Source organism: Bacillus cereus group sp. BceL220 (assembly GCF_051776965.1).
GTDB classification, from domain to species: Bacteria; Bacillota; Bacilli; order Bacillales; family Bacillaceae_G; genus Bacillus_A; species Bacillus_A cereus.
This window is the reverse complement of record NZ_JBPWBC010000012.1, coordinates 57672-157313: the sequence shown is the minus strand read 5'-3', so window position 1 is coordinate 157313 and position 99642 is coordinate 57672. Positions and strand designations below refer to the sequence as shown.

The following is a 99642-nucleotide window of genomic DNA, read 5'->3' as shown; positions in this document are numbered from 1 at the left end:
TACCAACTTTAGCTGTCTTTGCAATTTCATCAACCGTTGTGTTACGGACACCACGCGTAGAGAACAGTATTGTGGCAGATTGAATGATTTTCATTTTTTTATTTTCTTTTTCTAATTTGATCATTGTCTACACCCTATCCTTGAAATATTTAGCGAAGTTTTCTGTCTTTACATTCTGTATTAGTTCATTTCTAATTTTGTAAATCCTAATAGAAAGTCCTCTATTTGCTTCTTATAGAATAACATACACCATTCTTATTTCTAGTATATAACTATAATAGAATGCAACTGTATCACTTAGGATGAAAATGAAAGTTTAAGGTAATAATTTTTTAATCGGACGATGAGAATTCAAGTGAAAGGGGACAGTGATTTCTTTCTTGAATGAATTATTTGATTTTTTATTCAATTCATTTTATTATATAAACATGACTAAAAGATGTTTTTAGTCGGATTTTTTTACGGAAAACCGACTGATATTTGATTTTAGTCGGTTTCTATACTATTTGAGAGAAGGTAGACACTATGTGTGGAATTGCAGGGTGGATAGACTGGTCTAAAGACCTGTCTAATGAACAAGAAACGTTAAAAAAAATGACAGATGCTATCATTCACCGAGGACCTGACGCAGAGGGGCATTGGTTTTCAAAACGAGCGGCATTAGGTCATCGACGTCTCATCGTCATTGATCCTGAAGGTGGCCTTCAACCTATGCTGTATAAAGATGGAAATAATACGATTGGCCTTACGTTCAATGGAGAAATTTATAACTATCAAGAATTACGTAAAGAACTTGAGGAGAAAGGTCATGAATTTCAGACCAAGTCGGATACAGAGGTATTACTACACGCTTACTTAGAATGGCAAGAAGATTGTGTTCAACACTTAAATGGGATTTTTGCTTTTGGTATTTGGGATGAAAGATTTGGGAAATTGATGCTTGGTCGTGATCATCTAGGTGTGAAGCCTTTATTTTTTGCTCAAAGGGGAAGTGCAGTTCTCTTTGGTTCAGAGTTAAAAGTTTTACTTTCACATCCACTTGTAGATGCAGAGGTAGATAAAGAGGGACTTTCTGAAATTTTCTGTCTTGGACCAACACGTACTCCTGGTCATGCTATTTTCAAGGATATACATGAAGTGCGTGCTGGCCATTATATGACGTTTACCTCTAATGGTTCGAATACGACACAATATTGGAAACTTGAAAGTAAAAAACATGTAGATGATATTGATACAACAGTCGAGACAATCCGCTCCATTTTACAAGATACGGTTAAACGTCAGTTAATTGCTGATAAACCAGTGGTATCTATGCTTTCCGGAGGTTTAGATTCCAGTGGTTTAACAGGTTTAGCAGGAAATGAATTTGGGAATAAAGGGGAACGCCTTCATACATATTCCCTGAATTTCATCAATGATGAAAAGGACTTTGAGCAAGACTTCCTTCGTTTTGATCGTGATGAACCTTGGGTGAAACGTGTGGCTGAATATGTAGGAACAAAGCATCATTCTATAGAGTTAGGATCAGATAGTTTAATAGAGTATTTATTAACTCCAATGCGAGCGCGTGATCTACCTGGAGTTGGAGAACTAGAAACGTCTCTTTATTTGCTATTTAAGGAAATGAAGAAAGACGCAACAGTTGCCCTTTCAGGCGAATCCGCAGATGAAGTATTCTCAGGGTATCCATGGTTCCATCAAGAGAAGTTTCTAGATGCAGAGATATTCCCTTGGAGTGTTAATTTATGGTATAGTACAGAAATTTTATCAGAGGATTTTAAAGCGAAGATTAGCCCTGAAAAATATCAAAAACAAAAATTTGAAGATGCGGTTGCTGAGGTTCCCTTTTTAGAAGGTGAAAGTGATCTGCAAATGAAGCAACGTCAAATGTCTTACATGTTTATTACTCGTTTCTTGCCATTTATGTTAGAACGAAAAGATCGCACAAGTATGATGAATGGCTTTGAAGTACGAGTTCCATTTTGCGACTACCGGCTTGTAGAATACTTATGGAATGTCCCATTCGAAATGAAAAGCATAGACAATATTGAAAAAGGTATTTTACGTCGAGCTTTTGAAAATGTACTTCCAGAAGATGTACGTTATCGCAAAAAAAGTGCATATCCAAGCACAAAGGATGCCTCTTATCTACAAGGTATTAGTGATTGGATGTTACATGTGTTGAACAATCCTGAATCACCTATCTTGCCATTAATTAATGTAGAAAGAGTTCGTGCTATTGCAGAAGGAAAAGACGAAGTAATTTCAGGTAATGATGCCCGAGGTATAATAGATTATTTACTTCAAGTTAATGGTTGGCTTCAGGAATATAATATTAAATTAGTATGGTAGATGTAATTTTCAAATAAAGAAGATAGCTGAAACATTAATGACCTAAGTGAACCGCATTCCCAATGGATTAGATAGTTATCTAATAATTGGAGATGCGGTTTTATAAAAAATAATAATATGTTTATAAATGTAAAGCCTACGGGAACTTTTCCTGTGGGCTTTTTAAGTAGTTTTTACGAAATTATGAGTGTTTTTTATTTTGTATTTCAATAAGTTTATCTGGTATCAGTTTTGTATAATATTCTTTTTCTGTTAGTTCAAATATAAATAATGCTTTTTTCCAGTTATAAACAATATCTTCTACATTGTGTTGTTTAATCTTTAATAAAAACCGACCTTTTAAATAGAATAGTTCACCTAATAGGTATAAAGTATTTAGATTAATTGCTAATTTAATGCCCTTATCAATGTATTTTATTGCCTCTTCATTTTGATATGTGAAGGCCAAAGATTTTGCTAAATTTAAAATGATTTTTAGTTTAATTTCTTTATCTCTAGGAAAATTTAACTTATTAAAATTAGATAAACATCTTCTTAATATAGTAATACTTTTTTCATATTCTTTATTTTCTCCATGAAATATAGCCATTGTCTGCATAATATCTATTTCTCTTTCTGATAAAAAATCAGAATTGGTTAAAGTTAGTTTTAATGCATAATTTAAAAGAGTTAAAGCAGTTTTGGTTGATCTATTTACCTCAAATATAGCAATTGCTTCATGCCATATTAGAAATTGTTTCTCTTCATTTGTTTGAAAGTTATTTAAGTTTTTCTCCTTTTTTACTATTTCATAAAGTTCTTTATATTGTTTTTGTTTTAAGCAATCTTTTATTACATATTTTACATTTTCTACATATTTAATTTTTTTGTTTTGAGTTAGTGCAAATATATTATTTGGATCAATACCAAGTCTTTCAGATAATTGATATAACAATATGCTAGATGGATAAATCACACCTTTTTCGATCTTGCTAATTTGACTTTGTGAACATATTCCATGACATAATTCGGATTGTGATATATTTTTGTTAATTCTAAGTTCTTTAATGGTAATACCCAAATCGTTAAATTCCATTTTTTCACCTACTATTTAGCACTGTATTAGTTAAAGAGTTTTCTCTAACTTTAATGTAATGTAAAATTAACATATTTACAATTATTATTTGTTTTAAAGGAATTACCGTTTTCATAGGATGGTGAGGCTTTTATTATGTACAAAAAAAGACACCCTAAGGGGCCTTCCTCCGACTTGAACCACGTTCATTTAGTATAAACTTATCGTATTATCCCTTTGTTATACGTGTAAATCTATGTTTAAAACGTATAGTATACAATTAAAAGAACTTTTTCAAAATTTGAGGAGTTTATCGTGAATGGTAAAGCTCTTCATAAATATATGGGTGAGAATACTGATGACGATTTCCCTTTTAAAATACATCGTAAAATATATTTTACGATGTATTTTGTTGTATGTTGGAGAGTGGAGAGTATAGGAATATTAAATAATTGTTCAGCTTTTAAGATGCCTTGAGGGAATTTAACACCTTACGCTAGCTTTGCTGCTTTCCTGGCCCCTTTAGCCTCCAGAAGGCCTAATCCAGTTATGTATTGGAGAAACGGTGAAGGAATAGAATCTTTAGTTGATAGTAAATTTTTATTTTAATGTGGAAGAAAAACAGTTTTGGCAGGTACTCAATTATATACCATATTCATTGGCAAGAGAGAGAAAAGAAGTAAAGAATCATGAATGAAAAGGTGAGAAGATACTATATTACGACAAATGAACCCTTTGTATATGTGAAGTAGAAAAAGTAAAAGATCACCTGTAAAGGGCGGTTGAAAATTGGTCTTACTATTTATTTTTTAAAGCTCTTTTTAAGAGTTCAACTATTTGTACTAGCTATTCTATAGGAGTGAGGTTTAAAGCACGAAAATAAATTTCGGTATTATATGTAATGAGTTCTTCTTTTTTATGAACAGATAAACCACTTTGTAGGATAGCTGTAATATTGAACTACTCACCACTTAACGTCCTAACGGACTGTTTGAAGTGGGAGATTCCTGCGAACACCGATGTATCCATCAGTTATCTTAGCAGGCTCTACCCGCAGTCCCTACGGTGAGAACATAAGTATCTTGTACGCTGACTCACCACACTACCTACTTTAGCTTGGTTTTCGCAATTTTGAGAAGCGTGGGGAGATAGAACGTTGAAGATTTTACGGTTGCAACGTTTTTCTGCAACCAACCTCATATCTTCAGTTTTCGAAGAGCAATCTGTACAAGTAAATGATAGCAAATATGTTGGCTTATGCCAACCGACATTCATCTCCCACCTAAAATTGGTGTTTCACACCTTCACATTTTTGAGGAAGGAGTCTTCTATCGGAAAACGATAAAACTACTATTTTATAGGAATACATTTCCGAATGATCTATTACCATCAATTTAATATTTTTCAAGTTTCCCAAAAACTGAAGTAATTACTAAAGTCTTTATAAGGAAATAGAAAGCTTTTTAATTCTTGACTAATATCTTCTAGATTCCCATATATATTATCTGCTGCTAAATTAATGTCCTCATTAAAATTATATAGCTGTTCATCTACATAACTGAATCCCTCACAGCAATTATTATGTATCAAATTAGATATAAATGGTTTTATTTTCAATACATTTTCTTCATTTAGGATAAATTTATCCCATAACAGCCCCAGTATTATTTTTACGGGTAATTTTTTATCATACGTTCCTTTTACGTTTTTTAATTTAGGTACGATGTCAACCAACTTATCATTACTAGATAGAGAAACTTCTATAATTTCAATAGAAGGGCTATCTAATGCTTCAATTGTCTGATCAGCCCAATCAATTATTTCAGTTTTTGAAAATAAACCAATTTGTAACCCTATACTCAGAACCTCAGCTATTATTTTTATATCATCCATATATACAACTCCTTAGAATTTCTGATAATTATATATCGCAGTAACCTAAATTTCAAAAGGTTGTTGCTAGTATGCAGTAACTAAAGGGATTTTTAAACCTAGGATATCTCCACATTGTTATCAAGCTAAAAAATAAAATCTCTCCTAAAACGAAAAAAAGATGAACTAAATAATAAAAAGGCTCATTTCTATTTCTTTTTTAGCTTCTATTCCTTAGTAAAAGAACTTAGTAGATGAAAAGGTTAGATTGCACAATTAATTGGGAGATAAGTACAAGTAACTTTGAATCTCTTGAACAAATACTTCTAATTTATTATATATAGAAACAGATATAACAAATTCACCCTTTCCTATGATTCTACAGAAAGAATTTTTTTATATTTGTAGGATAGTTTTAGATACAAAAACACAGGAGTTTGCAACCTATATATGACTAAATGTAAAATATATATTGCATTTATGTTGTTAATAATTTAATATATAAAATATAAGATTTATGGTGTGAAGTTATCTTTACAAGTGAGGTGTATTTAATGTCTTTAAGTAAAGTGAAGATTGCAAGGGTTGGTCAATATTGTAAATGTTACACGACATAACATTAGTATTATTGAAAGTAATAATTATAACCCTTCTTTAAAACTTTGCATTCATACAGCTAAAACACTAGATAAAAGTTTAGATAAATTATTTTGGGAGGAATTTTAAAATGGAAAAACTAAAAAAATGGTTTTCACTCAGTACACACCCAGATGAAAGAATCCAACAAATTGAAATGAAAATTTGGGCTCAATCTGGAATTATTGTCCTACTTATAGCTTTTGTTGATTTTGTAATAAGAGGAGCATATCTACACCGTCCATTTTTAGAATGGGCTGCTTCATTAGCCATTATAATTTTTTATATGATATTCTTTTTTATTAAATCGATTCTAACTGGTGTCTATGAAACGGATATTAATAATAAAGAACAATTAAACGAAAAATTAAAAGAAAAAATGAGTAATACCTTTATTTTTTGTTTTGTCGCAATAGGTGCTACCACATACAAATATAACTTACCTGAAGATTTCGTTGGATGGTTATCAGTAATAGCAAGATTTATTATACTTTTCGCTTTCCTATTTGGTATTCAATATCTTATTACAGTATTAGCATGGAAGAAATCAAATAAAATTTAATAAGTATAGACAAAAAAGCTTATCTTTTAGCACTTAATGATAAGCTTTTTATTATTTTTTCATCTTTTTTCGTTTGGGTGTACAATGAATTTCTTAGCTTGATAGCGATGGGATAGAACCACATCGCCATCAAGCGGAAAATTTATAGTACCCCAGGACAAAAATTCGTGCTAACTTGTAACAAAAAAATGTGAAATTGCCCATAGATAACTATCTTATATTAATTACATAAACTAGTGTGTGATATAATAATATAAAGATATTACATTTAAAGGGGGATTCAAATTGGTTAAAAACTTACCTTTACTAATAGTGATTTTACTACTTGGTATAAGTTCTTCTACGTTAAGTACGAATGGATACTTTTCTCCAGTTATAGAAGGGTCTTTAATGATTATAAGTATTATTTTAAACATTACTGCAGTGATAGGTTTATCACTACATGTTCTTGTATACCAACCTATGAAAAGATTTGAAACAAATTTAAAAGAAACATGTAAATAAAATAATTATATTTGAGGTAACACCCCATAGCTATCGAGCTAAAAAGTGTATCCATAAAAAGAAAAATACGCTATTCTTTCTGTAGAATCTTAGGAAAAGGATGGCGTTTTTTATTTTAGGGTGTATTTTGTTCTGTTAGCTTGATGGTGATGTGGCTGTACCCCATGCAGATCAATTTAAGAATTCAGAATTTCCCCGAAACAAAAAAATGAGGGTTTTTGTCACAAGTTAGCACAAAATTTTGTTTGGTTATTTGCTTTGTTAGGTTGATGAAGACGTGTTGCTACTCCTGTAAAGGTAGTAGAGGGTACTACAATGAGAAATTCTCTAGTATCTTATTGTGGTACCAAGCATAACTTGACAAGTAACTAATAAATTATGCCTGTTTTGTATAATTTTCGCAAAATCACTTTGACTCATTAATTATTATCATTATAAAATAATATAAGGATATATCTTACTAGCAGTTATATGTTTAGGTATATCCTTTTTGTAATTATAAGGAAGAAATTCAAGTTAAGACTGAAACAATAAGTTAGGAAAGCTAAACTGACGCAGCAGACAATGCAAAAACTGATGAAGGTCTGTCTATTGTTGAAGAAAAGAATTACTAAAAGAAAAAGGGGATAAGTTTAAAATGAATTTTAATAAATCATTTAAGGGTATCGCAATAGCAGGCTTAAGTGTTAGTTTCATGCTAGTAGGTTGTACATTAAATACATATGGACTTACACAGTCAGAGTATAGAAAAGTAGATAAGTATTATGATGCAGATAAAATGGTATCTGACCTAAAGAAATTGCACTATAGTGATGAACACATTGAAAACCAACTAAGAAACGCATTGTCTAGAATTGAGTATGAAAAGGGAAGTAAGGAAGAAGAATCAAGTAGTAAAGAAAGTAAATCAAATGTATCAGACACGGAAGGTGAAAAGAAGGTAAAGGTATCTGAAAAAGATTACCCTTATCGTTTGACTGAACTGCACTTAGAATTCCAGTATCATTTAAAAAAACTAGAAAAGAAAACTGATGAATTATTTACAGAAAAGGGTGTCTACATAGGTGAGATAGATTCTTTAATTAGTCACATTAGTTTGGATATAAACCGTTTTGAAAAAATCAAGCCACCTAAAAAGTATGAAGACTACCAATTCTTAATACAAGAAGGGGTAGAAGAGATTAGAAAACACCTAATAAAAGTAGAAGATGCAGTTAGACAGTATGATGACCGTAAGTATGAAGGTGAATATAATAAGGATAAAGCAAAAGAAATCATACAAACCGGTATGTTTGGGATAGATGATGGTGTTTCTAAATGGGAGACAGTATTTAAGGGGATAAACGAGAAATACCCTGATATAGAGCAAGAGGTAAAGGAAGAGAACCAGAAACATGCGAAAGAGGGTCATCGTGAGGATGATTTAAATGAAAAAGTTAGTGGTTCAGAAGTTGATAAATACAAAGCAGCCATCGTAGAAAATACAAATAAGATGGATGAAGTTATCAGACTGATACAAGATATTGGACATTCAGATGTAAAGGATTATGAGTCAAAGAAAAGTGAAATCCAACTGAGTTTGGATATGGCAAAAATACACGTAAGAGACATAAAATACCTTGAGGCACCTAAAGAGTTAGAAGTTGAACAAGAAAAGATAAAACAGGCAATGGATAATTACTGGGATGCTCTACGATTACTTTCAGAAGCATTAGAAGAACAAAATGATAGTAAGTTGGAACAGGCAAATAATAAAGCAGAACAGGCAATGAAACTATTTAAAAAAGCAACTGAGAGTATTAAAAGTAAAACGAACTAATCATGAAAAGGGGCATATGGCGGTAGCCCTATTGCAAATTAACAAATAAAAAAAGATAAGATCAGGGAGTAGGATCTTATCTTTTCATAAAAAAGAAAAAAACTTAAGGGGTCTTCGGACGACTTGAATTATTTTATAGTAATGCATGTTAATTAATAAAATAAACTATACAAATAATTTATTATACTTCTGTGTACTCTAGCTGATATAATGTGAAAGGTAATTATTGGCTAATTAGTAATACATATATGTTATATTAGGGGGATACATAAGTAATGTTAGATGCTATTTTTGCAGTTGTAGAAATACTCTTAGGTTTTTTCGCATTTATAATAGCTTTGTTTGCTTATCTCTTTTCAACAGGAGAAGAAAAGCGACAAGCAAAAGAGGATTTAAAGGAGCTTTCTAAAACTGCTCTCATCCCATTTGTTGTGTTTGTAATCGTAATATTATTTTTTGTTATTAAGGTGATTGATCATGATAATAAAGTTGAACAAGAACAACAAAGGTTACATGAAGAGAATTACCAACGTTACCATAATGATAGTAATTCTAATCTTGATAAAAATCTGGAACAAGATAATAAATAATATAGATAAGAACCTCGCCATTTCCATAAGATGGCGAGGTTTTTACGTATAAAGAAAAGACACCCTAAGGTGCCTTTTCTAATAGTTTTTTAGCAGAAGCAACTGCATCCGATAATGATTAATAGTATAAAGAGTACAACGAGTAAAGCAAAGCCTCCAGCAAAACCGCAGCCTTCGCCGCAACTACCACTATATCCCATAATAATAGTTCCTCCTTTAGATAAGAGAATACAACTAGGATCCATTCCACGGATTTTAATGGGTTCACTTTACCTTATGTTTTTACGTATGAATTGAGCAGGTCCTTTTGAAAATAAGCGGAAAATTATTTAATGTGTTGCCCCTGAATGTTGATAAGTACCGACGTTCGAAAGGTGCTTAAAACGTATAATCCAGAAGTAATTGTTGTAAATGGAGGGAGGCAAAATTTCTTCAAGGGAATCCTGTAATTATGACTAAAGAAGCTATTTATCAAATACATATGGAAGCTGTTAATCATTACTTACTAACTAGAAAAGAATTAAAAGATTTTATCAATGAAAAAGGACTTTCCAACAATATTTTAGTACTATCCGATGGTGAAGTATCCCACTTTCCAATATAAATACTTATGCGCTTTTTTTGATTATAAGCGTTGGTTTTCAAAATAGGGTGCTTACCAAACATGCCCATCAAGTCAAGATAATATAATACTCCCAGAACAAAAATTTTGGCGTGTTGCTCGTAATTAGTGTTTTGCGATAACTCGTTCTTGTTAGTTTGATAGTGATGGGGTGCTACCTCAAATAGATAAAATTCCATTCTTCTTTGTAGGAAACCTATAGGACTTAAATACTTTTGAATATTGAATACAAATTTAGACATGAAAAAACACGATCTATTCTTATGTTTTTATAGAAAGAATAGATCGTGTTTTTTCATTTTAGGGGGATTTTATTTTGTTAGCTTGATAGCGATGTGATCATGCCTTTTTTTAGAGTCATACTATCAGTATATCCAAGATTAGGAGATTACTTGCAAGAGTCTTGGAAGTATTGCAATCGTGCTGTGTTATAATTCTAAAGTACTAACACTTCATGTAGGAATTATAGATGTCGGTTTGACATATGAAATGTAAAATCAATCTGTTATTTTGAGGGTTCAGGCTACCATTATCTAAACTAACATTCACACTAAAAGAAGTACAAGGAGGAAGGTATATCTATTAAAATAGTGAGGTATACCAAATTAGAAATGAACATTAAATTTAATAAAAAAGTAGTAGCATTCACGGCAGGATTAACAGTATTATCTTCACCATTGGTATCGTTTGCAGAGGAACAACAATTAGTAAACAATAAGCAACCTACAAACGTTCAGGAACAAAGTAAAACAACAACAGATGAACAGGCTTTAAAAAGTATTGAAGCTAGTTTTGAAGAGGTAGACGGACGTGGTGGAGGTACTGTCGACAATAAGAAAGCAGATAGTCTTCAACGTTCAGAAGGTATTCATGAAGAAACAGGTACATTAACTGTTCCTAACAATTCAAACAGAACAAAACGTAGTCTGTCTCCCATATCACCTAGTACCTCTAGTACAATAAACGGTGTTCCATTCACTGAATGGATTGTTCCAGCAGGTAACGATAATATTCGTCCTCAAAACTACATGAGTCCAAAGTACATTACAATTCATGAGACTGATAATACAAGTGTAGGAGCAGGTGCTAGAAACCACGCTCAATACCTATATAACCAAGCAGTAGGAAACACAGACCGAGCTGCATCGTGGCATTTTACAGTAGACGATAAAGAGATTTATCAACACCTACCATTAAACGAGAACGGATGGCATGCAGGAGACGGTGATGGTCCAGGTAATAGAGAATCCATTGCAATTGAAATCGCAGTTAATAGTGACGGAAACTACAGTAAAGCGGTAGATAACGCTAAGAAACTTGTAGCTTATTTAATGAAAGAAACTGGTGTACCGTTAAATAACATTGTAAAACACCAAAAATGGAGCGGTAAAATCTGCCCTGCTAACATGATTAATAATGGTCAATGGGATGTATTCGTAAATAGCGTTGAGGGGTATTATAATAATCTTTATCAACCAAAGGATGACATTACAGGAGGGTGGTATGAAGAAGCTATTCGAGAGTTAAATAGAAGAAGTATTATGATAGGGGAAGGAAACGGAGTTTTCGCACCCAATAGAGCGATAACAAGAGCCGAATTTGCTCAATTAATCTCTAACTCTCTAAACCTGCCAGCTGGAGATGCTTCATTTAAAGACCTAAACGATGCAAATTCAACTTTACGGGATGGTATTAAACGTACTGCAAGTGCAGGTATCATTCAAGGTAGAGGAGATGGTTATTTTGACCCAAACACACCTATTACAAGAGAAGAATCAGCAATTATTGTAAACAAGGCTTTACAGTATAAAGGTATATGGGGACCAGTTGTAAACCTACCATTCTCAGATAAAGACCAAATTATATATAAAGAAGATGTACAAAGACTGTATGGCCTAGGTATTGTAAGAGGTAAGGGTGACAATCAATACGACCCTAAAGGAACAACAACTCGTGGTGAAACAGCAACATTCATTCTAAATATGCTACAAGTAATTGAAAATGGTAGTGTTGAAAAGGTAATCGGAACGGCTCAAATTAATGGCATTGGGGTAAATGTTCGAAGCGGATCAGGTACAAACTATTCTATTGTTAGAAAGACAAGTAAAGGCGAAAAAGTTACAGTATATGAAGAAAAGAATGGTTGGCTAAGAATTGGAACAGGTCAGTGGATTTATTATGACTCTAGTTATATTAACTATAACAGATTATAAAAGACTAAATAGTTAAAAGAACAGGTCATATTTGGATATATAACTTACTCTCAGGTTGTGAAGAAGAATTTCTCCACAACCTGTTTTTGTGTCTGCTCCCTTTTTACCTACCAATACTGATAAAAAGAGGAAAAGGAGAGATTCATTATGATGGATGCATCGAAAAATCACCGTGATCAGCGTGTATACAATTTAATTTACCTTATGTTTTTATGTATGAATTGAGCAGGTCCTTTTGAAAATAAGGGAAAGATCATTTAATGTGCTTCCCCTGAATGTTGTACACATTTTCTGAAAAATAAACTATTTAATTATATCGATAACGGGGTTATTTAATATAATGTATTAATCCTAACATAAGGGAGGATTAGCCATACAATTAGTTTGTTTTAAAGTAGTAAATGTACAATACTTTTTAGTTGTAGAAGGTATCGGAGATTCCTGCGCCAATTCCAGCGTTTGCTGCAGCTTTATTAATTGGTTTAGGAGTAATCCCGCTTTGTTCTTAATGTAAGGAATTCCAAACAGCTCTACCTTTCAATTGATAAACCCTTAAGCATATGAATGCTTGGGGGTTTTTTATATTAAAAAAGAAAAGACGCCATAAGGCGTCCCCACAAATAGGTAGATAAGACTTTAGTTTTCCAATCTAAAGAAATTTTGTATCAGCTCTTTGAAAGTATATCATAATATCTGATTGATTTATTATGCATTATTACATACTTTTCCCAAACCCTCTAGTTTCTATGAGATAAAATAGAATCCTAATATTACTAAAAATCAAATAAATATTTCTAAAAAAACTAATTATTTACAAGGGTAACAAAAGTGATACATTTAGGGTGCAAATTATAAAAAATATTAAAGGGGGAATAAAGAAGTATTTAAAAAGAACTATTATAAACGGTGAGCAGTTATACAGGTTATATGAACCTGAATCTTGTTAAAAAAGGATACTCATTTGAGTGTACTTTCTTTGATTTGAACCACCTTGATTTTTATAAGATGAATATTGTAGGAAAATCCCAATAGGGCTTTAGGTATCCTATCATGCAATGAAATCTTATTATTTAAATGAATTGTTTTGCTAAATTCAAAGGATTGAAAAACGTATTTAAAATTGTAATACCTTTGCAGAGATAATAAAGTTATCTAATTAAGGTACCTGTTCGTTAAAGTGAGTTTTTTAACAGATTACTATTTTAGGGTGAATTCTGTAATGGAATGATACTAGCATTTGTCTATTAGGTTTTCAGAAGGATTTAAAATCGTATATCTAAAAAATATAAACATATATATTTTAAGAGAACTGAGTTTGAAAGTATAACGATAAATGTGCTGGGTTTACTGACACATTGATAACCGAAAAAACAAACTATTCAAGACCAGTGCTATCAGATACTACAATTCTACTAGTCACGTTAATTATTTCTCACTTGTAATAGGGGGGATTGTAGTATTTTAAAATGTATCTGTTTTTATTTCCCTATATGAACTATTATATCAACGGGCTCCTTACTAAAATAATGAAGAATCATCATTTGTTTATTCTGATTTTTGAAAAAGTTTTAATAGATTCATGCTGAACAAACATACTTTTTAGAAAGAGGAGAGATTATTGATGGATAGTCAATTACTATATCAACAGCAAAAAAGAGAAAAGGCACTTGTGATTGGAGCTGGTATTGCAGGCTTACTTACTGCACGCGTGCTTTCCAGTTATTTTGAGACAGTGATAGTTGTTGAAAAAGATGAGTTAACTCAAAAACCATCTGAACGTCCAGGTACACCCCAAGACTTTCATCCTCATCGTGTATTACCACGCGGAGAAATAATTATGAACCGTTTCTTTCCTGGATATGTTGATGATTTATTAAATCTAGGGGCTCATAATGTCAAGAATGATAAAATGATTCGATTTTCTCCGTATGGGGCACTGGAACTAGTTATAGAACGAAAAGGTGCAGCGAGCAGTCGAGCATTGTTAGAATGGACAATCCGCCAACGTGTGCAAGAAATTCCTAATGTACATTTTTATTCAAAGCAAGCGGTAACAGGCCTTTTAGCTTCGTCTGATCACAAGCGTGTTATTGGAATTAATATTCAAGAACGAGACGAATTAAAAACAAAGCGAACTGTGTTAACCGATCTGGTAGTTGACACATGTGGTCGTCAATCGAAACTCAATAAATGGCTTACATCTATGGGATATGAAGTTCCAGAACCAGAACGTTTAAAGGTGAATTTTGGATATAGCACGAGATATTATAAAGTACCTTCATATATCAAAGAGAAATTGAGTGCAATTTCTGAAGGAGATCCTGCTAAAAACGTTGGTGCTGTAGGGTTATTGTATATTGAAGATAATATAGCTCAAGCGCTACTATTTGTTGCTGGAGGTACACACTATCCACCAACCCATTCAAAAGAATATGAAAAAGAACTGGATTCTTTAGTTACCCCTATGATGAGGGAGTTAATTAAAGAGTTAGAACCAATTAGTGTCCCAAGAGGATTTAGAGCGCAGGAGTCAATTCGTCAACATTTTGAACAAATGGAAAATTGGCCATCTGGATTATTAGTGTTAGGTGATGCTTTTTGTAACTTTGATCCCATTTATGGACAGGGGATGACCGTAGCTGCCATTGAAGCTGAAATGTTAGATGCTTGTTTAAAAGAACATTCTACTCATAAACCTGGATTCGAACGCAAGGTGCTGCAACGTATGCAACAGGCTATTGAGCCGGCATGGTGGCTGAGTTCAATTGCGGATTTACGTTGGAAAGGTGTTGAACATGTAGGAGTTGTTCCACTAAAAGGTGTGAAATTTGCACAGAAATATTTTGATTTATACCTTAAACAAGCTGTAAAGCAAGCAAATGAGGGTAATTCATCCATGCTCCAAAAATATATAATGATGAATGGGCTAGTTTATTCGCCACATGAAATCATTAACTCAGATGTGTTAAGGATGTTAATCAATGAAGATGAGTCTTCAGAAGAGAATGAGCTTTTGAATGAACTTGGAGAAGTAGATAAGAAACCAATGCAAGAAAGAATACATGAACTAATCCCTTCATTCACATTAGCTTTTGAGAATAGCGATCCAAATTTGTTCTCATCCATTTCAATTTCTAATGTCAAATGAGGAAAAGAAACATTGCTCTAATTAGGGCAATGTTTCTTTTATTAGATAATCAGTATTTAATCAACTACTTTTTCAATTGTTGGCATTATAGTGATTTTGGGCAGGGAGTAAGTCCAAGCAGTAGCGTATCGTTGGTTAATAAAGAATGACAGAGTGTGGTTTGAAGAAAACATGCCTCTCGTATTGCCGACAGGTTATAAAAATAGAGTGGATTGGTCGGTTCAGGATGAACAACTATTAAAAGATATTCAGCAGTTAATAATAGATTGGGATAATAACATAGAAAAGCCAGTTAGAATAACAGAGACATCAATTGCACTAAAACTATTAAATAAACAGTCTTTATATGGGATATACCGTGAGAAATATCCGAAAACAGTACAAAATGTTTCAACAGTTTTAGAAACATTTGAGCAATATTATAAAAGATGTGTAGAAAGAGCAATTAGTCTATATGGGAATTATTTTACTAGTGTTAATCAGTTACTTAAAGCTGCGCAAATTGGTTATGGGGCATATTACCAAATTAAAGGTTTTATAGATGAAAGTATTAAGTCATAAGTTTACTATGAAGATAGAATGAAAAAGGCGTTATAATAATAACTCGCTCCTTTTTAAAATAATTCTATGGAACATTATTAACTTGATTCTTGAAATCTTTTGAGTAAATGAATGATAGGAAGCCTATTAACTTAGTCTTTATATCATACAGATAAAAGTCTCAATTTTCTTTTTTCTGGTATAATTATTATGTGGAAATATTAATATATTAATATTTAAAGGAGATGCAACATGGGAAATACAATAAAATTAACACGACTCTTTTCATTATCACGTTCTATGTCAAATCATAACATTGATTATCAAGTTATAAATGGTATTCAATATAAAAATGATTTGCAAATATGTGGAATCTTTAAATATGATTACATAGATTTGAATAAGAAAAAGTTCGATGAAAATTCAGAAGAAAAATATATTCTTGGATTATTTAAAAGTGGGACTAGGGAGTATATAGAATTACCGCTTGAGCATAAATTTATAGGGGAATTTGAGTCGTTTGAATTACCATTAATAAAACCCACAGACGATTTATATCGAGAACTGTGTATTTTTTTGGAAATTAACTATTCAAAACATGGGCCTTTTAGCACAAAAGATTTTTTTAAAGCTTTACATAATGCTATACCAACAATAGCTAGTGAAAAAAATTTAGACAGAAGAGTTTGTTCATATTCGTATCCTACTACCAAAGATAATGAACAAGAAAAAATTTATTTCGATCGTTTTCTCCCTCATGGTAATAATGGAAAAAAACGTAGTTTGGAAAATAAAGCTAAAACGCATAAACTTATACCGTATGCCAATAAAGTTATTGGGGAAAGAAATATTTCTGTATGTTTTACTGACATTCCTAAAAGCATAGAAGAGGAGAAAATAAAAATGAACAGTTATAATATTTAGGGTTTTTAATCTGTTTTGATAGTGTGATTAGTGTTGAGAAATTGTTAAACATCTTGATACTGCATGATAGAATTAAATCTATTTATATGTAGTAATTTAAAAGATAGCATTTTAAGCGTTAATTATATAACCGAAGCACATTTATATAAAATGCATCTATTTTTATGCTTTTCTACAAAATAAGGGAGAGTTAGTGTAAAAACTTTTTATTATTCGTAAAATCCTTATTAATAGAATAACTCTGTTGTATGAGTTGAAAATAATAATTTATATATTTTAAAATAAGAGTCCTCCTACAATTAGGAGGACTCTTATTTTAATTACCCTAAAGTGCATTTTTATTATTGAAACCTTACAATGTATACCATAAAATGAAAGTATATTACAACTAAATATAGTATTTCATACACTTTATTGATAAAAAGCCTGTAAAAGGAAGCAGACCTTTTTAAGTCATCAAAACATGAATATTATATTATTTACAATAAAATCCTTTTTGAAGGGTGAAAAATACAATTAGTTAGTAAGTAATATAGTTAAAAGGATATAATAGATTTATTTTTAATTAAAAGAGAAATTGTATTTTAAAAAAATATTTTAAAGTTGGTACAAAAGTCTTAGTTAAAGTATTTTATAGGAGGTTATATTAATTGATATTAAATCAAGTGATTTTTGCTGGCGAGGTAATTATAACTATATTACATAAAGGATTAGATAATCAAATTAACCCGGATAGGAAGCTTTTTACTAAGGAAAAAATAGGACGATATAATCTGATTTTTAAAGAATCTATTGTCAGTGATGATTTTCTAAATAACTATAATGATGTTTTATTTATAGAAAAAGGACTTTTAAGTCCAAAACATAAGTTAAATCCTTATTCAGACCGTGCTTGTGCTTTTATGACAAGATATATTTCCAATATAAAACCTAATAAAATTATAGAAACATATGATGATAAATTTGATTTTAAAATTTCATTAAAAGATGTGCTTAGAATTAATACTTTTATAAAGAAATTTACGGGGCTTGATCTAAATTATAATCCTATTTTATATGGTGATACCATACTATATGAACATACGTATATTAAGATGAAAGGGAATGAGACTAATGGAATAAAAATAAGTGAAATAGAAAAAAACTCCACAGTAATTATAAAATTTAAAAATAAGAATGCGATAGTTTCAACTGAAGTGAAATTGTTGGATACTAACAATACAGAATTAGAGGTTAATCCTAATGTAGATTGGAGCTCTTTGGATATTGAAGTTTATATAGATAATTGTTTAGTGTACTTTCAATACGATGTCGCATTTTTAAAAAGACTGCATTTAAATATTAGTCTTCTAGATAGACCTAAAAAAGTTAAATTAAATCAATTAGATGATTTTTTTGAATTAAAAAATACTACTGTTACAGAAGAGTCTACAATTGGGACAGCAATAGATGAGTTGGAGGAGCTATTTTCTGAATCAAATTATCAAATGAGGAAAAAGCTTTTAGATGAACAAGAAAAAGAAAATATTACATTTATTAAACCAGGGGAGACTCAGAAATCCATTAAGATTATTTCAGAATATATTCAGCAACCTCAGGATGAAATATGGATTTTTGATCCGTATTTCACTGATAAGTCCAGATTTAATAAAAGTTTAGATTGGCTTAGAATTATTAATGAATGTACCTATTCGAATGCTGTAAATATTGTTTTTTTCTGCAAAAATACAGATAATGCTTATGACTCTAATACAATTAAAGGAGCAGTTGAAGAAGATACTGTATTGAAAGAGATAATGAATAATAATATGTTAAACATGAATTTTATTCAAATAAGTTCTCCGATACATGATAGATTTATACTAGGTAAGAAGGATGAAGATTATTCAGGTTTAACAATTGGGACCTCATTAAATTCAATTGATAATAATTTTTTCTGTATTAACATGTTAAATCATTCAGCAGCAAAAAAGGTTTTAACAGAACTGACCGATTATATAAATGAAGCAAATATTATAGGAAGCTGTAATGTTTAGTTAGAGTGGTGAATTATATGGATAATGTAAAAATTCAAGAACTTTTAAATGTTATTGTTAATAATTGGAGAAAACGGGATTCTGACGTTCAAGATAAACTTAACAGAATCTTTAATGGGAGAAAACCGAAAAGGGTATTGTGTGATTTAAATAAGTCTATAAGATTATCGACATTAAAAGATAAAGATAAAAATAAAGCTACATTAATAATTGTTCTCGCTTTACTTAGAAGAAATTTGGATTGTACAGAAGAAATAAATTTTTATCTCAAACAATATGGTATGATTAATCTTCTTTATGGAGGATTAATTCAATTTTTAAACGGTAAATCTGATTCATTTAAAATTGAAAGTGAATGGGACATAGAAGATACTGATAACAATTATGAATTTATATTTAGATCCCCTGGACCAAAACATTGGACTTTTAAAGAATTAATATCTGCAGCGTCAATATTACAGGAAAATAATTTAGATAAATTTGAAAATCTATTATTAAAAGACAAAACAAATTTATTGTTACTGAATTACACTAATAGTTTCTGTCGTTTTGAACCAACTGAAAGGTTGATCGTTACTTTATTAAAAGATGAAAATAGTGCCTTAAGACGTAGTATAGGACTATTTGTAATATTATCCCCAATTAAACGGATAAGTGATAACGAAAATAATTCTACAAGGGAACATCGTACCATTGTATCTAAGGAAATAGAATTTGTACATAAAATTTTAAGTGATTTAAAACCTTCTATCCAAGCAGAATTGTTAGTGAATTATTTTTTATATAATAAAAGAAATAAATATTACATATTTTTAGCGAAATTAATGGTTAACCCTTTATTAAAAGAGGATTTAATTAAAGAAATTCACTCCAAAAAAGTAAGAAACCTAGAAGATATGTTCATCCTTCTATTTGTTATTAGAAATACTAGAGTTAGAAATTCTAATAATATAAAATTCAAAAGTTCTTTATATAAAGTAATTACAGATAAAATTCAATCGTTTATAGAAAAAGGTATTGGTATTTACTTCTGGGATGTTCAAACAGAAAACCAATTCAAAAATATATGTAGTTTGTTACCTAAAAAAGATAAGGTTAATATAAAACGTTTTATCCAAAAAGAAAATAGCAAACTCATGGTTTCGAGATTAGATGAGTTAATCCGACCAGGGATTTTTTTGGAAGATACTAGAAAATCGGAGATACTTAATGGAATGGATAAAGTTATTACAACAGAACTTAGTAAGTATTAAAATTTAATGTTATGAGTTTTAATGTAAGGTGTTTAAAAGTAGTAATTGTTTCTATTAGAATGGTGTCGACGTGTTATTGGGAGAGTAATGTAAAAGTGTTGCGTATTTAATATTTTTACTGTCAATTTTTGAATAAAATTCATTAACACTTTAACTAATTTAACTAGAATTGAATATTAAGCTGTAAAAAAAATGAGCTTTTGCGTCCTCTTTTTTTGTAGCTTGACAAAATTGACTCATTTTCATAAGGAGCGGATAATATAGTCTTGGTGGCGGTACAGAAGGATATAATGGCTCGAACACTAAAAGAATTACACAAAAAGTACTATTGTTTGGCACTTTAGCCACAACTTATTTTTGAATTAAAAATAGTCATAAACGAAAGGGTGCACTAAGCAATAGATTGGAATTAAAGTGTTTTTTTCGTATTTATATATGTTGTATTGGATGATACTTTTTTATGAACAAAAAGGCTATTGAAAAGGGTTCTGATATTCATATCAGAACCCTTTTCAATATGTGTAATTATTTCACTGCCTCTTTTAATTCTTTTCCAGCTTTAAAAGCAGGTGCTTTTGAAGCCGCGATTTGCATTTCTTCACCTGTTTGTGGGTTACGTCCTGTACGTGCAGATCTTTCACGTACTTCAAATGTACCAAAACCAAGAATCTGTACTTTCTCTTCATTTGCTAGCGCATTTGTTACTGTATCTAATAACGCTTGTGTTGCTGCTGCAGCATCTTTTTGTGTAAGTTCAGCTTTTTCTGCTACTACTTTTGTTAATTCTGTTTTATTCATTTTCTGCACCTCTTAATATGTAATTAGGTGACTATTATAACGTGTGTGTATTCATGATGCAATTATACTGTACATAGAGTTATAACAAGAGCTAGAGGACAATGTTTGTGTAAAAGGCATAAGAAGGATATTAATTATCGCTTTAAACTCTGTTCATATTTCTTTACATCTTCCATAGTTTTAAATATTAATACATCAAAAATTCCTTTTTCATCCCCACATACGACAACAAAACCATCTGTTGCTTCCAGAACTCTACCGACGCCACCATCTGTAAGTGAAATATTGGTGAGATGTTTTACGTTCAGTTTTTCTTCTTTTTGAATGTAAGTAGTTATGGGTGTTCCTACAGGAAATGCGTCTTTGATCTCTTTTGTTGTATATGTGCCATCATCTATTGATTGAGTTTTAGTTGTAATAGAATTAGTTTGAGTGGCACATCCTGTTGAACATATTAAAAGAATTCCTGTAATAATACTTACACAAGCTGTTTTGACCATTCGCAAAATCCTCCTATAACTGTTCATATTGTCAACCCATCTAGGGTAACAAATTATATATACGAAGTTTGTTGGTTTATGCGAGTCGTAAATTAACAAAGATACAGGTATTTTGCCAGAATATGTTTCAAACAAAAGAAAAGACACCCAAAGGTGCCTTCCTGCGACTGGAACCATCGTAATATGGTATTTGCCAACCTGATTATTTTTTACCACATTAAGTAATTTTGGTTGTTGAGAAATATAATTCAAATTTATATTTTGTTTATTTTTGCTTCGTTAGATTTTTTGTAGTGGATTCTTCAATCTGTTCAGATTTAAGTTTAATTTCAGGGGTTATTACTATCTTGCTACCCTGGTGCACACAATCCGGGTATTTGTTGCACAAGAACTAAAAAAGTAATTAAATGTAAAAAAGTTAAAAATCGAAACGTATGTTATTATTATATTGAGAATTATAAATTAAAGGTGACATCTGGAAGGGAATAGTTATAAATGAAAAAATAAAGGGGAAGTTATCTTTTAGCATTGATATTATAGGTTGTATCCTTTGCATTATAATGCTTATTATAAGTCTTGTTAATTTTAGAACATGGGTACACCCATTTTTATTCCTTATCTTCGGACTAACTTTCTTCATTAATATAGTAAATACCCGTAAGAGAAAAGGGCGTAATACAAATTAAAATAAAATTGTATCCGTATAACCAAAAAACGCTATTCTTTTTGTAGAAATATACAGAGAGGATGGAAATTTTTATAAATTTTTTGTTTTAAGATGAACTCCAATGATTTGCTAAGGGATTATATCAATATTTTCCTCCTTCACTTTTAGAATAGCTTGCTAAAGGGGGAGATTTTGTTTAAAGAAAGGGAGCTTTTGCGATGTTACCTAATTATATAAAAATAGCTCATGAGATAGCCAAAAAAGCCCATGCTGGACAAGTAGATAAAGCGGGTGTGGATTATATCAAACACCCTGAGGCAGTTGCTAGCTTTGTAAATACGGCCGAAGAGAAAGCTACTGCTTATTTGCATGACGTTCTGGAAGATACTGAGATAACCGCTAATGATTTATTAAGTGCTGGTATACCCCATAACGTAGTTGAGGCGGTGCAGGTACTGACAAAAGAGAAATACACGCCTTATTTTGAGTATCTGAGCAGAGTGAAAGAAAATTCTCTTGCCCGTACAGTTAAACTTGCAGACTTAAAACATAATTCTGATCGCTCAAGACTTGCTAGGATAACAGATAAAGACCTAAAACGATTGGAGAAGTATCGCAAAGCGATTCAGTTTTTAGGGGAATAAAAGAAACAGCAACTTCTTTAGTTGCAATTTCCTAGAATACTAATTGTATAAAGAAATTACTTCGTGCAAAAGTTTTAAATAATTTAGTTCGCGTTCCCAAGTTCTATCTGCTTCATGTTCTCTTCTTTTTTACCCTCTAATTATCCGAAAAGTTAAATAATATCATTTTAGGATGCGATAGAGTCAGAAGGCGTATCCTTAAAAATAGTTTAAACTGTTGATACGTCAATATTATTAGAAAGATAGGTGATTATATGATTCGTGAAGCTGAGCCAAAGGACAGTAATGTAATTGGAAATCTATATAAGAAATTAGCACCCCATAGTAAAAACATTAAGATTTTACCAGAAAGAATTGAGCAAATAAGAAAGGATTCTAATAATTTTTTGTTTGTTTATGAGGAAAATTGTAACGTTATAGGAAGTATTTTTATGACTTTTTGTTTGGATCCTGGATATCAATTTAGACCATATACCGTTTTAGAGTATGTGGTTGTAAATGAAGATTTTCGAGGCAAAGGAATAGGGAGGAAATTATTGGAGCATGTAGAGCAGATGTCAATTGCAAGGGAATCTACAAGAATTATCTTATTAAGTAGTGCAACTAGAACAGAAGCACATAAATTTTTCGATAAAAATGGTTATAATGGAACTATAAGTAAGGGGTTTAAGAAGTATATACCTATTAATTAAGTTTAATGAATAAGAATCATTCGTAGCTATATGGATTTGAGAAGATGATTTTTTTCTACATCATTTGTGATATAATACGCTCCCAAAACACTTTTCATTTTTGGAATAAATACATGTATATATTTTCAATTTTATATATGTACGGAAAAGTTGTAGTTTTAATTGAAACTACAACTTTTAATTTTACTTTCACTTTTATAGGAGAGGGGAGATGAAGTGAGCTAAGGTAATGTTGTTTTAGTAGATTTGTTTTATTTTAAAATTTGTTAGAACGAAGGGGATAATTTGTTAAATACACTATGTTGTTCATTTCCTTCTTGATTCATACCTGCCTGATAAGATATAAATCCTTTATACGTTTTTCTTTTCCATTGCCATAAGCCATTAGTTTGATCGAATTCACCATAGTAATGATTGTAATCGAGTTTGTTTCCAGTGTTTTTATTAAAATTATTGCTAATAAAAATACGGCTATTACTCGCATAGATTTGGTTATTGGTAATTACATTGTTCCGGGTATCGTAATTTAATTCGATTTGGCCACTCTCTTGATCTTTTGTATCATTTTTATAAATCACATTGTTTGTAATCGTGTTATTTTCCGCATATCCTTGCTGACTATCATATCCACCAATTGCAATGCCACTCATAATATTATTGGATAGCGTATTCTCTCTAACGGTAATTTGGCTTGCGCTTTTTCCTGCATGTTCGCTAGCTACTTCAATACCGAGGTCGTTTTCATAGCTTTGATTTTGCTCAATGATAATTTCCTTCCCGCCATCCACGTAAATACCATCAGCTGAATATTCATTATAACTAGTATTATTGATGGATGAATTGTGATGGACAATGTTATTACGAACAACTCCATTTCGTGCCTGATCTAAAGAAGCTACTGGAGATACTTCTTCATGTCCAATCAGAACAATTCCAATGTTGTTGTTATCATGTACTTTGTTATTGGTAACTTCAAAGGAATCTACATTCCCATTCACAGCAATTGCTTCACTCAGTCCTAACTTCAAATTTGCTACTTCGTTATAATCGATGACAATATGATTTAAATTATTTTGAGCACTAGATGAAGTACCGTATACAGCAATGCCATGTGCATTTCCATTCTTTACATTCGCTTCAATGTGGTGGATATAATTATTTCTAATATCAATGTAACTTCCTGTTCCAGTGATATAAATACCAATAGGGGTTTCGTTAACTTTCGTTGATTTTAAATTGCGAAATTCTAATCCTATTACTTGAATATAGTTTTTGTCTTCTATTGTAAATAACCCATCATCTTCTAACTTGACTTTAGAACCATCGAGAATGACTTTTTCATCTTGATAATTTTGAAAAGTAATGGGTGCGCCTGAGGTACCAGAATGAGCGACACGAACTTTTTGGTTATAAACTCCGCCTCTTATGTAGATTGTACTTCCTTCTTTTGCGACATTAGCAGCTTTTTGAATGGTAGCGAAAGGGTGATCTAATGAACCGGGATTGAGGTCGCTCCCTGTTGAAGATACATAGTAATTTGCACCAGAAATTTCATTGTTATTGGATTCTGCAAAGGTAGAGGTAGGGAGTGTGAAAATTAACATACTGAAAGAAAGTATAAAGATAAAAAGCGATTTTTTTAATAAGGGAAGTAAGGTTTGATATTTCATTATGATCCTCCTTCTTTATTAAGCATTCCTTCTCAACTATATAATTCAAACTGACGATTTATATCTTGTACTAATAAAAAAAGACCCAGTAATGTATTCTGGATTAAGAAACATCAACTCCTATGGTCTACGTCTTCTATTTGAAACTAAATTTTTAATAATTCATGGTTTTTCGTATAAAATCAAATCATATATACGTGTACTTAAAGAAATATGGATATTAAAATCGGTAGACGAGGGAATGAGGGATACTGATACTAATTTTAAGGGAAGTTATTCAAAATATATTTTCTATTCAATTAAATCTTCCCTGTGTATCGTGTTAACTGTTGTACTAATTGGATTGGTAAGATTAACAGATAATTATTTAAAGTGGGGGTAGTTCAATAAATCTGAAATTAACATTGTTTAATATAAGTGTTCTAAAAATTTTATCAAGTTTTAATATTCGGAAAATCATTTATATAAACAAGTATGTTATGGTAACCTTTAATAAAAGGGGGTAGCGTATATGAATGTTGAAATTATTTCTAAAGAAGAAATCACAAAATTATTAAACGACTGGTATCAAGCTATAATTTCACAACGTGTATTACAGTCTAATAAAATAAAAGAAGAGATTGCAGATAAAATCAATAATATTAAGGAAGACCAAACAATATTAGTCTACTATGCTTTATTGAATGCACGGTATAATCTGCTAATTCGTGATATGGATAGTTCAAAGGATATTTTGGATAAAATTGAGCCATTACAAGAGCCTACAGAAACATTTTTAGAGTACTATCATCATTTATTTAAAGCAATTTATGCTACTAATACAGCAAACCATAGTGAAGCAAGAATGCAATTTGAAGAAGCTGAAAAGTATTTAGAGTACATGCATGATGAAATCGAAAAAGCTGAATTTAATTATTGGCTTGCAGTTCATTACTATCACATATTGAAACCAATCCTAGCAGTTCAATTTGCTACGAAGGCAAATGAAGTATTTTCAATTAATCCAGGGTATGAATTAAAAACTGCTGCTTGTTTGAATACTTTAGGGATGGCACACACTCGCTTAAGTGATTTCGAAAGTGCAGAAGAATATTTACTTTCAGCATTGGGTACTTTCCAAAAATCTAATGACGAAAGTCTTACTAAACGTGTAAAGCACAATTTAGGACTTTTATATGCAAGTCAAAACATGTCAGAGTTAGCAATTAAGCATTTAGAGGAATCACTAGAAAACAACGCTAAAACGATGTTTCTTTTAGCAAGAGAACATTTTAAGTTAGGTCATAATCATAATGCTAATGAATATATTGAGAATGGCTATAAGATTAGTGACTTATGTTATCGTCATCATTTTCAAATTTTAAAAGCAGTACATAACAATGCACCACAAGAAGAATTAGAAAAGGTGGTCATGGAAGGTATTTCGTATTTTGAAAAAGAAGAATTATATGATTGGGTAAAAGAATATGCTTATCTTTTAGGTAATATATTCTATGGTTCAGAAAATCACGAAAAAGCCAGCAAGTATTTACACATCGCTTTAGATGCAGACAAAAAGAGTATAGAAAGAAGGGCGCTAAAATGAAAAAAGCAATCTTATTAATGATGATGTTATCCGCTGTTTTTACTTTTGGTCTTACTAATGTAAAAGACGTATCACAAAATGAAACTATTGAAGTGTTTATGGATCATGGAGAGCATATTTAATTATCTAAAAAAAGAGGGAGCTGCGAGCACCCTCTTTTTTAATTATGACCATATTAATTTAGAAATAACATAAGTAGCAGTAGGAATGAAAAATATAAGAGATAATGTTCCATAGTGCCAAATGCGGTCTCATTTACATTCTTAAATACCAAACCATACATTCTTCTTTAAACCCCATGCTTTTAAGGGGGGAGTTGCGGCTAGAACGATTGAACCGCTTCTATTTACATCACCGACTACTGCTAATTTTGTATGCATAGGGTCTAATCCCATTTTGATGCAACTTACTGAAGCGTAAAAACTTCATAGAACTACACATAAGATGATTTTATTGGTTAGGATTGAATAGTCATACACTGTGATTGCCTCTTCATAAAAGGGCGTATGTTCTTTTATAAAGGGGGATTTTAAATATAATGAAAAAAGCATCTTTTAAATGCAAAAAACTTCTCTATTATATTATAATTACTAAATGTTGTTAAGTATGATTTTGAAAAGAGTGAAAATAATGGTAATGTATCCAATCAGTATTACATTGTTAATCTTTATTCCTATAAGAACAATGGGTATCAAGAACTAAAGGAGACTTTAGAATTTGGAAATCGAGATACTGATAAAAATGAATGGATGCATATTGAGATATATCCTGATGAAGTATTGATGCGTATAAATACTTTTGGGGGAAGAAAACATAGTAAGAAGATTAATATGAACCGTGATTTGACTAATGAAGCATTAATTTTAGAAGCTATAGGGATATTTACAAATTACTGGGGACGATTTATATCTTGTATCAATAAAAATATTAACTTGGAATTCTGGGGCACATTAATGACTAGTTAAACCGTTAAACATTTGCTTGGACCTTTAATGAGCAATAGTGAAGTATTCTTACTTCTAATACTAAAAGCTACTACCGGGTAATTTTACTTGATTTATACATTGTAAGTACTAAGGGTGATTAATATTAATAGAAAAAACTCTTATAATAAATTTTGACTTATGTGTAAAGTAGTTAGAGGTACTTGAGTCTAGAGATTATATCATCACATATAAATTTTTAACTAATAATAATATTTATATATTAAAAAATTTTATTTTTTGTATATAATGTAATTATAATTAATTTATACTATTTTATTTTTTGCAAAATGAGAGGGAAATATGAAAAGAAGTGATTATTTTTACAGTGGAATTTCAAAAAGAGAATTAAAATTAGAAATTGAAAGGTTACTAATTAAGCATAAAGTGCAAGTAACAAACCTTGGCATTGAAAATATGGAGATAGAAGATTTAAAGTTATTAAATGCTTTTATTAAATCAAAAGCAGAACAAGTAAAAGCGACACAACTATATACTTCAAAACTTGCATTTGGATTAGGAATTTTGACACTTATGATGAAAGGGATATTAGATTTCAATCAAATTTTTGGTATTTTTATAGTATTCGTAATATTTGTTTCGATGTCCGTCTGCTTCAATAAAGATGAAAAGGTTTTTAGAAAAAAAGTTCAAGGATTGTATTATCTTTCAAATTTATTAGATTTATATATCAAAGAGAGGGAAGATAATCGTTAAACTAGGAAATAGAAAGTAGCTATTTACATGAAGATAAAAACAATGGATTAGCTAGTCTGGATAGTAACATGGGAGCATCTAAGTAATAGGACGAGCAAACAATAAATTATCTAAAAATATTTATTAAGTAAAAAAAGACTGGATGATATAAAAACGGGTGAGATTATTTGGAGAAATAATTATATAGTCGTATAGTGACATGGTTTTCTTAATTTTAGGAGACTTGAAATAATATTTAAGGAAGAGATCTTACATATTTATATAAAGGAGATAGGGTATTTTGGAAAACTTATACCATGTAGTGAAAAATTTTTTTAGAACATTATTCCTTACAAAAAATGGTGAGATCGATTTTAGTGCTATATTAGTAATAGGGTTTTTAATTGTAATCACTTGGATTGTTAAACAAGGATTTAGAAGTATTAAAGCAATTCAAAATACTACTAGAAAAGATCAAGTAAGGATGATGCTATTTTTTAGCGTATATACAATTGCTGTAATTTCTATGCCGTTTCTTGATTCGGCGAGTGCAGGGATAGTATCAATAATAACTTCTATATCTGTAACTGTAATAATTACATATATGCAAGGGGCATCAAGTAAAGGTTCTCAAAAGCAAGTTATAGAGGATTTACAGGAACATAATAATAGTATAAAAGTAGAATATGAGGAGAAACTAAAAAGATTAGAAAATAAATTACACCGATTAGAAAATAAGTTGGATAGTATGGAATATAATCAAAAAAAAGCATTGTTAAAAATGGATAATGTCAATAATAACCTGATAGATAATCAAGAAAAAACCTTAAAATTAATAGGACAAATCAAAAGAGTTAACAAATTTAATAATAAATCATTGAGAAGAAAAGCAAGGAATAAATAATATTTATTCCTTGCTTTTCTTCATATTGTAAATCAATATTGCAGTAAAGATGTGTCTATATATCTATTATTTATTATATTTGAATTTTATTATAAAAAATCAAAAAACAGAAGTTTAGATTAATTAAATTTTTAACATGTTATATGGTTGATAAGGTAATTATCGTGATACGATTACTTTAAAGAATTAATATATACAAGGGAGAGTAAACATGCCTATCTATAACAAATTAGTAAGAGATACTATTTTAGAAATTATCAAAGCTGAGGGTTTAAACTACAACGCAAGAATACTTACACCTGATGAGCTACTAGTAGAAATAAAAGAAAAAATGATTGAGGAAGCACATGAATTTAAGGAAGCTGTTGAAAAAAAAGAAGCGGTTGAAGAACTTGCGGATATTTTGGAATTAATTCATGCATCATTAGGGGCTTATGGTGTAGATTTTGAAGAGTTAGAGGGTATTCGTCAGAAGAAAAAAGAAAAACGAGGTGGTTTTGAGAAGGCTATTTATCTTATTGATGTAGAAGACTAATAATTATAAGGGGTAATTGTATGAATAATTTTCTTGAGAATGACCAGTCATTAGAATCTAACTTTCGATCAGTTTACTTATTTGGTAGAAATGTAGCTACTTATAAGTTTGCTTTTGCAAAGACACTATTAGAGCTAGGGAATTGTGATAAGAGTTTTATAAGTCTTGAGGAGTTGTCACCCATATTTGCTAAGCATATGCTAGAGCATATAGGAAATGGAAAAAGGCAAATTACTAGTGCGTCATCCAAGTTTATTAATGCGTTAGAATTGTACAATGAACAGAAAATTACATGGGAACAACTATTACAGGTTACAGAAAGAGTTGGATTTAATAATGTAATAGATGCTTTCCATAATATTCCGAATGGGGAGCTTAATACATTATTTTATGAAAAGTCTGTTCAGGGTAAAACGTTAGGTATTACATTAACTGATAATATCTATATCTTAAATGAAAGTGAACAACGAGCGAATTTGTTCAATGAAATCGAGGGTAGATGGAACTTAGTTGAAAGTGCTTGGACGGAAAGAAATCCAAAGTTAGAAGTTAGATTTGATAGCGAGCTTGAACAGTTCTTTTTTTTGAAGTCAGTTACCCCAGAAAGGTATTTACACTCTCATGAACGTGTAAATTTAACCTCTGTAAGAAAACCATTAAATGGGTATCAAAAAGGAAAATGTTTTTATTGTTATAGAAGTATTTCTATTCAAAGTGGTCAACAAAATACCTGCGATGTAGATCATTTTATACCGCTCTCTGTGCAATATTTATCAGCTGAAGACATGGATTTGAATGGTGTATGGAATCTAGTATTAACTTGTCAAGAATGTAATAGGGGCGAACATAATGGTAAATTTGCTAGAGTACCGCAGGAATCTCTGTTAGAACGGCTAAATAAACGGAATGAATATCTAATTGAAAGTAACCATCCTCTTAAAGAAACAATTATCATGAAAACAGGAAAAAATAGTAAGATAAGAGCGGGTTTTTTAAAAACAATTTTTGATTATGCATCTTCTATTAAAGGTTCTGGATGGATGCCTAAACAATATTACGATATTGGATTTTAGGATATAAAAATAAGTGAACTTATACATATTAAGTGAAAATTAGTTTTTTGTTTTCTTTAGAATAGATTGTTGATTTTTTCCACTACCGAAAAATAACTTGGCTAGAATCATTTTCAATAGTATGTTGTGCCAATCTAAACTGTAAGTTAATAAGGAGAAGAAATATGAAACGAGGTATAAAATTTTTACCCAAAAGGCTCTTAATAGAGTTCAATAATGCAGCGAAAAGAGAAAAAAGAAACCAATATATTGAGCCATCCATCTTAGCTTCTTGCCCTGATGGATATAATTTCCCTATTGAGTATCTAATGATACATAATGTTGTTGATGAAGTTAGAACTCGAGTGTATTTGGGACCAGAAATTGGTTTTGCTTTATTAGATATGTCAAGGGATCGTTTTTCAACGATTCCAATAGCTGTATGTGATCAAAATGGTGACATTAAATTTCCTACAGAATCTGAAATTCGTAAAAAAATGCCTTACAATGGAAAAGAATGGATCGAAACGAAATATAAGAAAGTTTATAGGGGGAATCAGAAAGCTTTTCGTAAAAAAGTATTAGCTGCGTATGAGAATCAATGTGCGGTTTGTGGCCAATCTAATCCTATTTTTTTACGTGCAGCTCATATTAAAGATGCTGCAAAAGGAGGAGAGGAAGTCATTGAAAATGGCATTTGTTTATGTACGAATCATGAAATAGCATTTGACCGTGGAGACTTGAAAATCTGTGAAGATGGAACTATTCTTTTTAATTATGAAGACTCTAGTATAAACAGAGAAAAAATTAGATTGCCAATACAGCAAAAAGAGTGGCCTTCGAAGGAATTATTGAAGTGGAAGTTTGATAAAATTAAAAATTGATACAATACCCATTCTACTGTGGACTGTATTATAGGTGAAGAAAAATAAGAAATTGGAATTTTAAATAATGGTTTGTGATGATATAAAATATGGTAGGAATATATGCGGATAGTAGTGTAAATATTTCTTTTATTATGATAGACAATTAGAAATAAGAAAGCCGCGATTCTAAAATTGCGGCTTTCTTTAGTCATATAGAGTTTTTTTCTATATTAATTGTGATTTTAGTCCTGCGATTCTTAGGGACTTTTTTGGGTTCAGACGTTATCTCTGTTTTAACTAATTTTTTACACTCCATATAAAGTTTCGAAGAAGAATCATATACGTAAAATATTTTTTCGCTTGATTCTAATTCATTGTAGAAGACTAATCTATTCTCATCCATCTGATAGTCGTATTTTAAGTTATCTATCTCTCTAAATGTTTCCTCAGTAATGGGACAAATATCATATTCATATTTGGTAGCTTTAGCTATAGTAATTTTGTGAAGTGTAAAGAAATAAAATAAGCTGAATAGAAAAGCAACAAGTGGCATATTCCATAAGAAATCTAAATACTTTTCATTTACAATATATTCCCATGAAGCTGAGGAGAAAAATAATATACTAGTTAATACATGAAAAATAAATAAATTGAAATGCCATTTGGTTTTAATAATTCTTTTAAATAATTTTATTGGTATGAGTGTGATAGAAAAATATATAAATAAAGAGAAACATATTAGGGCATTTAAAATGAATAAGCTAGAATTACGATATTCATGTAAAGCTGGATAAAGAAGAATGCCATAAATAAAATACACAATGGTTCCCATAAGTATACCGATGGTATAAAACCAAAATTTTAGTTTAAATTGATTAGATTTATCTTTAAAATAATTATCAAGCGGGCTTGTGGTTATTACATTAATAAATTGATTAATAATGTATATGAAAGCAGCTGTAATTGCACCTAGAATTGCCACGATGACTGGGGAAAACTTACTTATGGTTTCAATAGATAATTCGCTAAACATACCACTTTTTCACTCCTTTAACTTTTTATCAATATAATATATTATAACAATTATTATATTTAACCGGTAGCGGTGTTCGGTAATTATCAATATTTTAAATTTTATGTTATTAATTTCATTTGGTATTAAATGAAAAATGAATGTAAAAAGCAAGACATAATAACACTGTTTCTTTATAATGTAGTCTCTTCGATTCAAGAAAATAATAAACTTTTCCGATATAGTGTCATATTTTTATGTGGGTGAAGCGAAATAGAGTTTCTTGTTGTAGACAGTTATAGACACAAAATTCTTAATAATTTTGACTCAATAAAATTACAATGAAATGACTAAATGAAGTTTTTGTAGAATTGTTCTTTTGAAGTGAAAAACTTCTAAAGAGTGAACACAAAATGTATAAAAACAATAAAGCCTAAAATAAAGAACAGGAAGAAATTCAAGAATAGAAGATATTATCTTGGTATGTTACATGCTTAATAATTAAATGCAGAATTTGAATTTATAAAATTAATTCTTTATTTATAATTAAAAACCTAAAACTGATATTCAAACATGATGTCTTAGATATTTTAGAAACAAGTCAAACAAATAAAACATTAGATTTCAAAATAAAAATTAATGAAAGCATACAAATATTTATAGCTTTTGTAAGTTTAATAGAGGAGTAATGAATCTGATTCAGTATAAATCAAGCGTTAGTAAATCAGGAATAGTTTAAGCTTTATTACCAATTATTTTGGACATTGATTTTAAAGATTGATCTTTTCTTTATAATAATAAAGAATTGGTCTTCTAATAAGGATATATTTTCCTGGTTAGTGTATGATAAATAGGATATTATAGCGAATTATTTTATAAAAAGATATTGTATTTAAAAGGAAAGGAGAGGGAATAATGGGTTTCTTAGATGATATTTTCGGTAAAAAAAAGTTAGTAAAAGAAATAGAACAATTCCAAGAAAAAATAAAAATTTTAGAAAGAGAGCTTAAGGAAAAAAATAATTCATTAAAAAATTTATGTGCAAGTAATGAAATGTTAAAAGAAGAGAAAAAATTATTAGATAAAACATTAGATAGAAGGATAGCAGAGCTTGAACACGCTAAAGATTCTATTAATACCAAAATAAAAGAATCAGAGCATGCTGAAAAAGTTATGAATCTTTATCAAGGTATTTATGGAGAACTAGAGTATGATGAAGGGAAAGAGCAACATGTTCTTTCTGAGTATGATGAAGATAAAGGTTTTTTTGATTTTTTAAGGCCTAAAAATGATAATAATGATTTTAATAATGAGCAAATTGAGGCTATTAGATATGATATGGAGAAGAACCTTAGAATTATTGCGGGTGCTGGTAGTGGAAAAACACAGACAATTTGTGCGAAAACTGCCTATTTAATAATGATGAAGAATGTCCCTGAAGAAAAAATAGCCATGATTACATTCACGAAAAAGGCATCTGAAGAGATGAAAGAAAGGGTGAATTTTTTCTTAGGAGAGGAAAAATCTAAAGTAGCAGTTGGCACCTTTCATAGCTTTTTTATACGCTTGTATAATGAGTTGAAAAAGCAATTTCCATATGTAGAACATATGGGCATTATTGGAGATAATCCAGATGAGAAGAAGTATAAGGCGGAATTAGAAGACTTAATTAAAGATTATAAACTAAAAAAATTAGATGAAAATGCTGGAGAGAAAAATTTATTTGAAAAAATAAGTTATTGGACGAATATGGGGTTCTCTATAGAGATGATGACGAAATATATAGAAAAGCACTTTAATATACTTGAACCAACAAGTGATGAAACATTAAGTCAAAGATTTCAAAAGATGATGCGGGAATTTTATGATAAACGAAAAAGTAATAGAATTGTCGTTTTTGACGATTACATGTCAAATTTGCTTCATGTTTTAAAAGATGATATCCAAGCGCGTGAATATGTACAAAAAAGATTTCAGTATATATTCATTGATGAGTTTCAAGATACTAATCCTCTTCAAATGGATATCATTAAACTTATTTGCCCACCGGATTTAAAGGACGGTGCTAAATTAATCATTGTTGGTGATGATGACCAGAGTATCTATTATTTTAGAGGCGCAGAGCCAAAATACATAAAAGATTTCGACCAAATGTATGAAACCCAAACTCTTAAACTTATGACAAATTATCGTTCTACTTCAAAAATAGTTCAAGCTGGGAATCGGGTAATTGCATTTAATGAGAACAATAGGATAAAAAAATCAATGAAACCTTTTCATAAAAATGAGGGTGATTGCTATATTCGAAGTTTACCTACTCCAGAGGAAGAAGCTGAATGGATTATAGATCAATCTCAGTATATTGGTTTATCAGGAAATAAAGCTGTCCCAGATTATAGAGAAAGTGTAATCTTATATCGTTCTACTTCCCAAATTAAAACATTACTCCATAAACTGGAGGTTAATAATATCCCTTTTGTAATAGAAACTAATGAAGACTTAATGGGTATTTTTAGCTTGAATGCATTTAAAAGGGCATATAGATATTGGAAAGCTTTTTTAATATCTAATGAAGATAGTGATAAATTAACTCGGTGGAACCAAATAATTTCAGAAACTTCATATGCATTCTACAAGAAAAAACAAGAAGTTGTTAACTTTATTGGAGATAGTTCATCATATATAAATCCACAAAAAATTGCTGATTTTATTTGTGGAAATAAATCTTTGGATAGAAAAAAAGAGATTATTGATTACTTTGAGGGGTTAGTAAGATTAAAAAATAAGAAGTCAGTATCTATGGAAATTATTATTAAAAATTTTTTGGGATTTCCACTCATTAGAAACCAGTTAACAAAAGATGAAATAAAATGGATAGAAAAAGAAACAGAACAGTTTCAATCATGGGAAGGTATGGTCAAAAGGTATCAAGAGTTAAACCAAAAAAAAGAAGAGATGAAGAAAAAGTTAGATGAATACCATAAAGGTACATTTAATGCAATTTACCTATTAACTATACATAAGAGTAAAGGATTATCATTTAAAAATGTATTTTTAATAGGGTTATATGATGAAGGATTACCAAGTAACAAAGCAACAAAAGTTACTCCAGAAATAATTCAAGAATCTATAGAAAAGGCTGAGCCCCCGACTACTATAGAAGAAGAAAGACGCTTAATGTACGGTGCGAAACGTTGGTTTGAAATCGTTTAACGAGGGATAAACCACATTATAAATTTTTATAATGATAACTGATATTGCGAGACCACAGTAGGAAACCTTAAAAAAATCCTATGATAAGATGGCTGCTAATACTCCCACATGCATAACTGGTAACGGTTTTGTATGAAGCTGGGTGAAGACGCATTGAGTAGCCCTAACAGATAAAGCTGAGGAAAGGTTAAACATTACTGCGAAAGTAATGCGGGCAGGGAGCTATATATGGTTAGTATTCAACATAGTTGATGACGAACTACTGAATGTACACCTCGAAAAGCTTTATATAGAAATGTATAAAATAAAAAAATTCACTCCAAAGAAATTATCGTACAGATTTTGATGGATAAAGCTAATGGGTTGCTTTAGTTTAAATAACGTGAATTCGGGGTAAAGGTAGAACCTAAGTATAGTTATTTACCTAGCAATATCGGAACGTTTGAAGTCTCTAACGCCTAGTAATAATCTGGTAAAAAGGGTTGTGAGTAGAGATGGCAGTAGAGATGTAGTACCAATGAAACCATGATAATAAGTGGTGGAGGGAAGGTCTCAAGTCTTTTTATATAACAGTTGTAAAGAATATATAAGAAGATGGAGCGCCGTATGCGATGAAAGTCGCACGTACGGTGCGGGGTGGGGGAAAACTTGGAGATTAATTCAAAGGGTTACCTATCACCATTTGCTGTAACTCGTCCAAAGAAGAATCTATATATTACATTCCCAGCAACAATTAATGGGAAACCTTCTAAAAGATCGAGATTTTTAAAAGAGATTAATCTCCCTATTCAACAAGGTGAATAGGGAAAGTTAAGTACAAGAAAGTGATTTTCTGGATCAATATAATATATCTAATGAGATTTTCAAATAATTAATAAAAGAAGATAAACTTTTTTATTCTGATGAAGGAGCGCGTTATTAAATAAAATTAATATATTTTAAGAAATTGTAGGTAATTTTTTTATCGGATAGTCAATAATCAATTTTTTGTACAATTGTTGATAAAATATATGTTCACAGAAAATTCCCATTCAAATGGTTTTATTTACATATATTTCATGTTATCTTGCTAGTAGGGTAATAAATCACTATTGTTATTTAAATCATTTATAAAGGGAGGAGTTAATATTATGAAACTTCGTTATGCTCTTGTAACGTCGGTTGCTTTTCTAAGTATTTTAGGTATCGGAACCACAGATTCACAGGCTTCCACTGATTTTAATAGGGAAGACCAGAAAAAATTAACACAAACTCTCAACATTAGGGATTATACAGTTACTTTACCAACATTTTTTAGTGGATATCAACTTACTTATCATGAGCCAGGAATGACTTATCGTACTAGTAATGATCTGATAAAAGTTTCTTCTACTGGACAATTAACAACTTATTTTTCTACAACAGCAAAAGTGTATGTTTATAGAAATGGCGTATTAGATCATACAATCACAGTAATTGTTGGACAAGGTTAAAATTAATTGATGTATTCTATATTTCTTAACAGATAACTAGTAATTTTGATAAGTGTCCTATGAGAGAATATTTTATTCGTAAATCATAAAAATCATTAGTTTTTAGTTAATATTAGAATTAATTAAGAAATAATAGAAACGAAACATATTAACTGTAATTTTTTATTTGAAGGAAAATGCAGTGGTCTAAAATTTTCTTGATGACACAGAGCTTTACGATCTTTTCTGGAGAGACAAATGCTAGAGCATTATTATTTCCGATGGAAAAAGTTTTTGAAGCATATGTTGCTAGAAACCTAAAACAAGTATTAAGTGATTTGATGTGGGAAGTATCAATTCAGGATAAGGGGCACTATCTGTTTAATAGTCCTAAAAAGTTTGCATTACGACCGGATATTGTTATTAAGCGTGAAGATGGTAGTAGGGTGATATTAGACACGAAGTGGAAAGTGTTAATTGATAATCCAAGTAGAAATTATAGTATATCACAAGCTGATATGTATCAAATGTATGCTTACTCAAAGAAATATGAGGTATCAGAAATATGGCTATTATACCCGGTAAATGAGGGGATGAAGGCTACTGATATTAATTTTAAATCATATAAAGACGAGGTACTCGAATTAAAAGTAAAAGTTTTCTTAGTTGATTTAACCAATATTCAAGAAAGTCTTAGTGTGTTAAAGAGACAGTTAATAAAGGAAAAAGAATGCAGGGTTTAGATCTGCATTCTTTTTTTGAAATATTTTTAGAAACGCAGTGTTAAAACAACAAGGAGCATGTTCAACAAAAGCTTTTATATATAATAATGCTTTAATGAAAGGATTTTGACTCCAATGATCTAGTAATAATTAAATCTATATTGTGTTACTTGTATGCAAGGTAAATGTTTCAAATTTAAAAACATATTCATGTCCAGCTAAAAGTATTCTTACTTGCGTTGTTTTCCTTAATTGTATGTACAAGATTAAGGGATTCCAAAATACATCCAGTGTTTTTATAATTTATCTTTTGTTCTCAATGTTATTATTAATTTCTTTACTAATAATGTCCCTAGTCAATTTAGATAAAATAATGTTGTTCATTTGGTCTTCTCTAGGAATGAGTATTTGACGTAAATCCTCATTGCTCTGAAATAACTTACTATAAGAACTTTTTAACTGTTTAGTATATATGTCACTGTAAATTCTAGATTTAACGATAAGATTTTTAATATAATCTTTATGAAATTTATAAATTTCTTCTAATTGGAATAATTCAGCTTGATTTTCATATTGTTTAATTTCCCCTTCTGAAAGAGCAGTAAAATCTAATGTTATTTTGAAATCATCAGATTCACCAATAATGGCACTAAAATAATCATTCTTCTCTATTTTAGTTTTTGGTTTATTTACAAATTCACGCTTAAATGAAACATTTCCTTCAAACTGATGTATATAAGGATTTATATAATTTTTCAAGTCAACTTTAGTTGAGCCTTTAAGGTCTGAATTACACACTTTACAACAAGGAATTAAATTATAGATCGATATTGCTAAAAAAGGATATTCGGCCTTACAAAAGAAATGATCCAATACAGGTCTTGTCCTACCATTATCGTTCAAATGTGTAAAAATAAACTGACTATTACAATATGGACAAACTGAAATATTAACAGTTTGAACAAATGTATATGCCCACCATAAATCTGGATTTTTAACATTTCGGTCGGTAAAACGATCATATTCCTTTACAAAAATATTTTCTAAAGCTTTATTAATTTCCTTTTTTCTTTTAGTTTGTAATTTTGTAAGTCTTTCTTTAACAACAGTAGAGGTTATTTTCGTAGTAACTTTTTCTTTGAGCTTTTCTAGCTGTAATGGATCACCGATAACAAGTGTTTCGAAGTTTTGTAATAGAAATATAAGTATTTCTTTTAAATCTGTATCATTACAATGCTCAATTGTCTCATTTAACTTTGAATACAATGAAATTCTACTTTTGCTTACTCCTATTTCGGTTCCTTTACAATAAGCCAAATGCTTTTGAAGAATGAACTCATTTAAGTCAATTTTTATCATCTTTTAACGTCCTTAATTCATCAATTTGTTGTTGCAATCTTTCTATTTTTTCATTGATACTTAATACATCTAACTTTATTTTATCTTCAAAAATCTCTATGAGTTTTCTTTTTACAATCGGTTCTCCAATGATGTCAATTTGTTTTCTTATACGTGAACTATTGCTTTTCACTTTCTCAGGTGAAGAGTCTAATATTTCATCTACTAATGTATTAATTTTATTTTGGGCAAATTTACCAACCAATCCGTCATGCATAAAGTAGGAATTAGTCAATAAATCATGTATATTAGCTGCAAAAGTAAGTTGATTACCCTCTAAATTCTTTACTGTACGTATTTTTTTATTTTCATCTTTTTTGAGGAGAATGACATTACCACTTGGTAAGTCTGATAATATAAATGGTGAGTGGGTAGTTAGTATTATTTGAATATTTGTTTTTTGGAATAAGAATGAAATTATGTTGATGAAAGTAAATAACCAATCTTTTTGCCATTGAGGGTGAAAATATAAATCACCTTCATCTATTAGAATTAGTAAGTTATCTGAAACTTCATGTGTAATAGTATTAAATCTACTAAATAAAGTTAAAAAAGCATATTCACCACTACTTAATTCAGACCAATAAAATTCAAAAATAGGAATTTTAAAATCGCATCTTTGATATAAAGATAAAAAATCTAGTATATATGGATTATCACTTGAAAGATTCATTCCATATTCTATACTTAATGAAGGTAATAACTTTATAAGTTCTTTTATGGTAATATATTTATTTTTTGATGATTGAATGACAACATTTGTATTATTGTTAACAAATTCTATGTTTGCCTGATTTTTGTAAAAGTCATTTTTGAAGGTAGTTTCTAATTCTATTAAGAAACTATTAAAAAATTCTTCAAAACTATCAAAAGAATTCTGTTCAATCGTTTTTAGAAAAGTATTATTTAATGATAGGTATGGAAGATAATATTTTTCATGTATTCTGTTACTAATATAAAAATAAAAATAAGTATAAATAGACTCGGAAATATTAGCTAAAAAGGGATTATCTTTTATTTCTTTGCTTACTAAATTAGGTATAATTTCTTCTATAATGTTATTTTTTAATTTTTGATGTAGTTGCCCATAATGTTTCACAATTTGTTTGGGAGTAGTAATATTTAATTTAATTTTTTTTGGAATATTTATCATAGCATTAATCCCAAAATCATTTTCAACTTTTTTTACAAATAAAATTTGGTTGTAAATTTCATTTGTAAAGAAATTTTTATTTATATATAGACTGTTTGTAGATAGGTTGAAAACATCAAAATTGAAATTAAGAGCGTTAGGGTGTGCTGTTAAATCATAAACATTAGAAAAAAATGCTTTATCCCATCTAGTGGAATTGATATTTCCTTTGTTAAAAACTTGATTATAAGTTGTAATAGATTTTAGTTTATTAATTTTTTTTGAATCATAATGTAACTCACTTTCTAAACGATAATCATAAAAAAGACCTTTATCCGTTTCGTAAACAATAAAAAAATCAACCGCTTTTATTGGTAATTCGGTTATGATTTCTGGAATTAATTTTAAAAGTGTGGATTTTCCAGTGCCGTTTTCACCAACAATACCAGTAACATTTTTTATTCTGACATGATTATTTAAATCGTTATTGACATTGAAAAAATCTTTTATATAGTTTGGATTTCTTTCTATAATTAAATTGTTTTTGGTAATATTAAATAAAAATTCCCCACCGAAGTTTAAGGAAAGGTTACTTAGATTTTGATATTTTTTTACCCATAGATATAGTATTTGCATTATATTCTCCATTTCTGTTTTAAGATAATTTTGTCGTGAAAGAGTTACCTATAGATTTTTAGACATTTTTTATTATAAACGGGTTTAGATTATACTTACATTAACTTATAATATGTCTAATAGATTTTTAGGAATAGGAATAGTACGAGTTTTTATTGTATAATTCTTTAGAAATAAGCTTTCCTAAAAGGGATATAACACCATGTAATAAGAAGAGAAAAGACTACAAGATTTAAATCTGCACTCTTTTCTCTAGAGTATTAATAGTAGAGTATATATACAACAACAGCTATTTGAATATCATAATAAAGTGTCGAGTTACAATTAAGGATTAATCATTAACTTTTTTTTAGTTACTTATATGATAGAGTAGCTTTTTTTATTTCCATTAATTTAGATTTTAACATTTCGTCATGTGCATATAAATAAAGACCGTTTATGCCTCGTTTTAACAAGATATTAAGCGCATTTAAAATGATTTCTTCTTTTATTTTTGCAGCATTGGGGTGATTTCCTAATCCTTTAAATGCTTCGGTGTCTTTATAACTATCACTTAATATTACTAGTTTATTATTTTTTTCATCATAAGAGATAGATGGTCCCAATATTACACCCACATAGTTTAAGTCAAATCCTTGTACTGTATAAATTGAACCTACCTCATCAATTGAACTTCCATGTGGAGAAGTTTTCTCTCGTTGTGCCCATGTTGTAGAAGAATCGGTAAGGTTCCATGGTAGATCTAAGCCGCCAGTTGTAACATGATACATTCCACCATCTTTTTTATGTTCAAAATCAAATGTGGAAACAACTCTAGAAAGTCCCCATTTAGTATTTTGTTGTTGTATTTTTTTATGCATATCAGAAGCATGTTCAAAGATGTCAAAATCATAAGTGTTAGGGACATTTGGCATAGGCGTAATTTTCTTTTGAACTAAATTATCTAACCATGAAACTAATTCATCGCCAGCATGCATTCGCATTTGAGTAGAAAGCTTATACTTTTTAGGCTTATATTTTGATAGGACGGCGTTTAAGGTTTTAGTATCCCAATATGCCTTATTGCGGGTTACTTGCTTAGAATCAAATATAATAATAGTTACCTTAGCTCTTTTAATAATATCTTCTAGATGATTATGACCATGATATGAATTATAAGAATCTGAACTTGAAAGTAGTAGATGGGCTTCATCAACAAATACAATGTCAGCTTGTGTGCTCTCTTTTTCTAATGACATTTGATTAATAAAAGAAGTAGGTTTTAATATTTTATTCTTCTGCATAATTTTCACGTTAGAAGCTATGCTATGAAACGTTTTTAAGGCTTCATTATGGTTAATTAAAATATAATTGGAAGTATCATATAAATGTGAGTTTTTGTCTTCAGACATTTCTAACGTTTTATAATAAAGAGAACTTAAAACGACACTTTTACCAACCCCAGCACTACCTTCAATGAAAATTACTTTATGTTCGGTTTTGTTTTGGGTATTCATTTTAAAAAAGTGCTCTTCTAATTCATATACAACATCTTGGTATAATTCAAACTGTTCAGATGTGAGTTGTTTAAACGGAGATAGTTTAAAAATATCATTATTCTCAATTAAAAATAGATCCTTATTAACAATCTGTTCAGTATCTTTTAAAGTTTTCCAGATTGCTTGAAAAACTTCGTCATTATAAAAGTTTTTTTGAAAGTAGTTATGCACAACTGAAGATACTGTTTGACTAACATTTCTTAACGTGTAACGTTCATCACCTAAGAAATAATTGATTAACTTTGTTTCCAAGTTATACGTAGCGGATTGATTAAATCTTTCATGTTTAATAAGTGTTACATGCTTAAAATCATGTCTGTTTTTAGCATTAGAAGTATTATGCCTATTTAGTCTATGCGTGTGTAATCTATTAAAAACATTTACTGTTTCACCAATATAAGCTTCCTTCTCCTTATGTAGGATATAAATGATGGGGTAGTCATTAAAATCCTTATAATCTGTTTTAATTTTATCAATTTCTTCTTTTGTGAAAGGGATAGTTTTAATAGTTAATCCTTCCATGAATATGCCTCCTATTTTTAGATACTAATCCCTTAGATTCAAAGTGGAAAACTTCACTGCTAAATCTTGCTTAAATAATATGGCTTTGAAATACTTAGAAAAAGGTTTAAAGGATTTTAAATTATGTAACTTCACTTTAATTGTATAATCTAAAAAACAAATATACAATTAAAGTATTATTTATTGGTACAATTATAGAAGAATTTAAAGGCAATATTTATTGTTATGAACATCAAACCTTTTAATCTTTGAAGTAATTATAAGATTTAATAAAATTAAAAGGTTTTTTACTAACTTAGCAATACAACATAAAAATTAATAGTAAGCGACCAAGAACCTATATTATCAATTTTTTTGATATAGGTTCTTTTATTTTACGTATGCATAAAAAAGAAACTTTTAAATTTATCTAATGTTTGAGATTAGAAATCTACTATTGTGGAGAAGCTATAAAAAAGAGGAATGATTATTATGTCAGATATAAAAAAAATTATTAATAGTTATATTACGTGTTTTAGAGAAAAGCAGGGAAAATCAAAAAAACTACTACGAACTGAACGTTTTGAAAATGATGTTATCATGACGGTTGGTTGTGCTCGAAAATATAATGAACTAGGAGGTTATAAAAAATTCTACGAAAGTATTATTCAGCTAAAGGGTGAAGGCACGTTGAAAGATTTGGCAAACCCCCGATTAAATGGGAAAAAGCCTAGTCTTCATGAAGCATATTGGATTGTACCTAAGTATGTTGAAAATACATGGGATAAAGCAGCGATGGCAAAGGTAATGAACTATTTAGATTTAAGTTTCTATTTACGAAAAAAAAAATATCAGACTGAAGATGAGTGGAAGAATATATTAATACTCTATGAATTTATAAAAAGCAAAGATTCACATAAAGAAATAAAAAGAGAGGAGCGCTCATTGATGTTATTTAGGAGTGAAAAATTTCATGATGATATTGAAGCGGAAAAATATTTAGCTTCTTCGGCGGGTAGTCGTTTAATGAATCGGCTTCAATTAAAACCAGCAGACCTTTTGTATAAAGTTGTACATGAGCCATTTCATTATTGGAAGAACGAAGCAGTTCCAGAAAATAATTTACATGAAGTTCTAATTGTGGAAGGTTTATCCACTTTTCAAACCCTTAAAGAGGTATTAATACAACAACTTCCATGGAAGTTTGGACCTATCCCACATTATTTAATTTGGGGAGAAGGATATCGAATAAGTAAGACACTAGAATATTTGAATGATATTATTAGTGATCCTACCCAGCTAACAATACGTTACACAGGTGATATTGATTATGAGGGGTTCAATATCTACTTTGACGCTAAGAGTAAATATAGGGATCTCAACATTTTGCTGGCCTATCCTTTTTATTCTTTTTTAAGTTCATTTTCAAATGAATTTGCAACTAATATATTGACAGAACAAAAAGTAAACAATAAAAATTTATTTCTACTTCAAGACGAGTTTAAAAACTATAAAGAAGTTTTTGAAGTGATTAATAAATTATGGGACGAACGGAGACGTATTGCTCAAGAATGTATAAATTTTGATACTCTTTTTAAGAGGGGGAGTGAATGATGGGAAAGGCTCTAAATTTGTCATTTGATGATTTAGGAGCACGTTTTAAGACCCTAATTCCTGTTTGGATTCTTGGTACGGGAGCTAATTTTGGTAGGTTAAATTATTTTGCTCGTCATGTGTCATTTACCCTCATTGCAGTAATTTTCTATCAAGAATTATTAGATGATCTTAGGCGAACACGAGATGATTTAGTACAGACGGTTTATAAGATGACAGAATTAATGAAGATAGAGTGTGATTTGGATGAAGCAGAGAAGATAGTTGATGCTCTTATGGTTAATGAGGGGAGTTCAAAGCATACTTTTGCTTTCCAAGAACAATTTTTTAATGAGCAAATAATGGAATGGGAGACATTTCGTTTTCAATACCTTGAAGTTGATAGGGATGCGACAAATTTCGAGGAAGGGGTACCGGTTTATAAGCTGTCTGAAGAAGCTCAAGCTCTTTTTTTAAATACAAATGAAGTTCAAAAGCACCTCCCGATTTCGATACAACAGATATTGATTGAGCTGCTAATTGAAAAAGGAGAGTTGAAGTCGGCCTTAAGGATGTTAGATTCGTTGAACCATAGAGTTATGACACTATCCAAAGAGGAAAAAATTCATAAAGATGAGCTAATAAGAAATCCAAAATCAACAATATACGATCATAAAAATAGATGGGGAAAGCAGTTGAAGGAAGTGGAATCGCAATTTGAGGAAGAGAGCCAAAAATACCGGAAACTAGATGGGATTTTACGCAGAATTGCTGTTTCTCCAGAGCACCAAAATACTTATATGCAATTAACAAAACGACTGACTAAAACTAAAAATAATCATGATAAGTTAGCAAGGTTAGTTATTGAAAACGTCCGATTAGAATTACAGATAAGAAATTCTCATTTTCGAAATATATGGTTAACAAATACTACCTCATTTAGAAAAACGATTTGGGAAGATAGGGCAAAAGTAGTTGGTTTTGTTCATGCTGATGAAATGTTAACTTTGGTGGAATCACTGTTTTCTCCTCAGAAACCTTCCATCTTACCAATGGAATGGGGAATTGAGGAGCATATGGATATAAAAAGCTCTACTTTTGGAGGAACGGGAACCAAGAGAAAAGTTTATTTAGAGCCTATTTCTCTTGATTGGGAATCCATTCTATTATTATGGAAGCCTATATTTGAGGAATTACTAAGGGCAGGAAGTGTTTCCTTGAAATATTTACAACAAATAGATGAATTTACATTGGCAAAGTGGGTGGAAAATCGTGATGCTTTTGATTTCTGGTTAGCTTTTGCCTCAATGGATGAACCTTTTATTATAAGTAAAGAAAATATCCAACAAATAGACAGTGATGATAAAGCTTTGTTGCTCTCTAAGTTGATGGAGAAATATCCAGAGCTATCCGTATTAACGGGTAGACAAATTTTTAATAGCCCAAGTAATGATGCAGTGGTATTACGAAATAAAATTGATGTATCTACTTACATCTTAACCTTGAAGGAGGCGAAGGAAGATGAATATCGCACAAATTGAAAAGGCAGCTTTTGAATTGGTAGCTTGTTTATGGCAGAGGAAATATCTACCGAATGATCATGCATTGGTTCATCCATATATTGAATCTCAAGAAGTTCGAAATTGTGTAAGAAGACTTGCAGATAGCTTTGGATTAAAAGTTGTAAGACAAGATAAACACATGCATATTCTTGTGCAGCCACATAATTCCTTCCATACTAATCCAATCTCTGAATTAAAGCGAACTGTTAAAACTTATGATAATCGAATTAATTTATTTATTATGGGAGTAATATGGATGGTTATTTGTTCGGAAGCGGATAACGATATTGATTCTAAAATTAAGTGGGAAAATGAAGGTCTTTCTTATGGAGAGATTGAAGAGCTAGTGACTAAAACATTAAATCATTGGTACGAACTTGATGCCGAATCGGAAGGAACATTTTCAAAAGACTGGTCCCTCGCGGTGAGTGAAATGCATGAAAAATGGAAGTTGCTTCGCTATCACAAATTAGAAAATGGACGTGTAAGTTATATTAAGGAATCTAAGTTTGGTTTAATAGATGGTGCGGTAAGGGAGCTGGAAAAGGATAAAATGGTATTCATTGAACGCACAGCGCAAACCAGTCGGATGACCCCAACACCTGTTTTTTTTGAAAGGTTACGAGCAAGGTTTGGAAATATGGATAGATATCAGGACCGTTATGATGCGTTCCAAGTATTATTGGAAGACGTAAAAGAAACAGGGGAAATGGGGGCGTGATAATTATGAAATCATTAAAAGACCAAATCGCAAATATAATTAACGGAAAATTCACGATATTTAAGTTTAGTAAAGAACTACTTGAACAAACTGTTTGGAGTCTTAGAAAGTTAGAAGCGAAGAGAATGATCCATTTTAATAGTTTTCTAATTATAAAGTGTAGTGGGGAGTTGAAAGCATAATGGAGGCGAGACTTGCAAAAATGAGGGTAGTTGGGCTGAAATATGATTCAGGTAATATACATACGGATGATCTAAAGCTGGATTTTACTATTCCTGAGGCAATGCCGAGTCATGCTGCATATATTCTTCGGAATGGAGGAGGGAAAGGTGTATTTTTTCAAATGTTGTTTCAGACTCTGGAACCTTTGGCTTCATGGAAGAATGACCTAAACCATGTACATCATTTCTTTTTTAATACTGAAGAGAGACCTATAGAATATACTTTTCACGTTGTACAAGAATGGCAAGTTTCATTATCAAAACGCGTGATACTTGGCATTACGGTGACTCCACGTCTTGTGTCAAATGATAAAAGGAAATTTACCAATTCTCCTATTGAACTAGATTATTTTCTATATACAAAGGAGCCTTTAATAGTTGAGAAGGCTGATATCTTTGATTTTCAATTGTGGGATGAAAAAGAAAAAGAGGCAGTGTCTTTTAGTACGTGGAAAGAAGAAATTAAGGCTGATAAGTCGTTTCATTTTTATTCGAAACAAGAAAAAGAACAGTATTTTGAAAAAATTGAGGAGTTTGGATATGATGCTAACACGGTTAATATTTTAAAGAAAATTAATGTAGGAGAAGGTGGATTCGGTAAGTTCTTTGAAGGTTCTACTGATAATACAGGATTGTTTTACAACCTTCTTGTGCCTACTATAAATGATAAAATTGAAGGAATTGATTCGCGAAATAAAAAAGAAGTTTCAGTTGTAACCACATGGTTTTTAGAAGTCTTAAAGATTTCAAAAGAATTGCCGGATTTGTTAGCAATGGTAGACAGCATTGAACAAATTAATGATTATATTTTGCCACTCCAAGATCGTTTTAATGAAGGAGAAGAAATTAAACAGAAAGTAGAACTATGGAGAAATAAAGGTGCAGAACTTCTTCAACTTCTCATTACATTAATGGAATACAAAGAAAACCAGGTAGACAAACTAGAAAAAGAGCAAAGTGACCGGAAAGAAAAACGCGACTTAGCAAGATGGAAATATGCAAACATCGATTATATTGCTCTGCATCAGGAGAAAGATGAAGTGGATGGTGAATATTATGAGTTGGAACATAGACAATTGAAAGCAGACTTTACTGTTAATGGATATCAACAGAATCTAATACACCAAAAAGTGAATTTAGAACTAAAAAGAAGGATGGAAAAATTAGATGAAATCGAAATAAATAATCAAAAAATTTCTACGCTAATAAATTCCGATGATATGAAAGGATCAACAAATGATCTGGAAAGAATTAAGGAATATTTTATAAAATATTGGGAATCTATTTCTGAATATTGGGGAAATGAAATGAGTCGAAATGCACGCTCTATTCTCGCACATGAAAATAAAATTAAAGAATTACAAATGGATTTGGATATAGAGAATACACAGAAAAGAGATTTAGAGTTTAAGATACATGATCTTTCAAATTGTATAAACCAATTTGAGATTAGGTTAGAGGATGCTTGTTTACAGTATGGGGCAGAGTTACCATACCACATTTCTGACAGTATCGTTGAAATTGGATTAGAATTAAACGAAGTAAAAAGTGCTTTTGAGATCGCATTGAATATAAAGTCTAATTTGGAAAATGAAATTGTTAATATCAAAGTAGATATTGTGAGACAGGAAGAGAGTATGAAAGCGATCAAAAAAGAAATAAATCAATTAGAGAATGAAAACATAGAAATTACAAAAATAGAAAATGAATTACTAGCAAATGTATCAAAGATTTTAAAAACAAACTTTTCTACTGAAATGGAAAGAGAGGAATACTATCAGATTAAACAAGAACTTGAAAATTACTTAAATAAGATTAAAGATACTGTTAAAGAACAATTGAGGAAAATGGGGGCTTTTCAAGATGATATTCACTTGATAGAGGAAGGAGATAAAATCGGGTCTTATATTCCAAATATCGACTTATTAAAGGTGAAAAAATTATTGGATACTAATCGTATAGAGTCTATGTATGGAACTGAATATCTTAATAATCTTTCTATGGAAGAGAAACGATATGAATTAGATCGGAATCCAGCATTACGATATAGTATTGTAATATTGGAAGAGTCATTTGAATCATTAGATCTTTCATTTATGGAACAAGAATTAATTCGTAGCTATGTAGTATTGGTTGATAAAACAAAATCAACTAAAAAGGATAAAATGAGTACAACGAATCCGTATTTAGACAAACAAGATGAGATGAATTTTCTATTTAAAGACTTAAGTTATGGTTTTCTTGATGATGTGTATGAGTTCGATAAATGGAGAGTTATGCTGGAGAAAAGTATTGATGATTCTGATTATGAAATTGAAGTGTTAGAGGGGAAAATTAAAGAAATTGAAAAGGTTTTAAAGAAAAAAGAGGTTCTTTTGAATGGAAAGCTCAAAACTGAGTTGGCTCAAAAATTATTGGATCTTCAGGCAGAAGAAAGAAAATACATTGGTATCATATCAGATATGAAGGGACAATTGGAAGAGAAAGAAGAAGAGATGAAAAAACAAGTGGAAGAAAATGAGTTGTTGAATCAAAAGATAGGTATTATTGAAAAGAATGAAGAAGAGCTCATATTATTAGAGAAAGAACTAGAACAAAACAAAGAAAATAAGAAGACAAAAGCAAATTTTCTTAGACAAATTGAGGAAATGGAAAATAATATTACCCAATTGATAGAAGAAGAAAAGAAGATTACTGTTCAAAAAGGGAACAATAAATCCAGTTTCGATAACTGGATGAAATCTGTAAGATATAACTATAGTATTATTAGGAATATATTAGGTGATATTCGAATGCCGGTAGTAGCGATACAGCAGGTATATGATAAAAGTAAAGATTTATGTTCACACACTTATCGCTATGCAGTGTCTAAAGAAGCGCGAGAATACATTATAAAATACAATGAGATTAATAAACACATAAGTAATAAAAATATTCGTTTGGCAGAGTTGAATCAAGCGGTTAAAATGTTGCAAAATCAAGTAATAGAACATGAAGATATCCTTCAAGAATTAAGCGGAGACATATGGAAGGGAATGACTACACCAGAGAGTGATGAAATGCACCTTGTAACGCTTGTTACTCAGGCAGAAGTACAATTGAATCAAGGTCAAGTGGAATTGGCTGAAAATCGAAATAGAATAGAATACAATCGTGAGGAAATTCAAAAATTAGAGAAGCGTTTGGAAGAAAAGAAGCAGGATATGGAAAAAGATTATCCGCGATTTGGTGCTGAATATATAGAAATTCCAGATTGTAAAGCAGCGAAAGCACAATATCGAAAAGAACGGAATCTCTTAGACAGGCAATATAGTGAAACACGAGTTGAAATTCAGAAACTTCATACATCCCTTGAAGGAATTGAACAAATAACTCGTCTTCTTAAAGACTTGAATTTGCCAGCTCATTCTGGACAAATATTATTAGAGGAAGAAAGATTATCTATCCATGAAGATCCTATGGGATATTTCACTCAGTGGAATCACAAATATAATACAGTTACCATGGATTATCGTCGTTATCAAGAAACACTGAGTAAACGTATTACACAGATAAAAGAAAAAATTGAATCCTTTAATAATATTCCGGAAATTTATCAAAAAGAATTAATTCATTTTTTATCTACTATTCGTGATATGAGCTTTGATGACGCACTAGCTTCTTTAAACAACTATCTTGATTGGGCAAAAAACAACCTTCAAGATGAACTTGAACAAAAAGAAAAAGCGGACAAAGCAATTGAATTGTGTGCAGAGCGACAATCAAGAAGAGTACTGGATGTCATTAATGGTCTTCAAGACATAGTTAGGAAATTGACAATTGTGAATTGGAAAAAAGAACGATTTCCATTAATAAAATACAATAAGAACTTTCCATTTCCAATAAATGTAGAAGATATTAAGCCATTAATCAAAGAATTTTGTATGAATGAAATTGACTTTTATGTTAGTAAGTATAAGGATGAGATAGATCATTTCACAGTGCATGATATTGCTAAAAGTGTAAATATATCAAAATTGGTTTTAAAGGCAATGGGTGATTTCCCAAGATTGATGATTCATATCCCTGGTATTGAAGGTGGATTACTTCGAGGTGAAGCCAAGCATGCGGTATATAAAGAATGGGAGACAATTAATCATGGAAGCATGACTTCTTCAACAAAGAGTGGAGGGCAAACCCTACTTGCACATTTTATAGTGATAGCAATGATAATGAGACAAAGGGTAGAGGAAAACAGTCCGTTATTTCTTGTCACGGATAATCCATTTGGAACAATGTCAGCACCAGAACTAGTTGAAGGAGTTTTTTGTTTACTCGATCTTTTAAATATTCAGTGGTTGGTTGTTGCACCACCAATTACAAATGTATCTATTACATCAAAATTTCCTACAATTAATAATATGAACATAGAGGTAGTAGAGGGACGTAAAGTTCTGGAAAAGAAGCTTGTAAAGAATTATCGTAAGTATTTACAGAACTATAGTGTTCTAAATAATCCAGAAGAGCAAGACAATATATCGTAAATGAATAAGTAATTAAATGGAAATCCAGGTATATATGTATCTGGATTTTTATATTGGATAAGTGCAGAAATCCCAAAAATCATAATCAATTTTTGGGTTGGAATTAGAGGAAGTATAAATTGAAGTCTTTAATTGTAATTTACTATAATGGGATAAGCCTTTTAACCTATCGAGTTCATATTTCAGAGAACAATTTAATTTATTTCATAAAAGTATTATAAATAAATGATACAATAAATAAGAAGAGAAATTCGTTTTTTATTATCTTCAAAAAAAAGGAAATATGGTACTCATTTTAATTGGGATTTATATGATACAAAAACTTGCTGGTTTTTTAAATGTAATAGAGGAATATAAAGATTATATGAGGGAACTAAAGAATCTAGATTTTGATCAATTAAAGGTGAGAAAAAATATAGCAAGATGTTATAATAAACAGTATCTAAGCTTATGTTTTAACTATTTGTCATGTGGGTATAATAGCCTTTTTTAAGATAAGATACGAAAAAAGATATACAGATAAAAGTGATTATATAAGAGTTTTATGATGGTGGGGCATTTCTAAAAGAAATGTAAAATACGATCCCTTGAATATGGAGGAGGTAGCAATTATTACTATTCTTTAGCTACATGTGTATATACTAAAATTGTTGTTAGTTAAATATTTTCTCTTAAATTTTTTGATTTTCATTATAGGTAATAAATTTAAATACAATTGTGTTATATCATAGAAAATAGGTGATTTGTAAATGAAAATAAAAAATCATATGGAGTTCACAGATAAATTATTAGAACATCAAATGGAAGCAGTAGAAGTGTTAGAAAAATATATTAATAGTGGATCAAAAAAACATGCATTAGTAAAAATGCCTACTGGAACAGGGAAAACAGTAGTTATAGGTTATGTATGTAATTGTTTTGAAAAACTTAAAAATATACTAGTTGTCACTCCGTCAAAAGGAATAACAGAACAAATAAAAAGAGAAATAAAATCAGAAATAAAAACTAAATTAGAGTTGTCTATGCAATTTAAAGAAGTAGAACATATTTATCCTAGTAATAAAATTGATGATTTAATTAAAATTAAAAAAAATACGGTTTTTGTAAGTACCATTAAATCATTAAATGATATAAGAGTAAATAAAAAAAGTTATTTTGAGGAATTAAAAAGTAAAGTTGATATTATAATATTCGATGAAGGGCATAGAGAACCTGCAAAGTCCTGGCAAAAAACTGTTAGAGACTTAGATAAGAAAGTTATATTATTTACAGCTACACCTATTAGAAATGATGATAATAATTTTAATATAGATAAACCATATATATATAATTACCCATTTCATAAAGCAGTTGAGGAGGGGAGAATAAGAAGAGTTATTTTTGATGCCTATGATGATAAAGAAGATTTAGAAAATTTCCTTAGATATGTATGTGATAAATCACAACGGTTTATAGGCGATAAGAGGAGCTCAAAAGTAATATTACGATTTAAAGATGTAATAGATAGTATAAAAGCAAAGGAAATATTAGAAAAAATCGGAAAAACTGTTATTGTTATTCATGAAACATTAAAAACTAATTTAGAAAAAAATGAATTTAAGAATGTGCCAAATCCTCAAGATATAAAAGCAGAATTCTGGTTACACCAAAATAAATTAATTGAAGGTATTGATTATAAAGAATTTTCTATATTAGCAATATACGATTCGTTTGCTGATGTAAGGTCATTAGTACAACAAGTAGGAAGGGTAGTTAGGAAAAATTCAGATTTCGATGAAAGTTTGGTGATTTACAGACAAAAAGGGATTAATCAAGAAAAAATGTTTAAAGAATATTTATATTATGAAAAAAGGTTAGAAAATAATATAAATTTAATAACATTTAATTTTGATGATTTTTTTAATGATATTTTATTAAAGCACCCTCCTGCGCTACATATGAATAATAGATTTTTAGAGAAAATTGATTACTTAAAAAAAGAGTTAGATGAAGAATTATTAAAAAATTTTCGATTACCTTTAAAGACAAATATTTATTTGCTAAAACAAGTAGTTAATGCAACTGATTATAAAATACTTTGTAATCATATTACAGATAATATTATTGTAAATGAAAAAGGGAAAATTATCTATGAACTTAATAATAGTAAAGAATTTGATCTAGTCATTATATATTCTGTATATAGGAATTCCCCATATTTAATAAATAATTATTTTATAGAGCCAAAACTAGGCATTACAGTTTTAAAGCTAAAAGAAAACTTTCTTTTTTATTATGATAGTAATAATATAATTTGCAATGAAATTACAGATTATAGTAAAAAAATCAGTTCCTTATATCTGCAAAAATTATTTAATCAAGAAAGTAAATTCAAGCAATTAACGATTAATAATGGTTATGCAGTAGATAATAATATTAGAAGACAAGTGGTATTTACTGAGGATATGAATAATGTGGCACCCTCCATTACGGATAAATATAAGTTTTGTACTACAATTTATGGGACTGTTAAAGGATTTAACAATGATAATAGAACGAGATATGTTGGGTTTTCTAATTCTCGAATTTCAGATTCATCACATCTATTTACACTAGATAATTATATGGGGTGGCTGGATTATTTATCTAATGAACTTAATAGTGGCAGAAAACAAAATAAAATTTTTGATAGGTATGCTCCGGTAACAACTGTTCCTAAAAAAACAGATCCAATTAATATATTATTTTATATTGATGAAAAACAAAGACAAGCTATTTCTGAAATTCGTGGAAGTCAAATGTATTGGGAGCAAATTATCTATGATATTAAGGATAATCAATTTGATATTATTTTTAATGAAAAGAAATATAAAATGAAAATTGAATTTGATTCTGTGAATGGTAAGTATATTTTACATAAAATTGACTCTAAAAATTTATATATAAATTCAAGAGAAGGATGCGAGGATTTAATTACATATTTAAATAAAGAACAAAGATTCCAGATACTAACTGCAAAATATGAAGCTATATATTTAAAAGGGAATTTTTATAAGATAGCAATTGAAACATTTGATGATAGATTAAACGAAATATTAATAGAATATGAATCGATGACTAAAATTAATAATGAAAAGGGTAAAGCTGATAGTTCAACAAATCAGAAAGCAGATTGGGATAAAGATTCCTTATTTTATTTATTATCCAGCATGGGACAAAATCTAAACCAGACAAGCGCTGGATCAATGGAAATATATCAAGCTCTTCAAGAAATGGATTATTTAATTTGTACTGATTTGGGTAAAGAAATAGCAGATTTCGTTGGATTAGATGAACAAAATGAGTGTATATATTTTATACATTGTAAGGCTAGTGAAGCGACACTATCTGCTTCTAAATTTCAGGATATATGTGGGCAAATAATTAAAAATTTAGACTATGTTAATCCGTTAGGTACCAGAGAGCCCAAAGACATTAAAAAATGGAATGAAGATTGGATTGGAACCAAATATAATGTTGTAAGAAATAGAATGATTAAAAACAAGGAGAATTTAAATTCGCAAGAAATTTGGGATAAAATCAAACAGATTGCATTAAAACAAAGTTCAAATATTTATGTATGGGCATTGCTAGGAAATATGTTTTCAAAAGATGAGTACATGAAAGAAAAACAAAAGAAAAAAAATCAAAAACCAGAAATTATTCAGATAGATTATTTACTTATGTCCACATGGAGTGCCGTTCAAAACTCAAATGCACAATTTAAAATTTATTTTGATAAAAAGTAATTGGAAGAAGTTTTACCAAAATAGAAATGGAGCTTTGAAAAACTAATTATGGAATAATAGAGTGAAAAGATAAAATATAATAAATATATTATAAATTAATTTGAAATGGATAATATTCAATTTATGAAAAGTTCAAATGAAATAAATTTAGTTTTATTTATATATGGATTTCAAGGGGGAAATTATCCAATTTAATAGGAAATAAGTCTATTTAATTACTCTTTAGATATTGAATAGACTTATTTTTTAAAAGTGAAAATTGTATTGATTAGCTGTGTCGTCATTCAAAATAAGCGACGCATAAACCCTGGCAGGGTAGTTTGCAAGATTAGTTTATTTTAAATCTTGCAAACTATAAATTGTTTTTATTATCTTCGTTACTAGACTAAATAATCATGGAAATAATTGTAGGTAATAATTATTATAGATTTTCTCGAATTTTCTCTTTTTCATAATCTAATAACTTTGGATTGTTCATTAAATTCTTATTAGTAATATATTGAAGAACTAAATCCTCATTTAATTCGGATGGAATAGATTGTGCTAATTTTTTTATTGCAGAGCTAGGTATTCCGAATTCAATAAGGATAGACAAATTTTCTCTAATAAATTCATTTTCAAGTTGACTTGCATAAGGTGAATAATTTCCAGGCTCAAATCCGTACTTTTGGCATACATAAGTTTGTAGATTATTTACAACGTTTAGCCATTTGGGAACTTTATATTGAAACCAATGTTTTAATATTTGGAATGTTTCTCTTATAGCATCATCTAGAATAGTTAGATCATCTTTTGCTTTGTTTTTTTCCTTTGATTTCATATATTTATAGTTGCTATTAATTAAAAATAGAATGTTTTTTTCTTTCCCATAATCATGAGTAAGCTTGACTAATTTTTTCTTAGTCATGGGTGAGGTGGTTTCACCTTTTTTGATTAAATTATCCCATGCCAAGTGTAGTATATACTGTAGTTGGTCATAATTAGGATAATTCCATTTAATTAAATGGAAATTTTTTGTAAGATCTTTTTTTAGCTGTTCTAAAATTATTTGTTGCCCTTTAACACTTAGGCCATTCTTCTTGAAGAGTTCTCTCTCTTCTTGTGGTATATTTTGTAAGTCTTTGTATTGTTGACTATCAGGAAAACGAACATTCTCATCTTCTATATGAATTAAGACTTCATCTGATATAGGTTTTTGCTCGAAAAATGGAATATCTACCTGTATATTTTCTATTTCAGGCTTTGGATTAAAATTATAAACTTTACCGACATAATGTATCATCATTCTGCCGGATCTCCCACAAATATTACTATAGTCAAAGAAATCGATTGGTTTTCCACCTTTTTTTGAATCAAAATATATTACATTTTTAGCACTAGTGTTAACACCTTCAATAATAGTTGAGGTGCAAAAGAGATATCTTAACTTTTCATCGTTAAAATATTTAATTATTGAAGTGCTAATGTGTTTTTGTAGTGCTCCATCATGTATTCCTATCCCATATTTCAAACAATTAATTAATTGCCAATTTTTATTAATATAGTTTCCTATCCAATCAATTAAAGGGATTTCTCTGGAAGAATTATTTTCAATTATTTCTCTATTAATTAGGTATTTTAAAAATTTTATAGATAAGTTACGGACCCTACTAGGAGAGGAGCAATAAATTATTGTTTGCTCTCCTTCTAGTTCATATAGTAAATCAAATAGCACCTTTTCTTTAAATTCTTTCTTATGTCCTCTTGTGCCAAATTGATTTTTATATTGAGAATATACATCTATGATTTGATTATCAACCAAAGAGTATTTTGTTTTGTAAAATTCTGCATTATATTTCTCAGCAAAACCAGGAGAGATATTGTCGATATTTGGACCTAATAGATAAAAACGAGCATTATGTTTATTAACTAGTAAATTAAATGCATTATTTAATGTATCAGATCTTTCGTCATCTCTCTTTGTACTGAGTTTATAAAACTCATCTAGTATCAAAAAATCGATTTTAGGTAAATTTGTATATTCCATTACTCTTTCTGCTGTTAATAAAAATAAGTTTCCTTTTTCTTTAGAAGGTTTTTGTGAAGTTCGAATTATAATTTTGTAATAGTTAGAATAGTTTTTGAGCTTTAATCGTGTTTCTTCTAATAAAGCAAGGGTAGGTTGAATAATTACAATATTTTTATATTTTTTACTTGAAATCAATTCTTCTATTAAAAGGCTTTTTCCAAAGCTTGTAGGAGCACTTACTACTAAGTTTTTTCCTTGCATTAAAAGATTTAATAGAATTTTTTGTTCTTCATGTAAATATTTGTTGATTAATTGTGGGGATTTATGATATTCTTTTCTAATTTTTGCTGCTGTACCATTAATACTAGTTTGTTGCTTTAATTTCTCTAAATAAGGATAAAAACCCGCAGATTCCACTAAATCAATCCAAATGTCTTTAGTAGATGTATGTATCTTACTCCAATTATCTAATATATTAATGATTAATTTATGCGCTAAATGTTCAGTTTCTAAATTATATAATAGACTGGAACATTCTTTTGCGAGTTGGAAACTTTCTTCTAAATCCAAGCTATTACCGTTAATAAGCTTTTTTGTTAATTTTTCCATTTGTTAATCCCCCAATAATTGCATTAAATATAATTTTTTATGTAAACTTTTTACTAACTCCACTTTGCATTTAACAGGAAATAATAATAAAATGATATTTAACTTAGTTTTAAATGGATGATTATTCTGAGTATAGAAATGATCTTGAAGCATTCTTATTTCTTTCTCATATTCGGAAATAAAAGCTGAGCAAGTTTCATCATTATACTTATTAAAGTTTTCGCTAGAATATGTACATAATAGAGGGATATTAATTGAATTTAATTGATCAATTAATTTTGTACTACCATTCAATAAATCTAGCCAGTAATTTTTTTCGGGAATGTTATTAAAGTGTTTTACCTTTTTTGAAACTAACATAAATTCACTGTCTAAGTAGTCTTTTTTAAAGTGTTCCATTATGTCTCCAATTAAGGCAGACACTCCTTTTTTTCCATCAGTATATAATTTTGACTCACCTAACCAAAGTGTTTTAGTATTTGGTTGTATATGTATAGCGTCAAATCCATGAACCGTATGCCCATAGGAATCTTTAAAATATATCTTTGATAATAACGGAATAGTTGAGTGGAATTCTCGAAGTAATAAATGTAAAATTAGTTCTCCAAATTCACCTCTTCTTAAAAATTTTTTTTCAATATCGTCATCAGATATAGAATTACCATTCATATAAATATTGTTAACTTCTGAAAACTCAGTAATATTGTAAATTGCTTTTGCAGCTTCACTTACTTTTGAAACAAGATTTTCATTTTCTGTTGAAGTCCCTTCATGGAATCCAAATGAGAATTCAGGTATTACATTTAATAATAGTTGGGTTAGTTCTTTTAATCTGTATTCTGTTTCACCCTTATCATTTAAATCAAATCCTACAAGATAAGTTGAAAGATTCGGTTCAGAAATAAAAGGTTGAATTATTTTATGTGCTCCAAATACACTCATAAATTTTTCAGCTCCTAAAAATTTAACAATTGAACACTATACATTTAATCGATAATATTATTAATTTTAACATTTTTTCTTATTATTTCAAAATTAATATTTAAAATTCGTTATATTAATTTAAAAAGTATTTAAGATGTAATCTTTATTTTTTATTGTTGTTGGTTATGTATATAGAAACTTAGTTTTTTACAATAAATAAAGTTATAACAAATATAAACAATAATTGGCTAGTTATAGGGGAGTATAAATAGCTAATGGAAATTGAGTGCGTAAGAGGTATCAAGTTCTTAGAAAATACATTTAATTCACTATTGAAATTAATGAGGGATATAGAGATGCGTTAAGATTTGCAGAACTTATAGTAAACGCACCTATGATCCTAGAATAATTATTAGGAAGCAAATATATATTTAAGTTAAAAACTATCTCCAATATGGTTGAGCTTACTAAGAGTATTGCAAAAATAGGAAAAGGTAAAGGGATATTTTTTATAAATATTTAGAATGGGCTTGTTTTAATTTGGATGTCCTTTTTAATTAATAGGATACCAGAATACATATGATTTAATAAATTACCAAAGTTTTAAATTTTATTATGTGAAATATCTAGATCAATAGCTACTTTTTGGAGAATAAGCATGGAAATATTTCTTTTTCCACGTATAACTCCAACGATATAAGCTTGTTGGAGTTTGATTCGTTCATCAAATTCTTTTTGTAGGAGTCTGCTTTTTTTATGGAAATCAGATGTGTGGTTTTTTATAAGAAGTAAGTTTTAAAGTATGGAAAATTTAAGGAGAATTTATTGTATAATGAAACTATGTAGAAATACATGGTTTTTTATTTATTGAGGAAGGGGTCATAATGGGGGAAGGCAGCATAACTATTAATAAAATATAGGAAAAAGAGTAGAATTAAAGAAGGTATATATTAAAAATTAAATAATTAATAAGATAAGGTGATGAATAATGAAATTCAGTAATATTACAATAAGGAACTTTAGGAATTTTGAAAAAGTAAATATAAATTTAGATAATAAAAATGTGATTTTCGGGATGAATGATATTGGAAAAACAAACTTTTTATATGCATTAAGATTTCTTTTAGATAAAGATGTAAGGAAATTTGGTTTTAATAAATCTGATTATCATAAACATGACACTTCTAAAAAAATTGAAATTATTTTAACACTTGATTTGTCTGATTATGAAAAAGATGAAGATACAAAAAAACTTATTTCAGTGGTTAAGGGAGCTAGAACGTCGGCAAATGCAGATGTTTTTTATATCGCACTAGAATCAAAATATGATGATAAAGAATTATATGGAAACATAATTTTAAAATGGGGATCAGAATTAGATAATTTAATAGATATTCCAGGGAGAGGGAATATAAACGCGTTAGACAATGTATTTAAGGTGATTTATATAAATCCTCTAGTTGATTTAGACAAATTGTTCGCGCAAAATAAAAAGTATATTTTTGAAGAATCACAGGGGAATGAATCAGATGAAGGGATTTTAAGTAATATTAAATCTTTAACAGATCAAGTAAATCAACAAATAGGAGAAATGACAATTATTAAAGGTTTCCAGCAAGAGATAACAAATGAATATAGATCTTTAAAAAAAGAAGAGGTTTCTATTGAATTGAAGTCCGAAATGGCAATTAAAGGATTTTTCTCAGATATTATTCCATATATAAAAAAAGACGGTGATTCTAATTATTATCCAACCTCAGGGGATGGTAGAAGAAAAATGCTTTCTTACTCTATATATAACTATCTGGCTAAGAAAAAATATGAGGATAAAATTGTTATTTATTTAATTGAGGAACCAGAAATCAGTCTACATAGGTCAATGCAAATTGCTTTATCAAAACAGTTATTTGAACAATCTACATATAAGTATTTTTTCTTATCCACTCACTCTCCTGAACTTCTTTATGAAATGGATAATACTAGATTAATAAGAGTCCATTCAACTGAAAAAGTTGTATGTTCTTCCCACATGTATAATGTGGAAGAAGCCTATGGAAGTGTCAAGAAAAAGTTAAATAAAGCATTATCATCGGCTCTATTTGCTGAAAGAGTACTTTTAATAGAAGGTCCTTCAGAAAAAATATTATTTGAAAAGGTTTTAGATGAAATAGAACCAGAATATGAATTAAATGGAGGTTTCTTGCTTGAAGTAGGAGGGACGTATTTTAATCATTATGTGTGTACATTAAATGATTTAGGTATAACCTATATAATTAAAACGGATAATGATTTGAAATCAAAAAAAGGTAAAAAGGGTGTATACGAATTACTAGGATTAAATAGATGCTTAAAATTGTTAGGACGTGAAAATCTAGATGAGATTACTATTGAAATCCCTGAAGATATAAAAGGTAAAAAGAAAACAGAGAGACTAAATGAGAGAAAAAAAGAGATTTTTAAACAATATAAAAATGAAGTAGGGGAATTCTTAGGAGAACGAATATATTTATCGGAAATCGATCTGGAAAATGATCTATATTCTGCAATTGGTGAAAGTATGAAAAGAATTTTTGAAAACGAAGATCCCGTGCACTATTTACAGAAAAGTAAACTATTTAACATGGTCGAGCTAGTAAATAATTTAAGTACAAAAGATTGTTTTGATGTCTTTGAGCACGAAAAATTTGCATGCCTAAAGGAGTTGGTGGGTAGTGATAGAGGATAAAATGTCTAGAGAACAAATAATAAAGGATGGGGGTAATATCCTTGTTACTGCTGGAGCAGGTTCGGGTAAAACAACAATATTAGTTAGTAAAATTGAAGCTGATTTAAAAGGAAATAAAACTCATTACTCAATTGCAGCTGTTACTTTTACTAATAAGGCAGCAAAAGAAATCGAGGGAAGATTAGGATATTCATCAAGAGGGAATTTTATTGGCACTAATGATGGTTTTGTCGAGGCTGAAATTATTAGGCCGTTTATTAAAGATGCATTTGGAAACGATTATCCAGACAATTTCACTGTTGAATATTTTGATAACCAATTTGCTTCATACGAAGAGGGACTGCAACTACTGAAATATCAAAATATATTAGGAACTTATAGTAATCATAAAAAGAATTTTAAGTTTCAATTGGCTTTAGATATTTTAAAAAGATCACTTGTCGCTAGACAATATATGTTTTCAAAGTACTTTAAGATATTTATAGACGAGTACCAAGATTCGGATAAGGATATGCATAATTTATTTATGTATTTAAAGGATCAGCTTAAAATTAAGTTATTCATTGTTGGTGACCCTAAACAATCTATTTATATTTGGAGGGGAGCAGAACCTGAAAATTTTAATGGTCTTATAGAAAATTCTAAGGATTTTAATAAGTATAATTTAACATCCAACTTTCGATGCTGTCAGGATATACAAAATTACGCTAATTTGTTTAATGAAGAAACTAGAAGTTTAATTAAAGAACAAAATGAGGTTCAAAATGTAATCAGTATAGCGGGTGATATGCCAATTTCAGATATTTTATTAAAGTTAACAGGAGTGAAGCAGATATTAAAACTAGATGAGGAATTAGTGATTTTAGTCCGGAGACGTGATCAAGCTGTTGAAATAATGAATGAATTAAATGAAGAAGGGTTTAATTTTATTTTTATTCCCCAAACTCCTTTAGATAGGGCAACTCCAAATGCAACTCTTTTAAAAGAGGTAATTAAATATGTTAAAAATGATAGGTATTCAATATATGATTTAGCTGCTGAAATTGTAGGTAATCTAAACCCACGAGAAATTAGGGAGATACAAAAAATAATTAATGAACTACTTGTGCCAGATATTAATCAGGTACTAATTAATCAGGTATTAATGAATTTATTTGCAAAATTAGAAATTACTTTAGATACTAGAGAAATTGAAGCATTTACAGAAGTAATGATGACTAATGAATTTGATATAGCTTTTGATACAAATGAATATTTACATAAAATATTTACTGTACATTCTGCAAAAGGTTTAGAATTTAATCAAGTCATTATTACTGCGAGTGATTACAAAGTACATTATAATATAGATACTAATGAACATTATGTTGCTACAACTAGAGCAAAAGATAAGTTAATTGTAATTATGGATAATAAAAGGTACTCAGATTATATTGAGATGTTAATAAAAGAACTTAAAATTAAAAATATTATTAAGTCAATATAAAAAAATTATATTTATCTTCTATGCTGAAATCTTAAACTATGAACCTCTCAAACATGTTATAAAAATTATTGAATTAAAAAGACTCCCTACAGAATCTAATATAGCTAAAGATTTATTTAAATTTATACGAGATATCTTGGCACATTTCCCTTTCTTTGATTCATGGAATGAAGTCTATATAAACAAAGAAATGATAAATTGATACAAAAAAAGCATGACGTTAGATAAATTTCTAACTGCTTATGAAGGGGAAACAGAGGTTAAATATCGATTTTGGAATTCTAAAAAGAAATCTATGACATATTTAAGTATAAAATTCCCTATTTCCTATACCGCTGGAGAAAATATATATCTAAAAGATATTCTAAATGAAAAGAAGGCGTTCAATTTAAAATGTACCCTATAGAATAGACACTTGAAAAAAGTCTATTCTATAGGGTACTTCTTGTATAATAAAAGGAAAATTGGGATCAGAGAATGTTAAAAATGACAAAAAAGCTATTTGTAGAAAGAGAAATTCAAATTCTATCAAATAACCTATACGTAAAATCTGTAAGTCAGAAAGGTATCAATTATACAGAGGAATTTCAGCATATTTTTATTGAGGAAAATGAAAAAGGAAAGCTACCTCAAAATATTTTTCAAGAATGTGGTTTTGATATAGATATGATTGCCATGAAACGAGTTATGTCATCGGGAAGTAGATGGTGTGCTGCTTATAGAAAAAATAATGTATTGGGCTTAAGGAATACACGTATTGAAAACGCTGGAAGAACTCTTGAGAGAGAGCTTACGTTAGAAGAAAAGTATGCCCGTTTAGAAGCCGAATGAAACTTACTAAAAAAATCAAACTTATGGAAGGGAGGATGAGAAGAAAATAACACTACCACCTAGTCAGAAATTCATCTTGATTCGTTCTGTCATCATGAAATACAACTTAAGGAATATGGTCAGTCATTTGTGTAAAGTAGCTGGCGTATCCCGTTCGGGATACTATAATTACTTTTCAGCTTCATCTCAAGAACAATGGAAACAAAAGAGTGATCGAGATGAAATCTTGAAGGAAACCATATTAAAAGCACTTTGATTTAGAAATAGAAAGAAGGAGGCTCGTCAGATAAAAATGACATTGGCGGGTCAGTTTCAAGTTGTCTACAATTTAAAGCGAATCTTTATAAAATAATGCTTAAAGCTACAAAAGAACATCGAATAGTGTCGAATCAATTAAATCGGGAATTTAAACAAAATACCCCAGGCAAAACACTTCTTACAGATATCACCTATTTAGTTTACGGTAAGAATCAAAGGACCTATTTATCTACAATTTTAGACGACTCAACTAATGAAATTTTAGCTTACCATGTTTCAGAACAGATGACATTAGAGCTCGTAACGACAACTCTCCATAAACTAAAAAGGAATCCGAGGATTCGATTAACTGAAGGTGCTTATATTCATTCAAATCAAGGAGCCCACTACACAAGCCCTACCTATCAAAAGTTAGTCAGAAAGCTAAACCTTGGACAATCCATGTCAAGAAGAGGAAACTGTTGGGATAACGCCCCACAAGAATCATTTTTGGGGCATTTAAAAGATGAAGCTCATATAAAACCTTGCGTGTCCTTTGATGAGTTGAAACAAGAGATTAAGAAATATATGACGTACTATAATCACTATAGATATCAATGGAATTTAAAAAAGGTGACTCCTGTTGGATACAGAAATCATCTTCTTGATGTTGCCTAACTTTTTTCAAAATGACCTTTACAAAGGAGACAGATTAATTTGCTAGTATTTTTATAAAAAATGGTTTTAGATACTCAAGTCATAGAAATTAGCGACAAAGATTAATAGCATTATAAATATACGAAAAAAATCATTTAATAAAATATAGATATATAAGGACTTCCAAGCTATCGTACGATTTAGAGGGAAGGTATAACTGTATTAGTAAATGTAATAAAAGCTACTTTATCCCTAAGGCAAAAGTAGCTTTCATAATTATTAATCAAACAATGATAAATTTTCAAAATTAGAATTTGTATTCGATAAAGATTCAATTGGCATCGTTTTATTTTCAAACCCAATATTCCCTATCTCTTTTCCATACAACATAAAATTATCAATATGTGGTGAGGAGAGTTCTTTTTTTCCTATAAATTTAGTTAATTCCGCCCTCAATTCCATCAATAATCTGCCCAATGCATTGGTTCCCACCAATAAATTCATGTCGGAGGGTCTAGCTCCCCAAAAATCATCTTTGTTAGACTCTTCAACAATTTGTTTATCAAGTGTGCTTAGTAATAAAGAACCAAATTTATCCCAGTTTTGAATTAGCTTAACTCTTAAGCACCAACGCATTATCATTATCCTTACGTCTTCCCAATCTTCCCTTGTATGCGGGCGATATTTTTTACTAATCATCTTAGCTGTCATTGGACTTTTTTGTTGTATTATCTCTTTTTGATAATTAGGATGATTAGGGAATCGCATGGCTTGGTATAAAGCCTCTGAAGATAGAATTCTAGCACCATTTAATTCAATTGGAAAACCTGCAGCCATGTTAGATAAACCACCGTATTCCTCTTTAGTTTTCCTAAAAAACACAACTTCATTTCTTTTATAAATTTTTTGAGTAGATTTGATAGTATCCCTCCTCTAGTTAGCAGTTCTGGGGAATAGTGGATACCAATTGTCGATGCCTGAAAATGCGTCTGGGTCACCCCACCAAAGAACAACAGGACAATTATTGGCTATATTTCTGTATGTCACAAAGTATGAACCAAAGCCAAGCGTCTTACTGTTATCATACCCCATCGGTCTCATATTCCGGTTTGGATTCGCTGCATAACTTACAATTTCTACACCTTTTTCAAAAAAAATCTTCTCAACTAAATTTCTATTTTGAAGACTTGTGAAATACTCATCTGATGTAGGTTCCCCAATATTTCTAAGAAGAGGAACTCTCTCATTTTGTGCCGTAGTCCTTGTTTCGCTAACACTTTCTATATATCGTTTTGTTTGATCATTATATTCTAATTCAGATGAAGGTAGGTAACTTTCAAATGATTTTTCCGCTTTCAAAATATCATCATAAAAGCGTATACAATGCCAAAAGTTAATTGTAGCCTGTGGAAAAACCTTTTTAATTTGTTTTTCCACATAACCTTTATTCCTATTATGTAATGCTAAAACAATTATATCGATTTGTAAAACTAAACTAGGATCATCTATTTCATTTGCCCATTTTTGAATGTCTCGAATCACACGGTTTCCAGTGTAAATAGCATCATCTATATAAACGTATGATGTGATATTATTTTGACCACAATCATCTAATGAAAATCCATGATTTTCTTGAACGACCCCCTCCATAATTTCTAACATATCTTTTTGGCTACCGCCTCTTGTTTGAGGGTTAATAAATTTATAGGTATCTATACTTTGAGGGAAAATAGTCTTATTCTCTATAAGAGCTTCATATGCTTCAATCACTTCTGCTTTAGATATATATGTTTTACTAAGAATATTATGTAACTCTTGTAAAATTAAGTCATGTTGATTTGATGGGAATTGAGTTAGCCAATTCTCCACATGCGTATCAGTAAAGTTTGTCCCTTCGTAATCCTCTGCGATTTTAACAATTGCTTCTATCATATTTTCTGTAGTAGTACTCATTACTTCACCCCTAATAATCCCATTTTAGTATGTTTTATATTGTAATATAATATATATTCTACTAATTAGAGATTAATCCCTTCTAAAAATAGGGGAAAATACAATTTTGCATATTATTTATTTAATACTTCGCTTTCCATTTGAGTAATGTAAGTACTATCTTATCATTAGTCACATATTCACCTTCGATAACTAATTGATTTTCTATTACTGATTTTAGCAGGGGGAATAATTAGAGTAGTTTTATGAAAGTATCAAAAAGTCGTATCAAATAAAAACGTCTAATAAGGGGAAAATAACAATGAATTATGGCTATGGACGTGTAAGTACAAATAAACAAGAATTGGATATTCAAATAAAAGCACTTAAAGAGAAGGGCGTTAAGTTTGGGAGAAAATCTAAGATACATAAAATTGAAGGGGCTTTATTAAATGCCATTCAGCAAGTTAAAGCTGGTACAATATCACAGCCTGAGGGGCTGAATTTGCAAAGTGTAGTGTTGCTACATTTAAGAGAAGATTAAAAGAATACAGAGAACAACGAGGGGCTAAATAATGGCCTCTTGTTTGTGCAGAAAAAATAATGTCGAGGCGAATGTAAAAAGAGGGATACAAAGAGGGAGTAGAAGTGAAAAAAGTGACAATTGCATAGAAAAACACAACTAATCCATTTGTTTCAAAATATCCCAATAGCTTTGTAGCGTTTTCGGTGTAACATTCTTAAACTCTCTATCGTCCAAAAATCAATGACAGCCAATTTTAACAACAAAAAACCACTCCGCATTTTTTTGCGAAGTGGTTTTCGTTTAGTCGTAGCGGTTTGGTAATGACCATAACATTTTTAATTGTTAAGAAACGTACTCAAACTCTTGATATAACTAACTGTATGACCCTGAAGAGGATCGAACTTAAGACCTCCACCCTGTCAAGGTGAAGGTCTTTTAAATAATCTATTCTTCTCTTTGTATTATAAACTCCCAAAATTTTTTTAATTCCTCACGTTTTTGAGGAGTCGCATTGCTTATATCTTTAAACCATTGATAAAGGTCAGGATCTTGTATGTCTGTAACTTGTCTTATTTTAGTTGTACCGAGGAGGTAATCAATTGATACTTCAAAGAAAGTGGCTAATTTTATCAATGTATTATAATCGGGTTCACGATTTCCTTGTTCATACATTGCATATGTAGTTCGGGCGATCCCTAGTTGTTTTGCCATGTCTTCTTGACGCAGTTTGCGTTCTTTTCGAAGAGTGTGTAGTCTTGTGCCAAACATATGCTACCTCCTTTTAGATGTTTTCTATATCAATTATAACGTCACAATTTGTAACATTTAATAAAGTACACGAAATGTGTAAAAAATCTTGAATTTATAATTATTTTCATGTAATGTAATTATTAGATACACATTTTGTGACAATGTAAGGAGGGGAAAAATGAGGTTATGGTTATTGGAAAAACGCAAATATAGAGAGAAAACACAGGATTATATTGCATATAAGGCAAGAATATCTAGAAGTATGTATGCAATGATTGAAAGTGGTGAAAGAAATCCAAGTGTTCCTGTCGCAAAGAATATAGCTAAGGTACTTAATTTTGATTGGACTCTTTTTTTTGAAGAATAATGTCACGTTTTGTGTAATTGGAAGCGTGATAAGTTATGTTTCCATATTGTTTTCCTAAAACGAAATAAATTATTAGTTATTTTTAAGAAAATATTAGATAAGGGAAGTGTTTAATGTGAATATGAAAAGATTTGAAATGCGTGAAAAACGATTAGCGGAACTACTAGGTGCAAAGGTACTATGGGAATTTATAAGTGCTGTTACAGAAGAAATTGAAAAGCAAGAATTAGAGTCTACACCAGGTTTACTAGAAGATCTATTCGTACATGTGAAAGAAACCATTCAAATTCAAAATATGAATCAACGCAGAACAAAAGCCCCTGTAAAAACAGAGGCTGATGGTATAAATAAAAATACATTATTTATGGAAGCATATGTAGAATTAATCAATCATAAGTTTATTATTTCTGAATTAGCTGTAGAGCTTTCATCTGTTCTAAGAGAATTAAATTGTTTTGTTCAATCATCTTTGCCACAGCTTCAAAGTGAGCTTGATTCTCAAGAACCTCAATCTGCTTCTCTTTAGGAAGTGATTGAAGTATTTCTTTTATTTCTTTACACTCGTATATGTTATTCTCCGAGTCTTCGATTAATTTATTGCGACGATTGGTGTATTCAAGTGCACCTAAGGTCGCTAATGCGCGAGGATCTAATCCTAGAATTTCCATGTATTCCTCTCCTTTCCTCTACAATAATTCGATAGGGGGAAGGAGATTCCTTTAATGAATTGCTAGAGTTGTTATATAGTATATAACATGTTGTTTATTAGTGAGAATGTTATTTAGCAGGAATACAATAGAATTAGACTTAAAAGAGCTTCTTAAAAGGATGAGAAGAAAAGGGAACCTATTAAGTCTCACTCTTTTTCTTTAAATACTCTACATATGGAATGGTTATTTACTTGTATAATGAATTTTAAATTGGGTTTCTTGAGGAAGATTAGGTAGATATAAGGAATAGGGTATGATTTGATGGATAAATAAAATTAAAGAGAGTTGTAATGGAAAGAATGATAGAAAATATTCAGGAGTTATTAGGTAATATGTTTTAAAGTGTTCAAGAGAGGGAAGCCGTATATAAATCGTTACTTAAAAAGTAAAAACTTAGTCCTTAAATTTAGAGAAAGGACTAAGTTATTTGTATAGAAGAAATATCGAGTGTATAAAGTTAAATTAAGTAGGGTTATGAAACATGAATGTCCCTTAAATGTTAATAAGTATTAAACTTTATATTGCAATACTCCCAGGCGATGCTCCAACCGTTACTACTGTATTTACCGTATAATCAACGGAGTTAAGGATCGTAACTGTGTTTTGTTCTGGCTGAGCAATATAGATGAACTCTCCATTAGGTGTAAAGGCAGCGTCTGCTGGTCCATTGATAGAAATTGTTCCTGTAGATAGTCTTTGTGCTGTATCAATAATATTGATTTCATTGTTTGTTTTGTCTCCTAACAATGCTACAGGTTGATTAGGTGAGAGAGAAAGAAACGAGTTGTAATAGGCCCCAGTAAGAATATCTCCAATCTTTTGGAAAGTAGATAAGTCAATCACTGTAAGAGTGGTCCCAGACGCCACCATTTCTTCTGTAACATAAGCGAATCCATCAAATAAACTGATTTCAATAATGTTTGGATAATCATTTGAAGTAGGACGCTCTTCTACGATATCTCCTGTATTTAAATCAACTTTTATAATACTCCAAGCGTTAGCATTTACGATGTAAGCGTATTGTCCATTTGGATCAATGGCTATACTTGAAAACCCACTTACTCCGATTGAGATCGTATTAGAGATCGTTTGAGTTAGAATGTTAATTGTAGTAATATCCATTGATCCAGTTGAAATATTTAGTATATATGCAAACTGACCATCTGGAGAAAATGCAATATCAATCGGTTTATTTATTGAGAGAGTAGAGATAATGGCAAGGGTTTCATTTGTAATTATAGAAACACGGTTATCATAAAAGTGCGAAACTAACGTATATGTTTTATTGGGGTTAACAGCAACCTTAATTGGCTGATAAGGGAGATCAATTATTTGCTGAACAGTCTGTGTTGCTGTATTAATTACTGAAAGAGTATTATCATCTTGATTTGCTGTAAAAGCATAAATAGGAGGATTTGGTGGCACTGGTAAAAGGGAAAGGGTGCCACTTAAGATAAACGTATTATCATCTTGTGGTGTGATTGTTAGACTCTTAAGTTTAAAGCCACTAAAATCAAAGCAGCAATTAGAATCCGTTGTATAATAAATAATCTGATTGATGGAGAATTTGTGCCATTTAGAAAAAGCTGCAGCTCCTTGTCCATATTGATTTTGAACAGGGGAAATACTAACAAGCATAGAAAGTACACCATAGATGCGAACACTGTGTACTGGATAGGAACCATCTGGTAAATCAGTTTGAAGAAGACAAGGGTTCGGTGTTTGTAGCGTACATGGTTCAAATGCACATTTTAAGCGGTTTGTATTCCAGGTGACGGCACCAGTGTAATTGGTATCATTAATTATATATCCTTCAGGAGCTTTAATTGAAACCTCAAAATTTACATATTGATTGCACGTACCTTGGCAAGGTAACATGAATATCACTTCCTTTATCAGAAATTATGTGTTAATTCACGTAGTATATAAAGTCGATTACATACCATATTAGGAAAAATATTTTTAGAGCCTATGCCTTTCTATGAAATGACTATGCTTGAAAAGCATCTACTTGTTGATACTACATATAAATAGGTAGCAATGCTCTATATTATGCTTTCTATTTCTTAATGCTTGTACAAATTGTGGTTATTTTAATCGTTAGAAAGTCTGATCCAGTAATGGTAAAACATATTGAAGTAAATAGAAGGTTAATCTAGATATGTTAAGTCTAATGATAGTACATACGATATAGTGCTATTAAATTCGAGGAAGTTAAAGTATGAAAGGGGACACTTATGTTAACTTGAATATCTATTACTAACTTACTTTGTGTAAAAAAGTAGCTGCACAAAAGTACAGCTAGTCTTCTTCACAAATTTATATGGCCTTGATGACGAATTGAGATTGAGGTATATATAGTAATTGAGCTGTTAAGGAAGTTGTTGTATTAGCAAATGGGTATGCTCCCTTATAAAGAAAATTACTATACACTATTTCATTCATTTCATAGGTCGTACACAGTTTTTTTAGGATTTTTTGAGAAATTTTATTTGTACAAGCAGCAATAAAATCAAAATCTCTTTTACTTATTTCTTGAATGGCATGTGAAAGCAGGGTAGTGACTATACCACTTCCCATCCAATCTGGATGACAAGCGCCCATATCTAGATAGACCAATTTTTCTTTATCTAAATGAGAAAACTCAATAGATTCTGTCTCTAATGTATCTAAAAGTTGAAAAATAGGTTCCATTTGTGGGCATAGTTCATTCGCTTTATCTGCATCTATTAGTGGCTGGGTTACTTTTTTTGTTAAAAGAACCCCAACAATTTGAAAGTTTTCTATTGCTACAAATGACATAGCTTGAGATACAGCTTGTTTCATCATTTCTTCGCACATTTTGTGAAAAGGAGCAAAAGGAATTTGTAAACTGCTTACAAGAGGTTCATTATTCACAAAAGAATGTGCAAGTAAATGTGCTGCATCTTTCACATGGTGTGTATCAAGTAGCTCTATATTCATATGTTTTTCCTCTTTCCTGATATAGTGAATAGTAATTAAAAGGATTAAAAATTTTATTTCATCTAGTTAAGTTTAACTATTAAAGCGCTAACAAATATGGTTATGAAACATATGAATGAATCTGTTTAGTAGCAATCGAAATATGTTCATAAAGAAATTCTACGATCTCATCTATACATTCAACAGTTGTATATGGAGAGATAGAAAAGAATTTTAATGTAGAAATCGGATTTCTATCATAACTGTTTATTACATCTACTACACAAGAACGAGTTGTATCACCAAAAAATACTTGATCGCGATTTTTTCCTAGGTAATTAAATAGTTCTATATTTAATCGGTTTGTATCCTCAATTTCTTCCTTTGTTGCAAGGCCTATTCGTTCTTTTTCCCAATTTTCTTGGCCATCTCCATTCAGATAGAAGCGGAAAGTTGTAATTGGTCCATATTTAAAATCATTTGTGATTGCGACTTGGGGTAGGGCCTTGCGCAACTTCTCTCTAAATAATAGATTTACACGAATATAATTTGCTAATATTTTTTGATATCCTTCAATTCCGAAGGCTAATAGATTGATATACATTGGAATAGCACTACCAGATCGTGAACATTCTAAGGTATAGCCTGTATGATAACTTCCATATGACCTATTACCAAGATAAGGTGTGTCATCTTGTTCAATGTCCATCAGTTGTAAATCAGTATGATTTTTTACGATTAAAATACTTGAAGCATAAGGTGTTTGTCCTAATTTATGAAAATCAAAACATACACTATCTGCAAGGGACATATATTGCATTTTATCTTGTACGTATTGTAAGGCATTTTTCACATTAGGTTCAAATGAGAGTGAATTTTCTTCAAAACTATAATTATTAAAGAAACTATAGAATCCGCCCATTGCAGAATCAGCATGGATATAAATCGGTTTTAATTTATATTTTTTCTGTATTGCTTCAGCGCTCTCTTTAATTTTTCTTATATCATCAATAGTAAATGTGTCTGTTGATCCCATGGTAGCTAGAATATAAAGGGGGATACCGCCATTGTTAATAACTTGTATCATTTTAGCCTCTAAATCTTCTATATCCATAGAACTTGTATAAGGATCAGTTTTCACTTTTATTAAGTGATTTGACCCAATACCAGTTGCTTCAGCTGACTTTAATAAACTATAATGTGCATTTTCAGAAGCAAAGCAATATACATTTTGTGGAGCGCCATGTTCTTTTGCTGATGGGAATTGTTTAGAAATTGCTAAGCGCAGGCTAGAAAACACGCATCCTTGTCCACCCCATGTTGTATAGCCGCCGCTATTATGTGGATTATAACCTATCAGTTTTGAAAGCATGGATACCACTTTCACTTCTGCTTCAGCTGCCCCTGGACCATATACATCCCAAACACCATTACCATTTAAAAGTGCCATTGTCATTACCCCTAATAGTGAAGGTATACTTGGTAGTGGTACAGCATTAGACAAGTAATATTTATTTGGATACGGATGTCCATTCATAAATTGGTTTAGCTCTTCTATAACCTCAGACATAGTGATTCCAGCTAGTGGAATATGACTTTGGTGAATTAAGCCATTGTAGTATCCTTCTGATTTTTCCTCACATTTACCTAAAGTAGCTCGCTCTTCATTTTTTAATTGGTCAAGATTTTTAATTATTTTCTGCATAGATTCTAATAAAAGTTGTTGTTTTTCTTCATTTCCGTCAACGCTCGGAAATAGTTTTAAAATATCTTGCATGCAGTCACTTCTCCTTGTGAAAAACTGGATTTTTATTTTACTTGGTTAAATATAAGGGTATAATAATTTGTAATTGCCCTTTTGAATACTTAGAAATGAGGAGCTATTTAGAAAAAAATGTAATTCCATAGAAGATTATATGAATTATGGAATTTAAAGTAAAGAAAAATTTTTTGATTTATTTTAAAAAAAGTAATTATGAGATAATGAAGTTTCTAAAAATATTTCTGAATTAATTGTTTATTCGGTTTGCATGTTGCCTTAGCATGTATTCAACTAGTGTAGTAGATATTTTAATATAATTTAGAACGTATTATAAGGTAGTTGGATAAAAGGGTTCAACTACCTTATAAAATGTAGATATTGTTGGGAAAAGATAAAAAAATAGGGTGGAAGTGCTAAAGATATGTTCTAGTGGAGAAGAAGTAGTAGTATGGATTTGGTAGAAAAATCAGCATAATTTTTTATGGAAGAATAATTATTTGATCAAAGTTGTTTAATGAATTCAATTTCATTATCTAATAATAATGGACGAGTTAAGTGGGAAGAGTTCTCTTCAACCTGGGTAGAATTTTTTGCACCAGGAATAGCAACTGAAACGGCTGGGTGACTTAAAACATAACGTAAAGCAACTTGCGCTAAACTTCGATTTGAACGTACAAGTGAACGTAATTTCTCTACTGTGTGTAAGCTATCTTTAAACCACTTTTCTTTTGGCCAATCTTTTCTTAAATCATCGTTTGGAAATTGAGTTTCATGATTAAATTTCCCAGTTAAAATTCCCATCTTAAGTGGACCTCTTATCACAGCACCTAAATTATGTTTTTTAATATAAGGAAGGATGTCTTTTTCAGGTTCTTTATTCAGAATACTATAATCGAATTGTACAACATCTAAATCATCATTCTGATTAAAATGTTTAATATAATCTAAATCATTAGTAGAAACGCCAACAGCTCTTACTTTGCCAGATTTTTTTAAGGTTTGGAAAGCTTGTAGAAAGGCTTCTGTTTCTTCCGGTTTATCCCACCAAATATGACAAAAGTACACATCTATATAATCCGTTTTAAGCCGCAGTAAACTAGCCTCAAACGCATCAATGATCTTTTGAGGATCTCCATAAACGGCTGGTTGATTGGGGTCATAATGATGACCAATTAAACCACCTTTTGTAGAAAGGATTATATCTTGCCTTCGATTATTTATAGCTTTTGCAACGAGTGTTTCACTATGACCTAATCCATAAACATCAGCAGTGTCAATAAAATTGACCCCTAGATCAATTGCTTTCTCAATTGCATCAAGTGATTCATTATCTTTTACTGCACCCCATTCATCTCCACCAATTGCCCAAGAACCGAATCCTATCTCTGAAACTATTAATCCTGTGTTACCTAATAATCTATATTCCATTATGTACGGACTCCTCCTTTACAGTTTATGTTATAAGAAGTATATATAGTGACCAGTTGGAATATTCTTGAATTTATTTTCGGAGAATAAATTAGGCAATTTACTTTAATAAATATATGCAAGAATACTGTATAAAAAGAAATTAGAATTATTAGTGAAATGGTTTTTTATGCTTAAATTGAATAAAAGTATGAACTGTTACAGTATAAATATGAGTTTTATTCATAATTTTAATAACTATGCAATAAGTAAAATAAATGTTGAATTTAGTCGGAAAATATAGATTTACAAATTGCAGAATATGTACATATAGTTGTAACTGTAAATATTATCCGTTTTTAAATATTTATAAAAGGAGAAATTCATATGAAAGAAATACAAAAGAAATATGAAATTGTAGAAGAATTAGATGTAACAGTAGGCCAAGAAGCATTATGGATAGCTCATCAAATGGAAATAGAAAAAGGAATGAACAATGAACCGATTATAATAAAGTTAAAAGGGAATCTTCAAATTGAGATTTTAAAGAAAACGCTTACTAAAATAGTGCAATCACATCCGGCGCTACGTACAATATTTAAGAAGAGGGATGAAAAAATAAAGCAATTAATTCAAAAGAATGTAGAATTTGATATACCAATTAAAGATTTAACTGCTTTTAAAAACACAGAACAAAAATCTATTTTAAAAAATTTCTTAGAATCTATAGTGAATGAGAAATTTAGTTTAGAAGAGGGGCCTTTGTTTAAATTCCACATTATTAAATTCAGTGAAGATACATTTGTTTTACATTTAATGTTTCATCACATTATTTACGATGGATGGAGTTTAGGAGTTTTCATCCGACAATTATCCAATACGTATGGTGAATTACTTCAAGGGAAGACGAATGTAGAATTTGAATCTCCTTATAAGAACCTCGTAGAGTATGAGGAGGGTTTTATTGATAGTGCAATATATAAAGAAGGATCATCTTATTGGAAAGATTATTTACAAGGTGAATTAACTCCTACAGAGTTTCATATTGATTTTAATAAAATGAATGAAAAGAGGTATACAGATAAAAATATAAGCAAGAATATTAATTCGAATCTATTTTATCAAATACAATGTTTTGCTAAAAAAAATAATATAAGTATTTATCGAGTAATGTTAAGTACTTATTGTACATTACTTCATCAAATGACAAATGCTGAAGAGATAATTGTTGGTATTCCAATTAATACTAGACCACATACAGAAGAACGAGATACTTTTGGCTATTTTGTTAATACAGTACCTATACGTATAAAAATAGAAAAGGGAGAGACATTTAAGGGGATACTTAATAAAGTTAATAAATCTATTCATCTAGCTATTACGTATAAACATAATCCTTACCCACATATAGTAAAAGATTTAAATCTAAATACAAATACAAATCATAATATGATATATTCCGCAGCATTTAATACGATGAAGATACCGGAGTTAAAAATTCCTGATATTGAGTCAACAGTTTTAACAGATTGTAAAAGAGTAAATCCTTTTAACATGACTTGGAGAATAATGCGATATGAAGGGGAAACAGAGAATAAAATTGAGATTGACTATAACTCAGCATTATATAAATCAGAGAGTATTAGTGATTTAGTCGAAAGATATATATATTTGTTACAAAAACTAATGAAGAATGTAAACGAGCCTATCCATTCATTGGATTTGCTTTTAGAGAAAGATTGTCGTCTATACAAAGAAATGAACTCAAATGCTCTTACATATCCTAATTCAAAAACATTAGATCAATTAATAGATTTACAAGCATTAAAATCGCCAAATCAAATAGCGATTTCAATGGGGGATAAATCCATTACCTATTATGAATTGCAGCAAAGGTCAAATCAAATAGCGAATTATTTACGTGAAAATGATTTGAAAAAGGGACAACGTGTAAGTATTACAATGGAGAGAGAGATTGATACCATTGTATGGATTCTAGGCATCTTAAAATCAGGTGGAGTTTATGTACCAATTGATCCAAAGTTTCCTGAAAAAAGAATAGAATACATCTTAAAAGATAGCGAAAGTCAAATGATTATTACGAAGAAAGAATACAGGGGATTGGTTGAAAGTTTTGCGATTCATACAATTTATCTAGAAGATTTTCATTACGCTAATTCCATAGAAAATATTACGCCTACACATACCATAGAAGATGCAGCTTATATTATCTACACGTCAGGTTCAACAGGTTTGCCAAAAGGAGTCGTTGTACCACATAAAGGCGTAGTTAATTTATCATATTCAGTAATCAATACATTTCATTTAGGAAAAGAAGATGTATTTTTACAATTTGCAACGATCATTTTTGATGCATCCATTATGGAAATATTTCCGATTTTGCTATGTGGAGGAAGAATGCATTTAATTTCTGAAATCGAAAAACGTTCAGCAGAGAAATTTATAAATGTAATTCAAAAGAATGGTATTACAAATGTGGTTTTACCAACTGCGTTTTTTAAATTAATAGCTGATATGCCAAAAGAAATGTTACTTAAATTAAATTCTGTAAAACGTGTATTTGTAGGAGGGGAAACTTTACCTGCTGAATCAGTTCGTAAATGGCAAAGTAAATTAGGGTTAAAGATTCCAGTTCTTAATGCATATGGTCCTACTGAAACTACTGTATGTGCAACGATGTATGAAGTAAATGGTGAGATACAAAAAGAAATCTCTAATATCCCAATAGGTAAACCAATTGCTAATAGTGAAGTTTTCGTGGTTAGTCCATTTAATACGTTATGTCCGCCAGGTGTAGTAGGTGAGTTATTTATTGGCGGTGATGGAGTTGCCAACGGATATTTAAATCAAAAGGAAAAAACAAAAGAGGCGTTTATTTCTTTCGATAAATCCTATAATCACGATAAAAAGATGCATCGTACTGGAGATTTAGTACGTCTTTTACCGAATGGAAATTTAGAATTTATCGGAAGGAAAGATAATCAAGTAAAAATACGTGGGTATCGAATTGAGCTGGATGAAATTGAAGGAACATTATTTAAACATCCAGAAGTGAGAGATGCTGTAGTATTCACTTATCAAAACGACAAAATCGTTAGCTTTTATTTATCAAAAGACAATACAGAACTAAAACAAGAGGCATTAAAAACATTCTTAAGTGAAAGTTTACCAGATTTTATGATTCCAAATTATGTATTTCACCTTGAAAGTTTTCCTGTATCACCAAGCGGGAAACTAGATAGAAAAAAATTAGAATTACAAATCCCGTCTTTACTTGAAAACATGCAGAAGCAATATGTCCCACCAATAAGTGAAACAGAAAAAAGATTGGCAAAAACATGGGCAGAGATTTTAAATTTAGGGAAATATAGAATCGGCAGAGATGATGACTTTTTTAAACTTGGGGGACATTCATTGATTGCTGTGCAAGTGTTAAATCAAATTCAAAAAGAGTTTCATCTAAAAATTGAAATTAGAGATATTTTTGAGCATACAACGATTGCTAGTCTGTCTGCTTACATCGATAAATTAATGGCAGTAAATCATGATAGGGAAGAACAGGAGACGCAAGTATTAAAAGTTGCAGATAAGGAAAGTTATCAATTATCAAGTGCTCAAAAAAGAATCTGGTTTTTAAATAAGTATAACGCCATTAATAGAGTATATGATACACCACTACACATATATATTGAGCCGAGTTTAAAAAAGGATATTTTACAAGATACCATAAGGTTTTTAGTTGAACGACACGAAATGCTACGAACAGTGTTTATTGAAAGAAATGGGGAGCCTAGACAAGTCATCTTAAACTCAATAGCGATTGATTTGATTCACGATGAGATTGAACACATGTCTAAAAAAGAACAACAAGAATATATACGTACAACAATAAATCAAACGGATCATACACCATTTGATTTAGAAAATGGCCCTCTTTTTAGGATTAGAATTTTTAATCTGAATAAGAAAAATTCTTATTTATATATCAATTTACATCACATTATTACAGATGAGTGGAGTGTAAGGAATTTATTAGATGAATTAATGAAGGTATATAGTGCCTTTGCAAAACGTAGAAATCCTGAGTTGCCAACTATCTCTAATCGATATGTAGATTATGCTGAGTGGGAACAGGAGCAGTTAAATTTAGGTCGGTGGGATACGGAAAAATCTTATTGGATGGCCGAACTTGCAGCACCTCTTCCTATACTAAATCTTCCTTTAGATTTTAGTAGGAATCGTCAAAGTACAAATAAGGGTACAGTATTTGAAATGAAGTTAGATAATGAAATGAAAGAGTCTTTGAAACAAGTATGTGAACAAGAGAATGTTTCTATGTATATGCTATTTTTAGCAGCGTATATTCAATTGTTACATTATCTAACGGATCAAAAAGATATTATTGTAGGTACACCGGTTGTTGGAAGGAATCATCAAGAATTTGAACAAATACAAGGATTCTTTGTAAATACCCTAGCAATTAGAACACAATTAAATGATGTGAAAAATTTAACACAGCTATTACAAGTAGTGAGAGAAAAATGTTTGAATTCTTTCCAAAACCAATCGTACCCATTTGATAAAGTAATTGAACAAATAAATCCTGATAGAAGCTTTGGAAATAACCCGATCTTTTCTACTATGTTTAGTTATCAGAAAGATATTCTACAGCAACATGATGCGTACAAGCTTCAATTGTTACCTAATAAACAAGATATTAGTAAGTTTGACATTTCTTTAGCTGTTGAGGAAGGATTTGATTATGTAGGGGTTTCATTTGAGTATGATGTTAATCTCTTCAAGGAAGAGTCAATTAATAGGTTTACTCAAAATTTACTTACTATACTGGACGCATTCATTCATCAACGAACAGTAGCATATGAAAATCTTTCATTCCTATCACAGGAAGAAGAATCTTTATATAAAAAGGTAAATCATACAGAAAGACTATATCCTTATTTTCAAAATATACAGGAGCAATTCTATATGCAAGTAGATAGACAATCCAATCGGATTGCTATAGCGACTGCAACGGAATCTTTAACATATAGACAATTAAATATGAGCTCTAATCAAGTAGCTCAACATTTACTCGAAAAAGGTATAAAAAGAGGTGATAAGGTAGCCATATTTTTAGATAGAAGTATGAATAGTATCGTTTCTATGCTTGGAATATTAAAAGCCGGTGCTGCCTATATACCAATCGATGTAAAATACCCTGAGGATAGAATAAATTATATAGTTCGTGACAGTGAGGCATGTAGAATTATAACGAGTTACAAATTCAAAAGTCATTTGAATGTAAGTGATTATAAGGTTTCAATAATAGAGGATATATATCGTACGACTATAAATGATGATGTGAAAATTTTAAATAAACCAGATGACTTGGCATATGTAATTTATACTTCAGGCTCAACAGGAAAACCAAAAGGTACATTATTAACGCATAAAGGAGTATTAAATTTAGTTGAATGGAGAAATGAAGTATTTCAGATCTCTCCAAATGATAAAGTAACACAGTTTTATTCCCATAGTTTTGATTCTTCAGTATCAGAAATTTTTTCTACCTTGTTAAATGGGGCGGAACTATATGTATTAAGTGATGAACAGCGCTATTCAACTGTCGCATATGCTCAAGCCATTCAAGAAACTCAAGCAACTATTTCTGACTTACCAACAGTATTTTTCAATGAATTATCGACTTCATTAACTAAACTGGATAGCGAAAAGATACGTTCTTTAAGATTTATAATAATGGGAGGGGAAGCTGCATCAACAAATGCTATTAGAAGTTGGCAAAGTACTTTTAACAACCAAGTACAGCTGGTAAATGAGTATGGCCCTACTGAAGCAACCGTTTCAGCAATGTATTATTTCATACCAGTCTTAGAAAGCGAAAATAATCTTTTAGGAAGCGTACCGATTGGTATTCCAATTTCTAATACAAAGGTTCATATATTGAATTCATATATGCAACCTTGTCCGGTAGGGGGCATGGGTGAATTATATATTGAGAGTTTAGGATTGGCCCAAGGGTATTGGAAGCAGGAAGAGAAAACAAAACAGGCATTTATTTCGAATCCATTTTCGGAAAATAAGAGTAAAAGATTATATCGAACAGGTGATTTAGCGAGATGGTTACCAAATGGAAATATAGAATTTATGGGAAGAAAAGATAAGCAGGTTAAAATTAGAGGGCACAGAATTGAATTAGGAGAAATAGAAGATGCAATGTTACAACTTGAGGAGATAAGTCAGGCGGTGGTAACACAAACGGAAGATGGAATGTTACTGCAAGCTTATTATAAAACAGTGGACGGTATACGGATAGAGAAAAATAAGTTAGCAATACACTTATCAAATGTATTGCCAGAATATATGGTCCCTAAATATTACTCTCATGTGTTAGAAATACCAATAACGGCGAACGGGAAAATTGATTTTGAAAAACTGCCAAAAATAGAGTTTGATCATGAGAAAAACGATGAGTGTAAACTTAAACCTCAAACTAAAGTGCAAAAAAACATTGCAAAGGTATGGTCTGAAGTTCTAAACGTAAAATCTATAGGGTTAAAAGATGATTTCTTTAATTTGGGTGGACATTCTTTAAAAGTTATGCCGGCATTAGTCAAATTAAAACCGTTATACCCTAACTTGAAAATTCAAGATTTCTTTAAGTATAGAACCATAGAAAAATTAGCCTCTCATATTGAAGAGATGGAAGATATGTCGTTCAAGAAAGAGAAAAATATGAATGTAGCATGTATGGAAAATGAAACGAAAACGACTCCTGTTTATGAAACAACTAAATTAGAAGAATGTGAGTTAGATATGGTGAATTATCCAAAGGCAGTTTTCCTTACAGGGGCAACAGGATATTTAGGAGCACATATTTTAGAACGGTTATTACAGTTACCATCTACGACTATTTACTGTTTAGTAAGAAAAAGTGAGGATCAAGTAATTGGTGCAAAGTTAAAAGAAAGAATGGAGTTTTATTTCGGTAAAGAAATCCTCCAAAAGTTGAAGGAGAGAGTAGAATTAATTGAAGGAGATTTATCTTTGATCAATCTAGGTCTAGATTCAAAGCAATTGGACCATTTAAAGAATAGGGTAGAGTCAATCATACATTGTGGTGGAGAAGTTAGACACTATGGAGAACGTGAGCATTTTCAAAAGGTAAATGTTCAATCTACAAAATACTTATTGGAATTAGCTAAGAACACAAATGCACGTTTTCATTATATATCGACTTTAAGTGTAGTAGGTCAGGCTGAAAGCGATCCAAAAGAATTTGAATTCTTTGAGTCTAATTTTGATAGAGGACAAAATTTAGATAATCTGTACCTGGAAAGTAAGTTTCAAGGCGAGAAAATGGTCAGAGAAGCAATAGAAAAAGGAGTTCGTGCCACGATATACCGTGTGGGGAATTTAGTTGGTAACTCTAAAACAGGTAAATTTCAATACAATATTAATGAAAACGCATTTTATAGATTATTAAAAGGAATATGCCTATCTAGCATAGCTCCTGACGTTAATACGTATGTAGATTTAACGCCTGTAGACTATGGAAGTTTAGCTATTACTGAATTATCTTATAAGGCCAATACAGTAAATAAAACCATGCATATTTGTAATCCACATCAGCTTAAATGGGACCAATTTATTAATAGTTTACAAGCATTTGGATACGATATCCTGTTAATGAAACAAGAGAAGTATATAGAGAAGTTTTTTAATACGAATCTAACTACTGATGAACAGAAAGCTTTAGAGCTCATAATGCCTTTATTAGAATCTGTAGAAGAGCTATCAGTAGCTATACCATCTTGTTTATACACGCAAGGATATTTGAAGAATGTACATTGTTTAGAGCCAAATCAAGAGTATATCAATTTGTTATTAAATTATGCTATGAGTATAGAGTATTTACCATTAATTAAAGAACCAATACTGTTGTAGTATACTCTATCTATTTTGAGCAAAAGAGAAGAAGGATTTCACTTCGAAACTTTTTATTTAAAAATCTTAATTATTTGAGTACAAAAAATAAAAGAATGTATAGCGGAGAAGTAATAATGAAAAAGAACCTGTTTTCCATGGAAAACAGGTTCTTTTTGGGGTAAAGATAACTTAGGGGTACGGAAAAGATTCCTTCCCAATATGATTGGGATCGCACTATCGAGAATATAAATATGCAATTATGCATATTTATAATGAATATTTTTAATAACCTTAAAATCTAATATATAATTAAAAAGTTTTTAATGAATTGATAAGGAGATGCGAGTATGAAGAAAGTCATAGGACTTATAGTATCATTATTTTTATTATTCTCTACCTATGCACCAACATTTACAGCGGCAGCCGAAGTTTTAAATAAAGTAGGCTGGGTGAAGGAAAATGAGAATTGGTATTATTATGAAAAAGATGGCAGTAAAAGAACAGAAACAATCACATTAGATGGAATAGAATATGAATTCTTCAAAGATGGTAGGTTGTTTGAAGGGAAAAAACAAGTCGGAAATGAATGGCTTCATTATAAAGAACCTGGAAAATTACAAACCGGATGGAGTTTTTCAGGAACAGCTTGGAGTTATATACGTGATGGGAAATATGCAACAGGTGTTATTGCCTATCAAGGGAAACAATTTGAAATTAATAAATATGGGGAAATGGAAAAAGGATGGATTACATTACGTTCTAAAATTAAAAGAATGTATCCTAAACCGGAAACAAAATTTTTATTGGAATCAAAGCCTGTAAAAGACGGAGATATATTAGAGGTTATTGGTAAACAAGGTATTTGGTATCAAGTAAAATACCAAGGAGAAATAGGGTATGTAAGAATATTTGAATCCGTAGTCATAGGAGAAAATCCCACACGTTCTTGGGATGTTGTAAAAGAAGGAACAAGCCTCACGCGATTTATACTAACAGAGTATAAAAAAGATCCAGAAAAATACTTTCCTCCAAATGTAATTAAAAACCAGGAGAAAGAAATTCACGAGTTAATTGAGAACGTAAATAATGTGTATTATGATTTCCAACAATTAAAATCTATGTTGTTATTTGATAATGCAAAAGGATGGGTGCAAGAAGAGGGGAAATGGACGTATTATTTAAAAAATGGAAGTCGTGTAACAGGCCTTCAGACCATTGATAATAAACAATACTATTTTGGACCTGATGGCTTTATGCAAACCGGTTGGGTTGATATAGGTGGCGCGAAATATTATGCGAATAAATCCGGTGCGTTACAAAAAGGTATTCAGTATATTGATGGTAAAATGCATTATTTTGATAAAAGTGGTATCTTATCCCGAGGTATGCAACAAGTAGATGGAAAACCGTACTACTTTAGTTATGAAAGTGAACCAAAAAGTGGTTGGATGAAATTAGAATATGATTGGTATCTGTTACATCCAAATGGTGCCTTACAAACTGGAGATTTTACCTATAAAGACAAAGTTTTCTCTTTTAATAAAGATGGAGAAATGATAAAAGGTTGGATCACGTTAGAATCTCTTGTAAAAAAAGTATATCCAGAACCAGACTTAAAGAAAGTTTTACGAGCAAAGCGAGTAAATACTGGAGAATTAATAGAAGTAACAGGAAAAGTTGGTTCTTGGTATGAAGTAAAATATAAAGGTGAAAAAGGGTATGTACGTATCCATGATGCCATTATTTTTGACCAAGAAGCAAAGACACCGTTATCTTTATTAAACGGTAAATTGAAAATTTTTGAAGGTGTTTTTAAATACATCAAAAGTGACGAGCCTTTACTCAATAATACATTAAAAACTCTACAAGATTTAGAAAATAGTACCACTGATTCAATTGAATTGATGAATAATGTTGCAAAAGACGCTGAAGATGCGAAACATGACCTAGAAGAACAGAAAAAACAAATACTAGAATTTGATCAAAAAATGAAAGTCCTGGGAAAAAAAATTAAAAATGACTGGGACCACTTAACAAAAGAAGAGATGCGACAGCTGATAGAAATGTTTCAGGCTGATGCAAAAAGAGCTGGAATTTATGGTGATGATCTTGGACAATATGCAGAAGACCGAGCAAAGCATTTTTCAGAATTAATCCTTAGAGGGTCTAAGGAAATGCTTCGATTCCAGCAAGAAGTGGTAAAATCTCTTGATCAAATGGTAGAGTTTAATAATCAAATTTATGCAGTCATCATGGAAGATACACAAAACGTATTAAAGTTCCAGGATCAATTTAATGTGTATTTAAAACAAACTACAGATGCGTTTCATGAATTAGCAGAGAGTCATAAGCGTATTCAGCAAGTATTACACGACAATGGTACATTTGAGGATTTAGGAAACATTGCAACAAGTACGATTCGATTAAAACACTCTATAGATGCGGCGAAACCTGGGATGGAGGAACTTGTACAAGTAACAAGAAAAAATGTTCCAGTTATAGCAAAAGATTTACAAGCATTTCAAGAAAGAGTACCAGGTATCTATAATGATGTTAATACAGGATTAGACTTTGGAAATGCGTTTATGGGAACAGCTTCAAAAATTGCCCAACATAAGTATAATATTCCTGCAGCGGCAGCTAACATTGGGAATATTAATTTGAATAACGCATTGCGTGATTTAGGTGGAGATCCATCTCGTATTTATAATCGTGCTAATGACGGAGATTTATCATTTACATTGGGTATTACACCTATAGTTGGTACAGGAATAGAAATTGGACAACTTATTAAAGGAGAAAACTTAATAACAGGTCAAAAATATGGTCCAGACGATTATGCATGGGGCACATTGGCTGTCGTATCTGGTGGTACAACACGGGTTATCGGTAAAGTTGTAGGGAAGATTGGTGACCTTGAAAAGAAGGGTAAAGCACTAGAAGCGGCAGCAAAGAATACAAAACATGAAGTGAAAGTATTAGGAAGGGGCTCTACAGGTAGAACCACTGCAAATACATTAGAAGAGCAATTAGCAATGAAAGAGGTTAAATCAAATCCGCAAGGAATCGTTCTAACGAGAATACCAATGACAGATCCTCGATGGCCGAAAGAAGATGGATGGGTGAAAATGGCGCATAATGTAAATGGTGTAGAAATTCATTATGTTAAAAATACTAGAACAGGCGAATTTGATGATTTTAAATTTAAAAATTAATTTTTGTTGATAGGAGCTTGTATATGAAAGTAAAGTGTATAAAAAATTCAGGAGATACTTTTTCAGAGGGTTTATTAAAACAAGGATATAATCGAGATTCGATAATAAATTTAGAAATCCATAAGGAATATGTGGTTTATGGTATGAGTTCATTGGATGGAGAATTAGACTATCTAATCTTGGGTGAAAATGAAAACTTGCCTTCATGGTACCCAGCTGAATTGTTCGAAGTATCGAACCCTTTACAACCTTTAGAATGGTATTTTGCGGACCATAAACAAAGCAAAGCGACAACAATAGAATACATGTGGGGTTATAAAGAATTAGCTTTAAACGATAGACACGCTCTGGGTTTAATAGAAAGAGAAAATGAAGATATAGAAATATTTTTAAAGCGTAAAGCTGAAATTGATGAGTTTGAAGATTTATAATAGTAAATCAATTAATATATTAATTGATTAATTAACTTTTAAAAAACGTAGGAATTAAATATTTCTACGTTTTTTGTTTATAACATTTAAATACCTTATTTTATATAAAGGTTAAAGGATCAAATGGGAAATTTTTAATTTATCCTGCATAAGCAGAATCGTTTCTGTAATTCTATTTAATAGAATATTCCCCTGTATAGCATCATTATTGAGTCCTGATTCCATGAGATTGAAGTTAAGATATATTGAAAAGATCTTATTGAGATTTCTTGTCAATTTCTCATTAGTTTTCAGTTTATTCGGAAATTTATCGGTTTTAGTTTTACAGTTTCGTGAAATAGTGGGTTTGAATATAATATAAAGTGTCTGTAGGACAATAGTTATGGGTATAAGATAAAAATATTGTATGTACATATCAACACATGAACGGAAGGATAAACAGTACTGTAGCATATGAACTGATTTGGTCTGACTTAGAAGTCGTACAATGCAAAATTGTAAGTCAGCAATCCTAGAAATAAATTTGCCTTTGATAGTAAGCACGCCACTAATAATGTTCATCCTCAATATTCTCTTAAAATGTTTCAAGGAATTTAGTTTATGTATATAAATTTATGAAGAATATTAAATCTGTAGCATATGTAATTCCTCTTGAATGAATTCACTTATAGATCCTCATCTAAACTAAAAAATTTCGTATATAACTTTATTTATGTTTAAAGTTTAAAAGCTCACCATAGATGATTTATAGAGAATGCAATTATAAATGCAAGAAAATTTAATTTAAAATTGAAAATTCGTTCTATTTTGGTTAGATATGGAATAAATGAATTTTATTTCTCAATATTCACTGTATGTCACTTTTTTGTTTTTTTCTATATGATATTGGAAAAAGAATGCTTAATTTTATGACATAAATCCCCTACAAAATTATTACTCTACAAATTAATTTCTTAAAGAAAACTTCTTGTGAATATGTTACTAACTACATAAATTGTAATATTAACAGAATTATTACCAAAGTATTAGGTTTTTAGAATAAAAAATGAGTGCTCAAAATATCATTGAAATCCAGGAATAGAAATCGTAATTAAAATTTTTTGTTTTCTGTCAGGTATGTAAATCACTTTAGCTACTTTATGGGTAATTTCATGTGTTTTTTCTTTTGCTTAAGTTTATGAAATAAGAGTTTTAGCGCTAAATATTGTAGCTAAGAGTATGTAAAGCATAGAAAATCCGAATTAAACAAAATAGGAGGAAAGTGAAAATGAAGCATCAAGATGATAGTAAAACTGGTTTGGAAATAGCGATTATTGGAATGGCAGGTAAATTTCCAGGTGCAAATGAAATAAACCAATTCTGGGATAACCTAAAAAATGGTGTTGATTCAATTTCTACATTTACTGAAGACGAATTAATTACAGAAGGTGTTAATTTAGATGTTTTACAACATCCTAATTTTGTGAAAGCAAAAGGGTATTTGGAGGAAGTAGAATATTTTGATGAATCCTTTTTTGCTTATACACCTAGAGAAGCGAAAATAATGGATCCTCAAATCCGTATGTTACAAGAAACAACATGGGAAGCATTAGAGATGGCAGGCTATAATCCATTTAATTATGAAGGATTAATAGGGTTATACGTAGGAGCATCTACTAATTTTAATTGGATGAAGCACACGCCATTATTAAACAGTGATAGTGTGGTTGAGTTTTCAGAAGCAGGTACTCTTTCCTATAAAGATGCAATTTCAACACTTACATCCTATAAGCTGGGACTTAAGGGACCGAGTTTTACATTATATACAGCTTGCTCTACATCTCTTTTGAGCATTCATCTTGCATGTAGATCATTGTTAACTGGAGAATGCTCTATTGCAGCTGCAGGTGGAGTATCTATAACGTATCCTAAAAAGAATGGTTATAAATACCATGAAGGAATGACAAGTTCACCGGATGGCAAAGTACGTACTTTTGATGCAGAAGCCCAGGGTGCAGTTTTTAGTGATGGTGTAGGTATGGTAATACTAAAGAGATTAGAAGATGCGATTGCTGATGGGGATACAATCTATGGTGTAATTAAGGGATCAGCAGCAAATAATGATGGTGGTCGAAAAGTTGGCTATACTGCTCCGAGTGTTGAGGGACAGGCTGAAGTAATTCAAGCAGCACATAGTTTTGCTGAAGTTGATCCTTCTACTATTAGTTATGTAGAAACGCATGGGACGGCAACACCATTAGGGGACTCTATTGAAGTAGAGGCTTTAAAGAGAGCGTTTCAAGATGTGGACAAGAAATCGTTTTGTGCAATTGGTTCTGTAAAGAGTAATGTAGGTCATTTAGATACAGCTGCAGGGGTAACAGGACTTATAAAGACAGTTTTATCTATGAGACATAAACAACTCCCGCCAACTTTAAATGTGAAGCGCCCTAACTCGAAAATTGATTTTATAGATAGCCCATTTTATATCAATACTGATTTGGTGAATTGGCAAAGTGAAGATAAAGATCTTCTTCGAGCAGGTGTGAGTGCTTTCGGATATGGTGGAACTAACGTTCATATTGTATTAGAAGAAGCGCCTAAAGTTAAAAGTTCTGCTTCTACTAGAGAGAAAAAGTTAATGGTTCTTTCTGCTAGATCAAAAGAGGCTTTAAATAATGCTACAGTAAATATGATTCAATATCTGGAATCTAATAAAGATGTTGAATTAGCAGATGTAGCATACACATTACAAACTGGCCGTCGATCATTTCCATATAGAAGGGCAGTCTTATGTAAGGATATAGATAGCGCCATAGACAATTTAAAAACAGTTAAAGATTTTCACGTAAAAACGCAAGAAAATCCAGATTTAGTATTTGTGTTACCTAGCGAATACTCATCAATTATTGAGAATGTAAAAGAACTATACCAAAAGGAACCATTATTCTTAAAAGTATTTGAGCGTAATATGACTGATGCCCAAATGTATACTGGAAAAGCATTGAAAGAAGCATTCTTTAAAGGAACAGATGATAGTTTGGTTGAAGATTTAACCTTCTTCGTCTGCTTGCAATCGATTATTGATGTATTAATTGAATGTGATGTACGTCCTTCTAACATTATTGGTACAGGCCTAGCTGGAATGGTTTCAGATATTTATAATAAATCTCTTAAGCCAGAAGATGTCCTGAATCAATTAGTTGAGAACTATACAGAGTTACAGACAGAATGGACGCATGGAGAAAAAGTAGAACTTCTAACACAAGTTAAGGATGTAGATCCTAATTTTGTGATTGTACATATTGGAGAGTTATTAAATTCTGAAATTAATAATAATCAGATTATTTTACAGAACGACTTGTTAGAGGTATTGGGACAAGCGTGGGAGTTAGGGGTAGAAATTAATTGGAGTAAACTGTATGAAGAGGAATATAGATTACGTATTGCCTTACCAACTTATCCTTTTGAGAAAAAACGATATTGGATAGATCCAGCTGAACAGCAAAATATAACTAATAGTGAAGAAACATCGATAAAGAAACGTTCTAATATAGCTGAGTGGTTCTATACTCCAGGTTGGACGGAAAAAGAAATTGAAGATGTAACTAAAGGATCTACTAAAAGTTGGTTGTTATTTTTAGACAACGAGCATATAGGCTTAGCTCTTAAAGAAAAACTTGAAAGAGATGGACATCGTGTTATAACAGTCGGTGTGGGTCCTTCATATAAAAAGATTAGTTTAAATGAATTTACAATATGCCCTACTGAACAAGAAGATTATTATCAGTTATTTAATGAGCTACAAAAACAAGAGTGTTTACCAGAGGAGATTGTTCACCTATGGAATGTGGATAATAAGGATTTAGGTATCGAGACCTTAGATACTGGATTCTATTCATTAATATCACTTGCAAAGACAATTAGTAAATTTAATTTACTTTATCCTATCAATATAAATGTTATGACGAATAATATGCAAAAGGTAGTAGGAGACGAGTCTATTATTGCAGAAAAATCTACTCTTTTGGCTCCTATAAAAGTATTTCCGCAAGAGTATCCAAATATTAGATGCCGTAGTGTAGATTTTATGTTGTCTGATAATGAAGAAGCATTAATATCAAACTTATATTCTGAGATTCAAACGGACATTATTGACACTGTAATAGCAATTCGAAATAACACTCGTTACATTCGAATTTATGAGCCTATACCTGATGAAAAAGTAAGTGAAATGCTAGTAATAAATGAAAATGAATCAGCTTCAAAAATTCCGAATATTCGATCGGAAGGAGTTTATTTAATTACTGGTGGAATGGGAGGAGTAGGCCTTAAATTAGCAGAATATTTGGCGCGTACAGTAAAGGCTAAACTAATATTAGTTAGTAGAACAGCTCTTCCTGATCGTGAAGAATGGGATCAAATTCTTCAATCACAGATTGAAAATGAACAATTATGTCAACGTATTAACCATATTCAGAAGTTGGAGTCATTGGGAGCAAAAGTAATGACAGCTGTTGCAGATGTAGCTGATGAAGAGCAGATGAGAAACGTGATTCATCAGGCTGAGGCTAATTTTGGTCACATAAATGGGGTAATTCATGCAGCAGGTGTCTTACGTGTTAAATCAGCTCAGTGTCCAATGGAAAAGATAAGTAGGATTGAATGTGAAGAGCAATTTCTTCCTAAAGTACATGGTGTGCTAGTTCTTGATAAGTTATTGAGTAATTATGATCTTGATTTTTGTTATCTTGTTTCATCACTTTCACCTATTTTGGGTGGATTAGGTTTTGTAGCCTATTCAGCAGCAAACCTTTACTTAGATAGTTTTTCAGACAAAGTGAGTAATACATCTAATAATCGATGGACCAGTATTAACTGGGGAGATTGGCAGTACACGGGAACTCAACAGGTTAATAAAATATTCAATGCTCAAAGTATAGAAGCACTTGAAATGACATCTGAGGAAGGACAAAAAACATTCCAATGTGTGCTTGGTTTAAGTGGTTTAAATCAGGTAATTATTTCTTCAGGAGATTTAAATAAACGTTTTGATCAATGGATCAATCTGAATTCTCGTAAACGAATTTCTGAATTGGAAACTCAAACGAAAACGGGAGATAAGTTCAGAAATCAAGATGAAGTAGAGGAAATAATTATAGGGATTTGGAAAGAGTTTTACAGTGTTGATACTGTAAATGTAAATGAAAATTTCTTTGATCTTGGTGCAACTTCACTTCATATAATTCAAATTCATGAGAGATTAATTAATAGATTAGAAAAACAGATTTCAATTGGAGTTATGTTTGAGTATCCAAGTATTCGTTCTTTAGCGAGATACTTAAGTGGAGATAAGCAAAAGAATCAAGTTAAACATACAAAACGTTTTAATCGAAAAACGAAAGAAGATAACGATATTGCAATTATAGGAATAGATGGACGTTTTCCTGGAGCACAGAATGTAAATGAATTCTGGAATAATATAAAGTCTGGAACAGAGTCTATTCAATTTTTTACAGATGAAGAGTTAATTGAATCTGGTGTGAATCCTATGGAAGTAAAAAGCCCTAATTATGTTAAAGCGAAAGGGTATTTAGAGGGGACTGATAATTTTGATGCTCCATTCTTTGATTATACACCTCAAGATGCATCGTTAATGGATCCGCAACTACGAGTATTTCATGAATGTGCGTGGTCTGCCCTTGAACATGCTGGATATAATATCGAGACATACCCGGGCCTAATTGGTGTATATAGTGGGGCATCTCCTAACTTATATTGGCAAGTGTTATCTACTCTTTCAGAGGCAAATGAACCAGCTGGGCAATTTTTAATTTCATTACTTAACGACAAAGACTCGCTTAGTACTCAAATTTCTTACAAATTTAACCTTAAAGGACCAAGTATGAATATCTTTACGGGATGTTCAACATCATTGGTGGCTATTCATAATGCATGCCAAGCATTATTACAGGGGCATTGTGATATTGCTATAGCTGGGGGAATTACATTAACTCAACCTGAAAAAGCAGGTTATACCTACCAAGAAGGAATGCTGTTTTCTTCAGATGGTCATTGTCGTCCTTTTGATGAAAATGCAAATGGAATGCTTTTTGGAGACGGAGTTGGGATTGTTGTTCTGAAGCCTTTACAGGAAGCTATAAATGATGGGGATACTATACATGCAGTAATAAAAGGAACGGCGATCAATAATGATGGGAATCGGAAAATTGGTTACACTGCACCTAGTGTAGAGGGCCAAGTAGAAGTTATTAAAATGGCGCAACATGAAGCAAATGTAGAACCTGAGTCCATTTCTTATATTGAAACACACGGAACTGCTACTAAACTAGGAGATACCATTGAGATCAAGGCGCTTAGTGAAGTGTTTAACTCTAATGAAAAACAATCTGTACCAATTGGATCTGTTAAAGCAAATGTAGGTCATCTAAATGCAGCATCCGGTGTTGCGGGTCTAATTAAAACGGTCTTTGCGATGAAAGATCAGGTTCTTCCGCCAAGTGTGAATTTTACAAAACCAAACACGCAAATTGGATTTGAAAAGACACCTTTTTATGTAAATCAACAATTAAATGAGTGGAAAGAGGATAATAAACCATTACGTGCAGGTGTTAGTTCATTTGGTATTGGTGGTACAAATGCACATATTATTTTGGAGGAGGCACCAAAGCTTGAAGCAACATCAAATAGTAGACCATACCAGATGTTAATGATTTCGGCAAAATCGAAAGATGCTTTGGATCGTATGACTTTGAATTTAGGAAATTACCTTGAACAGAATCCTCATGTGAATTTGGCAGACGCTAGTTATACATTGCAAATTGGACGTAAGGAATTCAAGCATAGGAGAGCTTTAGTTTGTTCCAGTACCCAAGAGGGAATTGAACAATTAAACCAGCCAGAAGGAAGAAGAGTGCAATATGCAAATGTAAAAGAGGAACATCCTAAAATTAACTTCCTGTTTTCTGGGAACGGATCGCAATATGTAAACATGGGGTTAGAATTATACGAACAAGAGGCAATTTTCCGTGAAGCTATGGATGAATGCTTTGCAATTCTTCAATCAATTACGAATGTAAACATGAAAGAAGTGTTATATCCAACTACTTTCAGTATTGATGAGGCAACGGAAAAATTAAAAAGAATGGAATTTAGTCAACCAGTTCTTTTCGCGTTTGAATACTCAGTTGCGAAATTATTAATGGGTTGGGGAATTAAACCTGAAGCAATGATTGGATATTCTTTTGGTGAATATGTGGCTGCTTGTTTAGCAGAAGTATTTACTTTGGAAGATGCACTTAAATTGGTTGTAAAAAGAGGACAGCTAATGAGTAGTCTTCCTGCAGGGGTAATGCTTAGCGTTCCACTTCCAGAAGAGGAATTGATTCATTTAATTAATTCTTTTGAAAAAGAATATCAACATACTATTTCTTTAGCGGTAGTTAATGGTCCAGCTTGTATAGTTTCTGGGACAGAACAAGCAATTGTGGATTTTGAAAATGAATTAAAGAAAAAGCGTTTAATGTGTATGCGAGTAACGATAGAAGGAGCAGCACATTCACATGAACTAGATTCAATTCTGGACGAGTATGCTTCCTATGTGAGTACATTAACACTCAGAGAACCTAAAATACCTTATTTGTCAAACTTGACTGGTACTTGGATACGACCTGAAGAAGCAACAAACCCAGTTTATTGGGTAAAACATATGCGTGGAACTGTTCGATTCTCTGATGGAATTCAAGAGTTGAATAGGGACAATACAAGTCTATTCATAGAGATTGGCCCTGGAAATGATCTTAGTAGGCTTACTAGTCGCCTTTTAGACTATGAAAATGGTAATGAAAGAATATTTAATACGGTTCGATCTGTTCAACAAGATGTATCAGATATGTATTTCTTATTTAGTCACATCACTCGAATGTGGGTAACAGGTATTTCTATAGATTGGGAACAATTTTATAAAGATGAGAAGAGAAGACGTATCCCATTACCAATGTATTCTTTCAATAAAATATCTTATAAATTACAAGGTAATCCGTATGATTTAGGTCAAAAGCTTAATAGTAAGCAATCTAAAATTAGTAAGAATAACAATATTTCTGAATGGTTCTATACGCCGCAATGGAAAAGTTCTACATTGTTTGAACCAAATCATGATGTGAATGAGACATGGATTGTTTTTGTAGATCAAGAAGGATTAGGTAATGAACTAGTTAAGGACTTATTAAATAAAGGGCAGAGAGTAGTTACAGTAGAACCTGGCTTTGGTTTTAATAAGGAGAATAACGATCGCTTCATTATAAATCCTGAAGAACGTACAGATTACGTTAAGTTATTGGATGAAGTACAAGAAATATGTGGTTTACCTACAAGAATAGTTCATATGTGGGGAATTACGGATGAGGAAAGACAAGCCTCAATTGAATATGTAAATTGTAAACAAAACTTAGGATTCTATTCAATCTTTTATTTAACTCAGGCACTAGGAGACAAGAATATCTCTGATTCAATCTCAATTCGAATCATTACAAATGGTGTTCAACAAGTGATTGGTGATGAAGAATTAATTCCAGAAAAATCAACTGTACTGGGAACGTCATTAGTTGTTCCACAAGAGTATTCTTATCTTTCTTGTTCAAGTGTTGATGTTGTTTTACCTCTAAACAAAGAATTGAAGAGTAGGCTAATAAATCAATTAGTAGAAGAATGTCTTTCAAATACGAATGATAAGATGATTGCTTATAGAGGAAATAAAAGATTTGTTCAAACTTATGAGCCTATACAACTAGAACAGCCAGCTAAAGAGAAACTGCCTTTACGAAAAAATGGAGTTTACCTTATTACAGGAGGACTCGGAGGTATTGGTACAATTCTTGCGAAACATTTAGCTCAAACTGTACAAGCCAACTTAGTTCTTCTTACACGTACTGGTTTGCCAAATCGTGATGAGTGGGATATGCATTTGAAGGAAAATACGATGTATTCGGACAGAATTCGTAAAGTTTTAGAGATAGAAGAAACGGGATCTAAAGTTTCTGTACTTGCTGCTGATGTTACAGATCAATCACAACTATACGAAGCAATTCATAAGGCAGAACAAAATTTTGGAAAGATTAATGGTGTAATTCATGGTGCAGGTATTCTTGGTGGAAAGACTTTTAATTTGATTCAGGAACTTGAAAAAGAGGACTGTGAGGAACAATTTTCTGCAAAAATTTATGGTCTTCTCAATTTAGAAGAGTGCTTACGAAATAAAGATTTAGATTTTTGTGTTCTAATGTCTTCAATTTCAGCGGTCTTAGGTGGATTAGGTTATGTATCATATGCTGCTTCAAATATATACATGGATGTTTTTGCACAATATATAAATCGTTATTCCAACCTGCCTTGGATAAGTGTCAATTGGAGTGATTGGAAATACTGGGAAGATGAAGAAAAAGATATGCAGATAGGTGCAAGTGTACATGAATTATCTATGACACCTGAAGAAGGAGTTCAGGCCTTTAATATAGCACTGTCATGGAAACAAGGGGAAGTACTGATTCATTCTCCAGGGGAACTGCAAGCGCGTATTGATCAATGGGTATTATTAAATTCTTTCAATGATGAGAAGGAAGAAGAATTAGATTCTACGTTATACCATTCTAGACCACAACTCTTGACTGAATATGTAGCACCTCGTAATGAGGTAGAAGAAAAGCTTTCAAAAATTTGGAGAAATATATTTAAAGTTTCAGAAGTTGGTGTTCATGATGATCTTCTGGAACTAGGTGGAGATTCACTTAAGGCTATTACTATTGTTTCAAAAATTCATAAAGAGTTTAATGTTGAAGTTCCTATTAAAGAACTCTTTACTCTATCAAATATTGAGAAACTAGCAAATTATATTTCAAGGGCAGATAAGAGTGAATTTGATGTTATTGTTCCAGCTGAACCTAAATCTCATTATCAGCTTTCTTCAGCTCAGAAGAGATTTTATGTATTACACCGATTGTATCCAGAAAGTACAGCTTATAATGATACTTCCGTTATTCTTTTGAATGGAAAATTAAACATTGAACGTTTAGAAAAGGCGTTCACTCAATTAATTAAGCGTCATGAGATATTTAGAACTACTATTGAAATGAAAAATGATAAACCGGTACAAATTATTCATGATCATGCTAATTTCCATATTACTCAAATTGAGGGCTTTGAATCTGAAGTGGAACAAATAATTAATGAGTTTATTCGCCCATTTAATTTTAATAATGCTCCATATTTCCGTGTAGGGTTAATTAGATTGGAAGAACAAAAACATATTTTAATTATTGATTTACATCATATAGTAACTGATGGAGTTTCCTATGATATTTTCGTTAGAGATCTATTTGCGCTTTACTCTGGAGAGAAATTACCAAGCTTAAAAATACAGTATAAGGATTACTCAGAATGGCAGCAGAGTGAAAAAGAAAAAGAAATTGCTCTTAAACATGAACAGTATTGGCTAGAGCAATTTAAAGATGGTGTACCTGTCTTGAATATGCCTACTGATTATACAAGACCTGAAATAATAGATCTGAAAGGTAGTAAAATATCCTTTACTATAGATTCAAATGTTACCAAGAAAATTAAGCGTCTATTAGCAAAAGAAGAAACTACATTATATACGCTAATGCTCTCTGTATATAATATTTTGCTAGGTAAATATACTGGCCAAGAGGATGTTGTTATTGGTTCACCAATTACTGGTCGCCCACATGCGGATTTACAAGATATTATAGGAGTATTTGTAAACATGTTAGGGATAAGGAATTATCCAAGAGCTGAACAAAGGTTTACTCAATTCCTATTTGAAGTAAAAGAACAGGTCTTACAAGCGTTTGAACATCAAAAATGTCAATATGAGGACCTGGTTAATCAATTAGGACTTCAAGGAACGTATAATAGGAACCCACTTTTCGATGTTTCATTTGTTATGCAAAATATGGATGCAGATCATATGTTTATCGATGGTTTAGAACTAAAGACATATGATCACGACTTTAAGCGCGCGCAAATGGATTTATTGCTAAGAGTGGTTGAATTGGAAGATACAATTGAACTGACTATGGAATATGCAACCTCTTTATATACTAGGGACACGGTTCAAAAGTTATGTGAGCGTTATGTTGAGATTTTTGAACAAATTGTAGATCATCCTGAAATTTTATTAAAAGATATTTCATTTAAACAAGAAATTCAAGAACTGCAACCAGTTAAGGTATCAGTAGATTTTGGGGATTTTAACTTTTAATTGATTATTGTCAGGAGTGAGTAACTATGGTTGAACGAATAGCGAATAAAGATAAAGTAATTGCCGCAAATGAACGAATAAAGGAAAGAGAATTTTGGTTAGAAAACTTATCAGGGGAACTGGCTGACTGCCATTTCCCTTATGATTACCGGACATCAAACAAACAGGTGAATTTATCAAATGTTAGCATAAAACTAAAAGAGGAATTGTCCGAGAAGATTTTAAAGTTAGCAAATGGATCAGATCTTCAATTGCACATGATTCTTACTGCTGGACTTACTTTGCTGTTAAATAAATATACTAGATTGCAAGATATATGCATTGGTACACCTGTTTTAAAACAAGACAGTGATACTAACCTTATTAATACTTTGTTAGTTTTAAGACATGGTCTTGAGGAACATATGACATTTAGACAAATTCTCCAGCAAGTTAGTACAGTAATGGTTAATGCTTTAGAACATCAAAATTTCCCATTGGAAAGTTTACAACCGGTTTTGAGTAACTACCTTCCAGAGGGGCGTAATTATCCATTCCGTACTGCAATTTTGCTAGAGGAAATTCAAGATTTAAATTATTTAAGTGAGAGCAATGCTGAGATTATATTCTCTTTCCGCCAAGTAAATGGGTGTATAGAAAGTGATATGTATTTTAATGAACATCTATACAAAACATCTACTGTTACGCGATTTGGTCATCATTTTATAGACTTGTTAGAGCAAGCTTTACTACAACCGAATACGCCCCATATAGATTTAGATTGGGTTAGTGATAATGATATAAGAGAGTTAATTGCATTTAATCAAACTGAGTTAGATTACCCGCATCATTTAACGGTGATACAGTTATTTGAAGAACAAGTCATGCATAATCCAAATAAACTTGCTGTTTCTGATGACAAAAGAGAAATAACATACGCTCAATTAAAAGAAAAGGTAGATCTGGTTGCCAGTTCTCTACATAAAAAAGGAATTGGAAAAGGACACATTGTTGGTCTTATGATGGATCGATCAATTGATGCAGTCATTGCAATGCTAGGTATTTTAAAAAGTGGGGCTGCTTATTTACCTATTAACATATATTTGCCGTATAAACGGATAGAGGCGATGCTAAAAGAATGTAAATCTCCACTTTGTATAGTAAAACCAGAGGTTATTAGTGAAGATTTT

61 protein-coding genes and 4 pseudogenes (1 of these 65 cut by a window edge) are annotated in these 99642 nt (G+C 30.7%); 43 read left to right on the top strand and 22 right to left on the bottom strand.

Features of this window, described 5'->3' with window-relative positions:
• A partial coding sequence (locus ACS2FK_RS24385; RefSeq protein ID WP_438899841.1) for a TetR/AcrR family transcriptional regulator occupies positions 1–124 on the bottom strand: 124 nt, incomplete at its 3' end.
• Positions 125–525: 401 nt separating this feature from the next.
• Between ACS2FK_RS24385 and asnB the strand changes: the two genes are divergently transcribed.
• Positions 526–2352 carry an asparagine synthase (glutamine-hydrolyzing) gene (asnB, locus tag ACS2FK_RS24380; RefSeq protein WP_063549749.1) on the top strand — a complete coding sequence of 609 codons (1827 nt, stop codon included), beginning with the start codon at positions 526–528 and terminating at the stop codon, positions 2350–2352.
• 181 nt (positions 2353–2533) lie between these two features.
• Here asnB and ACS2FK_RS24375 read toward each other — a convergent pair whose 3' ends face one another.
• Together ACS2FK_RS24375 and ACS2FK_RS24370 are read right to left on the bottom strand one after the other, a co-directional pair.
• Positions 2534–3427: a helix-turn-helix domain-containing protein gene (locus ACS2FK_RS24375; protein ID WP_063549751.1), complete on the bottom strand. Its 894-nt coding sequence runs from the start codon at positions 3425–3427 to the stop codon at positions 2534–2536.
• A 1383-nt stretch (positions 3428–4810) separates the two neighbouring features.
• Positions 4811–5299: a hypothetical protein gene (locus tag ACS2FK_RS24370; RefSeq protein WP_063549753.1), complete on the bottom strand. Its 489-nt coding sequence runs from the start codon at positions 5297–5299 to the stop codon at positions 4811–4813.
• A 533-nt stretch (positions 5300–5832) separates the two neighbouring features.
• Between ACS2FK_RS24370 and ACS2FK_RS24365 the strand changes: the two are divergent.
• The 5 genes and pseudogenes from ACS2FK_RS24365 to ACS2FK_RS24345 all read left to right on the top strand — a co-directional run bounded on the left by ACS2FK_RS24365 (position 5833) and on the right by ACS2FK_RS24345 (position 9389).
• Positions 5833–6004, top strand: a pseudogene (locus tag ACS2FK_RS24365) (helix-turn-helix transcriptional regulator).
• 1 nt (position 6005) lies between these two features.
• Positions 6006–6476 (top strand): DUF6773 family protein, encoded by a 471-nt coding sequence (locus tag ACS2FK_RS24360; protein WP_063549755.1) that lies wholly within the window; start codon positions 6006–6008, stop codon positions 6474–6476.
• 285 nt (positions 6477–6761) lie between these two features.
• Positions 6762–6980, top strand: a complete 219-nt coding sequence (locus ACS2FK_RS24355) for a hypothetical protein (RefSeq protein ID WP_000240398.1) — start codon at positions 6762–6764, stop codon at positions 6978–6980.
• A gap of 637 nt (positions 6981–7617) precedes the next feature.
• Complete coding sequence (locus tag ACS2FK_RS24350) at positions 7618–8799, top strand: DUF7018 domain-containing (lipo)protein (protein ID WP_063549757.1); 1182 nt, start codon at positions 7618–7620, stop codon at positions 8797–8799.
• 275 nt (positions 8800–9074) lie between these two features.
• Complete coding sequence (locus tag ACS2FK_RS24345) at positions 9075–9389, top strand: hypothetical protein (protein WP_043938490.1); 315 nt, start codon at positions 9075–9077, stop codon at positions 9387–9389.
• An 89-nt stretch (positions 9390–9478) separates the two neighbouring features.
• On the opposite strand, the gene ACS2FK_RS24340 is transcribed toward ACS2FK_RS24345, so the two are convergent.
• Positions 9479–9589, bottom strand: coding sequence for a YjcZ family sporulation protein (locus ACS2FK_RS24340; RefSeq protein WP_000542355.1), 111 nt, complete (start codon positions 9587–9589; stop codon positions 9479–9481).
• A gap of 251 nt (positions 9590–9840) precedes the next feature.
• On the opposite strand from ACS2FK_RS24340, the gene ACS2FK_RS24335 reads away from it, so the two are divergent.
• The 7 genes from ACS2FK_RS24335 (at position 9841) to ACS2FK_RS24305 (ending at position 20125) form a co-directional block, all read left to right on the top strand.
• Positions 9841–9993, top strand: coding sequence for a hypothetical protein (locus ACS2FK_RS24335; protein ID WP_230387378.1), 153 nt, complete (start codon positions 9841–9843; stop codon positions 9991–9993).
• Positions 9994–10622: 629 nt separating this feature from the next.
• Complete coding sequence (locus ACS2FK_RS24330) at positions 10623–12224, top strand: S-layer homology domain-containing protein (protein ID WP_063550076.1); 1602 nt, start codon at positions 10623–10625, stop codon at positions 12222–12224.
• A 1621-nt stretch (positions 12225–13845) separates the two neighbouring features.
• On the top strand, positions 13846–15372 hold the full coding sequence (locus tag ACS2FK_RS24325) for an FAD-dependent oxidoreductase (RefSeq protein ID WP_063549759.1): 1527 nt from the start codon (positions 13846–13848) through the stop codon (positions 15370–15372).
• 153 nt (positions 15373–15525) lie between these two features.
• Positions 15526–15933: a hypothetical protein gene (locus ACS2FK_RS24320; RefSeq protein WP_063549761.1), complete on the top strand. Its 408-nt coding sequence runs from the start codon at positions 15526–15528 to the stop codon at positions 15931–15933.
• 231 nt (positions 15934–16164) lie between these two features.
• The gene (locus ACS2FK_RS24315) at positions 16165–16836 is read left to right on the top strand and encodes a DUF6037 family protein (RefSeq protein WP_063549763.1); all 672 of its coding nucleotides are present in this window, start codon (positions 16165–16167) and stop codon (positions 16834–16836) included.
• A gap of 650 nt (positions 16837–17486) precedes the next feature.
• Positions 17487–18872, top strand: coding sequence for a hypothetical protein (locus ACS2FK_RS24310; RefSeq protein ID WP_063549765.1), 1386 nt, complete (start codon positions 17487–17489; stop codon positions 18870–18872).
• A gap of 17 nt (positions 18873–18889) precedes the next feature.
• Entirely contained in the window at positions 18890–20125 is a 1236-nt protein-coding gene (locus ACS2FK_RS24305; RefSeq protein WP_063549767.1) for a hypothetical protein, read from the top strand.
• A gap of 525 nt (positions 20126–20650) precedes the next feature.
• On the opposite strand, the gene ACS2FK_RS24300 is transcribed toward ACS2FK_RS24305, so the two are convergent.
• Both ACS2FK_RS24300 and ACS2FK_RS24295 read right to left on the bottom strand, forming a co-directional pair.
• Positions 20651–20923, bottom strand: coding sequence for an HU family DNA-binding protein (locus tag ACS2FK_RS24300; protein WP_063549769.1), 273 nt, complete (start codon positions 20921–20923; stop codon positions 20651–20653).
• Between the two features lie 134 nt (positions 20924–21057).
• Complete coding sequence (locus ACS2FK_RS24295; protein WP_063549771.1) at positions 21058–21423, bottom strand: hypothetical protein; 366 nt, start codon at positions 21421–21423, stop codon at positions 21058–21060.
• Between the two features lie 885 nt (positions 21424–22308).
• Between ACS2FK_RS24295 and ACS2FK_RS24290 the strand changes: the two genes are divergently transcribed.
• Both ACS2FK_RS24290 and ACS2FK_RS24285 read left to right on the top strand, forming a co-directional pair.
• Positions 22309–22734 carry an HD domain-containing protein gene (locus ACS2FK_RS24290; RefSeq protein WP_063549773.1) on the top strand — a complete coding sequence of 142 codons (426 nt, stop codon included), beginning with the start codon at positions 22309–22311 and terminating at the stop codon, positions 22732–22734.
• Between the two features lie 254 nt (positions 22735–22988).
• Positions 22989–23426 (top strand): GNAT family N-acetyltransferase, encoded by a 438-nt coding sequence (locus ACS2FK_RS24285; protein ID WP_016090543.1) that lies wholly within the window; start codon positions 22989–22991, stop codon positions 23424–23426.
• Between the two features lie 266 nt (positions 23427–23692).
• Here ACS2FK_RS24285 and ACS2FK_RS24280 read toward each other — a convergent pair whose 3' ends face one another.
• Positions 23693–25096 carry a right-handed parallel beta-helix repeat-containing protein gene (locus tag ACS2FK_RS24280; RefSeq protein ID WP_063549775.1) on the bottom strand — a complete coding sequence of 468 codons (1404 nt, stop codon included), beginning with the start codon at positions 25094–25096 and terminating at the stop codon, positions 23693–23695.
• A 511-nt stretch (positions 25097–25607) separates the two neighbouring features.
• Between ACS2FK_RS24280 and ACS2FK_RS24275 the strand changes: the two genes are divergently transcribed.
• Together ACS2FK_RS24275 and ACS2FK_RS24270 are read left to right on the top strand one after the other, a co-directional pair.
• Positions 25608–26681, top strand: coding sequence for a Rap family tetratricopeptide repeat protein (locus tag ACS2FK_RS24275; RefSeq protein ID WP_063549777.1), 1074 nt, complete (start codon positions 25608–25610; stop codon positions 26679–26681).
• Positions 26678–26803 (top strand): hypothetical protein, encoded by a 126-nt coding sequence (locus tag ACS2FK_RS24270; RefSeq protein ID WP_000709205.1) that lies wholly within the window; start codon positions 26678–26680, stop codon positions 26801–26803. The genes ACS2FK_RS24275 and ACS2FK_RS24270 overlap by 4 nt, the downstream gene beginning before the upstream one ends.
• Positions 26804–26965: 162 nt before the next feature.
• Here the strand turns inward: ACS2FK_RS24270 and ACS2FK_RS24265 are convergent.
• Positions 26966–27160: pseudogene (locus ACS2FK_RS24265) on the bottom strand (DNA repair protein); the annotation flags it as partial.
• An 807-nt stretch (positions 27161–27967) separates the two neighbouring features.
• Between ACS2FK_RS24265 and ACS2FK_RS24260 the strand changes: the two are divergent.
• The 5 genes from ACS2FK_RS24260 (at position 27968) to ACS2FK_RS24240 (ending at position 31735) form a co-directional block, all read left to right on the top strand.
• Positions 27968–28381 carry a hypothetical protein gene (locus ACS2FK_RS24260; RefSeq protein WP_063549781.1) on the top strand — a complete coding sequence of 138 codons (414 nt, stop codon included), beginning with the start codon at positions 27968–27970 and terminating at the stop codon, positions 28379–28381.
• Between the two features lie 280 nt (positions 28382–28661).
• A complete protein-coding gene (locus ACS2FK_RS24255) occupies positions 28662–29264 on the top strand; it encodes a hypothetical protein (RefSeq protein ID WP_063549783.1) in 603 nt (200 codons plus the stop codon).
• Positions 29265–29475: 211 nt separating this feature from the next.
• On the top strand, positions 29476–29799 hold the full coding sequence (locus ACS2FK_RS24250; RefSeq protein WP_063549785.1) for a nucleoside triphosphate pyrophosphohydrolase: 324 nt from the start codon (positions 29476–29478) through the stop codon (positions 29797–29799).
• 20 nt (positions 29800–29819) lie between these two features.
• Positions 29820–30872 carry an HNH endonuclease domain-containing protein gene (locus ACS2FK_RS24245; RefSeq protein ID WP_063549787.1) on the top strand — a complete coding sequence of 351 codons (1053 nt, stop codon included), beginning with the start codon at positions 29820–29822 and terminating at the stop codon, positions 30870–30872.
• A gap of 164 nt (positions 30873–31036) precedes the next feature.
• Positions 31037–31735: an HNH endonuclease gene (locus ACS2FK_RS24240; RefSeq protein WP_063549789.1), complete on the top strand. Its 699-nt coding sequence runs from the start codon at positions 31037–31039 to the stop codon at positions 31733–31735.
• A 190-nt stretch (positions 31736–31925) separates the two neighbouring features.
• Here ACS2FK_RS24240 and ACS2FK_RS24235 read toward each other — a convergent pair whose 3' ends face one another.
• Positions 31926–32750 (bottom strand): hypothetical protein, encoded by an 825-nt coding sequence (locus ACS2FK_RS24235; protein WP_063549791.1) that lies wholly within the window; start codon positions 32748–32750, stop codon positions 31926–31928.
• A gap of 894 nt (positions 32751–33644) precedes the next feature.
• Here ACS2FK_RS24235 and ACS2FK_RS24230 point away from each other — a divergent pair.
• From ACS2FK_RS24230 to ACS2FK_RS24215, 4 genes are all read left to right on the top strand, one after another.
• Positions 33645–35942, top strand: a complete 2298-nt coding sequence (locus tag ACS2FK_RS24230) for an ATP-dependent helicase (RefSeq protein WP_230387377.1) — start codon at positions 33645–33647, stop codon at positions 35940–35942.
• Positions 35943–36590: 648 nt separating this feature from the next.
• Positions 36591–36746: a hypothetical protein gene (locus ACS2FK_RS24225; RefSeq protein ID WP_153580446.1), complete on the top strand. Its 156-nt coding sequence runs from the start codon at positions 36591–36593 to the stop codon at positions 36744–36746.
• Positions 36747–37072: 326 nt separating this feature from the next.
• Positions 37073–37414, top strand: a complete 342-nt coding sequence (locus tag ACS2FK_RS24220; RefSeq protein ID WP_063549793.1) for a hypothetical protein — start codon at positions 37073–37075, stop codon at positions 37412–37414.
• 176 nt (positions 37415–37590) lie between these two features.
• On the top strand, positions 37591–38136 hold the full coding sequence (locus ACS2FK_RS24215; RefSeq protein ID WP_230387376.1) for an McrC family protein: 546 nt from the start codon (positions 37591–37593) through the stop codon (positions 38134–38136).
• Positions 38137–38418: 282 nt separating this feature from the next.
• On the opposite strand, the gene ACS2FK_RS24210 is transcribed toward ACS2FK_RS24215, so the two are convergent.
• From ACS2FK_RS24210 to ACS2FK_RS24200, 3 genes are all read right to left on the bottom strand, one after another.
• On the bottom strand, positions 38419–39474 hold the full coding sequence (locus ACS2FK_RS24210) for a hypothetical protein (RefSeq protein WP_063549795.1): 1056 nt from the start codon (positions 39472–39474) through the stop codon (positions 38419–38421).
• Positions 39461–41281 (bottom strand): AAA family ATPase, encoded by a 1821-nt coding sequence (locus tag ACS2FK_RS24205; RefSeq protein ID WP_230387375.1) that lies wholly within the window; start codon positions 41279–41281, stop codon positions 39461–39463. The genes ACS2FK_RS24210 and ACS2FK_RS24205 overlap by 14 nt, the downstream gene beginning before the upstream one ends.
• Positions 41282–41634: 353 nt before the next feature.
• Positions 41635–43341 (bottom strand): DUF2075 domain-containing protein, encoded by a 1707-nt coding sequence (locus ACS2FK_RS24200; RefSeq protein ID WP_063549799.1) that lies wholly within the window; start codon positions 43339–43341, stop codon positions 41635–41637.
• A 471-nt stretch (positions 43342–43812) separates the two neighbouring features.
• Here ACS2FK_RS24200 and ACS2FK_RS24195 point away from each other — a divergent pair, with 471 nt between their 5' ends.
• From ACS2FK_RS24195 to ACS2FK_RS24170, 6 genes are all read left to right on the top strand, one after another.
• Entirely contained in the window at positions 43813–44934 is a 1122-nt protein-coding gene (locus ACS2FK_RS24195) for a Wadjet anti-phage system protein JetD domain-containing protein (protein WP_230387374.1), read from the top strand.
• Entirely contained in the window at positions 44931–46454 is a 1524-nt protein-coding gene (locus ACS2FK_RS24190) for a hypothetical protein (protein WP_161517732.1), read from the top strand. Before ACS2FK_RS24195 ends, ACS2FK_RS24190 begins: the two co-directional genes overlap by 4 nt.
• A complete protein-coding gene (locus ACS2FK_RS24185) occupies positions 46435–47196 on the top strand; it encodes a DUF6063 family protein (protein ID WP_230387373.1) in 762 nt (253 codons plus the stop codon). Before ACS2FK_RS24190 ends, ACS2FK_RS24185 begins: the two co-directional genes overlap by 20 nt.
• Positions 47197–47201: 5 nt before the next feature.
• Positions 47202–47378 (top strand): hypothetical protein, encoded by a 177-nt coding sequence (locus ACS2FK_RS24180; protein WP_154816443.1) that lies wholly within the window; start codon positions 47202–47204, stop codon positions 47376–47378.
• Positions 47378–51940 (top strand): hypothetical protein, encoded by a 4563-nt coding sequence (locus ACS2FK_RS24175; protein ID WP_063549807.1) that lies wholly within the window; start codon positions 47378–47380, stop codon positions 51938–51940. The genes ACS2FK_RS24180 and ACS2FK_RS24175 overlap by 1 nt, the downstream gene beginning before the upstream one ends.
• A gap of 749 nt (positions 51941–52689) precedes the next feature.
• Complete coding sequence (locus tag ACS2FK_RS24170) at positions 52690–55707, top strand: DEAD/DEAH box helicase (protein ID WP_063549809.1); 3018 nt, start codon at positions 52690–52692, stop codon at positions 55705–55707.
• Positions 55708–56128: 421 nt separating this feature from the next.
• Here the strand turns inward: ACS2FK_RS24170 and ACS2FK_RS24165 are convergent, their stop codons facing one another.
• From ACS2FK_RS24165 to ACS2FK_RS24155, 3 genes are all read right to left on the bottom strand, one after another.
• On the bottom strand, positions 56129–58324 hold the full coding sequence (locus ACS2FK_RS24165; RefSeq protein WP_063549811.1) for a DEAD/DEAH box helicase: 2196 nt from the start codon (positions 58322–58324) through the stop codon (positions 56129–56131).
• Positions 58325–58327: 3 nt separating this feature from the next.
• Entirely contained in the window at positions 58328–59266 is a 939-nt protein-coding gene (locus ACS2FK_RS24160; RefSeq protein WP_063549813.1) for a HamA C-terminal domain-containing protein, read from the bottom strand.
• A 585-nt stretch (positions 59267–59851) separates the two neighbouring features.
• Positions 59852–60031: a helix-turn-helix domain-containing protein gene (locus tag ACS2FK_RS24155; RefSeq protein ID WP_080470027.1), complete on the bottom strand. Its 180-nt coding sequence runs from the start codon at positions 60029–60031 to the stop codon at positions 59852–59854.
• Between the two features lie 205 nt (positions 60032–60236).
• On the opposite strand from ACS2FK_RS24155, the gene gajA reads away from it, so the two are divergent.
• From gajA to ACS2FK_RS24140, 3 genes and pseudogenes are all read left to right on the top strand, one after another.
• Positions 60237–61973: a Gabija anti-phage system endonuclease GajA gene (gajA, locus tag ACS2FK_RS24150; RefSeq protein ID WP_063549815.1), complete on the top strand. Its 1737-nt coding sequence runs from the start codon at positions 60237–60239 to the stop codon at positions 61971–61973.
• A gap of 1 nt (position 61974) precedes the next feature.
• A complete protein-coding gene (locus ACS2FK_RS24145; RefSeq protein WP_063550082.1) occupies positions 61975–63459 on the top strand; it encodes an ATP-dependent helicase in 1485 nt (494 codons plus the stop codon).
• A 477-nt stretch (positions 63460–63936) separates the two neighbouring features.
• Positions 63937–65205 (top strand): annotated as a pseudogene (locus tag ACS2FK_RS24140) (IS3 family transposase).
• 258 nt (positions 65206–65463) lie between these two features.
• Here the strand turns inward: ACS2FK_RS24140 and ACS2FK_RS24135 are convergent.
• Positions 65464–66066, bottom strand: a complete 603-nt coding sequence (locus ACS2FK_RS24135; RefSeq protein ID WP_080469974.1) for an NADAR family protein — start codon at positions 66064–66066, stop codon at positions 65464–65466.
• A 51-nt stretch (positions 66067–66117) separates the two neighbouring features.
• The gene (locus tag ACS2FK_RS24130) at positions 66118–67137 is read right to left on the bottom strand and encodes a phosphoribosyltransferase-like protein (RefSeq protein ID WP_063549819.1); all 1020 of its coding nucleotides are present in this window, start codon (positions 67135–67137) and stop codon (positions 66118–66120) included.
• 355 nt (positions 67138–67492) lie between these two features.
• Between ACS2FK_RS24130 and ACS2FK_RS24125 the strand changes: the two are divergent.
• Positions 67493–67692 (top strand): annotated as a pseudogene (locus ACS2FK_RS24125) (recombinase family protein); the annotation flags it as partial.
• 394 nt (positions 67693–68086) lie between these two features.
• Here the strand turns inward: ACS2FK_RS24125 and ACS2FK_RS24120 are convergent.
• Positions 68087–68410 carry a helix-turn-helix domain-containing protein gene (locus tag ACS2FK_RS24120; RefSeq protein WP_063549823.1) on the bottom strand — a complete coding sequence of 108 codons (324 nt, stop codon included), beginning with the start codon at positions 68408–68410 and terminating at the stop codon, positions 68087–68089.
• Positions 68411–68570: 160 nt separating this feature from the next.
• Between ACS2FK_RS24120 and ACS2FK_RS24115 the strand changes: the two genes are divergently transcribed.
• Positions 68571–68759 (top strand): helix-turn-helix transcriptional regulator, encoded by a 189-nt coding sequence (locus ACS2FK_RS24115; protein ID WP_001241908.1) that lies wholly within the window; start codon positions 68571–68573, stop codon positions 68757–68759.
• 115 nt (positions 68760–68874) lie between these two features.
• On the top strand, positions 68875–69285 hold the full coding sequence (locus ACS2FK_RS24110; protein WP_063549825.1) for a hypothetical protein: 411 nt from the start codon (positions 68875–68877) through the stop codon (positions 69283–69285).
• A 700-nt stretch (positions 69286–69985) separates the two neighbouring features.
• On the opposite strand, the gene ACS2FK_RS24105 is transcribed toward ACS2FK_RS24110, so the two are convergent.
• From ACS2FK_RS24105 to ACS2FK_RS24090, 4 genes are all read right to left on the bottom strand, one after another.
• Complete coding sequence (locus tag ACS2FK_RS24105; RefSeq protein ID WP_063549827.1) at positions 69986–71347, bottom strand: YncE family protein; 1362 nt, start codon at positions 71345–71347, stop codon at positions 69986–69988.
• A gap of 441 nt (positions 71348–71788) precedes the next feature.
• Positions 71789–72433 (bottom strand): hypothetical protein, encoded by a 645-nt coding sequence (locus ACS2FK_RS24100; protein ID WP_016078359.1) that lies wholly within the window; start codon positions 72431–72433, stop codon positions 71789–71791.
• 100 nt (positions 72434–72533) lie between these two features.
• Positions 72534–74189 (bottom strand): pyridoxal phosphate-dependent decarboxylase family protein, encoded by a 1656-nt coding sequence (locus tag ACS2FK_RS24095; protein ID WP_063549829.1) that lies wholly within the window; start codon positions 74187–74189, stop codon positions 72534–72536.
• A 486-nt stretch (positions 74190–74675) separates the two neighbouring features.
• Positions 74676–75602 (bottom strand): aldo/keto reductase, encoded by a 927-nt coding sequence (locus ACS2FK_RS24090; protein ID WP_063549831.1) that lies wholly within the window; start codon positions 75600–75602, stop codon positions 74676–74678.
• Positions 75603–75968: 366 nt separating this feature from the next.
• Here ACS2FK_RS24090 and ACS2FK_RS24085 point away from each other — a divergent pair, with 366 nt between their 5' ends.
• From ACS2FK_RS24085 to ACS2FK_RS24065, 5 genes are all read left to right on the top strand, one after another.
• Positions 75969–83567: a non-ribosomal peptide synthetase gene (locus ACS2FK_RS24085; RefSeq protein ID WP_063549833.1), complete on the top strand. Its 7599-nt coding sequence runs from the start codon at positions 75969–75971 to the stop codon at positions 83565–83567.
• 329 nt (positions 83568–83896) lie between these two features.
• Entirely contained in the window at positions 83897–86764 is a 2868-nt protein-coding gene (locus ACS2FK_RS24080; protein ID WP_063549835.1) for an N-acetylmuramoyl-L-alanine amidase family protein, read from the top strand.
• A gap of 23 nt (positions 86765–86787) precedes the next feature.
• Positions 86788–87195 (top strand): hypothetical protein, encoded by a 408-nt coding sequence (locus ACS2FK_RS24075; protein ID WP_063549837.1) that lies wholly within the window; start codon positions 86788–86790, stop codon positions 87193–87195.
• A 1267-nt stretch (positions 87196–88462) separates the two neighbouring features.
• Positions 88463–98473 (top strand): type I polyketide synthase, encoded by a 10011-nt coding sequence (locus ACS2FK_RS24070; RefSeq protein WP_063549841.1) that lies wholly within the window; start codon positions 88463–88465, stop codon positions 98471–98473.
• A 26-nt stretch (positions 98474–98499) separates the two neighbouring features.
• Positions 98500–99642 carry the start of a non-ribosomal peptide synthetase gene (locus tag ACS2FK_RS24065; RefSeq protein WP_063549843.1) on the top strand. 4581 nt of this gene lie beyond the right edge of the window, so the window shows 1143 of its 5724 coding nt (coding positions 1–1143); the start codon lies at positions 98500–98502; the stop codon falls past the right edge of the window.

Bases quoted from the DNA above. Each gene is read 5' to 3' on its own strand.
- ACS2FK_RS24170 (WP_063549809.1), top strand. From the start codon at position 52,690: ATGAAAATAAAAAATCATATGGAGTTCACAGATAAATTATTAGAACAT.
- ACS2FK_RS24215 (WP_230387376.1), top strand. From the start codon at position 37,591: ATGCAGTGGTCTAAAATTTTCTTGATGACACAGAGCTTTACGATCTTT.
- ACS2FK_RS24375 (WP_063549751.1), bottom strand. From the start codon at position 3,427: ATGGAATTTAACGATTTGGGTATTACCATTAAAGAACTTAGAATTAAC.
- ACS2FK_RS24325 (WP_063549759.1), top strand. From the start codon at position 13,846: ATGGATAGTCAATTACTATATCAACAGCAAAAAAGAGAAAAGGCACTT.
- ACS2FK_RS24275 (WP_063549777.1), top strand. From the start codon at position 25,608: ATGAATGTTGAAATTATTTCTAAAGAAGAAATCACAAAATTATTAAAC.
- ACS2FK_RS24345 (WP_043938490.1), top strand. From the start codon at position 9,075: ATGTTAGATGCTATTTTTGCAGTTGTAGAAATACTCTTAGGTTTTTTC.
- ACS2FK_RS24090 (WP_063549831.1), bottom strand. From the start codon at position 75,602: ATGGAATATAGATTATTAGGTAACACAGGATTAATAGTTTCAGAGATA.
- ACS2FK_RS24070 (WP_063549841.1), top strand. From the start codon at position 88,463: ATGAAGCATCAAGATGATAGTAAAACTGGTTTGGAAATAGCGATTATT.
- ACS2FK_RS24250 (WP_063549785.1), top strand. From the start codon at position 29,476: ATGCCTATCTATAACAAATTAGTAAGAGATACTATTTTAGAAATTATC.
- ACS2FK_RS24360 (WP_063549755.1), top strand. From the start codon at position 6,006: ATGGAAAAACTAAAAAAATGGTTTTCACTCAGTACACACCCAGATGAA.
- ACS2FK_RS24100 (WP_016078359.1), bottom strand. From the start codon at position 72,433: ATGAATATAGAGCTACTTGATACACACCATGTGAAAGATGCAGCACAT.
- ACS2FK_RS24075 (WP_063549837.1), top strand. From the start codon at position 86,788: ATGAAAGTAAAGTGTATAAAAAATTCAGGAGATACTTTTTCAGAGGGT.
- ACS2FK_RS24115 (WP_001241908.1), top strand. From the start codon at position 68,571: ATGAGGTTATGGTTATTGGAAAAACGCAAATATAGAGAGAAAACACAG.
- ACS2FK_RS24085 (WP_063549833.1), top strand. From the start codon at position 75,969: ATGAAAGAAATACAAAAGAAATATGAAATTGTAGAAGAATTAGATGTA.
- ACS2FK_RS24245 (WP_063549787.1), top strand. From the start codon at position 29,820: ATGAATAATTTTCTTGAGAATGACCAGTCATTAGAATCTAACTTTCGA.
- ACS2FK_RS24205 (WP_230387375.1), bottom strand. From the start codon at position 41,281: ATGCAAATACTATATCTATGGGTAAAAAAATATCAAAATCTAAGTAAC.
- ACS2FK_RS24220 (WP_063549793.1), top strand. From the start codon at position 37,073: ATGAAACTTCGTTATGCTCTTGTAACGTCGGTTGCTTTTCTAAGTATT.
- ACS2FK_RS24280 (WP_063549775.1), bottom strand. From the start codon at position 25,096: ATGAAATATCAAACCTTACTTCCCTTATTAAAAAAATCGCTTTTTATC.
- ACS2FK_RS24120 (WP_063549823.1), bottom strand. From the start codon at position 68,410: ATGTTTGGCACAAGACTACACACTCTTCGAAAAGAACGCAAACTGCGT.
- ACS2FK_RS24190 (WP_161517732.1), top strand. From the start codon at position 44,931: ATGATGGGAAAGGCTCTAAATTTGTCATTTGATGATTTAGGAGCACGT.
- ACS2FK_RS24300 (WP_063549769.1), bottom strand. From the start codon at position 20,923: ATGAATAAAACAGAATTAACAAAAGTAGTAGCAGAAAAAGCTGAACTT.
- ACS2FK_RS24185 (WP_230387373.1), top strand. From the start codon at position 46,435: ATGAATATCGCACAAATTGAAAAGGCAGCTTTTGAATTGGTAGCTTGT.
- gajA (WP_063549815.1), top strand. From the start codon at position 60,237: ATGAAATTCAGTAATATTACAATAAGGAACTTTAGGAATTTTGAAAAA.
- ACS2FK_RS24295 (WP_063549771.1), bottom strand. From the start codon at position 21,423: ATGGTCAAAACAGCTTGTGTAAGTATTATTACAGGAATTCTTTTAATA.
- ACS2FK_RS24230 (WP_230387377.1), top strand. From the start codon at position 33,645: ATGGGTTTCTTAGATGATATTTTCGGTAAAAAAAAGTTAGTAAAAGAA.
- ACS2FK_RS24175 (WP_063549807.1), top strand. From the start codon at position 47,378: ATGGAGGCGAGACTTGCAAAAATGAGGGTAGTTGGGCTGAAATATGAT.
- ACS2FK_RS24260 (WP_063549781.1), top strand. From the start codon at position 27,968: ATGAAAAGAAGTGATTATTTTTACAGTGGAATTTCAAAAAGAGAATTA.
- ACS2FK_RS24195 (WP_230387374.1), top strand. From the start codon at position 43,813: ATGTCAGATATAAAAAAAATTATTAATAGTTATATTACGTGTTTTAGA.
- ACS2FK_RS24290 (WP_063549773.1), top strand. From the start codon at position 22,309: ATGTTACCTAATTATATAAAAATAGCTCATGAGATAGCCAAAAAAGCC.
- ACS2FK_RS24350 (WP_063549757.1), top strand. From the start codon at position 7,618: ATGAATTTTAATAAATCATTTAAGGGTATCGCAATAGCAGGCTTAAGT.
- ACS2FK_RS24180 (WP_154816443.1), top strand. From the start codon at position 47,202: ATGAAATCATTAAAAGACCAAATCGCAAATATAATTAACGGAAAATTC.
- ACS2FK_RS24370 (WP_063549753.1), bottom strand. From the start codon at position 5,299: ATGGATGATATAAAAATAATAGCTGAGGTTCTGAGTATAGGGTTACAA.
- ACS2FK_RS24095 (WP_063549829.1), bottom strand. From the start codon at position 74,189: ATGCAAGATATTTTAAAACTATTTCCGAGCGTTGACGGAAATGAAGAA.
- ACS2FK_RS24330 (WP_063550076.1), top strand. From the start codon at position 10,623: ATGAACATTAAATTTAATAAAAAAGTAGTAGCATTCACGGCAGGATTA.
- ACS2FK_RS24235 (WP_063549791.1), bottom strand. From the start codon at position 32,750: ATGTTTAGCGAATTATCTATTGAAACCATAAGTAAGTTTTCCCCAGTC.
- ACS2FK_RS24210 (WP_063549795.1), bottom strand. From the start codon at position 39,474: ATGATAAAAATTGACTTAAATGAGTTCATTCTTCAAAAGCATTTGGCT.
- ACS2FK_RS24270 (WP_000709205.1), top strand. From the start codon at position 26,678: ATGAAAAAAGCAATCTTATTAATGATGATGTTATCCGCTGTTTTTACT.
- ACS2FK_RS24160 (WP_063549813.1), bottom strand. From the start codon at position 59,266: ATGAGTGTATTTGGAGCACATAAAATAATTCAACCTTTTATTTCTGAA.
- asnB (WP_063549749.1), top strand. From the start codon at position 526: ATGTGTGGAATTGCAGGGTGGATAGACTGGTCTAAAGACCTGTCTAAT.
- ACS2FK_RS24130 (WP_063549819.1), bottom strand. From the start codon at position 67,137: ATGAGTACTACTACAGAAAATATGATAGAAGCAATTGTTAAAATCGCA.
- ACS2FK_RS24285 (WP_016090543.1), top strand. From the start codon at position 22,989: ATGATTCGTGAAGCTGAGCCAAAGGACAGTAATGTAATTGGAAATCTA.
- ACS2FK_RS24340 (WP_000542355.1), bottom strand. From the start codon at position 9,589: ATGGGATATAGTGGTAGTTGCGGCGAAGGCTGCGGTTTTGCTGGAGGC.
- ACS2FK_RS24145 (WP_063550082.1), top strand. From the start codon at position 61,975: ATGTCTAGAGAACAAATAATAAAGGATGGGGGTAATATCCTTGTTACT.
- ACS2FK_RS24315 (WP_063549763.1), top strand. From the start codon at position 16,165: ATGGGAAATACAATAAAATTAACACGACTCTTTTCATTATCACGTTCT.
- ACS2FK_RS24200 (WP_063549799.1), bottom strand. From the start codon at position 43,341: ATGGAAGGATTAACTATTAAAACTATCCCTTTCACAAAAGAAGAAATT.
- ACS2FK_RS24240 (WP_063549789.1), top strand. From the start codon at position 31,037: ATGAAACGAGGTATAAAATTTTTACCCAAAAGGCTCTTAATAGAGTTC.
- ACS2FK_RS24335 (WP_230387378.1), top strand. From the start codon at position 9,841: ATGACTAAAGAAGCTATTTATCAAATACATATGGAAGCTGTTAATCAT.
- ACS2FK_RS24305 (WP_063549767.1), top strand. From the start codon at position 18,890: ATGGATAATGTAAAAATTCAAGAACTTTTAAATGTTATTGTTAATAAT.
- ACS2FK_RS24080 (WP_063549835.1), top strand. From the start codon at position 83,897: ATGAAGAAAGTCATAGGACTTATAGTATCATTATTTTTATTATTCTCT.
- ACS2FK_RS24105 (WP_063549827.1), bottom strand. From the start codon at position 71,347: ATGTTACCTTGCCAAGGTACGTGCAATCAATATGTAAATTTTGAGGTT.
- ACS2FK_RS24165 (WP_063549811.1), bottom strand. From the start codon at position 58,324: ATGGAAAAATTAACAAAAAAGCTTATTAACGGTAATAGCTTGGATTTA.